Source organism: Pseudomonas arsenicoxydans (genome assembly GCF_006438915.1).
In the GTDB taxonomy this organism is placed as follows: domain Bacteria; phylum Pseudomonadota; class Gammaproteobacteria; order Pseudomonadales; family Pseudomonadaceae; genus Aquipseudomonas; species Aquipseudomonas arsenicoxydans_A.
The window spans coordinates 1-112,441 of sequence record NZ_RCZE01000009.1 but is presented as its reverse complement, the minus strand read 5'-3'; the positions used below and the strand labels follow the sequence as shown (position 1 = coordinate 112,441).

Genomic DNA, 112,441 nt, shown 5'->3' with positions numbered 1-112,441 from the left:
TCCTTTCCTGTGGCTGTGCCTGTTTTTCCTGTTGCCGTTCTTCCTGGTGATGAAGATCAGCTTCTCGGAAGCGGCGTTGGCCATTCCTCCTTATTCGGAGATTTACACCTACGCCGAACAGAAGTTTCAGCTGTTTTTGAACGTCGGCAACTACCTGTTGTTGACTGACGATGAGCTGTACCTCTCGGCCTACCTCGGCTCGTTGAAGGTCGCGTTTTTCAGCACGCTGATGTGCCTGGTGATCGGTTTCCCGATGGCCTACGCCATTACCAAGGCCAACAAGGAAACGCAAAACGTCCTGATGCTGTTGATCATGATGCCGACCTGGACCGCGATCCTGATCCGCGTTTACGCGTGGATGGGCATCCTCAGCAACAACGGTTTGCTCAATGCGTTTTTGATGTGGACCGGGCTGACCGATCACCCGATCGAGATCCTCAACACCAACACCGCGGTGTATATCGGCGTGGTGTATGCGTACCTGCCGTTCATGGTGTTGCCGCTGTACGCCAACCTGGTCAAGCACGACCAGAGCCTGCTGGAAGCGGGGTCGGACCTGGGGTCGAGCAACTTCAACAACTTCTGGAAAATCACCGTGCCGCTGGCCAAGAACGGCATCATCGCCGGTTGCATGCTGGTGTTCATTCCGGTGGTCGGTGAGTTCGTGATTCCGGAACTGCTGGGCGGCCCGGAGACCCTGATGATCGGTCGCGTGCTGTGGCAAGAGTTCTTCAACAACCGCGACTGGCCGGTGGCGTCTGCCCTGGCGGTGGTGATGCTGTTGATCCTGATTGTGCCGATTCTGCTGTTCAACCGCAGCCAGGCCAAAGAGATGGAGGCACGGGGATGAAACGTTTCGGTTTTTCAAAAATGATGCTGGTGTTCGGCCTGTCGTTTATCTACCTGCCGATGCTGATTCTGGTGATCTACTCGTTCAACACCTCGAAACTGGTAACGGTGTGGGGTGGCTGGTCGTTCAAGTGGTACGCCGGCCTGCTCGACAACACGCAACTGATGGGCTCGGTGGTGCGCTCGCTGGAAATCGCCTGCTACACGGCGGTGGCCGCGGTCGCACTCGGTACGCTGGCGGCGTTTGTGCTGACTCGCGTCACGCGCTTCAAGGGTCGCACGCTGTTTGGCGGCTTGGTGACGGCGCCGTTGGTAATGCCGGAAGTAATCACTGGTCTGTCGTTGTTGCTGCTGTTCGTGGCGATGGCGCAGTTGATCGGCTGGCCGCAGGAACGTGGCATCGTCACAATCTGGATCGCCCACACCACGTTCTGTGCGGCGTATGTGGCGGTGGTGGTTTCTGCTCGCTTGCGTGAGCTGGACCTGTCCATCGAAGAAGCGGCCATGGACCTTGGGGCCAAGCCATTCAAGGTGTTTTTCCTGATCACCATTCCGATGATCGCGCCATCGTTGGCGGCCGGCGGCATGATGTCGTTTGCCCTGTCGCTGGATGACCTGGTATTGGCGAGCTTCGTGTCCGGACCGGGCTCGACGACCTTGCCGATGGAAGTGTTCTCGGCGGTGCGTCTGGGCGTGAAGCCTGAGATCAACGCCGTGGCCAGTCTGATTCTGCTCGCCGTTTCGATCGTGACCTTCATGGTCTGGTACTTCAGCCGCCGCGCCGAAGCCACCCGTAAACGTGCGATCCAGGAAGCGATGGACCAGACCGCCAGTGAGTCGTGGCAGCAACCTGGCAAGCAAATGGCTGGAGCAACGGCCTAAGGCCGTTGTTGAGTTAACTGTGGTGAGCGAGCTTGCTCGCGCTTGAGTGCGCAGCACTCACAAAATTGGCAAGGTGCCAGAGTTATTGGGGCCGCTTCGCAGCCCAGCGGGAGCAAGCTCCCTCGCCACAGGTTCTGAGTTAACTGCCACAGGTTCTGTTTTCACTGCATTTAGCTATGTGATTTTGAATAAAAAGAATTGGAGTTGTACCGATGAAAATGTTTGGCAGGACTCTGCTGACACTGTCCTTATTGGGCGCGATGGTTACCGGCGCCCAGGCCAATGACAAGGTACTGCGCGTCTACAACTGGTCGGATTACATCGCGCCGGACACCGTCAAGAAGTTCGAAGACGAGACCGGTATCCGCGTGACCTACGATGTGTTCGACAGCAATGAAACCCTTGAGGCACGCCTGCTCGCAGGCAAATCCGGCTACGACATCGTCGTGCCGTCCAACAGTTTCCTGGCCAAACAGATCAAGGCTGGCGTCTATCAAACGCTGGACAAATCGAAGCTGCCGAACTGGAAAAACCTCAACCCGGTCCTGCTGAAAAATGCTTCCGCCAGCGACCCGGATAACGCTCACGCCTTCCCGTACATGTGGGGCTCGATCGGCATCGGTTTCAACCCGGCCAAGGTCAAGGAAGTGCTCGGCGCCCATGCACCGACCAATTCCTGGGACTTGCTGTTCAAACCGGAAAACGCCGAAAAACTCAAAGCCTGCGGCATCAGCTTCCTCGATTCGCCAACGGAAATGCTCCCGGCCGCCCTGCACTACCTGGGCTACCCGGTGAACTCGCAGGACAAAGGCCAGATCGCCGAAGCTGAAGCGTTGTTCATGAAGATTCGCCCTTCGGTGGCGTACTTCCATTCGTCGAAATACATCTCCGACCTGGCCAACGGCAACATCTGCGTAGCGGTCGGCTATTCCGGCGACGTCTTGCAAGCCAAGGCCCGCGCCCAGGAATCGGGCAATGCGGTGAAGATCGACTACAGCATCCCGAAGGAAGGCGCTGGCAGCTTCTATGACATGGTCGCCATTCCTCGCGACGCGGCAAACGTCGAGAACGCTTACCTGTTCATGAACTTCCTGATGCGCCCGGACATCATTGCCGAGATCACCAACAACATCGGCTACAGCAACGCCAACGCGGCGGCGACGCCGTTGGTGGATGAGGCGATTCGCGATGATCCCGGTTCGTATCCGCCGCAGGAGGTGATGGCGACGTTGTATGCGATTCCGGATATGCCGATCGGGATTCAGCGGGTGATGACCCGGGGCTGGACGCGGGTCAAACTCGGGAAGTAAAAAAATTCATGAACACCACCGATCAAATGTGGGAGCGGGCTTGCTCGCGAAGGGGTCATCACATTCAACATTGATGGTGACTGATCCACCGCTTTCGCGAGCAAGCCCGCTCCCACACTTGATCTGCGGTGTCCTTCAGTTTCCGTTCCCGCAGCGCCTTACCACCGCTGCACGCTCCCTGCAGCAGAACGGCCTCACCTGGCTTCCTCGGTTAAGGTGAGTTTGGGCGCCCTCCTCGGGCGCCTTTTTTTAGGCGGGCACCAGCGGCCATTCGGCCAATGCCCGATAACGCCCCTTATGCGATTCAAACAGTACAAAACGATCCGCCCGCAGGAAAAACTCAGGCGGCGTCGCGGACTCAGGCACTGGCAGCCGATAGTCACGCATCAAGGTCAAATGCGGCCGAAACTCCTTCGCCGTTTCCTCCAGCCCAAACGGCAACATCGCCTGCTCCAACGCATACACCAGCCGCAACAGCTCCGGCGGCGCCTGCTCCGGCGCGAGCACTAACACCCCGGCCCTGCGCCAAACCTCCAGCCGATCAAGCAGCACCCTCAACGCCACACCCGGCACGTAAACCTTGGCGGCGGCCATGCAGATCTCGCCGATCTGCGCCACACCGACCGCGCCCAAAAACAGCAACGTCAGGTGAAAATTATCCGCCGGCACCGGCCGCCCGCTGCGCAGCTCAAGCGCTGCACGCCACTGGGCAATCGCCTTGCGCTGCTCGGGCGGGCAGTTCAGGGCAAAAAACAGCCGTTTGAGCGGTTCATGGGATTCGTCGCTCATGCCTGGCACCTCCTGACATGCACGTTATAGTTGAACCAACCGAAAACAACGGGAGGGGGCCATGCGGCAGATCATCAGCAAAGAGCCATGGTGGGCAATGCCACCGCAACCGGGGCAGGATGAGTCCGAGCTGGAATGGGGCTGGCTGGTTCACTATAGCGAAGGTGAGCCACGTTTCGAGTTCGTCAGGGAGCGGCCGACGGACAACGAGATCCTTAATCGCAAGAGTTGCCGGATCACCCCGAGCGCGGAGTGATCCGGGGATTTTTGTCAGGATTGATGGATGATGTTGAAGCCGCCGAAGATCATGCGCTGACCATCGAACGGCATGGAATTGACGTCCGGTTGCATGCGCGGGTCGGCCATCATTTTCTGCATGCCGGCGTTGCGGGTCGCCTTGTCTGGCCAGATGATCCAGGAAAACACCACGGTTTCGTCTTCCTTGAGTTTCACCGCCATCGGAAACGAAGTCACTTTGCCGTCCGGCACGTCGTCGCCCCAGCATTCAACAATGCTCAAGGCACCGTTCTCCTTGAAAATCGCACTGGTGAGTTCGGCGTGCTGCTTGAATTGTTCGCGCTTGGCGGTTGGTACGGCAATCACACAGCCATCGACATAAGACATGGTCATTCTCCTGCGGGGGGTTGAGGGTCGATCTGCTGGTTAGTCGATTGCGTCGGGCTCCAATCGACGTCACCGCTTGGCGAACCGACCGACGGTGGCGCTGCGCTCGCCGCCAGGTTGCCCTCGATCTGACCCGCCATGTACAACGTCCCCGCCATCACGCCGGTCGTCGGATTCTGCACCAGCTTCAGCCACGCTTTGTCGAACGTGTTGCCCAGGCTGCTGCGAATCAGCGCCTCGCTGTCGGGCCGGTCGGCGGCTTGAATCAGTGCACGAATCCCGGCCACGCCGACGGTGATCAAGCCCCCGGCGAGTTTTCCCGCTGCTGCGGCGACGGCACTGGCAGCCCCGCGCGGGGCCATTTCCGCCTCCATGCGCTGACTGGCGCGCTTGGCCACGGGGGCCATGGCGGTGTCGGTCGAGCCGACGCCTTTGTCGCCGCCGGCCTTGTGGATATGGTCGATAAGCGCCGAATACGCCGGTAACGAATTCAGCGGCGCCGTGTGGACGACCTGATAAAGCGAGGCATTGCGTGCAGATGGAGGCCCGAGGGCGATCGCGGGGATTTTCTGGATGCGGCCGTTGAGCTGAGCCATCGGTATGCCGTGATGCTTAGAAATTTTCTGCAGCTCTTCTTGCAGAATGTCCACGTAGAACGCCGTGGCCAGGCCGAGAATCGCGTCGGGGTCAATCTCGACCGCGACCGGCGCCAGCACGCGTTGCTGGTATTGCTCGAGCAAATACTCTGCCAGACGCTTGGCCGAGGCATCCTGCTCGCCCTTGGCACTGATGGTGTACCAGCTGACTTTCATCGACAGCCATTCCTGGGTCCAGTAACTGCTGAACCAGGGGATGAAGTTTTCTTCGGTCAGTTGGTAGACCCGTGTCCGCCAGTAATCCATGGCGCCACGGGAATAGATACGGGTCTGTTCGGTGGCTGATTGCGACGCCGCGACGATTTCACGATCCACTTGGTGCCAGGTGCTGTCGGGCACCACCACGACCACCTCCACCACCGGCGCGCGCACAGGCGTGGCGCAACCCGCCAATACCACTAACACGGCGACGATCAGCGAACGCAGGTTCAAGATCGCGGTTTCCTACAGTCGCCCTTGGGCAGAATGCCCGGAACTCACAGGCCTATTGGTTTGAGTATAGGAGTCGCCAATTGTTCGCTTGTGATTCGTGGTGCTCTTTAGGCCGCCTTCGCGAGCAAGCCCGCTCCCACATTTGACCGCGTATCCATGACACAACTCGGTTAAATGTGGGAGCGGGCTTGCTCGCGAAGAGGCCCTAAAGAACACCATCATTAATGTTGATATTCACCATCGCGACGAATGCCTTCCGCAATAAAACCGCCTGGAGCACCATCGCCCCATCACAACGCAACGCCCGCATCGGAGGGCCACATCATGTTGATCCATCTCCTGACCTGCCTGGCCCTGACGGCCGTTTCGCTGACCCTGTTTTCCCGTTTCTTCCTGGACATCGGTCAGACCGAGGAGCAACCATCATGATCCACTCCGTCAGCCTTTCCGTGAGCTTCCCGGTGTTCGGCACCAACTACTACGCGCAGGAATTCGTATCGCGCAAGGAGCTGTCGCTGGTGTTTGACGAAAACTTCGAAGCGTTGCTGATGCCGGCAGCCGCGAACCACTTCAACAACGAAGTGGTCGGCCTCAACGATCAGTTCCGCTTTCTCAATGACGTGCTGGTTGAACACTTGCTGGAGATCGAACTGGCCCAAAGTGCGCCCCGTTCGTCACGTCAGTTTACGTTCTAGGAAGCCACGGGCCGGCGCACGGCCCGCACCTTGCCGCTGTTGCCCCCGCCGCAGAAAAACTGCTCGCCACCGTCCGACTCAAGACCTGACACCCCCACCCCAGGCGGCATTTCGACGGCCTCCAGGACCTTGCCGGTGGTCGGGTCAATCCGCCGCAACTCACTCTGATCTTCCTCCCACGTGCCGTGCCACAGATCGCCGTCCACCCAGGTCACGCCGGTGACAAAACGATTGGACTCGATGGTGCGCAGAATGGCCCCGGTGTCGGGGTTGATCTGATGGATCTTGCGCGCCCGGTACTGACCGACCCACAGCGTGCCTTCCGCCCACGTCAGCCCCGAATCGGTGCCGCCGCCGGGCGCCGGAATCGTGGCGAGGATGCGGCCGCTTTGGGGATCGATCTTGTTGATGTGTTCCCCGGCAATCTGGAACAAATGCTCGCCGTCGAAGGCTGTTCCCGCATCGGCGGCGACATCGATCGTTCGTGTTGGTTTGCCACTGTCCGGATTTAGGGCGTTGAGTCTTTCTCCGGAGGCGAACCAGACGTGCTGGCCGTCAAAAGAGACGCCGTGCACGCTGTCGACGCCAGGAAACGGGCCGTATTCACGGATGATTTCAGCGGTTGAACGTTTCATGGTTGCATCCTCTTCACTGGGTGTGTGGAGTGGAGCCTAATCACCCGGCAACAAAGCCGTGAGTAACAAAGTCGTCGCGAATCCCGGCATCGGTGGCGTCATCCAGCGCCGGGCACGGCCACAACCGAACGCCTGTACTTTGCCGGCGACCGCCAGCGAATCAAGCGCTCGTTGCACACTGCGCTGACCGGTGCCCAGCGCCAACGCGAGCGCCGAACTTGACCACGACTCGCCGTCCGCCAGAAACGCCAACAGCGCCGCGTGCTGCTCCTCGACCGGCCGCGCCAGCACCACGACGTCCGGCGACCGCAGTGCAAAGCCGCGTTTTGTCGCGGTGATCCCAGCCAGCGGTCGAAGCGCCGCACGCAGCCGCCCGACTTCGACGCGTAACCGTGCGCGGTGGGATTCGTCGCTGATTTTCAGGCGAAAAGCATGGGCAATGAGCGTTTCGCGGGGGACATCGACCGGCCAGGCTTCGGCCAATGCCCGCACAAGGGTGAACAACACCGGGCGCCTGGCCAGCGACACCGACATCCCGGCGCCGCGCACCGTGTATCGACACGCGTCGACCACCAGCGATGTTGAGGTCAGCAGCGTTTCAACCTCATCCAGCAGCAACGGTCGCGCCTCGCCCCGGCTGATTAACCGGGCAGCGGGGGCGTTCAGGACTTCAGCGACGTTCTCGACTTCGGCGCTCAGCGCCGGGATACCCGCCTCATCCGCAAAACGTTCGGCCCGCGCCAGCGCAGACCGCGCCTTTTTGATTTCCAGCCGGCGCATGGCGATGCCGGCCACTACCAGTTCATGCGCGGCGCGCAGCGCCGGCGGCAAGGGCGCAGGGTCCAGTTGGGCGAGCCGCTCCTCGACCTGATCGAGATGACCGATCAGCAATAAACGCCGGATCTCCAGATACCGCGCATGGGCCGCATTCACCCAATCCCCATGGGATTCCAGCGTTGCCCGCGCTGTGTCGAGGGCTTTTTCCGGCCAGCTCAAATCGCGAGAAGCCAACGCAATTTCAGCCTCGGCGACCACGCAGCGCGCCCGGGCCATCGGTTCTTTTGGACCAAAGGCACGCGCGGCCCGTTTGACCAATGCCTTGGCGCGTTCCAGATCGCCGAGCTGGGCCATGGCGATACCGCGCAATGCCAGCGCCGGCGCATCTTCGCGCAAGGCGACCCGCTTCAACGCCCCGAGGGGATCACCCGCTGCCAATGCACGGGCGGCGGCGGTGATCAGCGAGTCCATGTGAATCGCGCCACGGTGGTCACTCCCATCGGTTGATGTCCGCTGGTTAGTCTATCTCACGATCCTGAAACCCTGTGGCGAGGGAGCTTGCTCCCGCTGGGTCGCGAAGCGGCCCCTCTTCATCCAAAAAAGAAGGGGACTGCTGCGCAGTCCAACGGGAGCAAGCTCCCTCGCCACAAATACAGCGTCGCGCTTAAGTGAACAGCATTACCCTCATCGTGGGCGTTTGCCGGCCTGCGTCCACTCCCGCGGGCTGACCCCGGTTTTTCGGCGAAAGGCCCGGGCCAGTGCCGAGGGACTTTCGTAGCCGACTTCATCGGCGATCAGCGCAATCGACTTGCCTTCGCGCAAACGCTTCTGCGCCAGGCTGATGCGCCAGCTCACCAGATAGTCGACCGGTGTCTGCCCCACCACTTGACGAAAATGCTCGGCAAAACTGGCGCGGGACATGTTCGCCGCCGCTGACAGTTCGGCTACGGTCCAGGCTTTTTCCGGCGCGTCATGCATCAGGCTCATGGCCCGCGCCAGACGCGAATCGGCGAGGCCGGCCATCATGCCAGGCCCCTGATCGCGATCGGTGAGGATGTGCCGCAGCAACTGGATCACCAGCAATTCGAACAGTCGATCCATCATCGCTTCACGGCCACAGTTGCCGCCGAAGGCTTCGTTGAACAGCCAGTCCAGGGTGCCGGCCATCGTCGCAATGCTGTCGAGCTTGAGCAGCAAATAATCCGGCAGCGCAGCCGCCAAAGCATTGCCGGCGCCCCCGTCAAAATCCAGCGATGCGCACACTAACTGAGTGCCCGACGCTTCGCTGGCGAGTAAACGATGACGGTAAGGTCGTGGGAAAAAAATCAGCGTCGGTTCGGTGAGCACTTGCTCGGGCTCATCGGCCAATTTCAGCGTCACTTCGCCCGCCTGCAACAGGTGCAGGTGCCCCGTCGACTGATCGCCATCAAACATAACGGAACCGCAAAAATGCCCGCTGTAAAAGGTCCCGGCACTGACGCCGAAGTGGGTGAGCAAAGTGGACAAGCGATCCATGTAACGGCTCCCGGGTGAACATCTGGACGATCTGTCGCATATCCTCGACGATTTGCACCCAAAAGGCCACTCCCGCCCAATAGCATAGACCCCGTACCCAGCGCACACCGCGCTTGAATCTACGGAGCAGCACCCATGAGCCGCATCACCGCCCTGAGCCTCGAACAAGCGACTGACACCACCCGCCCGCTGCTGGAAGGCGTGCAGAAAAAAATCGGCTTTTTGCCGAATGTCTTCAAAACCCTGGCGCACGCCCCTGCGGTACTCGCGGCCTACCTGCAACAAAGCGCAACGCTGGGCAAAACGTCCCTGAGCGCGACGGAAAAAGAAGCGATCTTTTTGGCCACCTCGCAAGTCAACGGCTGCGATTACTGCCTGGCGGCGCACACGCTGTTTGCCGGCAAAGCCGGGCTGTCTGCGCAAGACATCCTCAGTGCCCGACACGGCCAACTGAATGCCTTCGCCACCCTCGCCCAGCAAATTACCGAAAGCCGTGGCCACCTGAGCCTCGAACAACTCGACGCAGCAAGGGCGGCCGGCATCAACGACGCCAAGATCGTTGAAGTGGTGGGCCACATCGCGGCACAAACGCTGACCAACTACCTCAACAATCTCGCACTCACCGATATCGACTTTCCCGCTATCGATGCGTGAACACGGGCAATAAATTCAGGAGTATCGACAATGAACAACGTGACGATCTACACCACCGACACTTGCCCCTATTGCCGCAACGCCAAAGCGTTATTGGCCAGTAAAGGCATCGCAGCCGAGGAGATAAACGTCCAGTCCAGCCCCGGCAAGTTCGAGGAGATGCTCAGCCGCAGCGGTCGTCGCAGCGTGCCGCAGATTTTCATTGGCGACACCCATGTTGGCGGCTTCGATGACCTGGCCAAACTGGATCGTCAGGGTGGACTGCTGTCGATGCTGGCCTGAAACCCGTTGCCCGCGCACGACCTTGAAGACGGGGCGTGCCGGGTATTCTCTAAACTCTTTATAGGTTGTACGATGACCGATGAGTCACCCTTCCATAACAACAAGGAAACACCTATGAAGAACGTCAAACTGCTGGTCGGTTTTCTCTGCATCTTCAGTGGCTACGTCGCCGCCGCCCCGGCGCCGGGCGAGAAAGAGGTCGCCAGCGCCGTCGACCATCTGACGCAAGCCATGCTGCACAAGAACATTTCCGAACTTAAAGCCTTGACCGCCGAGAACCTGACCTACGGGCATTCCAGCGGTAAGGTTCAGGACAAGAGCGACTTCATCGCCGACATTGAAACCGGCAAAAGCGCGTTCAAAACCCTGGAAATGCAGAACCAGACCATCAACGTCTCCGGCGATGTAGCGCTGGTTCGCAATCATTTCTCGGCCCAGGCGCTCAAGGGCACCGAAGTGATCCCGACCGAAATCGAGAACTTCCAGATCTGGCAGAAGAAGGATGGCAAATGGCTGCTGGTTGGCCGTCAGGCGTTCCATATCTAACCCTCCCTCTATAAAAAAATCCCGCTCAAGGACACTTGAGCGGGATTTTTCAGGACAACGCTATCAAGCCACTGGAATCATCGGATCCGCCGCGGCCAACGCGGCGGCACGATCAGCGGCCGGCGGGTAGATCCACACGGTGTTGATCTGCGTCTTCAAGTTTTTGCCTTCCTGCTTGACCAGTTTGACCTGACGATCCCAACCCTCGGTGTAAACCGCACCCCAGGCGCCCAGGTCCAGGCACGTCACGTACTTGGGTTGGCTGTATGGCGTCGGGTCCACGCCCAGAATCTGCGCCGCCACATTGTTCCCGGCGTGACGCCCCAGCGAGATGGCATGCTGGCAGGTCATCATCGCGAAGTTGCCGATGTCATCGCAGGCTGCGTAAGCCACATCGCCCGTGGCAAAGATGTCGTCCTGGCCAATGACTTTCAGATGACTGTCCACGTGCAGACGGCCTTGGCCATCACGCTCGGCAGGGATTTGCTCGGTCAGCGAGCTGGCGCGCACACCGGTGGTCCAGATCACGGTGTTGGCCTCGATGCGCTGGCCGTCGGCCAGGGTCACACCGTTCGCGTCGACGGCAACCACCGACGATTTCAGGCGCCATTTCACGCCCAACTCCGTGCTCGCCTCGGCAATCGACTGGCTGATTTCGGCGCCCATCGAAGCCCCGACCTTTTCGCCACGGTCGATGATGATCACTTCAATGTCGGCGCCCTCACCGAGGATTGCCCGCAGGCGCGCAGGCATTTCAGTCGCCGTTTCAATCCCGGTGAAACCGCCGCCGGCCACTACCACGGTGTTGCGCGCTTTGCTTTCTGGCTGGTTGGCCAGGGATTTCAAGTGGTTTTCCAGACGCACGGCCTGTTCGATCTGATCCACATCAAAGGCATATTCGGACACGCCTGGGGTAGTCGACTGGGCCAGACGGCTGCCGGTCGCCAGAACGAGTTTGTCGTAGCTGAGGGTCTGGCGGGTGCCTGAAGCATCGGTGTAACCGACACTTTTCTGCTGCACGTCGATGGTCTCTGCAGCACCCTTGATGAACTTCACACCGACCGCATCGAACAGCTCGCCGAGGGGGGCAGCCAGTTGATGAGCATTCGGTTCGTAGAAGCGCGGACGCACACGCAGCTCGGCCTGAGGCGCCAGTACCGTGACCTCTACGCCGTTGTGATCATGCAGGTCGAACAGGCGCGTAGCGCTCAACGCTGTCCACATGCCGCCGAAACCTGCGCCGATGACCAGAATGTGCTGTTTCATGGTTTTAACTCCGAGGATGACCCAAGACTGAACTCGTTGCCGAGCGGACAACGGCGACTATAGTGATCCGAGTTACAGTGTGCAACATCCTTTTTACGATGACTGCCATCATCCACTTCGATACCTCGATAACCCCACCAACTGCTGTTATCTATAAGCAACACAGGGCAGATAGCGATAAGGATGGATTGTTGCTCGCCTAACCCTCGGCTGATAACATTGGCGACTCATTCAGTCGGAGATCCCGATGTCTCTTTACAGTGCGGGCGTTGAATACGGCATTCATTGCCTGATTTTTTTGGTAGGCGATTACGGCGACAGCCGTGAGGCGAGCGTGCGCGACCTCGCCGAGCTGCAAGGCGTGCCGCTGGACTACCTGGCCAAGATCTTCACCCGCCTGGCCAAGGCCAAACTGGTGGTGGCCACCGAAGGCGTGCGCGGCGGGTTCAAACTGGCGTGGCCGGCGGACGAAATCAGCGTGCTGGATATCGTCAACGCCATCGATGGCCAGAAACTGATCTTCGATTGCCGCGAGATTCGCGGGCGTTGCGCCTTGTTTGACGGCGCCCCACCGCCGTGGGCCCTCGACGGTCCTTGTGCGGTGCACGCGGTGATGATGACCGCGCAAAAACGCATGGAAGAAGCGCTCGCCCAGCAGACCATTCTCGACCTGGCCAGACGAGTCGGGCGCAAAGCCCCGGCCGAATTCGGTGAGAAATTGAACACCTGGATGAGTGATCGAAGGGAAAAGAAAACCGCCAGCAGTGTGGCTGTTGAGGACGGGCAGATCATCCCGACGACCGATCTCTCGGACTGACGATTCAGCTATGGGCAAAGCGGATTGGAGCGCTCTATGATTAGGGCCCATGACGACCCCTGTTTCGATCCGCTCACCCTGCCCGCCCGGCGCCTGCACCTGCGGGCGTGACCCGCTGCTGGAAACACCGGGCGCGGACGTGCGCATCCTGTTTCTGACCCGCCCCGAAGAAAAACGCCTGCTCGACCGCCTGGAAAACCTCCAGAGCCTGGCCGACCTCGAACGCCTGCAACAGCGGATGTTCGAGCAACTGGGCATCCGTGTCGAGATCGCCCCCGGTTTCAACGAGGTGAGGACCATGCGCGGTATCGGCATCACCCTCGGCGAGCAGCCTGGGCTGTGCCGCAAGACCCGCCAATCGATCCCGGCCGCCATCCGCCGTGGCCTTGAGAAGCGTCCGGAGATCGCCTACGACATTCTCAACGCCAACGACTTGTTGCGGGATGCTTGAACGGGCGCCGACCTATTTCACCTTGCGCAACAGGAAGTGCGACAGCGCCGGGATCAGCACCAACGCCCCGACCATGTTCCAGATGAACATGAACGTCAGCAAAATACCCATGTCCGCCTGGAACTTGATCGGCGACCAGGCCCAGGTGATCACACCCGCCGCCAAGGTAATCCCGACCAACGCCACCACTTTCCCGGTGAACGCCACCGCATTGCGATACGCCTCGGTCAGTGACATCCCGGCACGCTGCTGCGCCAGTTGCACGCTCAACAGGTACAGCGCGTAGTCCACGCCAATCCCCACACCGAGCGCAATCACCGGCAAGGTTGCGACTTTGACGCCCATGCCCAGCCAGACCATCAGGGCTTCGCACAGGATCGAGGTCAGCATCAATGGCATCACCGCCACCACCACTGCACGCCAGCTGCGGAAGGTGATGAAGCACAGCACAATCACCGCGCCATACACGTACAGCAACATCGTACGGTTCGCATCGCGGACGACGATGTTGGTTGCCGCTTCGATCCCGGCGCTGCCGGCCGCGAGCATGAACTGACGCTCGCCGTTGCTGTGTTCGCGGGCGAAGGTTTCAGCGACTTGCACTACACGGTCGAGGGTTTCGGCCTTGTGATCCGACAGGTACGCCACGATCGGCATCATCGAGCAATCGTTGTTGAACAGGTCCGGACTGCTGACCGAAGCCTGTTGCGCGCCATAGTTGAGCACGTCCTGATTGCGCGCGATCGTCAGCATCTTCGGGTTGCCTTCATAGGAACCCGCCGTGATCTGGCGCACCGCGTTGGTCAGCGACACCGTGGTTTGCACACCCGGAATCTGCTGCAGCAGCCAGGCCAGACGATCGGCCTCCACCAGCGACTGGTACTTCAGGCAACCTTCGCTCGGGGTCTTGAGCATGATTGCGAACTGGTCGCTGGACAGCGAATAGTTGGTGGTGATGTAAGCGTTGTCGCGGTTGTAACGCGAGTCCGAACGCAGCTCCGGTGCACCGGGGTCGAGGTCGCCGATCTTCAGATGATGGCTGACGACCAGCCCGCCCACCGCCAGCACAGCCGCCACGCTCACCGCGATGGTGGCCCAGCGGCGCTCGGTGAACTTGTCGAGGAAACTCCACAGCGCGCCGATGCCTTTGCCGCGCAGCTCTTTGTTCTCGGCGCGCAAACTGCGTTCGGCGGCCTTGCGGCTCACGCCCCAGTACGACAGCAACACCGGCAGCAGCACCAGGTTGGTAAAGATCAGCACCGCGACACCGATGCTCGCGGTGATTGCCAGGTCCTGAATCACTGGAATGTCGATCAGCATCAACACCGCAAAGCCGACGGCATCGGCCAGCAACGCGGTGAGGCCGGCGAGGAACAAGCGGCGGAAGGTGTAACGTGCGGCGACCAATTGGTGCGTGCCACGGCCGACGTCCTGCATGATCCCGTTCATCTTCTGTGCGCCGTGGGACACGCCGATGGCGAACACCAGAAACGGCACCAGAATCGAGAACGGGTCCAGCGCAAAGCCGAACAGCGCAACCAGCCCCAACTGCCAGACCACCGCGATGACCGAGCAGAGAATCACCAGCGCGGTACTGCGTACACAACGGGTGAAGTAGAAGATGATGGCCGTGGCAATCACGGCGGCGGCGCCGAAATACATCATGACCTGCATCAGGCCGTCGAGCAGGTCGCCCACGAGTTTGGCGAAGCCGATCACGCGGATCTTGATCGGACCTTTGCCCTCTTCGCCCGACACGCGAACGCTGCCTTCGAATTCGTATTTGTCGCGCAGTTTCTCTTCCAGCGTCTTGGAGAACTGGTGGTAATCGATGGCCTGCCCGGTGACCGGGTCTTTCTCCAGCAGCGGCACGAAGATCATGCTCGACTTGAAGTTGTTGCCGATCAGGCTGCCGACGATCCCCGAGCGGGCGATGTTCTGCCGCAGCTGCGCAACGCTTTGCGCCGAGCCATCATAGGAATCGGGCATCACCGGGCCACCCTGGAAGCCTTGTTCGGTGACTTCAGTCCAGCGCACCGCCGGGGTCCACAGCGACTTCATCCAGGCGCGGTCGACGCCGGGCGTAACGAACAGTTCGTCGTTGATCTCTTTCAGGGCGTCGAGGTAGTGCGGATCGAAAATATCGCCGTTGCTGCTCTCTACCACCACCCGCACCGCGTTGCCCAGGCCACGCAAGGCCTGGCGGTTTTCCAGGTAGTTTTTGATGTAGGGCTGACTCTGCGGAATCATTTTTTCGAAGCTGGCGTTAAGCGACAACCGGGTCGCGGCGAAGAAGCTCAATGCAATCGTCACCAGCAGACAGGCCAGTACCACCCACAAGCGGTTGTTGAAGATCAGCCGTTCCAGGGCGTTACCGGAACGCGCGTCGAAGCCCTTGAGCTCGCGGATAACCGGCATTGTTTCGAGTTCGTAGTGACCCATCATGGTGTTCTCTTTGTGATGCCGGACTTATTCGAGAGGCAATTGACGCAAGCCACGAGTGCCTGCAAGCACCAGCGAACTGCCATTGGCCACTTGGGCGGCAGCCACCGGGGCCATCGTGGTGTTGGGTTGAATATGGAAACTCGCGCCGTCGTCGCTGCTGACCAGCACATGGCCGGCCTGACTGACCAGCACGATGCGGCCATCGGCCGTGACGGAGCTGGCGGTGATGCTCAGGGGCAAGCCCAGTTCGACTTTGGTCCAGCTCACGCCGCCGTCGGTGCTACGGAAAACGTTGCCGCGCAGACCGTACACCAGCGCCACACCCGGCTTGCCGGTGATGCCAAAAAAGCTGCCGTTGTACGGCGTCGGCATCGCATTGAAGCGCCCGCTCGCACGGTCCAGTTTCAGGACCAGGCCCTGCTCGCCGACGATGAACAAATCGTCACCCACCGGGCGCAGAGCGTAGAAGTTCAGAGCGCTCGGGTTATCGGTGCGTTCGAGCAACGGGGTCCAGTGTTGACCGCCATCGTCGGTGCGCAGAATCAGGTTGAACGCGCCGACGATGTAGCCGATTTGATCGTTCTCGAACCAGACATCGAGGAAGGGTTTATCGGCGCCCTCTTCGACCATGCGTTGCGCGTCGCTGACCCGGTGTTGCAGGTCGGCATCATCCGGTTGGCTGGCGAGTTGCTGCTGGTAGTACTCAAGCAGGATCGGACCAACCTGGCGGCCGTCCAGTTGTCGGGTCCAGGTCTGGCCCGCGTCGCTGCTGTGCAGGACCACGCCGTCGTGACCGACCGCCCAGCCCTGTTGTGGTGTGGGGAAATGCACGGCGACCAGGTCGGAACTGACCGGCACTTGCGCCTGTTGCCAGTGTTGACCGGCATCATCGGAATAGAGAATGTGGCCGCGTTGGCCCACGGCAACCAGGCGTTCACCGGCGTGAGTCAGCCCGGTCAGCGTCGACCGTACGGCCAGCTCGCTGGGCAGTGCCGGCGTGTCGAGCACATCGGCAAATTCGCCGGCGATCACCGGGCGGGTGAACGGCACGGCCATGGCATAGGCCAATGCGGCCAGCAGGAACCACTTGATCATCGTCATTATTATTATCTCGGTGCACACCACGGTTCCCTTGTGGGAGCGGGCTTGCTCGCGATAGCGGTTGGTCATTCAACACTGATATCGACTGACACACCGCCTTCGCGAGCAAGCCCGCTCCCACATGGGATTGCGGGGGTTTAGCGGATGCCGGCGCCAGCCAGCGATTCAGCAGACCACTGCGCCTTCGACAGCGGGTCGATGTACTTCAAGCCACCGTAAGGACCGTAGAAACCGTTCACGTTGTAAGCACCGGAGATCAGGTCGTAGGTCATGTGGTTGATCGTGTCCGGAGCCTTCACGTCGTAGCTGTAGGTCAGGTGTGCGAAACCGCCACGGTAGAGCTGGCCACGGGCGTCATACTCGTCGGAAGCCAAAGCGATCCAGGTGTCCTCGTCGAGGTAGAAGGTGCGCTTGCTGTAGATGTGACGCTTGCCCGGTTTAAGCGTGGCTTCCACCACCCACACCCGGTGCAGTTCCCAGCGCATCAGGTCCGGATTGACGTGGTTGGCCTTCATCACGTCGGTCGCGTCTTTGTGATAGCTCAACTTGTAGGTGTTGTACGGCACATACATTTCTTTCTTGCCGACCAGTTTGAAGTCGTAACGGTCCATCGCACCGTTGAACACGAAAGCGTCGTCATAGGTCGCAGCGCCGACGGTGCCAGGGTTCGGCGTGTCGTAGGCCAGGTCCGGTGCCAGTTTCACGCGGCGTTGTCCCGGCAGGTACTGCCAGGCGCGACGCGGTTGTTGCAACGGGTTAACCGAGTCCATCAACAGCAGCGCTTCACCGGCACGACGTGCAGGGCCGGTGTAGGTCAGCTTGATCTTGTAGTACGTTTCATCGGAGGTCACCGGCCCCGCTGAGCGCGACGGGGCAAACAGCGGGTATTCAATGTTGAACACACCCGTGGAGCTCAACGAAGCGGTACCGGAGGAGTCGACGTTCCACGAGTCGTATTTGTTGGTCATTGCCACGCCTTGATAGCGCTGCAAGTGGTTCCACATGGCTTCGTAGCCGTCAGCGGGGATCGGGAACGGTACGCCCGGCAGGGAGTTTTCCAGACCCATGCCGCCATCGGTGGTCTTGGCCGTCAGAGCGTTTTTCGCGGTGTTGTCTAGGACGGCCTGAGGCATGGCGACGCTGCGGTGAGTCGGGTACACATCAAGGCGATACGATGGGTAGCGGGTGAGCAACGCCTGGGTGGTCGCGGTGAGTTTGTCTTTCTGCTCCGCCAGTTCTTTGCCAGTGATAACCAGGCGTGGTTTGTCGGCACCGAACGGGTCCGGACGGAACGAGTCGCCGGTTTTGAAATCAGCCGGGATGGTGCTCAGACCGCCGGTGTACGCCGGAATGAGACCGTCGGCGCTGGCCGCTTTCTCGGCACCGATTGCCGTCAGGCTGGTGCCCAGTTTGGCCGCTTGATCGGCGCTGACCGCCGCATGGGCGGAGCCGACGACGGCCAGCGCCAGGGCGGTGGCCAATAGTGTTTTAGCAAAATTCATGGAGTGTCTCCTGTTAACTCACAGCACTCGGATCAGAGGGTGGTTTTGAAAGTGAAAGTGACCATGCCGCGATCCTTGAGCTGGGCCACGGTACCGGCAAACGCAGTGGTCTGGCCGGGCACGCAGTTGTATTGACCATTGGCACCGGGCGCGGCGCCATCGCCGTGGGCGGAAGCGTTGCCGGCAGAACCGCAGGTGTCGAAATCGCCAAAGTTGTCGACGTACTTAAGGTCGAAGCGATATTGACTGTGAACATCCATACCGACGCCGACCGAGTAGCTGCCGGTGCCTTTGTTGCCGCCCAGTTGCACGGACGACTGGCCGGCGAGGCCAACGTTGTAGCTGACCGGCATGAACATATCGATGCCGGGGAACACCTGGTACCAGGTCGGGTTGAAGTTCATGCCGACGATGTAGTTGTCCTTGGTGACCTTGTCGACGCCGTTGTACCAGTCCTCACCCTTGAACAATTGCTTGTTTTCGGTCACGTTCAGCCAGCGGCTGTAGGCGAGTTCAACCAGCAACGAAGAGGAATCCCACAGCGGTGTTTCACCGAAGGTGGTCAGGCCGTTCAACACGGCGTGTACGGTGTTGCCGCGTGCCACGCCGTTGTCGCCATCGAAACTGCTGATGAACCCTGGGGCTTCGCGTGCGCCCAATGTCGGGTTGACGGTGGCCGGAACGCTGGACAGCGGCATGTTGTGGCGATAGTTGAGGTCGAAACCGACACTCACACCCGCAATGTTTTTGGCCAGGCTGAAACCGTAGACATCGATGTCATCCACATAGAATTGGTTGTAGCTGCCGATGTTGCCCGAAGCGATCGCGGCCGGCGTGACAGCAGTCGGCTGCAGCACCAGATTGGGCAGGATGTCCGAGGTTTTGCGGTAGTAGAGACCCATGGTGCCGTCCAGCCACGCCGGGCTCCACTTGGCCATCAGGCCGAAGTCGCCGCTGTTGCTTGGCGTGAACGTATGGCCGTTCTGGAGGCGTAGGTACTGGTTGCCACCCAATGGGCCTGGCAGGCCGAAAAATGGATTCGCCGCGCCAATCAAGGACAGGTTGTGGCCGCCATTCTGGATACCGTCATTGAAACCCAAGTACGTGCCGGACTCCGGCAAGCGTGCAGCGTCCCAATTGAGGAAATACTGCGCCCCGAGGGTCAATTCCGGATTGACGGTGAAGCTGGTGGACAGCTGATTGCGCGGGATGAACAACTCTTTGGCTTCAGTACCCGGCACCGCAAGGGCTTTGGACAAGTCCAGGCCCGACTGGCCATAACTGTTGCCATGGGCAAAGGCCAGGACGCTTTCACCCCAATAGACCGTGTGTTTGCCGGCTTTGCCACTGAGCAGCGATTCGTCGCCGATTTCAGTGCTGCCGAACACAAAGGCGTCGAGAATCTCGGAGGACGGGCCGTTGTAGTAACGGTCGGCATAGCCGCTCTGGTGCTTCGAATCGGCCTTACCGTCATTCAGCTGGTTGGTCGACGGATTGTAGCTGCCGATATCGTCATAGGCATGGTCGTACCAGCTGTTGGCGCTGACCCGAAAGCCCATCTGTTTTTTGTACACCACGTCCAGCTCCGACATGACGTCGAGACGCTGGGCGACCGGGCTGCCGGAAGAAAAGTTGCGATCACCGTCGTTGTTGTTCCACGAGTTGGCGAGCTTGCTGTTCGGTGCCTCGACGCGCTGGGCGTAGTTGAATTTCAGGGTGTTGTCGAAACGAACCGTCAGGTCCTCGTTCCCCGTATCGAATTCGAACGCCTGCGCTGGCGACATGCCCAGCCCGGCGAGAATCGCCGAAGCCAGCAGCCCGCGCCGCAGATTTGGATGGCAGATCTTATTGTTGTTATTCATCTAGCGTGCTCGCCTTCTCTGTGGTTTCACGAAAAGTCATTCAAAAAAATGCCGACTTCGGTGGAGTGCCCTGCTCTAAGGAGCACTGACCATTCGGTCGAGACTGTTGTATCGCGAGGGGTGGGGGGGTCGCCGGTCAATTGGGCCAAATCATCGGTCAGCGCAACTTTCCGCTCACTGTGGCGAGGGGGCTTGCCCCCGTTGAGCTCCAAAGCAGCCCCAAAATCTCTGATCGCACCTAGGATCTTGTGAGTGCTACGCACTCAAACGGGGGCAAGCCCCCTCGCCACAGGGATCACTCCTACAGAGGAATTGCTGTTAGTCTGGGGGTTGTGTTTCAGAGTTGCTGGCGGAAATCCGTGGGCGACAGCCCGGTCCAGCGCTTGAATGCGCGGGTGAAATTGCTGGTGTCGCTGAAACCCAGGAGAAAGGTGATTTCAGTCACCGGCCGCGTCGCCTGGCTCAGGTAGCTGTACGCCAGCTCCTTGCGGGTGTCATCGAGCAGTTGCTGGAAATGCGTGCCACGCTGGGACAGCTTGAGCTGCAGTTTGGTCGGGCTCATGTGCAACGCGTCGGCCACCCGGTCGCGGGTGCAATCGCCGTCCGGGAGGAACTCGATGATCTTCTGGGTCACACCGGTGATCACATCGTTTTTATCCAGGCGCGCCAGGTAACTGATGATGATGTTGTCGTTGACCTGGGCCAGTTCCGGGCACGAGCCGCTGAGCGGATAGACCATATCCGCCTTGTTAAACACCATCAGGCTGCTGGCCTGCCCGAACAACACCGGCGACCTGAACAGCGCCTCATAAGGCTCCCCGCCTTCGTGGGGCATAGGGCGACAGAATTCCATCCGTACCGGCTTAAGCTCCTGCTTATAGAGCAGGCGCATGGTGCGGATCAGAAAGCCGAAGAACGCATCTTCAGTCTCGTAGCACAGCTCCAGCAGGTGATCGCAGCGAAACTGGACCTGGTCATCCACCTGCGTGACATGGACCTTGGCGACTTGGGACACCAAGCGGAAATAACGCTCCAGGCGCCGGCAGAAATCCAGCAACGTGCCACTGGCCGCCAGGGAATAGCCCAACGCATGCAGGTGCGTCAGATGGATATGCTTGGCCACGGTCAGCCCGAAATACGGGTTGTTGGTCACATCCACGCAAGCGCGATACAGCTTGGTCATGGTCGCAACCGGCAAGCGGGTCATCGGATCGGTCGCCACGCCCAGCGGAATGCCCATCGCGAGAAAAATCCGCTTGCTGTCGACCCCACTGGCGTCCAGCGCGCGGGCGATGGCCACGGTGTAGCTGCTGATGGTGGTGGGCTGCAACGCTTCTTCACGCAACGATGTTTCGGTGCCGGGCGTATCCATTTTCGAACCTGACATGGGCCTGCCTGTTGGGGATGCGAAAGCCGATACTCGCCCCCGGCCGTCCATCGGTCAATGCTCGATGATGAGCATTTCCACGATGTTCCAGTGCTTGGCGCGATAGTCACCTGCCCCACTGACCAGCGAATTCATTCTATTGACCGGTAACACACCAGGCTTTGTACCCACAATGAGGTCTAGTTGTGCATCGAATAAAAAGAGAAGAACAGCATGAGCCAGAACGCAGAGTTCGATTACATCGTAGTTGGTGCGGGCGCGGCCGGTTGCGTGGTTGCCAGTCGCCTGTCGGAAGATCCGTCGATTTCCGTCTGCCTGCTGGAAGCCGGCGGCCCCGACACCCATCCGCTGGTGCATATGCCAGCCGGCGTCGCGGCGATGGTGCCGACATCGATCAACAACTGGCAGTACCAGACCGTGCCGCAGCCAGGCTTGAACGGCCGCATCGGCTATCAGCCACGGGGCAAGACCTTGGGCGGCAGTTCTTCAATCAACGCCATGGCCTATCACCGCGGCCACCCGCGCGACTTCGACCGCTGGGCGGCCCTGGGTAACCCCGGCTGGAGCTATGAGGAGGTGCTGCCGTTCTTCAAGCGTGCCGAGCACAACGAACACTTCAAAGACGAACTCCACGGCCAGAACGGCCCACTGAATGTGCGCTTCCATACGTCGCCCAATGCCTTCGGCGAAACCTTTATCGAGGCCGGCGTACAGGCGGGTTATCCGCCCTGCCCCGATCAGAACGGTACGGTCATGGAAGGCTTCGGTCGCGTTCAGGTGATGCAAAAGGACGGCCAGCGCTGCAGCGCGGCCAAGGCCTACCTCACCCCGAACCGCCATCGCCAGAACCTGCACATCGAAACCCACGCCCACGCCACGCGAATCCTGTTCGACGGCAAGCGCGCGGTGGGCATCGAGTTCGTGCAGAACGGCGTCAAACGCACCCTGCGCGCACGGCATGAGCTGATCGTCAGTTCCGGCGCCTTCAACTCGCCTCAGCTGCTGTTGCTGTCCGGGGTCGGGCCAACCAATCAACTGCTCAAGTTCGATATTCCAGTGGTGCACGAACTCCCAGGGGTCGGCCAGAACCTGGTGGATCACATCGACTACGTGCACTCGTACCGCGTCAAATCGCGCGGCCTGATCGGCTTGTCGCTGGCCGGCGCCTGGGACATCGCCAAAGCGGCGATCCGTTACTGGCGCCGGCGCAGCGGCCCGCTGACCACCAACTTCGCCGAGGCCTGTGCCTTCGTCAAAACCTCGCCGGAACTGGCCCAGGCCGACATCGAACTGGCGCTGACCATCGCCATGTTCGCCGACCATGGCCGCACGCTGTATCGCGGGCACGGGCTCAGCCTGCATGCCTGCCTGCTGCACCCGAAAAGCGTCGGGCAACTGACCCTAGCGAGCGCCGACCCGATGGTCGCGCCGCTGATCGATCCGGCGTTCCTGACTCATCCGGATGACATCAAAACGCTGATCGCAGGCTACCGAATCATTCAGAAAGTCATGGCCACCCCGGCGTTCAAGGCGTTCGCCCCACAGGATGTACTAGACGCTCCGATGAACAGCGACGCCGAGGTCGAGCAGGTGCTGCGCAATCGTTCGGACACCCTTTATCACCCGATCGGCACCTGCAAGATGGGCGACGATGCGATGGCGGTGGTGGATGCCCGATTGAAGGTGCATGGCCTGGAAGGCCTGCGCGTGGTCGACGCCTCGATCATGCCGACTATCATTGGCTGTAGCACCACCGCCGCGACGGTGATGATTGGCGAAAAAGCCGCCGAGTTTATTCGTCAGGACCGCGCTGCAAGCGCCTCTCTTTCCTCGAAGGACGATCATGAATCCAGTACGCAGCCTCACCCCGCATAAGCTGCTGGTGGTTTCAGCGGCGATCGAACTGGCAACCGGCGTGGCGCTGCTGCTCACGCCAGGCCTGGTCAGCCACCTGTTGCTGGGCATCGCGACGGACGCCAGCAATCTGATCGCCCGCTGTTTTGGCATTGCATTGATTGCCCTCGGCATCGCCTGTTGGCCGCGGCCGGTCAACCCTGCCGCGCTGCGTTCGATGTTGTTCTACAACGGTGCGATTGCGCTGTACCTGGCGTACATCGGCGTGTTGGTCGGCGGTGGTGTATTGCTGTGGCCGGCGGTGGTGTTGCATGCCGTGCTGACCGCGTTGTTTTTGCGTCGATAACCTCCCCCCCACCTCTAAATTCATCCAAAGGAGTACGCACATGGGCGTATTGGACGGCGTTCGTATCGTCGAAATTGCCGGTATCGGACCGGGGCCGTTTTGCGGCATGTTGCTGGCCGACATGGGCGCCGAGGTGATCCTGGTGGAACGCGCCGGCAAGGGCGGCGACATGCTCGACCTGGGCAAGCACGCCATCGTCAATCGCGGCAAACAGTCGATTGCCCTCGACCTCAAGGATCCTGAATCCATCGAAGCGGTGTTGCGCCTGATCGAAGGCGCCGATGCGCTGATCGAAGGCATGCGCCCCGGCGTCATGGAGCGCCTGGGCCTGGGTCCGGACGTGTGCCTGGCGCGCAATCCTCGTCTGGTCTACGGCCGCATGACCGGTTGGGGCCAGCAAGGTCCGCTGGCCCAGGCCGCCGGCCACGACCTCAACTACATCGCCCTGTCCGGCGCCTTATGGTTCAGCGGCGAAGCCGGCCAGCCGCCGATGGCACCGCCGACGCTGGTGGGTGATCTGGGCGGCGGTGCGTTGTACCTGGCGATGGGCATTCTGGCCGGGATCATCAACGCCAGCACCAACGGCGTCGGTCAGGTGGTGGACGCGGCGATTGTCGATGGCAGCGCCAACCTGATGAACCTGCTGCTGTCCGCGCACTCCGCCGGCCAGCAGCCGCTGGAACGCGGTCGCGGGTTGCTCGACGGCGCCCATTGGGCCCGCACCTATGCCTGCGCAGATGGTTTGTTCATCAGCGTGCAAGCCCTTGAACCGCAGTTCAATGCCTTGCTGTTCAGCAAACTGGGACTGGGTGACGACCCGGACTTCAAGAGCCCATACGATCCGCGCCAGTGGGGCCCGCTGCGCCAGCGCCTGGAAGCGGTGTTTGCCAGCCAGCCGCGCCAGCACTGGATCGACCTGCTGGAAGGCACCGATGCCTGCTTCGCCCCGGTCCTGACACCGGCCGAGGCCCTGGACCATCCGCACATGGCCGAACGCGGTGTGTACTCGCGCAAGGACGGCGTGTTGCAGGCAGCACCGGCGCCACGCTTTTCCGCGACGCCTTCGGCCAGTGGCAAGGTGCCGACCCGAGGGGAACACAGCACAGTCATTCTGCGCAAAGCTGGCTTGAGCGAAGAGCAGATCCAGCGGTTGATCTGAACACCGGGGCTTGATGCCAATCAGATAGGCCCCGGAACTCCACAATCCCTGTGGGAGCGAGCCCTGTGGCGAGGGGGCTTGCCCCCGTTGGGTCGCGAAGCGGCCCCCCTCTTCACCCAAAATAGTAGGGGACTGCTTCGCAGTCCAACGGGGCGATGCGGCGTTCCGACAAGCCCCCTCGCCACAAAAGCTCCCTCTTCACTTCGAACTCATGACAGGTTCAATTCAGTCTTTCAGAAACACCGCCACCGGACTGTCCTCGCGCAACGCATGACAGGTATTGAGCAACGCCCCCCTGGCATTGCGGTAAGCGTCGACATCCGCCGGCGTGCGTGGCGCCACCAGTGATCGCGCCATGGGGATGGTCTGGAATGCCGTGGTCGCGATCGGCAGCAGCAGCTCGGTCAGGTGCACACAGCCGCCAATTCCGCCGAACAGTTCCTTGATCCGCCGCGAAAACCCCGGGCCGATGCGCTCGCCCAGCAACTTCTGATAGGCCGGCATTGCCCCGCGACACTGACTGGTGGGCACGTCCGGCATCGTCACCTGCACGTCCTGCACAATGAAAGCGTCGTCCAGGGTCAGGCGTATCCACATGCCGTGGTACGTCTGCCCCCTCTCCACGGTGCGGCCTTCTGCGAGCGTCACCGGATGGGTCTTGCTGTCGCTCAGTCGCCCTTCGATATCCCACAAGCCATCGGCGCGTAAAAAGCCCTGGCATTCCACCGTGCGCCGGTGAATCAATCGGCGGCCCGATTCATCGAGTTCGTCAGTCATCGGTCAAACCCTCTGCTTGCGGCGACGATGCCACACCAGCACGCCCACCAGCAATACCAGCACCGCCACCACCGGAGGCGCGGCAGCCTTGAGTTTGGGAATGACCACGTGTTTCAAGGCATACAACTGCCCCTGGTGCATGTAGTCATAACCGACCGGCATCGGCAGCACACCGTTGACCCGGGCGTATTCAGCGTAGTCGGCCTGCATGGCCGCAAAGCGCTCCGGCATCTGCTGTTGCAGGTCGTTGACCTCACCGGGGTCGGTGACGATGTTGTAGAGGTGCCATTGCTCGTTGCCCACCGGCTTGAGGCTTTTCACCAGTTTGTAATCGCCCTTGAACAGCGCGGCGCTGCCCGACAGCTCATAGCCGATGGCCTGGTCTTCGGGGTGCACGCGGTCCGTCGCGCCAGTGAGTACCGGCACCAGACTGGTACCGATCATCGGCTCCACGGCTCGTCCCTGAAACGGACCGTTATGCGCCGGCACGCCTGCCACTTCCAACAAGGTCGGGACGATGTCGGTGACGTGGGTGAACGCTTTGGTGATGTGATTGCTCTGGCTACCGCGCACACCGGTCACGATCAACGGCGTGCGCAAACCGCCCTCGCCGGCAAAGAACTTGTAGCCGCTCAACGGCGACGCGGCGGCGCTGGCCCAACTCGGGCCAATGCTGGTGAAGGCACCCTTGCTGCCCAGTCGATCGAGCTGGCGGGTGTAGTTCATTTCCAGCCACAACCGTATGGCGGGGATGGCGTACGGGTCGGTGGGTTCGCTGCCGTTATCGGACAGGAACACGAACACGGTGTTGTCGTACTCGCCGGTGTCTTTGAGGTGCTGGATGAAGCGACCGATTTCCTGGTCCATGGTTTCCGCCATGCCGGCATAGACTTCCATGCGCCGCGCTTCGTAGCGCTTTTCGTGTTCATCCAGTGCGTTCCAGTCGGCGGTGCTGGCCATGGTTTGCATGCCGACACCCGCCGGAATCACGCCCAGTTCCACCGCCTTGTCGCGACGCTCCTTACGCAACGCGGTCCAGCCGGCGTCATAGCGCCCCTGGTACTTGTCGATGATCGCCTTGGGCGCCTGGACCGGAACGTGGTTGGCCTGAAAGCCCAGGTAGGCGAAAAACGGCTTGCCGTCCTGTCGGTCTTTTTCGATGTACTCCAGCGCCTTGTCGACGATGAAGGTCGAGGAATAATAGTCCTTCGGCAGATGGGCCGGCTGGCCGTTCTCGAACCAGGCGGCTTTGTCGTAGAGCGGCGCGTACGGCCGCTCTTCCCAATTGTCCGAGCCGCTGTCGGCCTGGATGAACGAGCGATCGAAACCACGGTTGTTCGGCAAGGTGTCCGGGGTTTTGCCCAGGTGCCATTTACCGGTGATGTAGGTGCGGTAACCACCCTCCTTGAGCCGGCTGGCGACGGTGATCGCATTGTCGTTGAGCACGCCGCTGTAACCGGGTTTTCCCAGGTGTTCTTCAGGCATGGTTTCCGGCATGTTGCCGACACCGTTGCGATGGTTATCGACGCCGGTCAGCAGCATCGACCGCGTCGGCGAGCAGGAGGCAGTGACATGGAAATCGGAGAAGCGCACACCTTCACGGGCCAGGGTGTCGATGTTCGGCGTGGCGATTTCGCTGCCGAAGGAACCGACGTCGCTGTAGCCCCAGTCGTCGGCGACCAGTACCACGATGTTCGGCTGTTTGGGGGCGGCGAAACTTTGGGCAGTGAAGGCTAGGCAACACATCACCAGGGCAAGCGGCTTCAACGGAATCATCCACGGTTTCCTTTATTTTTGTAGGAGTGAGCCTACTCGCGATAGCGGTCTGTCAGTCAACATCTCTGTTGAATGTTCCGCCCCTATCGCGAGCAGGCTCACTCCTACGGGGCAATTTCGTCGGTCACAAAAATCTATGTCCCACTGCGATCAAATGTGGGAGCGGGCTTGCTCGCGAAAAGGCCATCACATTCAATAAAGATGTTGACTGACACGCCGTCTTCGCGAGCAAGCCCGCTCCCACATTTTGATCGGTGTGTGGCTCGGGTCAGGGTTTCAATAGAGCGCCGATGACCCGACGAAACAGCCGGCCGTACGGCGGGCGCAACAACCCCATTACATCAACCCGTGGCGGTGTGAACACCGAGCGCTCCAGACTGAATGCCTTGAACCCGTATCCGCCCCGATAACGACCAAACCCCGAGTGCCCACAGCCACCAAACGGCAAGTCAGTCTGGAACAGGTGCTGCATCACTTCATTGATGCACGCGCCCCCGGAATGGGTGCGTTCCAGCACATGCTTTGCTTCCGCGCGGTTGTCACCGAAGTAATACAAAGCCAGAGGCCTTGGATGCGCATTGATGTACTCAAGCACTTCCTTGATATCGCGGTAGCCGCGAATCGGCAACAACGGACCGAACACTTCATCCTGCATCACAAGCGTCGAGTCAGGCGGATCAACCACCAGGGTCGGGGCAATCTTGCGTGAAGCGCTCAAGTCCTCGTGACCCGGATTGACCTCGATCACCCTGACACAATGCTCACGAGCGTCTTGCAGCAAGGCTTGCATCCGCTGGTATTGGCCGGGCGTCGCCATGGCGGTGTAGTCGGGATTGTTCAGCAGCGTCGGGAACAGGCGCTTCATCTCGACCTGCATGGTGCTCAACAAGCGTTCAAGGTCGTCCTCGTGCACAAACACATAATCCGGAGCGATACAGGCCTGCCCGGCGCTGACGCCCTTGCCGCCCCAGATACGTTTGGCGGCGTTTTGCAGATCGGCACCGCGACCGATGATGGTCGGCGACTTGCCGCCCAGTTCCAGCGTCAGCGGTGTCAGGTTTTCTGCGGCGGCACGCATCACCAACCGCCCAACCCGTGGACTGCCGGTAAACACCAGGTGATCCAGTGGCAGCGCGGAAAACGCCGCGCCCAACTCGGCACCGCCGATGAAGCCTGCCACTTCGGTGTCATCGAACTGCCTGGCCAGCAATTCGATCAGCAGGCTGGCCGTGGCTGGCGACTGATCGGAAAACAGCAGAATCGCGCGATTACCTGCCGCCAGCGCTTCGGCCAATGGCCCCAGCGCGATGGCAATCGGAAAATTCCACGGCGAGATGATGCCGATCGTGCCCAGCGGCTGAAAATGGATTTCAGCCCTGGCGCCCAACCAGCCGCTGCCCAATTCGGCTTTACGGCGCTGCGGACGCATCCACTGACGCACACGATCGCGCGCATATTTCAGGCCCTGCACCGGCAGCAGCACATCCGCCATCAGCGATTGATCGTGACTGCGCCAGGTAAAGTCCTTGGCCAAGGCGTCGCAAAGGGCCTGCTGGTTGTCCAGCAACAGGTTGATCACGCGGTTGATCCGCTCGATGCGCAGTTCGGCGGACGGTGGCCCCTCGGACCACGAGGCGGCCTGTTGACGGGCGAGCACCGCGGCGACTCGCGCGGAGGCCGGAACGAAAAGCGCATGCGCTTCATCAGCGAGAGGCGAGTTCATGGTCGTGGTCCTATTTTGCAGGCGCATTGGGGCCGATCAGTTCAAAGTCGGGCGAGAATTTGTCCAGCGAGCCCAATACGTCATAGACCGCGATCTTGCTGCCGTCGATCTTCAGCCCGCCTTTGATTACCGCTTCAATCGGCGAGAGTTTTTCCGCGAGAATGGCGTTCAACGTTTCGCGGGTCAGGGTCAGCGTGGCGTCGGCCTTTTCTGCGTTGTAATCGGCCACGTAAGTCAGCGCCGAGTTCTCCAGATTGAGCATGTAGCGCTTGCCGTCAGGCCCGACGTCGGTGAAGTTCCAGTTCAGGACAATGTGCTTGCCCTCGACATCCGGCGCCTTCAGACGCACACCCAGGTAATCGAAAATGTTGTCGATAGTCAGCGCCCGCAGCATGTCCGGGCTGGCGGTGCGCAACGGCGAGGCGAGTTTTTTGCCGCCGCTGCGTTGTTCCATGGCGGCGGCCAGGTAGCTGTTGCGCTCCACGGCCGATTCAGCCTGGTAACCCAGTTGTTCCAAGGCATCGGCGGACAATTCCCGCGCGGCCTTGTTGTCCGGTTCGGCAAAGACCAAATGGCTCATGGCTTGCGCCACCCAACGGTACTGGCCGTTAGCAAAGTCGGTTCGAGCGTGGGCCAATACGGCGTCGGCACCGCCGCCATATTCGACAAATTTCTTGCCGTAATCACTGTCGGACAACGCATCCATATTGGCCGGGTTGGCGTCGTACCAGCCCATGTATTGCTGATACACCGCTTTGGAGTTGCGCTGCACCGAACCATAAAAACCATGGGTGAAGGTTTCACTGGCCAGGCTTGCCGGCACGTGGCTGCGCATGTATTCGGCAATCTCGACCGGTTTGTAGCCCTTGTTCACCAGGCGCAACGACTGGTCGTGCAGCCATTTGTACATGTCCCGTTGCTTGGACAGGTAGTTGACCACGCGCTCATGGCCAAACACCGGCCAGCCGTGCTGCCCCACCAGAATGTCGGTGCCGGGCGCGAACTGATGCAGCGCCTCATTGAGGTACTTCGACCAGGCCAGGCCATCGCGAATGGTCGCCCCGCGCAACGTCAGCAGTTGATGCTGGGTCGGCAGCGCCAGTTCACCGGTATCGAGCACTTTGAATTGCGGGAAGTAGTGAATGAACTCGGCAGGCGCTTCGGTGCCGGGGGCAAGCATGTTGACGATTTCGACGCCATCGATGGTCAGGGTTTGCACCGGCTGGTCGAGTTCGAGGGTTGGCGGGATCAGGGTGATCGTGCCGTTGGACAAGGCCTTGGCACCGCCGAGGTCAATCTGGCCCTGGGCGCTGCGTGGCAAGGTGGTGCCGAACTGATACTCGGCGCGACGGCTCATGGCGTTACCGGCCATCACGTTTTCGGCGACCGCTGTTTCCATGAAGCCTTTCGGGGCAATGATCTGCACCTTGCCCGACTTCACGTCCGCTTCATCGACGATGCCGCGAATACCCGCAAAGTGATCGACATGGCTGTGGTTGTAGATCACCGCGACCACCGGTTTGCGTGGGCGGTGCTGGTAATACAGTTCCAGCGAGGCGTGCGCCACTTCAGTGGCCAGGTTGCAGTCAATGATGATCAGGCCGGTCTTGCCTTCGATGATGGTCATGTTGGTCAGGTCAAGACCGCGCACCTGATAAAAACCGTCCGTGACCTTGAACAGCCCGTTGGACATGCTTTTGCGCGCCTGCTGCCACAGGCTCGGGTTGACCGTGGCCGGTGCGTCGGCTTTATCGAGGAATTCATAGCCCTTGAGGCTGTACACCACATGACCGTCGGCGGCGGTGGTTTCGGCGTCAGGGAGACTGGCGATGAAGCCGCGCTGGATGTCCGCTTCTACCAGCGCATCAACGGCGGGCATGCTGTGCGCGGTGTTCGCGTTGGCGGCGATGGTCGCCTCGGTCGCGGCTTTCTGGCCACCCTGCCCGGCGCTGTTGTTGGCCGCTTGCAGAGAAATGCCGCTTTGACCTCGCGACCATTGCAGCCCACCGACAATGCTGGCGGCCAACACTGACACCGTCAGCACTACACGGATTTTCTTCATCGCACAGTCTCTCTCTAATTGTTATTCGAATACCGTTTCGATGGTGCAAGCAAGGCGCCCGGGTTGCCGGTCTTCTCAATCAATTCATCTGTCTTCACAGACCAGAAATGAACACATAACCCTGTGGCGAGGGAGCTTGCTCCCGCTGGGCTGCGAAGCGGCCCCCTTGGTCCGTAATAAAGAAAGGGACTGCTGCGCAGTCCAGCGGGAGCAAGCTCCCTCGCCACAAGTCAGCGCCTGACCTGATAGATAACCCTCCCCCTGCGGACAACCGCTTTCGTTGCAATGACCTGCGACCGCCCCTCTTGCGTTCCTACTATCGGCCCATCAACAACGCCAATAGCGCGCTAACAATAAGAGGAGTTGTCATGAGTGATGATGTGCTGCTGTATGAAATCGTTGGCCCGGTAGCGCGTTTGACGCTTAATCGGCCAAAGGCCATGAACGCGTTGAACCTGGCGACCCTCGCCGAGCTGGAACGCTGCCTCAACGACATCGCGCTCAACGATGAGCTGCGGGCGGTGATCCTCACCGGCACCGGCCCCGCCTTCTGCGCCGGCGCCGACCTGAAAGAAGTGTTGGCCGGCAGCAGCCTGCCCGCTGGCGAAGCCGACTTCCTGGACCGCGCCAATCAAGTCTTCGGTCAACTGCGAAATTTCCCCAAACCAGTGATCGCCGCCCTCAACGGCGTGACCATGGCCGGCGGCCTGGAACTGGCGATGTGCGCCGACATCGTGGTCGCCGCACACAGCGCAACGCTGGCCGACGCCCATGCCAATTTCGGTGTGTTCCCTGGCGCTGGCGGTGCTGCCGTTCTGCCGCGCCTGATCCCGTTGAACATCGCGATGTACCTGCTGATGACCGGCAAATCCCTCTCGGCCACTGAAATGCAAGGCTACGGCCTGGTGTGCGAAGTCCACGCCGACGAAGAACTTGCTGATGCCGCCGTGAAGCTGGCCAAGCAGATCGCCAAAAAGAGCCCGATCGCCCTACGCCGCATGAAAGAAGTGGCTCGCGCCACGGCTGACAAATCTCGCGACGACGCCTTGCAGCACGAGCAAGTAGCGCTGCGCCAACACCTGCGCACCGCTGATTTCCAGGAAGGCCTGCAAGCCTTCGGCGAAAAACGCGCACCGAACTTCAAGGGCCGCTAGGCCACCACGCCCCCACACCCGCAGGAACAGACAATGAACGATATTTATGTAGTGGGCGTTGGCATGACGCCGTTTGGCCGATTGCTTGACCGCAGCGTCTACGACATGGTCGACGAAGCCGTGGGCCTGGCGTTGAAAGATGCCGGCGCCACCACCGCCGACGTCGGCTCGGTGTATTACAGCACCATGACCAACGGCATGCTGCAAGGCCAGACCGGTATTCCCGGCCCGATCGCCATGCGCCGCATCGGCATCGAAGGCGTCCCTGTGTTCTCCGTCGAGAACGCCTGCGCTTCCGGCTCTTCGGCCTTCAACCTCGCCACCCTCGCCTTGCGTGCCGGCCAGTGCGACATCGCCCTCGCCGTCGGTGCCGAGAAGATGAACGTGCCGGACAAATCCAAGATGTTCGCCGTGTTCGATGGCGGCTGGGACGTGTCCACCGTTGAGCAGAACAAAGAGACCTTGCTGGCCATGGGCGAAGGTATCGTGCCGCCACCGGGTACCGTTTCCGAGCGTCCTTACAGCGTGTTCATGGACGTGTATGCCTCCATTGCCCGCAATCACATGCTGCGTTACGGCACCACACAACGGCAGATCGCCGCAGTGGCCGCGAAGAACCACCAGCACTCGGTGCACAACCCGCTCTCGCAATTCCAGCAGGCCTTCAGCATCGACGAAGTGCTGGGTTCGCCCGCGATCTGCTACCCGCTGACCACGCTGATGTGCTCCCCGATCAGCGACGGGGCCGCCGCTGTTCTGCTGTGCAACGCCGAAGGCCTCAAGCGCCTGAAAAACGACGGTGACCGCGCCGTTCGCGTCCTCGCCAGCGTGGTGCAAACCGGCAGCAACCGTGGTCTCGATGAACCGGAAAAAATCATTGCCCACCTGGCGGCGAAAAAAGCTTACGCCCTGGCTGGCGTAAATCCGTCAGACGTCGACGTCGCTGAAGTCCACGACGCCTCGGCCATCGGCGAAATCCTCAACGCCGAATCGCTGATGCTGGTGCCGTTCGGCGAAGGCGGCCCGGCTGCCGAGCGCGGTGATTTCACCGTTGGCGGCCGCATGCCGATCAACCCGTCCGGTGGTCTGGAATCCAAGGGCCACCCGATCGGTGCCACCGGCCTTGGGCAGATCCATGAGCTGGTCACGCAATTGCGCGGTGAAGCCGGCAAGCGCCAGGTCGAAGGTGCACGCATTGCCATCCAGGAAAACGGTGGTGGCCTGTTCGGCATCGAAGAAGCCGTGGTCGCCGTCAACATCCTCGCTAACAAGAATATTTAAGGAGCCCCCCATGGGACACGTCATGCGCACCCCGGAACAACTCGAAGCCGTCGAGAGTTTCCGTCGTTTCCTGTCTGACAAGATTGACCCGGTGTTCAACAAGGAATACCGCGACAAGTTCATGCCGAAAGAGAAAATGGCCGAGATGATGCGCCAGCTCTCCGAGTTCGGCATGGTCAGCGGCGCCGTCAGCGAGGCCAATGGCGGCCTGGGCCTGGACTGGCCAACCATGACCATGTTGTTCGAAGAAGTCGCCGCCTGCTCGGTAGACCTGTCGACGCCAGTGGTCATCAACTCTTTCGGCGCACAAATGCTGGAGAAACTCGCGCCGGATCACCTGCGCGAACGTTACCTGCCGGGCCTGATCAGCGGCGATTCGTTCGTCAGCGTCGGCATTTCGGAACCGGACGTCGGCTCCAACGTGCTGGAAATCAAGACCCGCGCCCGTCGCGACGGTGACGATTACATCATCACCGGCGAGAAAACCTGGATCAGCAACGGTTCGTACTCCGACTTCCTGATCTGCACCTGCCGCACCGGCGAAGACCCACGCAAGGGCCTGACGCACTTCCTGCTCGACCGTAAAGAACACCCGTACGAAGTACAGAACATCCACAAGATGGCCTGGAACAGCCAGTCCACCGCGCAAATCTTCCTTAACGACGTACGCGTTCCCGCCAGCAACATCATCGGCGGCGAAGGCATGGCACTGAAAAACACCCTGTCGTTCTTCGAACGCTCCCGTGTGTTCGTGGCGGCTCAAGGCCTGGGCATCGGCCGCCGCGCGCTGGAAGAAGCCGTGCGCTACGCCAAAGAGCGCAAGCAGCACGGCAAAGTGATCGCCGGTCACCAGCTGATCAGCGGCATGCTCGCGGAAATGGCCACCAACGTCGACGCCGCGCGCCTGCTGACCTACCGCGCCGCCGAGATGATCGGTGCCGGCGTCCCGGCCGAAATGGAAGCGGCGATGGCCAAGTACTTCGCTTGCGAAATGGCGGTGACTGTCGCCCGTCAAGCCGTGCAGATCCACGGCGGTGCCGGTGTGACCACCGATTTCCTGGTCGAGAAACTGGCCCGCGAAGCCATCATCGTGCCGATTCCTGAAGGCACCACGCAGATCCAGCAACTGATCATTGGCCGCGCCCTGACCGGGGTCAACGCGTTCTGATCAACCGCCCGTTCCACTCCTAACAATAACAACCCGGTCCGTTTGGACCGGGCAGCGAACAAGGACACTTTTCATGCGTATTCAAGACAAAATCATCGTGATCACTGGCGGCGCTTCGGGCCTGGGCCTGGCGACTGCACACTACATGGCCGGCGAAAAAGGCGCCCGCGTGGCGATTTTCGACCTGAACATCGAAGCCGGTGAAAAAGCCGTGGCCAGTATTGGCGGCGATCGCGCGATGTTCGTGCAAACCGACGTCAGCGACGAAGCCTCGGTGCAGAACGCCGTCAATGCAGTCATGGCGAGGTTCGGCGCCATCCATGTGTGCATCAACGGCGCTGCCGTGCCGACCGGTTTCAAAGTGCTGGGCCGTGAAGGCAAGGCCGCCCCGCTGGCCCGTTTCGCCCAGGCCACCGCGATCAACCTCAACGGTGTGTTCAACGTCATGTCCAAGTGCGCCGAGCACATGGCCAACAACGAAGCCGAAGCCGGCGAAGAGCGCGGCGTGGTGATCAACGTGTCGTCCGGCGCGGCTTATGAAGGCCAGGTCGGCCAGTGCGCCTACGCGGCCACCAAGGCTGGCGTGATCGGCATGAACATGCCGGCCGCTCGTGAACTGGGCGAAATTGGTGTGCGAGTCAATGCCATCGCTCCGGGATTGTTCCTGACCACCATGGTCGCCGGTCTCGACGAGAAGATTCTCAACTCGCTGAAAGAGCAGATGGAATCGCCGAAACGCCTGGGTGACATGCGTGAGTTCGCGCATTGCTGCGCGTTCCTGATCGAAAACGCCTACGTCAACGGCGAGACCATCCGCCTGGATGCCGCCTCGCGCATGCGTGCCCGATAACTCGCACTACGGCCTTCTGGAGCTATTGGAGCGGTCCACCATGAAAATGAATTTTAGCCGGGTCATGCGCTTGCTCGCGCTGCGTCATCGCGACCAGGAAGCCATCGTCAACATCGAGCGTAACCGGCGCTACACCTACGAGCAGTATCACCTGCTGACCAACCGTATCGCCGATGTCCTGCGCTCGATGCTGCAAGTACGCGCAGGCGAACGCTTCATGCTGATCCTGGAAAACGACAACCTCAGCCTGATGATGTTTCCCAGCACGTTCAAGCAGGAAGGCACGGTGGTCATGACCAACCTGCGCGACCCGCTTGAAGAGCATTCGCGTCAGGTCGATCTGGTCAAGCCCCGGGTAGTGTTTCTCGAAACCCGCTTGCTGGACAGCTACTACGGCATGTTGCGCCACCGTGGCTGCGAGATTGTGGTCATGGACCCGCCCACGGCCGAGCAGGCCAGCCTGCCCGGGGTTCACAGCTTCTGGTCGCTGGTGGATGCTGCGTCCGACCTCGACAACGATGTGAGCCTCGATACCGATGAGCACCTCTGCATGTTGCGCTTCACCGGTGGCACCACCGGCAAGGGCAAGTGCGCGATGTACTCGATCGACAACTGGATGGCCTGCCGTGATGCGGCGTTCATCAACACCGATTTGAGCTTGAATAGCGCGACGCGGCTGTTGCATGTGTCGCCGCTGTCCCACGGCACGATCATGCTGTTTTTCCCGACGTTCTATGGCGGCGGTACCAACCTGACCATGAACCAGCTGGACATGGAGGCCTGGCGTCAGCAGGTTGAAAAGGAGCGTGTGACCCACTCCTTCCTGGTGCCGACCGTGTTGTATCGCTTGCTGGAAATGCAACGCGCCGCGCCCAAGGATTTTTCCTCGCTGAACACCTTGATCTACGGCGCCGCGCCGATGAGCCCGGACAAGCTGGGCGAACTGGTGGAATGCTTCGGGCAGATTTTTGTCCAGGGCTACGCCGCCACCGAAACGCCGATGGTCATCGCCGCGCTGGACAAGGCCTCGCACCAGCCGGGCAATGCCACCGCGTTGCAACGCTTGTCGTCGGCCGGTCGTCCGACCCCCGGTGTGGAAGTGTATATCGCCGATACCGACGGCACGCCGCTGCCTATTGGTGAAACCGGCGAGATCCGCATTCGCTGCAAAGCCGTGATCAAAGGGTATTACGAGAACCCGGAAGCAACGGCCGCCGAGTTCGACGACGGTGCGTGGAAATCCGGCGACCTGGGGTACATCGACCGCGATGGTTTCCTGTACATCGTCGACCGGCTCAAGGACATGATCATCAGCGGCGGCTTCAACGTCTACGCCGTAGAAGTCGAAGCGGCACTGGCGGCACATCCGTCGGTACTGATGGCGGCCGTGGTCGGCATACCGCATGCCGAATGGGGCGAAGCCGTCCACGCTGAAGTGATCCTGCGTCAGGGTGAATCGGTGACTTGCGAGGAGTTGATTGCCCAGACCCGCACGCGACTGGGCGGCTACAAGGCGCCGAAAACGCTGGTGTTCGTCGATGAGTTGCCGCTGTCGGTGGTCGGCAAGGTGCTGCGCCGCCAGGTACGGGAAAAGTACTGGAAAGGATCGTTGCGTAACGTCAGCTAAGACTCAGCCAGCGTCTGTCCCGGGTCATATTGACCCGGAGCAGACGCGGCTGAATTCGGCGCAGCTATGGTTTGCAGAGGCTGATCAAGGCGCCGGCACCACGGTGTAGAAAACACCGTTGGCGCCATAGGCAGGTCGCAGCCAGGAGTTGCCGCATTCGTAGAACGTGCCTTGGGGCATCGTCTGCAAACCACATCCGGATGGCAGGGTGGCAAAGGTTGCGCCCATGGGCATGGTTGACGGTGCCGTGGCCACCATGCCAGCGTTATATCCAGCGCCGTAGGCGTTGTTGTTGTCATTCTGGTCGACCGCTGTCGCCACCGCCGCCCCCGCTACTACACCCACCGCTGCCGCAGCGGCTGGATTGACACCCTCGTCATAACCACAGTTATAGCAACCGCTGCTGGCAACCACTGCGGTTGGCGGATGGTAGTAGGTCGTTCCGTATGGAACAGAATGGTAAGCGGTCGTGGTCGTGCCATATCCCGGCGGATGGTAAGCCGTCGTGCCATAGCCATCGTCGTGGTAGCCAGCGGCGGTAGCGCCGTTTTCACCTTGTGCATGCCACGCACCCTCCCCGCCGGAAGCTGTTCCGCCTTCGGCACCCGTACCGTGCCAGGACCCATCACCACCGGAGGCAGTCCCGCCGGCTTCACTTCTGCCGCTCCAGCTACCCTCGCCACCGGACGCCGAACCGCCGCGAAAACCGGAACCGCTCCAACTGCCGTCACCACCGGAAGCCGACCCGCCGCGATTGCTTTCGCCGCTCCAACTGCCACCGCCGCCCGACGCCGAGCCGAAATCGCCGGAGTGACTCCACGAGCCACCACCGCCAGAAGAATGTCCCCACGCCGAAGCACGCGACCAGGCTGCCGCCTCGTTACACGCCAGTGCCCCGAGTAACAGGCCAGCGAACATCAAGGTAGATCTGTTCATGATTCAACCTCCTCGTTCAGGGTTTGGCGACTGGTGCTTTAACGCCTTGCGGGGCAATCAAACCGGGCGGCGGTGAAAACTGAATCCGATGCGCCGACTCGATATGGTCAGGTTTGAAAAAGTCCGCCGACATCGCCGAACTGAGCTTCCAGTCACTGAATTCGACCTGGTGCCGGGACCGTGTCGGGTCATCGAGAAACACCGCGCGCATCATGCGTGGTAGCTTGTCCTCAGTGCCGATCCAGGCCTGGACGAACACGCTGTCGTTCGTATAAGCGATCACATCAGTGGTGGTATCGCCGACCACCGTGGATTGACCGATGTAAAAAGCCACTCGCATGCCCTCGGACAAATCTTTATACGGGTCCGCGACGATGACGTCGGTAAACGGGAAATAGATGGCGGCCCGCCGGTACGCAGCCTCCAGCGTCGCATCGATGGTCGGTGGCGCATCCGCTTGTGCGAGCAGGTTGTCTTTGCGCTCATAGGCATAGGCTTTCTTGCCATCGTAATAAAACTCGGTGGCCGGGCCGTCGCCTGAGGTCAAGACACGCAGGCGATCCGGACGCTGTTCGTTGACCAGCGCCACCGTGCTATAGGCCAGTGGCGGCCCCAGTCGGCTGGGTTTTTCGTAGGTGGTGACCGCTTTGAAACTCAGGCCCTGTGTGCCGGTGAGCCTCGCGCTCATGGCCTTGAGAATATCCAGCGCCTTGGGCTCCAGTTGCGTTGCGGGCGCATCGACGGCGGGCGCCTGTGCGGCATACAACGGGGTCGCGAACGCAGCGATAACAACGCTGAGCGAAAGCCAGCGGACATGCTGTTGGAGGGTGGGCATTGTGTGTTCTCCACGAGGCCGCGCGTTTAACGACTGGCCACAAAAGTGACGTCGCAACGAGTTCATATCCCGATGAACACGCTTCGATGATCCATGCCTTGCACCGGTTTGCAGTCATTGGCCCCCCGGATACATCAGCAAAGCTCAGTTTTATGGCATTCGCCATTCCATCGAGAAAAATTCGGGCGATTCAGCGCAAGAATCATCGGCGCGCACCGTATTGCGCTGGATATTTCAGCATTGCTACCTACGCTCTCCAAAACGCTATTCGGTTTGCTACCGGGCAGTTCGACTTTTTCCATGGAGCACACACTCATGTACCCATCCCGAAACTTGCTTATCGGCGCCGCGTTGGCCGGCCTCCTGCTCGCTGGTTGCACCTCAAAAGTCACGGAGGCAACGCAGTATTCCGGTTTCCTGCCGAGCTACAACGACTTGAAGGAAGTCCAAACGCCCAGCGGGGGCACGGCCATGCGCTGGGTCAGTCCGACGTGGAACCCGAACGCCTATGACACCGTGGCATTCCGCACGCTGGAGTTCTATCCCGCGCCCAAACCCAATGAGCGAGTCAATCAGCAGACGCTGGCCGACTTGCAGAGCTTCATGACCAGCAGGGCCAAAGCCGTACTGGGCCAGAAGTACCGGATAGTGTCCAACGTGAGTGAAGCGCGGCGCGATTCAAAACCCCTGATCCTGCGGGCCGCCATCACTGGCGTCAGCGCCTCGAACGAAGGCATGAAGTGGTATGAAGTGGTGCCGGTGGCAGCCGTTGTCGGCGCGACACAGGCCGCCACCGGTCATCGGGATCAGGACACCAACCTGTTCATCGAAGCCGAGCTCATCGATGCGAAGACCAATGAGCCTGTGGTCAAGGTGGTGCGCAAGATATTCGGCAGCCAACTCTCGAACGAGAGTCAGCAAATCACCACCAAGGACTTCAAGGATGCGATCGAAAAGCTGAATGCCGATATCTGGGCGTTCATTCGCAGTTGAGTCCGGTTTGAATCGTTGTTTACGACACTGAAGAGGTACACAGCATGAAAGCAATCCTGTCCTGGATGACCGTCACGTTGGCGGCTGTATTGATCAGCGCCTGCTCCGCCGTGGGCTCCACCAATGGCGGTGCCGGCGAGATCGAGATTCGCTCAGGGAAGATCGAGCAGATAACGCTGACGCAGATGCAGACCAATCACGACAGTGGTATCGGCGCGGTCCTCGGTGGCGTTGGCGGTCTCGCTCTTGGCAGCTTGATCGGTCATGGCACCGGGCGCGATGTCGCCATGGTTGCCGGTGCCCTCGCCGGTGCGGCAGGCGGCAATTACGCCGAGAAGAAAAAGTACGACCAACCGGTAGAAGCACAACAGATAATCGTGCGGACCAGAAGTGGCGTGCTGGTGTCGGTGACCCAGCCGATCAATCCGAACCTGAGCAGAGGCATGAACGTGTATATCCAGGGTTCAGGCAATGAAGCCCGTGTGGTACCGCAAGGCAGTTAATGCGGGCCCTTACTTGGGAAACAGCAGCGTAATCGCCGCACGAAAGCCCCAGCCCCGAGCGCCGTCCTCGGGGCTGTCGGCCCAATAGCGCGGGCCGGCCTGAAGGGTCAGTGGCTGGCCTCCCAGCTTGAGCAACTGCGTCACCGTGGCGTTGACCGGTACGGCCCATTCCTTGGTCTGCCAGTTGTAGATCGACTCGGTGTTCACGCCAAACGTGGTGTAAGTGTCGGTGGTGTACGACCAAAACGGTTGCAAGTACGTCTGGTTGACCTTGGGTGCATTGGGCTGCTCGCCGCTCAGGCTCCAGATGTGATTGGCGAGGATGCCTCGGGTCCAGCCGTTTGATTGCTTCAGCGCCACCACGGTCGGCCCGGCGCCCCACTGCCGACTGCTCAGCAACCTGTCACTCCCTGTAGGAATCAGCAACGCCGGCCCGGCGCCAAGAATCCAGCCGCTGGCCGTCGGGTCCTTGGGCGAGAAGAAAAAACTTTGGGTCACATCACCGATGCCGGACTTGTCCGCCGCGCCATCTGGCGCCAGGCCATGCTGGTCAATCACCGGCAGGATCGTGCGCGAGATCAGGTTCCAGTGGTCATTCAACTCGAAGGGCAGCACCGGCTGGATGTTGGTCACGCTGTGCATGCCCTCCCCCGTGGGCCCCATCTTCTGATCCCAGGTGTACTGGATCGGCAGGCTGTACATCGCCGCGACCGGATTCAGCGATTTTTTCGCCAGCTCCGCAGAGTCCTCCGCGTGAGCACCACTCACCCCGAGGAAAAGGGCACAGGGCAATAGGTAATGCGTCGATCGAAAGTTCGACATGTTCAAGCGCCCATGTGGTTTGAGTCTCAGCAAAGTGGGTGTTTATGGCGATCGCCATCTCACCACGCTATCAATCGATCGTCTTAAGCAGGTTTAGCAGCTTTTTAGGTAGCTGCTTCTGGAAATTTTTCAATATCTACCTACGCTCATCGCGGGGGATCCAATATTTCAGGAGGAGCCGGGGGGCTTCTTTTCAGCATGCTCACAGCAGTACACAGGATCTCGATATGAACCGGAAAAAAATAGGCTCCGTACTCACAACGCCACTGCTGTTGTCTGCAATGTTTATCTCCGGCATGACTCACGCCGCCGATAAGCCACCCAATATTTTGGTGATCATGGGCGACGATATTGGCTGGTCCAACATCGGCGTCTACAACCAGGGCATGATGGCCGGTCGCACTCCCAATCTCGATCAGCTCGCCAATGAGGGCATGCGCTTTACCGACTATTACGCCGAGGCCAGTTGCACCGCCGGGCGCGCCAACTTCATCACCGGTGAACTGCCGATTCGCACCGGCATGACCACCGTCGGCCAGGCCGGTTCTCCCGTTGGCATTCCTGACGAAGCCGTGACAATCGCCACCGCCCTGAAATCCATGGGTTACGCCACCGGCCAATTCGGCAAAAACCATCTGGGCGACCTCAACCAATTCCTGCCCACCGTCCACGGTTTCGACGAGTTCTTCGGTTACCTCTACCACCTCGACGCCATGGAGGACCCGGCTCACCCCAACTATCCGAAGGAGCTGCTGGACAAGGTCGGGCCGCGCAACATGGTCCACAGCTGGGCCACCAACACCGATGACACCACGGTCATGCCGCGCTGGGGCAAAGTCGGCAAACAGAAAATCGAAGACGCCGGCACGCTGTATCCGGAGCGGATGAAAACCATCGACGACGAGATTCGCGACAAAACCTTCAGCTTCATCGACAAGGCCAAGCAGGACAACAAACCGTTTTTCGTCTGGCTCAATCCGACCCGCATGCACATCGTTACCCACCTCTCCGACAAGTACGAAGCCATGCGCAATTCGGAAAATGGCTGGTCGGAACAGGAAGCCGGCATGGCTCAACTGGATGATGTCGTCGGCGATGTTATGGCCAAGTTGAAAAAAGACGGCATGGATGACAACACCATTGTCATTTTCACCACTGACAATGGCGCGGAAAACTTCACCTGGCCGGACGGTGGCACCACCCCGTTTGCAATGGGTAAAGGCACCGTAATGGAAGGCGGTTTCCGAGTGCCGGCGATTATTCGCTGGCCGGGCAAAGTACCGGCCAATCAAGTCGCCAACGGCATCATGTCGGGTATGGACTGGTTCCCGACTCTGGTCGCCGCGGCGGGTAACCCGAACATCTCCACTGAACTGCTCAAGGGCAAACAACTGGGCGATACCACCTACAAGGTGCACCTCGACGGCTACGACCAGACGCCGATGATTACTGGCAAAGGCCCGTCCAACCGGCATGAAATCTTCTACTTTGGTGAAAGTACACTGGGTGCAGTGCGTATTGATGATTACAAATATCGCTTCATTGACCAGCCTGGCGGCTGGATGGGGGCCAAGGTCCCCATGGATGTACCGATCCTGACCAACCTTCGTCTCGACCCGTTCGAACGCATGGGCTGGCCGGAAAACCAGTCAGCACAGGGCTCGCAACAGTACTTCGACTGGTTCAAGTTCCAGTTCTGGCGCTTTGTGTTTGTCCAGCAGCAGGTGGCCAAACTGGCTGAAACCGCGATCGAGTTCCCGCCGATGCAAAAAGGCGCGAGCTTCAACCTCGATTCGGTCAAGGCCAAAATCGCAGCGGCTCGGGCGGAAATGGCCAAGTAGGTTCAGCGAATCACGGGCGTCCGCGTTGGCCGCCCGTGTTCACTGATGGACGTTTATTGACGCAGTAAGAAGGAATTCAAATGCAGATAAAAACCTCCGCCCTCCCCGCCGTCACCGTGCTCGCCCTGTGCTGTCAGCAAGCCTGGGCCGGCGGCATCATGCTTTACGAAATCGGTACGGATAACACCGGCCTGGCCAACGCCGGCGCCGCTGCCCGTGCTCAAGGCCCCTCCACCATCGCCAGCAACCCGGCGGGCATGAGTTACTTGCCGGGCACGCAGATCACCGGCGGTTTGCAAGTGCTTTACGGTAACGTGTCCTTTGATCGCGATTCCGGCACCAATACCCCTGGCAGCGGCAGTGGCAATGCCCTCGATCCAATGCCAGGCGGCAGCTTCTTCATCACCCATGAACTCGACGATCACTGGAGCGTCGGTTTCGGCCAGTACGGCGATTTCGGCCTGGCGGTCAATTACGACAACGACTGGTCCGGGCGCTACTTCACGCAAAACGCCAGCCTGTTGGGTTTGTCCCTGGTGCCCAGCGTGGCGTATCGCTTCAATGAGCAATGGTCGGTCGGCGTTGGCGTCAAGGCCATGTATGGCATGTTGCAGGCGGACACCGCCATCGACCGCTCCCCCTTGGGTTTCACCGACCGCGCGGACGGCCAGTACAAATACAAGGACGGCACTTGGGGCTACGGCGCTAATGTGGGGGTGATCTATGCCCCGCAAGCCGGCACGCGCATTGGCCTGACCTACACCAGCAAGGTAGACCTGAATTTCGAAGACCGGCTGGATGTGAAAGGCGATGGCCGACTGCTGGACCGCATCAACAACACCAATACCAAACTCGACGTGACGGTACCGCAAACCGTCACCCTGAGCCTGTACCAGCAACTGGACCGGCAATGGGCGTTGCTGGCTTCGGCCAACTGGCAGGACTGGTCGGAATTCGGAGACATCGGGGTACAGGTCGACACCACGGCAGCGGGGGCGCAATCGACAACGATCAACGCCGGCTTCAAGGACACCTGGCACCTCTCCCTTGGCGCGCAATACCAGGCCACCGAGAAATGGTTATGGAACGTCGGAATGGCGTACGACAGCAGCGCAGTGTCGGACAGTAATCGCAGCGTAATTGTGCCGATGAACGAAACCTGGCGCATTGCGACGGGCGCCACCTATGCTCTTGACAAGGACACCGACGTCAACGTCAGTTGGGCCATGGTCTGGCTCGGTGACATGCCCGTCGAGCAGACTAAAACCGTTTCGGGCAATCGGATCTCCGGTCAATTCGACAACGCCTGGATTCAAGCGCTGACCGGGAACATGACTTGGCGTTTCTGATTCGTTACGAATGAACAACACGACTCAAACCATGGAGTAAAACCCACTATGAATCTGTCTCGAAACTTGCTCATCGGTGCAGCAATGACCGGCGTCTTGCTGAGCGGTTGTACCTCGAAAGTCACAGAGAAGGCGCAGTACTCCGGCTACCTGTCCAGTTACAACAACCTGCAAGAAGTCGAAACGCCTAGCGGTGGCACGGCGATGCGCTGGGTGAGCCCGTCGTGGAACCCGAATGCGTATGACACCGTGGCGTTCAACAAGCTGGAGCTCTATCCGGCGCCGAAACCCAATGAGCGGGTGAATCAGCAGACACTGACCGATATTCAGAACTACATGACCAGCAAAACCAAAGCCACGCTGGGCACCAAATACCGGATTGTGCCGAACACCGCGTCGGCACCGGCCGGTTCGAGAACGCTGGTGATGCGCGCAGCCATCACTGGGGTCAGCGCTTCGAACGAAGGCATGAAGTGGTATGAAGTGGTGCCGATCGCTGCCGTAGTCGGCGCGACTCAGGCAGCCACCGGTCACCGTGACCAGGACACCGAGCTGTATATCGAAGCGGAACTTATCGATGCCAAAAACAACCAGACCGTAGCCCGTGTGGTGCGCAAGGTATTTGGCACCACACTGGAAAACGAAAGCCAGAAAGTCACTGCCAAGGATTTCAAAGTGGCCATCGACAAGCTGAACTCGGATCTCCAGGCGTTCATCAAGTAATGCCAGCCTGTTAAACCGTGACACTGAGCTGTGGCGAGGGAGCTTGCTCCCGCTGGGTCACGAAGTGGCCCCAAAAAATGGGCCTGCTTCGCAGTCCAACGGGAGCAAGCTCCCTCGCCACAGATACCCATGCAACACCCACTATTTTTTCATCCCCACGCGCCGCCGCATCTCGGCCGTAATCGACTGCCGGGTTTTCTTCAGGTCCGCCCAAGGCTCGTCACCCACTTCGGCCAGGCGCTCATGCACGTTGTGCACGTTCCATTGATTGCCGCCCTTGAGCTCCGCCACCTCCTCGCGAAAGACCGGCACCGATACCGGCAGCCCTTCACGTGTGCGCACCGCGTACGCGCAAATGGTGGTAGCACCCAGACCGTTGCGCAGGTAATCGATGAAGATCCGCCCTACCCGGTTCTTCGGTCCCGACACGGCGGAAAAACGCTCCGGCAAGAGCTTGGCCATGTGGTTGACAATCGCATGGCTGAAATCCTTCACCTCGTCCCAACCGAGCTTGCGGGTCAACGGCACCACCAGGTGAATGCCCTTGCCGCCGCTGGTTTTGAGAAACGCCTTGAGCCCCAGTTCATCGAGCACCGTCAGCGTCAGCTGGGTCGCCTCGACCATGCTTTTCCAGGGCAGCGCCGGGTCCGGGTCGAGGTCGAGCACAAAGCGGTCAGGCCGGTCGAGGTGGTCGGTGGTGGCATTCCAGGTGTGCAACTCCACGGTGCTCATCTGCACGGCGCCGATCAGCGCTTCGGCGTTGTTGATGATCATCACCGGTTGGCCGGTGAGTTCCTTGTCCAGCGTGGTGATGCCCGGAATGGCCAGGCGTTCGGCGTTCTTCTGGAAGAACAACTCGCCGGCAATACCGTCCGGCGCGCGCACCAGCGCCACCGGGCGGTCCTTGAGCTCGGGCAGAATCCACTCGGCAACACTGGCGTAATACTCGGCCAGTTGCACTTTGGTAGTGCCGCTGGAAGCGTCGATCACACGGTCCGGGTGGGTGATGCGCACCTTGCCCTCGCCCAGACCGATCTGCGACGGCGCGGGCGGGTCGCTTTTCTTTTTCGCCGCTGCGGAGGTTTTTTTCTCTGGGGTCTTCACCACGTTCGGGCGCTCCTCGGTGATGCTGTCGGCGGGTTTGTCATCGCGCAAGCCATGGAACACCGCATGACGCACCGAGCCGTCCTTGGTCAGCTCAGCGAAGGCCACTTCCGCCAGTAGCGTGGGTTTGAGCCAGTGCACACCCTTCGCTTCAAAACCGGTCGGCGGATTGACCACCGCGGCCTTCTTCGCCTTCAGCGGTTTCAGCTGCTCGTAGATACGTTTGAGGGTCGTTTCGTTGAACCCGGTGCCGACCTTGCCGGCATAACGCAACTTGCCGCTGTCACGGTCATGCAAGCCGAGCAGCAACGCGCCGAACGCGTTGCGCGAACCTTTGGGGTCGGTGTAGCCGACCACCACAAATTCCTGACGGTGTTTGCACTTGAGCTTGATCCAGTCGCCGCTGCGCCGGGACACATAAGGCGAGCCCAGACGCTTGCCAATCAGTCCTTCCATCTGCATCTGGCAGGCGCTGTTGAGCAAGGCTTCCGGCGCTTCACTGAACGAATCCGAGAAGCGTAGCAACGGGTCATGATTGGCGTTGAGCACGGTCGACAGCGCCACCCTGCGCTCTTCGACCGGTACCTCGCGCAGGTCCACGCCGTTGAGGTACGGCAGGTCGAACAGGTAGTAGAGGATGTTGGCGCTGGCACCGGCGTCAAAGGCATTTTGCAGCGCCTGAAAGTCCGGCACGCCCTGTTCGTTGGCCACCACCATTTCGCCGTCAAGCCAGGCCGATTCGAGGCCTAGCGCCGCTAACGCTGCGGCTTGCCGGGGCAATTTGTGGGTCCAGTCGTGACCGTTGCGGGTGAACAGCTTGACCTCGTCGTGATCGATACGGGCCATGATCCGGTAGCCGTCGAACTTGATTTCATAGCTCCACTGGCCGTCCGGGGCCTTCTCCACCAGCGTCGCCAATTCCGGTTTGAGCTGGTCTGGCAGTTGGGCTTTGCGGGCGCCGGTAAGTGGCGCCGCTTTCTCGGGCACAGCCTTGCGCGCGGGTTGCTTGACGGCTTTGGGTTTAGTCGTCGACGTCGATTTTTTGGCGACGATGGTCCGGTCACTCAGCACACTGTCGGGCTCGGCCGCGACCACGTCGTAATCGCTTTCGGGTTTGGCTGCGCTGTCCTGATGCTTGATCAAAAACCATTGTTCCTGCTTGCCCGGCATGTGCGTGCGCACCAGGTTCCACAGGCCGCCGAGCTTCTCGCCTTGCAGTTCGAACTTGAGCTTGCCCTTGGCGTAGGCCTTGGCCGGATCCTCCTGTGGAATCCACACGCCTCGGTCCCAGACGATCACATCGCCGGCGCCGTAATGCCCTTCGGGGATGCTGCCTTCGAAGGTCGCGTAGTCCAGCGGATGGTCCTCGACGTGGACCGCCAAGCGCTTGACCTTGGGGTCGAGCGACGGACCTTTGGGCACCGCCCAGCTCTTCAGCGCGCCCTCGAGTTCCAGGCGAAAGTCGTAATGCAGGTGCGAGGCATCGTGCTTCTGAATGCAGAATTGCAGCGCATGGTCTTTCCCGTTGTTTTTGCCCGTGCGTTTTTTCGCGGCGGGCTCAGAGGTCGCCGAGAAGTCGCGCATGCGGTTGTAGTCATCGAGGTTCTTGTTCATGGCGCACCCGCTGCCGACTCAACCGTCCCCCCGATGCCGGGGCCGACCCGTGTGACGACCAGCGCCACCACGGCAATCCGTTCCACCCGTTGATAGCCCTGCGTCAGCAGTTCTTCGCCGAACACATCGGGATCGAGTTCGCGGTAGGTCCAGCCAAACATCGGCGACGCCAGGCGCGGGGTCAGCGCTTGCAGGAAAGGATCGTGGCCATCGATCATCGCCACTCCGGTGTACAGCACCAGCGAACCACCGGGCGCCAGTCGATTCAAGGCTTGCTCGACGATGCGCAACGACAGTTGCGCGCCGAACGCCCCGCCGCCATGGCGGTATGCCCGCTCGGCCGGGTCGGCCATGTAGGGCGGGTTGGCGACGATCAGGTCGAACTGACCGTCGACGTCCTGCAACACATCGCTGGCCTCGACGCTGACATTGGCCACTTCGGCGAGCGCGGCATTGATCGATGTCAGGCGCAGCGCTGCCGGGTTGATGTCCAAGGCCAGTACCTCGGCTTCACGGCGGGCGCGGGCAATCACTATTGCGCCGACACCGGCACCACAACCGATGTCCACGGCACGGCGGATCGGCGCGAAGTCCTGTTGCAGATGGGCATGAATCAGTTGCGCAAACCGGTAGGTGTCCGGACCGAAAAACACCGCGTCCGCTGCGTCGGTGGGAAAGGCGGAATGCACGAACAGCAGATCATCCAGGCTCGACCAGCGTACCCGGCTTTTCAGGTGGCCGTTGCTGGCTTCGAGCATGCCAGCCTGTTCCAACTGAAGTTGCTCAGCCGCTGGCAACAGGCCCGGCTCGAACGGCTGGGACCAACCGAATACATCGCGCAGGGTCTGGGCCTGTCGTCCGAAGGAACGATCAAGCACACGCTGATGCGTCAGCGGCGTTGGCGTGATGAATCGATAGCCGTCAGCTTGCAAACGGCGCCCCAGTTGCAGCAACGCCAGATCCGCAGCGTCCATGTGTACTTCCTGATTCATGAAAGGCTCCTTTACCGAAGGCTGGACTTGAGCTCGATGAATAGGCGCGTGGCCAGCAGGCCGGCGGGATGGGAATGGCGCTGCGCCGACAGCCACGGGATCAACACCTGCATCTGCTCGGCAGCGGCCCGCCCCTTTAATGCCGATTGCAGGCTCTGGACATCCGGATCGCTGAGCGGTAATACGGGTTCCACGGCGTCTTGATTGCTGCGGCGATAGGCAGGTGGCGGGCACTCAGGCGTCCACTCGCCGGCTATCCAGTCGTGCAGCAGTTGTTTTTCATAAGGGCTGAACACCCCAAACATCGCCGCGCCGTCACCCTCGATCAACTGCCAGAAACGGCTGGCCTGCGGATCCTGGTGACGCTTGATCCAGCCCTTGTTTTCCAGGGCGGTGAGAAAGCCCGGCAACTGCTCTGGCACCGATAACCATTGATTGACGGTCTGGCCTTCGAAACGGCAGTAGTCGGAATGCATGTGCTGGCCGAACGGGCGTTTGCGTTCCAGCATGCTCAGCACTTCGCCGTAGAGGTCGAACGACTCGATGATTGCCCGACTGCCCTGCCCCAGATCATTCAGCCGATAGCCCAACGCGACCCGCCGCAGAAATTCGTCGCGATCGCCTTCCAGTGGCATCAGTTGCGACACCGACTGCACCGCTTTGTGCGCATGGCCGGTGCTGGCGTTGTCGATGGTCACGTGCAGGGTGAAGTAATAGGGATCGATGCCGAGCTCGGCCAGTTCATAGGCGCTGATCAACAGATGCAGCGGCAGTTGTTCATAACCCAGGTTGTAGCCGATCACCTCGGGTAAAAATTCATCTGCGCACTCACCCAACGCCAACTGGATCGCGCCTTGCAGGTAATGCTCGTCGGCGATGACACCGCTGTCCTGCAAGCCCAGCTCGGCCAGCAGTCTGCGATAAATCACCACATGATTCTGCGCCGGGTTGCCATCGCCCAGTTCTTCCAGATAGGTGCACATCAGCCCGTCGAAACGCGGGTCGCGCCAGTGTTGCAGCAACCCGTAAAGCCACGCGCCGTCCACCAGCTTGGTCGGGGCGACGGCTTGCAGGAAAAACAGGGCGTGAGCCTTGTTGCTGAAGAACTGCCGCCCGCCCCCTGCTTTACGGGCTTTGAGGTAGTCAGCGTATTGGCGAGCCACTTCGGCAAAGTGCTGTTCGACGAAACATTGCAGGGCCGACAGGTCTTCAGGCATCTCCTGTGGCAGGTCCGCAGCTTGCTGAAGTTGTGCCTGCAGAAAGGTTCGGGCCAGTGGCTGAGCATTGTCGCCCAGCAGCAATTGCTCGTAGGTTTGCATCAGGCTGCCGGCGGCAGAGAACGCCTGCTCATGGGCAGGCCGGGATTGAAGTCGTGTCAGGGCAGTCATGGGCGCATCTCTCGGTCTATGGCCAGTGGCAGGACGTTGAAGCAGCACGTCTCTACATCAGCAGAGCGATGGCGCCGGAGAAAAATTCAATCGGCGTTGAAATTGCCCGGACAGACGGCCCTGTGGCCCGGGCAGCGACAGGCCGGCGAGTGAATATACTCAACAGGTGCGGGTTCATCCTTGGGAGAGCAATCATGCGAACGGTTCATGTCATCGAGTCGGCCACATCGCCGGCACCGGTGAATGTCGTCGGCGAGACGATCACGATTCTGGCCGGCGGTGATCTGAGCAAACCTTTTGAGATGCACATTCAGGAAGGCGTGCAAGGGGGAGGGCCACCGCTGCACTTTCACCCGTGGGACGAGGCGTTTTATGTGGTCGACGGTCAGGTTGAAGTGACGGTGGCAGGCGTGTCCAACAGGGTCTCTGCCGGGGGGTATGTGCATATTCCCGGCGGGGCGATCCATGCTTACAAGAACATCAGCCAGACGGCGAAAATGATTGGTGTGGTGTCAGATCCGCGGGGTGGGCAGTTCTTTGCGGCGATGGATCGGTTGCGGGTGCCGGAGGATTTGCCGCGGATACTGGAGATTGCCGAGGCGTATGACGTTACGTTTTTGGTGTGACTGGTTTCGGGCAAGCCGGTTGACCGCGTTATCGTTCTTTCGCGAGCAAGCCCGCGCCCACATTCGACCGAGTTCTACCTGAAGCACGCGGTCAAATGTAGGAGTGAGCCTGCTCGCGGTAGCAATTTCATGGACAAAACAGCTTTTGTGTCAGGCCACACCACCCTTGGCCTGCTGCTCCAGATGCACCTGCAATTCAGGCTCTATCTTCAGCGCCACCGCCAGCTCATCCAGATAGTTACGCTCAGCCTCCCCCTGATCATTCACCAGCATCACACTGGCCAGGTACATTTCCGCCGCAATAGCCGGATCGTTGGTTGCCGACAGCGCTACATCGTTGGCATCCAGCGGTCGGGCGACCTCTTCATCCAGCCATTGTTGAAGGTCCGGGTCATCGGTGTGTTTGCCGATTTCAGAGCTGATCATCTGCTTTTCGGCGTCATCGATCTGGCCATCGGCCTTTGCCGCCGCAATCAAGGCACGCAACACCGCATGGCTGTGATCCTCGACGTCCGGGCCGGACAACAGATCCACCGTGCGCGGCGCCTGTTGCGGGGCCGAGGCCTGACTGCGCTGCCAGGCCTGATACGCCTGAAATGCCATCATTCCCAAAGACGCCAGGGCCGCATAGTTGGTGCCGCCACCGGAGCGAGTCTGGGTCGAACCGCCCGTAGGTGAACCGCCGCCGAGCAAACCACCGAGCAAGCCGCCCAGGCCGCCGCCAGCACTTGAACCGCTCCCACCGCCCATCAGGCCACCCAGCAAGCCGCCAAGTCCACCGAGCGGATCCTGAGACGACGCGCTGCCGCCGCCCTGTTGCCTCATCGAGCCTTGGCCGGCCCGCAATAACTGTTCAAGCAGATCGCTGGTGTTCATGACGACGTCCTCATCAAAAAGTAATTAAGTCAGGCAACGATAGTCCTCGCCGACCAATGCGCCAACACCGTTGGGCTGCTGAAATCAGACTGGGCACCGGCGTCCGTTTTTCCTCGACCGACGGATTTCATCCGGGGTATTTTCTTGCCATGCAGCTAAGATTTATAGACGGTGAACCTTATCCCCGGATTCCCGGTCGATACCTGCTACCCGACCCGGTTTGCCGACACCCCCACTTGAAGGGGTGATAACAGGCTTGCTTCACTTTCTGGAGAACGCCCCCGTGATTTCGACCGTACACATTGCCAGGCTCAAAGCATGGGGCGCCCATGGTTTTACCGCCACCGGCGTGGTGACCGCCTTCCTCGCCACCCTGGCCCTGCTGGAAAACCAGCCGACCCACTGCCTGCTGTGGCTGGGCGTCGCGCTGATCGTCGACGGGCTGGACGGCGCACTCGCGCGCAAGGTCAATGTGCAATCGGTGCTGCCCAGTTTCGATGGCTCGATCCTGGACCTGGTGATCGACTACCTGACCTATGTGTTTATCCCGGCGCTGTTCATCTATCGCTACATCCCGCTGCCGGACTACACGCTGCTGCTGACCGTGTCGCTGATTCTGGTGTCGTCGCTGTTTTGCTTCTGCAACGTCAACATGAAGAGCAAAGACAACTACTTCCAGGGCTTTCCGGCGGCGTGGAACGTGGTTGCGCTGTGCCTGTACATCATCGCGCCGTCGCCGTGGATCACCTTGCTCACTGTCATCGGACTGGCCTTGCTGACCGTGACCCGGATGAAGTTCCTGCACCCGTTTCGCGTGCGCCGCTTCATGCCGATCAACATCGCCGTGACGGCGATCTGGCTGCTGTGCAGTCTGTCCCTGGTGATCAATCATCCGGTCATCAACCCGATGGTGATGGGGCTTTGGTTGCTGATGTCGGCGTATTTTTTGGGGATCTGCATCTGGCGCACGGCACTGGAGTGGTTTGACGGCTCGCGTCACTCCTAACCCGCCATGGCCATTCATATCATTCGACTCGGCTCACCGCGCATGCCTGATGAAGGCTTGCGCCTGGGCACGGTCCGCCGCCCGCCCCGTGGCGTACCGAAGGCCGAGTTTGCCAGTCGTGATTTTTATGATGTGTGGCAACCGCTGCTGTCGCCGAGCGCGGAATTGGTCGCCGAGGCCAAAGCGGCCACCGATGAAAAAGCCTGGGAAGCCTTTAAACGCAAGTTCAAGGCTGAAATGAACCACCCCGCGCCGAGCCAGTTACTCGACTTGCTGGCCGCCCTCTCCCATCAATCCTCATTGGCCGTTGGTTGTTACTGCGAGGAAGAAGCGCACTGCCACCGCTCGGTATTGCGCGAACTGCTGGCGGCCCGAGGCGCCAGCATTCAGTAAATCCATAAACACCACAAAACCCCTGTGGGAGCGGGCTTGCTCGCGAAGGCGGTGTGTCAGTCAATGTAGATATCGACTGATCCGCCGCCTTCGCGAGCAAGCCCGCTCCCACATTAGTTCTGCATCAACTCAGCGTCTTGTGATGACTGCTTCGAGGTATTCACTGGGCACCACCAGCGATTTTTCTCCCGCCCTGTTCATCCGGTTGATCAGTTCAGTCAGGTCACTCTCAAATGCCCTGGCACCTTCGGGAGGCAGCGCCGCGAAGGCCTTGTGGAGCGGGCCGTACCAGTTGCGAAAGATATCGATGAAATGCGCCGCCGAGCGATAGCGGAAGTTGAAGGTTCGGCGCGTGACCTGAACCAGGAAGTTGCGCTCGTCAAAGTGCGAGTGCAACCAGGCTTCGGTTCCCCAGTTTGAGGGTGGTTGCGCGCCGGGAGGTGGCGGTATGTGACGGCCAAGGGTCTTGAACATCTGGCCGACGAAACCCTCGGGTGTCCAGTTCGCCAGGCCGATACGGCCGCCGGGGCGACACACTCTGGCCAGTTCTGAAGCGGCTTTGGCCTGGTCCGGCGTAAACATCACGCCGAAGGTCGACAGCACGGCATCGAAGCTGGCGTCGTCGAACGGCAACGCTTCGGCGTCGGCCACCTGGAAGCTGACTTCCAGGCGTTCTGCCCTCGCCCGGTCTTCGCCACGTTCCAGCAGCGCGGCGACGTAGTCGGTCGAAGTGACATTGCAGCCTCGACGCGCGGCGGCGAGTGTCGCATTGCCGTTGCCGGCGGCGACGTCCAGCACCCGCTCGTCACAGAGCAGGTCGCAGGCTTCGGCAAGCTGCTCGCCGACAATCTGCAACGTGGTGCCGATAATGGCGTAGTCGCCGCTGGCCCAGGAGGCCATCTGGCGATTTTTCAGGGCAGTGAGATCAATCGGTGTACTCATGAAGTCTGCTCCGTACGAATGGCGACCGACCGCTGCTTATTCCGCCGTGGTGGGATCAATGATGCTCGTCACTTGGGAAACACGGCTGGCCGGGAAACCACTGCGGGTGGCGTGTTCTTTGATGAGGGCTTCGCTGGGTGCGATGTACACGCAGTAGAGCTTGTCACCGGTGACGTAACTCTGAAGCCACTGCACCTCTGGCAACTCGCGCAACACGCCGCAGGACTTTAGCGCCGCGGCTTTCAAATCCCGTTCTGACAGTGTTCCAGCGCCGGGGATCTCGCGTTCTATGACGAACTTAGGCATGGCAACCTCTCATTCTTGTTATTGATGACAGGGTCGGTAGTGGCCCTGTGAGCCAACTATCGCCCCGGCGCACGCCGGCGTCCTGCCCGATCGTCGGCCAACCTTGTCCGATCGTCCGGAGGTTGGCCGCCTGGCGGCGACAGGCTCACAATCAGTGCGATCCCTACACCGGAAAACCTCCATGGACGCCCTGTCCCAAACCTTGCGGGTCGTACGCCTGGTCGGCGCGATTTTCATCAATGCCCGGTTCACCGCACCGTGGTGCTACCAGTCGCCCAGCGCCGACACGGCGGCGCCGTTTCTGGAGCCTGGCGCCGAGCGCATAGTGATCTTTCACTTGATCACCGAAGGCGAGTGCTACGTCGAACTCGGGGATGATCCTCCGCTGCTGCTGACGGCGGGCGATGTGGTGGTTTTCCCGCAGGGGCATGCCCATCGCATGAGCTCGACACCCGGGCTCGCACCCGCCAGCGGTGCGCGGCTGGACGTGGTGCTGGCGCGGCGTCCCCGGCAATTGAGTTATGGCGGAGGCGGCGCGGTGACGCGGTTGGTGTGCGGCTATCTGGCATGCGATACGCGGTTGGCCGGCATGTTGCTGACCGGGTTGCCCGCGGTGGTCCGGGTCAATGTGCGCGGTTCGAATGCAGGCCTGTGGCTGGAGTCTTCAGTGCGTTATGCCTTGGCCGAAGCTCGCTCGCCCAGGCCCGGTGGCGAAGGTGTGCTGGCGAAACTGGCCGAGGTGTTGTTCATCGAAGTGCTGCGCCTGCACATGAACGAACAGAGCGAAGGACGTACCGGTTGGCTGGCCGGGGTTGGTGACCGGATTGTCGGCGCCGCGTTGAACGCACTGCACAACAAACCCTGTCACGCCTGGACGCTGGATGAACTGGCGCGAACGGCCGGCACCTCACGATCGGTGTTGGCCGAACGCTTTCAGCAATTGGTGGGGAGTTCGCCGATGCAGTACCTGACGCAATGGCGGATGCTGCTGGCGGCCAACCTGTTACGCAGCAGTAACAGCTCATTGATGCGCATTGCCGAAGAAGTGGGTTACCAGACCGACACGGCGTTCAGTCGGGCCTTCCGTCGTGAATTCGGTGCACCGCCGGCCGCATGGCGACGCAGTCAGGCGAAAAAGCCAATGGCCCACGGCGCGGAGCCTGTGGGCCATTGATTGGGTCGCTTACGCTGCCGGGGCTTTCGCTTCTTGCAGCAGTTGCTGGATCATCTTCTCCTGCGTCTCGTAACTGCCTTCACCGAAGTGGGTGTAACGCACCTGGCCCTTGGCGTCGATCAGGTAGTGAGCGGGCCAGTACTGGTTGTCGAAGTTGCGCCAGATCGCGTAGTTGTTGTCGATGGCCACCGGGTAGGTGATGCCGAGCTTCTTCACCTGATCCTTGACGTTGTCGATGATGCGTTCGAAACCGTATTCCGGGGTGTGCACACCAATCACCACCAGGCCGTCCTTCTCATACTTCTTCGCCCAGTCCTTCACATACGGCAGCGTGTGCTGGCAGTTGATGCAGTCAAAGGTCCAGAAATCCACCAGCACCACTTTGCCTTTCAGCGATTCGTTGGTCAGGGCCGGCGAGTTGAGCCATTCGACGGCGCCATTCAGCGACGGCATGACGCCTTGGGCGTTGTCCATCGTATCGGCCTTCACTTTGCTGACGAAGTAATCGACCACTTTCGGCACGTTTTCCAGCACGCCTTTCTCAAGGCTGCTGACGCCTTCGGACGAGGTGCCGGCCAGCAGGGTTTTATCAGCGCCGGTGGAAATCACCGCCGCAGCCGCCAGCACCGCAACACCTGCACCCTTACGCAGCCAACCGGTGACCGGAATCGACGCTTTCAAGCGATTGACCAAGCCGCGACCGGCGAAGATCAACGTCCCCAGGGACAGTGCGCTGCCCAAACCGTACGCCAGCAGCAACAGGCTGGTTTGCGCATTGGCGCCTTGCAGCATGGCGCCGGTGAGGATCACCCCGAGGATCGGCCCGGCGCACGGTGCCCACAGCAGACCGGTGGCGACTCCGATCATGACCGAACTCAACGGGCCGGACATTTTGCGGGTGTCAGGGTCAAGGCGATTGCCCAGCGCCACGAACGGACGTGCCATCCAGTCACCGACCCGGGCCGAAATCAGCGAGAGGGCAAACAGCACCATCACGAACAGGGCGACATGGCGCCCGGTGTTGTTGGCTTGCACCACCCACTCACTGCTGACCACAGCCAGGCTGGAGATCAGGGCGAACGTCAGGACCATGCCGCCAAGCGTCAGCAGGATGGAGGAACGGGTACGTTTGACCCCGGCGAACAGGAACGGCACGACCGGCAAGATGCAGGGACTGAGGACGGTCAATATGCCGCCCAGGAAAGCGATGAGAAACATGGGATCACCTAATAAGGGGTGGCGATTCACACACAACTAATGTGGGAGCGGGCTTGCTCGCGAAGAGGCCAGTACATTCCATATTGATGTCGACTGACACTCCGCCTTCGCGAGCAAGCCCGCTCCCACACTAGATTGGTGGCGTTTACATGAGCGATGTCTGGCTTCAGGCAGTCTGGTTATCCAGATGCTGCCCCTGCGGCGTACGGCTATAACCCTCCTCGGCCAGAAATGCGTTGGAATCCTTGTGCGCCACCGGCGTCAGCTGGAAGCAGGTGGCACTGCCACAACTGTTCTGTTCAACAGCGGCATTGGCATGGGCGGCAGCGCCGGCGACGGAGAAGGCAATGGCGGTCAGGTAGCGGCTTACGTTGTTCATGAGGTTCTTCCTGTTTCAAAGGGGATGAGCACTGGGTGATCGCAGCAATCAGTTGTCCGAGTTGCAGTTGTCAGCCACTTTGCGGTAGTCCAGAACCTGGGTTTTGTTCTGCGAATCCAGGTAAGTCAGTTGCGCATCCACCACGCCACAGGCCGGGGTCGCGTCCTGTTTCAGCGACACGACTTTCTTGATGTCCAGATGGGTGCCGTAGGTGTAGGTTTTCGGGGTGACGTCTGCTTCGGCACGGGCCGACAAGGTGCAGATGTTCAGGGCAGCAAACAGGCAAGCGGCGTAGATGGCTTTAGTGTTCATGGTGGTTTCCTCAAGGCTTCAATGGGTAGGTCGTTCAATTGAGCCGAGGCGGTCTGGTTTGCCTCGATGGAACCTATTAGAAGCCTGCGAGGTATCTGGTCTGTGTCGAAAACAGACGCGTGTAAATCGGTACGTATCAAAGCCGCCCTGCGATACACAGCGATACAAAACCCCTGAAAAACCGGGTTTTTGCGTCTGCGTGTATCCGCCGCCAAGCCAGATACACTGCAATACAAAGGGCGGCGGGCAAGCGGACCAAGGCTCGATAGACTGCGTGGCATCCCCCACTTACAGAGGCAAGGCCCCCATGGAACACGTCGATCACATTCTCATCGTCGACGATGACCGCGAGATCCGGGAACTGGTAGGCAACTACTTGAAGAAGAACGGCCTGCGCACCACCGTCGTCGCTGACGGCCGGCAGATGCGTGCCTTTCTTGAAACCACGCCGGTAGACCTGATCGTGCTCGACATCATGATGCCCGGCGACGACGGCCTGATGCTCTGCCGCGAATTGCGCGCCGGCAAACACAAGGCCACGCCTGTGTTAATGCTCACCGCGCGCAACGACGAAACCGACCGCATCATCGGCCTGGAAATGGGCGCCGATGATTACCTGGTCAAACCGTTCGCCGCCCGCGAGTTGCTCGCCCGTATCAACGCCGTGCTGCGCCGCACGCGCATGTTGCCGCCCAACCTGGTGGTGACCGAAAGCGGCCGCCTGCTAGCGTTCGGGCGCTGGCGCCTGGACACTTCGGCCCGGCACTTGCTGGACGAGGACGGCACCATGGTCGCGCTCAGTGGCGCCGAATACCGGCTGCTGCGGGTATTCCTCGATCACCCGCAACGGGTGCTCAATCGCGATCAACTGCTGAACCTGACCCAGGGCCGCGATGCCGACCTGTTCGACCGTTCCATCGACTTACTGGTCAGCCGTTTACGTCAGCGTTTGCTCGACGACGCCCGCGAACCGGCCTACATCAAAACCGTGCGCAGCGAGGGCTACGTGTTTTCGCTGGCGGTAGAAGTACTCGGTGCACCCTCATGAACCTTGCGATTCGCTGGCCCCGCACCCTCGCCTCGCGGCTGTCGCTGATCTTCCTGATCGGCTTGATCCTGGCCCAGGCGTTGTCCTTCGGCGCGCAGTATTACGAGCGTTACGAAACCGCGAAAAACACCATGCTTGGCAACCTTGAGACCGACGTCTCGACCTCCATCGCCATCCTCGACCGCTTGCCAGCGGCGGAACGAATGAGTTGGTTGCAACAACTGGAACGGCGCAATTACCGCTATTTGCTGGATGAAGGTTCGCCGGGCACGGCCATGCATGACACGCCGATTGCGGTGACGTCGATCAAGGACGCCATCGGCAAGGACTACCCGATGACCGTGACCGACATCCCCGGCCCGATCAAACACTTCCAGGTCCACCTGAAACTCGCCGATGGCAGCCCGGTGACCATCGACGTGCGCCCTTCGATGGTGCCGCTGTCGCCGTGGCTGCCTGTCGTATTGCTCGGCCAATTGGCGTTGTTGATCGCCTGCACCTGGCTGGCCGTGCGCATCGCCATCCGCCCGCTGACGCGCCTCGCGCAAGCCGTGGAAACCCTCGACCCCAATGCCCACGCGGTGCACCTGGACGAAAAAGGCCCGACTGAAGTCGCCCACGCGGCCAAGGCGTTCAATGCCATGCAGGCCCGCATTGCCGCGTACCTCAAGGAACGCATGCAACTGCTGGCGGCTATTTCCCACGACCTGCAAACCCCAATCACCCGCATGAAACTGCGCGCCGAATTCATGGACGACTCCGTCGAAAAAGACAAACTGTGGAACGACCTTGGCGAGATGGAACACCTGGTACGCGAAGGCGTGGCGTACGCGCGCAGCATTCACGGCTCGACCGAAGAAAGTCGGCGCACCGACATGGACTCTTTCCTCGACAGCCTGGTGTTCGACTATCAGGACATGGGCAAAGACGTGCAACTGGGCGGAAAAAGTGAAGCCGTCATCAACACCCGACCCCATGCGTTGCGCCGGGTGCTGGTGAACCTGACCGACAATGCCCTGAAGTTCGCGGGCGCGGCTGAACTGAAGGTGGAAAACAAAAACGGCAGCCTGTCAGTGAAAGTCATGGACCGCGGGCCGGGCATTGCCGAGGAAGAGCTGGCACAGGTGATGGAACCGTTCTACCGGGTGGAGAATTCACGCAACCGCAGCACCGGTGGCACGGGACTTGGGTTGGCGATTGCACAGCAACTGGCGTTGGCCATTGGCGGGTCGCTGACGTTGAGCAATCGTGAAGGTGGGGGATTGTGTGCGGAGCTGAAATTGCCGATCCGACCTGTCGGTCAGTAAACGTGTAAGAGATATCCAGACACACCACTAACCCTGAGTGAGCCTTTGTGGCGAGGGGGCTTGTCGGAACGCCGCATCGCCCCGTTCGGCTGCGAAGCAGCCGTAAATCCAGGCGACTCGGTTGGCTTTAAAAAGTGCAGGGCCGCTTCGCGACCCAACGGGGGCAAGCCCCCTCGCCACAAAGGCTCACTCCAGGGTTGATGGGGTTTGTTGGGTTGTGGTGGGTCAGATTGCTACGCCAACCACCCCTTCCCCGTGCATCTGGCGCAACAACGCCGCGCCGCTCTCCATGAACTCCGCCGAACCGCTCGCCCCCGCCTCGACCGCCAGGCCTTCCAGCTGCGCAGCGCCGTTCAGCTCAGGGAATTGCTCGATCCGTTGCAACAATCGCCACGCCAACGGGCTCAGTTCGGAAAACTTCACACTCCAGTCCTCCGCCCGTCTCACCAGCAACAAGGTCGGCTGAGCCGGTGCTGCCTCGGGTTGAACATCCGGCCCGACCAATTGCACCGGCCAGCCATACGCCAGCGGCCACGCCAGGGGCGAAACCTGCAACGGTCGCTCCAGGATCATCGCCGCATCACTCGGTGCCAACGGCTCGGCATCGGACTGCTGCAACGCCATCTCGACCCATTCGTAATGCGCCAACTCGACCATGAACGGCGGCCAGGTGCCCTCGCTCAACGCCTGCGGTTCAGCCGCGAGAAACTCGATAAATTCCTTGGCGATCTCGCCGAATTTCGGCGTCTGCGCGCGGTAATCCCGCAGGAAAATCCGCACCAGCGTGCGCCACTGTTCATCACCGAGAATCTTGATCAGCACCGGGAACGTCCCGCTGAGCAACGTCGACAGGTTGGCGAAAATCAAGTCGCGATAGACCTGGGCCCGCGTCGCATTCATTTCACTGGGTGGCGCGCAGTGATCCGGGTCGCGCAGATAGCGGCCCAGGGTGCCTTGCTGTTCAACCAGGCTCGGCTTATCCACGGTTCATCCCCTCGGTTTGCAAGCGGCGAATGGTCTGCAATTCGGCCACCAGTTCAGAAAACGCCGGGAAGTTGAAATCCCGCTCCAGCAGCGTCGATTGCGCGCCGAAGCGGGCATAGGCCTGCGCCAGCAACGACCAGACCACCGGTTTCACCGAGGCGCCGTGAGTGTCGATTTTCAAGGTGTCGGATTCGTCAAAGTGCCCGGCCACGTGCATGCCCACCACCCGGCCTGAGTCGACATTGGCCAAAAAGGTCAGCGGATCGAAACCGTGATTGATCGAGTTGACGTACACGTTGTTGACGTCGAGCAGCAGGTCGCAATCGGCCTCGCGCAACACCGCGTTGGTGAAGGTCACTTCGTCCATGTCCTGCTGTGGCGCGGCGTAATAGGAAACGTTTTCCACCGCCAGGCGCCGCCCGAGAATGTCCTGTGCCTGACGGATGCGCGCCGCCACGTGGTGCACCGCTTCTTCGGTGAAGGGCAGCGGCAACAGGTCGTAGAGGTGACCGTCATCGCTGCAATAGCTCAAATGCTCGCTGTACAGCGGCACCTGATACTGGTCGAGGAACACCCGGACTTCTTGCAGGAACCCGACATCCAGCGGCGCTGGCCCGCCGAGGGACAACGACAAGCCGTGACAGGACAAGGGGAACCGCTCGGCCAGGGTGCGCAGTGCATGGCCATGGGCGCCGCCGATGCCGATCCAGTTTTCCGGTGCGACTTCCAGAAAGTCGAAATCGCCGGTACGGGCGGCTAGAAGGTCTTTCATTAAACCGCGACGCAGGCCGAGCCCGACGCTGGCCGCGATGGAGGAGGAAGAGGTCTGCATGGTGTCGATCTCAATGATTGCCATAACGGAATCACAGTTAATCGAAGCGCTGTATCGGGGCTGTGTTCGGTTACGGCGGCAAATCGGGTTGGATGTATCGGCAGCGGGTCTGTACACACTTCGGTACAGACCCGTGGGGTTGGCGTTATGCCAAGTCGTATTTCTCGCGTACCAGATGGCCGATGCCGAACCGGTCCAGCACGGTCATCGGGCAGAGGAAGGTCACGCGGACGGTGCCGGGCAAGCGGCTGATGTCGATGGAGCCGGTGATGGTGGCGCGGTTGAGCACTTCGTCATACGACAGGCCGGTGACCGAAGCGGCGCGCTTCAGGCCGTTTTCCACGGCGACGTTGAGGTTTTCGCCGCTGCCGATAAAGGTGATCGGGCCGCTCTGCTCGATCTCGTGCTGCCCCCAACGCTCGCCCAGTTCGCGGACTTTCTGCCGTTGTTCGGCAGTCATCGGCCGGGCCATGGGTGGCAGGTCATCGAGGTTCTGCAGGAGGATCGGCCCTTCCAGGGTCAGGTGCTTGATCACTTCCACCTGCACTTCGGTTTCCCCGGAGCAATCGGTGGCATGCCCGGCGATTTCGCCGTTGCCCTGCTGGGCATGCATGTCGCCCATGTACACCCCGGCGCCGGGCACTTTAACCGGGCAGATCAGCACGCAGCCTTCGCGGATCGAGTTGGTGTCCATGTGGCCGTCAGTTTTCGCGGCGTGCAGTTCCTCACGGGTCATGCCGAAACGGTGCGGTGCGTTGATCAGGTATTGGCCGAAATCGGCGCAGTTGTGCGAGTCCGGCAAGTCACGGGACGGCGTGGTGCCGATGTTGCCGAGGAACGGGCGCATGTGCGCGGCGACGCCGGGGATGTCGGCGCGGGCCAGCGACAGGATCGAATGCTGGGCGGCGAATTCCGGCAGTGCCGACATCTCGGACGCATTGCCCGCCAGTCGGTTGGCAACGTCCTGATTGACGGTCAGGCTGACTTGATTTTGCGCATCGAACACAATCACGTAGCCGTGGCTGAAGCGAAACGCGCTGACTTCAGCGCCGCAGTTGTTGCAACGAATGGCTGCTTCGCCGATGCCTTCGACGTGGCTGGCCGGGTGGTCGGTGCCGCACTTGGAGCAGAATTTGGAGACGAACGGATCGCCGTTATAGCGCCCCTCGACAAAGCTCATGACCCCGGAGGACGTCGCCAGGGAGGTCACGCGCATGCTTTTGATCTTGATCGCCACTGCGTCGCCGACCTCGGCGCCAGCGATGGCCACCGGTTGCGTGACTTCGTGGCCGCCTTCGAACGCCGGCGTGATCATCGGCCCCCAACATCCCGGCGGCGTGCCGGTGATCAGCGTGCCACCGTCGGCCAGCGGCCCGAGCATGGGCTGGCTTGGGCCGATGATCCCTTGGGTGTAATGGTCGACGCGCAGGCGATTGACGGGGTTGGTTTCAGACACAAGCGTAGTCATCAGGGGTTCCCTTCACGGAGTGAGAATGCCTCGGCAGAACCGGAGTTCGGGCGCTGGATGGCTTGTACAGTTCATCGCAGGTTTGTATCCGGGCTGTGTTCGGCAATGGCCGGTTGTTGGAGAGAACTGTATCCAGCGGCGCGATAGATACAGTGCGATACACACCACCATTCCCCCCTGGAAACACAAATCCCTTGTGGGAGCGGGCTTGCTCGCGAAGGCGGTGCGTCAGTCGATATTTATGGTGACTGACACACCGCCTTCGCGAGCAAGCCCGCTCCCACAGGGGTTCTGTGTCAATCAGGGAAACGGGGTTTCGTCGCTTCAGGGCGCAGCGCGCAGCCTGCGGACTAAACTTAATGCACACAGGACGTGCTTGGCGTCCTGTTCATTCCCACGACCACCGCCCAGAGCCGAACGCCTCGAAAACAAGCCCTCTGGACCGTGATCCTGCCAAAGGAGCACACGTGATGGACGAGGCCAGACTCAATGATTTCATGGGCAAACTGGTGAACGACATGGGCGGCGCGGCGATGCTCGCCAATGTCATCCTCGGCGAGGAACTCGGCCTGTACCGGGCCATGGCCGACAGTCAGCCGATCAGCCCCGAAACACTCGCCGGTAAAACCGGCTGCAACCCCCGCCTGGTGCGCGAATGGCTCAGCGCCCACGCCGCTTCCGGTTACATGGAACACCGCGACGGCCAGTTCCGCCTGCCCGAAGAACAAGCCCTGGCCCTGGCCATCGAAGACTCACCGGTCTATATCGCCGGCGGTATCGGCGTGGTGGCGTCGTTTTTCCATGACAAGGACAAACTGGTCAAAGCCATGCGCGGCGACGGCGCCCTGCCTTGGGGCGATCACCACCCGTGCATGTTCAGCGGCACCGAACGGTTTTTCCGCCCCGGTTACAAAGCGCACCTGATTGCCGAGTGGCTGCCGGCCCTGGATGGCGTGGTGGCCAAACTGGAGGCCGGCGCGAAAGTCGCGGACATCGGCTGCGGGCATGGCGCGTCGACAGTGATCATGGCCCAGGCGTACCCGGCCTCGCGGTTTGTCGGGTTCGACTACCACGCGCCCTCCGTCACCATCGCCACCCAACGTGCCGAAGAAGGCGGCGTGGCCGCACGCGCAAGGTTCTTCCAGGGCACCGCCAAGAGCTACCCCGGCGATGACTATGACCTGGTCTGCTACTTCGATTGCCTGCACGACATGGGCGACCCGGTGGGTGCGGCCAAACATGCTTATGAGTCGCTGAAACCGGACGGCACGGTGTTGCTGGTGGAGCCTTTCGCCAACGACTCGCTTGACGACAACATCACCCCGGTGGGACGGCTGTTCTATGCGGCTTCGACGTTCATCTGCACACCGAACTCGCTGTCCCAGGAAGTCGGTCTCGGGCTCGGCGCCCAGGCCGGTGAAGCGCGGTTACGCAAGGTCTTCACCGAGGCGGGGTTCAAGACGTTCCGGCGCGCCACCGAAACACCGTTCAACCTGATCCTGGAAGCACGTAAATAAGCCTCAATCATCACCCGGACAGCCGCACTGTCCGGGTGATCGGTCTGCTACGCTGCACACACTCAAGGCCCTTCCCGGAGTGTTGAACATGCTCGACAGCCTCCTGCGCGAACAACTCGAGCGGCTTCGGCAACTCATGGCTGACCAGCCGTTCGTGGTACTGACCGGCGCCGGTATCAGCACCCCGTCGGGCATCCCCGACTACCGCGACAACCAGGGCGTGCGCCGCGGCCGGCAACCGATGATGTACCAGGAATTTCTCTCGGCCCCGCAATCGCGCCGACGCTATTGGGCACGGGCCATGCTCGGCTGGCCGCGTGTGCGCCTGGCGCAGCCGAACGTCGCGCACGAGGCGTTGGCCAGTTTGCAAAGCAGGCAGCAGATCAACGGCCTGATTACCCAGAACGTCGACACCTTGCACGATCAGGCCGGCAGCCACGATGTGATCGAACTGCACGGCAGCCTGCACCGGGTGCTGTGCCTGGATTGCGGGATTCGCACCGAGCGGGATGTCATTCAGCGGTTGATGGAAGCGCAGAATCCTTACCTGGCCGGGGTCGATGCGGTACAGGCGCCGGATGGCGATACTTTGCTGGATGCGGCGTTTGAAGCGCGGTTTCAAGTGCCGCAGTGCCCGCATTGCAAGGGCGAGCGGATGAAGCCGGACGTGGTGTTTTTTGGCGAGAACGTGGCGCAGGTGACAGCGGCCAAGGCGATGGTCGCGGTGGAAAAGGCTGCGGGGCTGTTGGTGGTCGGGTCTTCGTTGATGGCGTACTCCGCGTTTCGGCTGTGCCGGGCGGTGGCGGATCAGGGGAAGCCGTTGATTGCGATGAATCTGGGGAAGACCCGGGCGGATGACATGCTGGATCTGAAGATTGAAGGCTCGTGCGAACAGCTTTTGCCCCTGCTGGCCCAGCGCCTGATCACTTAACAACTGACGAAGACTCAATCTAGTGTGGGAGCGGGCTTGCTCGCGAAGGCGGTGGGTCAGTCGATATTGATGCTTATTGATACACCGCCTTCGCGAGCAAGCCCGCTCCCACATTAGATTTGTGTAAGTCATCAGGCCGGTGTTGACCGGATGGACATACTTTGGCCGAGCTCTTCCTTGAGGATATCGAACAACGCCTGCGCCGCCGCCGACAGTTCACCGCCAGGCTGGGTCAACACGCCGATGGCCCGTTCCAACACCGGATCGCGCAGCGTAATGCACTTCGCACCGAGCTCCTGCATCTGCCCCGCGCACAACGCCGGCACCGCGCTCACACCCAACCCGCTGGCAACCATCCGTCCCACCGTCGCCAACTGATGACTTTCAAACTCCACCGGCAATTTCATCCCCTGCGCCTGTAAATGTTCCTCCAGCATCACCCGCACCGTGGACGGTCGCTGCAAAGTGATGAACGGTTCCTTGAGCAGCGTATGCCAGTCGATATCAGCCTGCTCAGTCAGCGGCGAATCCTTGGGCACAATGGCCACGAAACGGTCCATGTACAGCGGCGTGAACGCCAGTGACGAACTCTGCGTCGGCTCGAACGCCACGCCCAGCTCAACCTGGCGGTCACGAACCATTTCCAGCACCTGCTCGTTGATCACATCATTCACCGTGACGTTGACCTTGGGATAACGCGCGCGGAAGGTCTTGAGAATCGGCGGCAGGAGGTTGCCGGCAAACGATGGCATGGCCGCCAGGGTCACGCGGCCGCGCTGCAAGGTGAAGCGCTGGCGCAGTTCGTCCTCGGCATTGTCCCAATCGGCGATCAACCGGCGGGCCAGCGGCACCAGCGATTCGCCCTCGGCGGTCAGCGCCACGTTGCGCGTGTTGCGTGTGAACAAGCGCCCGCCCAGGCCCTCCTCCAGCGCCTTGATGGTCAGGCTCAACGCCGATTGCGACAGATGGAGGCGTTCGCAGGCCACGGCAAAACTCAGGCTCTGGGCCACGGCCAGGAAGGCGCGGATCTGCTTGACTGTCATGGCCGGTGGCTCCAACGTAATACGGATGTTCGATTGGTGAGTTTTATCTATCAATCCACCTTAAAAATCAACTTAACAAATGAATTCAACAGCGAGACACTCCCTCCCATTCGGCTAGCCAGCCGCCCACAAAGAATAAAAGAGGTGCATATGGCAGGTTTCGACAAGCGCGTGAGTTCCTACGAGGAAGCTCTGGCAGGTCTTGAAGACGGCATGACCGTGATCGCCGGCGGCTTCGGCCTGTGCGGGATCCCGGAAAATCTGATCAACGAGATCAAACGCAAAGGCACCCGCGACCTCACCGTCGTCTCCAACAACTGCGGCGTCGACGGTTTCGGCCTCGGTGTGCTGCTGACAGACCGCCAGATCAGCAAAGTGGTGGCCTCCTACGTCGGCGAAAACAAGCTGTTCGAAGAACAGCTGTTGAAAGGCGAAATCGAAGTCGTCCTGACCCCGCAAGGCACCCTCGCTGAAAAAATGCGCGCAGGCGGCGCCGGCATCCCGGCGTTCTTCACTGCGACAGGCGTTGGCACCCCGGTTGCCGACGGCAAGGAAGTCCGCGAATTCCATGGCCGCAAGTACCTGATGGAAGAGTCCATCACCGGTGACTTCGCCATCGTCAAAGGCTGGAAAGCCGACCATTTCGGTAACGTGATCTACCGCCACACCGCCCAGAACTTCAACCCGCTGGCCGCTACCGCCGGCAAGATCACCGTGGTCGAAGTCGAAGAAATCGTTGAACCCGGCGAGCTGGACCCGGCGCAGATCCACACCCCTGGCATCTACGTCGACCGGATCATCTGCGGCACGTTCGAGAAGCGCATCGAACAGCGCACCATCCGTAAGTGATCCCCTGCCCCCGGACCGAATGAAGGAATAACAACAATGGCACTTTCCCGCGAACAAATGGCTCAACGCGTCGCCCGCGAAATGCAGGACGGCTTTTACGTGAACCTGGGCATCGGCATTCCGACCCTGGTCGCCAACTACATCCCTGAAGGCATGGAAGTCATGCTGCAGTCGGAAAACGGCCTGCTGGGCATGGGCCCTTTTCCGACTGAAGAAACCATCGACGCCGACATGATCAACGCCGGCAAACAAACCGTGACCGCACGCACCGGCGCGTCGATCTTTTCCTCGGCCGAGTCCTTCGCGATGATCCGCGGTGGCCATGTCGACCTGACCGTGCTGGGCGCCTTTGAAGTCGACGTGCAAGGCAACATCGCCTCGTGGATGATTCCCGGAAAACTGGTCAAGGGCATGGGCGGCGCCATGGACCTGGTGGCTGGCGCAGACAACATCATCGTCATCATGACCCACGCGTCCAAGGACGGTGAGTCCAAACTGCTGACCCAATGCAGCCTTCCGCTGACCGGCGCCGGTTGCATCAAGCGCGTATTGACCGACCTGGCTTACCTGGAAATCGACAACGGCGCGTTCATTCTCAAGGAACGTGCACCGGGCGTCAGTGTTGAGGAAATCGTCGCCAAGACTGCGGGTAAACTGATTGTTCCCGATCACGTTCCAGAAATGCAGTTCGCTGACCAGTGAGGAATCCTTCCATGCAAGACGTCGTCATTGTTGCCGCCACGCGTACCGCGATCGGTAGTTTCCAGGGTTCTCTGGCCAATGTTTCTGCCGTTGATTTGGGCGCTGCGGTCATCCGCCAGCTGCTGGCACAGACTGGCCTGAACCCGACTGAAGTCGATGAAGTGATCATGGGCCAGGTCCTGACCGCCGGCGCCGGGCAAAACCCTGCGCGCCAGTCCGCGATCAAGGCCGGCCTGCCGTTCACCGTGCCGGCCATGACCCTGAACAAGGTCTGCGGTTCGGGCCTCAAAGCCCTGCACCTGGCCACCCAGGCCATTCGCTGCGGCGATGCCGACGTGATCATTGCCGGCGGCCAGGAAAACATGAGCCTGTCCAACTACGTGATGCCGGGTGCTCGCACCGGTCTGCGCATGGGTCACGCGCAAATCGTCGACACCATGATCAGCGACGGTCTGTGGGATGCGTTCAACGATTACCACATGGGCATCACCGCCGAGAACCTGGCCGAGCAGTACAGCCTGACTCGCGAGCAACAGGATGCCTTCGCCGCCGCCTCCCAGCAGAAAGCCACGGCGGCCATCGAAGCCGGGCGTTTTGTCGATGAGATTACGCCGATCCTGATTCCTCAGCGCAAGGGCGATCCGCTGTCCTTCGCCACCGACGAACAGCCGCGCGCCGGCACCACCGCTGAAGCGCTGGGCAAACTGAAACCGGCGTTCAAAAAGGACGGTTCGGTGACCGCCGGCAACGCGTCGTCGCTGAACGACGGCGCCGCTGCCGTAATCCTGATGAGCGCCGACAAAGCCAAGGCCCTCGGCCTGCCAGTGCTGGCAAAAATCGCCGCGTACGCCAACGCGGGCGTCGACCCGGCGATCATGGGCATCGGCCCGGTGTCGGCCACGCGTCGTTGCTTGAGCAAGGCCGGTTGGTCCATCGACCAACTGGACCTGATCGAAGCCAACGAAGCCTTCGCCGCGCAATCACTGGCGGTGGCCAAGGACCTGGAATGGGACTTGAACAAGGTCAACGTCAACGGCGGCGCCATCGCCCTGGGTCACCCGATCGGTGCATCGGGCTGCCGCGTGCTGGTGACCTTGCTGCATGAAATGATCAAGCGTGACGCCAAGAAAGGCCTCGCCACCCTATGCATCGGCGGTGGTCAGGGCGTGGCATTGGCGATCGAGCGAGCGTAAAGCTTTTATCAGACGGCGCGGGGACCCACGAATATCTGTTCGTCGTCTGGCAAAACACCCGGTGCGACTCACGTCGCACCGGGTTCTTTTTGTCTGGCGGTCAGGCAAATTTCACCAGATTCAGCAACGGCAGTGGGCCGCCTGGAAACTGCGTCAGCCGCGCCCCGATGCTCAACTCCCCAAGATCAATCCCGAAGAAGCCCAGCTGTTCGATCAGCGCCGCCACTTGAGCTTTCGCATCGGCATCATCACCCGAGAGAAACAGCACCCGCCGCCCGCCCACCGCTGCCGGATCGCTTTCCAGAAAACGCGCTTGAAGGTGATTGAACGCCTTCACTACCCGCGCGCCGGGCACCCATTCGGCAAACACTTCGCTGGAAGTGCGCCCCTGCAAATCCACCGCCTTGAACGACGGCGCCTCAATTGAGTTGTTGGCGTCGATGACGATCCGTCCGCCAAAATCCGGCAGACCGGCGAGCGCGGTCGGCAACTTCGACCAGTTCACCGCGACCAGTACAATCAGCTGCGCAGCCGCTTCTTCACGGGTTCCGGCTCGTGCCGTCGGCCCGAGTTCCTCTACCAGCGAAGCCAGGGTTTGCGGTCCGCGGCTGTTGGCGATGACCAGTTCGATGCCTTGACGCGACAGGGCTCTGGCAAAGGCTTCGCCGATGGCACCGGCGCCGATGATTCCGATAGTGCTCATGAATATTCACTCCGAGGGGGTTGTCGTTGGAGTGAATACTGCGCTTGCCATTAGCGCTTGATTAGTCGGTAATGCCTTGAATGATTTTCAAGCATTACTAGCAGGTGCCGCTAATGGAAACCCTCGCCAATCTTGAGTCTTTTGTGCGTAGCGCCGAAACCGGCAGCTTTTCCGCGGCGGCACGCTTGCTGGCGCTGACGCCCGCTGCAGTCAGTCGTAACGTGGCGATGCTTGAGCGAAACATCGGTGTGCGGCTGTTCCAGCGCTCGACCCGCAAGCTGTCGCTGACCGAGGCCGGCGAGGGATTTTTGGCAAGCATTGGCGGCAATCTGGAGGCGTTGCAGGCGGCGATCAATGCAGTGAGCAGCGACCGGGGCGAGCCTGCCGGCGTGCTCAAAGTCAGCCTCGCACCGACGTTTGGTATCGGCCATGTGCTGCCATTGCTGCCGGCCTTTCTTGAGCGTTATCCATTGATCAAACCGGAATGGCACTTCGAAAACCGCCCCGTGGATTTGATTGCCGAAGGCTACGACGCGGCCATCGGCGGCGGCTTCGAACTGACACCCGGTGTGGTTTCGCGCACGCTGGCAGCGGCGGATGTAGTGGCGGTGGCGTCTCCCGCTTATCTGGCCGGACGAGCATTACCGGACGATCCGACGCAGTTGTCCCGATTCAACGGGATTGCGATGCGCGGCAGCCGCACCGGGCGGATTCGTCAGTGGGTCATGCAGGATGGCGCGGGTCATGAAGCGCCGGTCAGTCTGAGCGAAACCATCGTGCTCAATGACCCGGCGGCCATGCGCGAAGCGGCGCTGCTAGGGTTGGGCGTGACGCTGCTGGTGTTGCCGGACGTGAGCGCCCACCTCCAGCGTGGCGAACTGGTGCGCTTGCTACCCAACTGGCACGCGGATGCAGGACCGATTTCGCTGTACTACCCGAGCCGGACATTGATGCCGGCCAAGACCCGGGTGTTCATAGACTTTGTGGTTGAAGCATTCCAGAAGTAGACCGCGCGATCGTTATTCGCGAGCAAGCCCGCTCCCACATTTGACCGCGATCGAATGTGGGAGCGGGCTTGCTCGCGAAGAGGCCCTGACAGTCACCCCAGAAACTGGAAGATCAACCAGGAATTGGCCCCACTGATCACCACAAACAATCCCCACGCCAACACCCGTGTAGGCCAGCGATTCACAAACGTCCCCATCAACGCGTGATCGTTGGTCATGCGAATCAACGGGTATAACGCAAACGGCAATTGCAAACTCAACACCACTTGGCTCAACACCAGCAACTTGCCAATCGCACTGTCGCCCATCAGCCATACCCCGATGAATGCCGGGATCAGCGCCAGCCCCCGGGTGATCAAGCGCCGTTGCCAGCACGGAATCCGCAGGTTCAGGAAACCCTCCATGATCACCTGCCCGGCGATGGTGCCGGTAAAGGTCGAACTCTGCCCCGACGCCAGCAACGCCACGCCGAACAACACGCTCGCCAACGCCCCGCCCACCAGCGGATCCAGCAAGTGATAGGCGTCCTGGATGTCCACCACTTCGGTATGCCCGGTCTTGTGGAACGCGGCCGCGGCAAGTATCAGGATCGCCGCATTAACCAGCAGCGCCAACGCCAGCGAGCCGATGGTGTCGATGCGTGCCAGGTTTACTGCGTCCTGCTTGCTGGCCAGGTCTTTGCCGATCATTCGGGTCTGCACAATCGAAGTGTGCAGGTACAGGTTATGCGGCATCACGGTGGCCCCGAGAATGCCGATGGCCAGGTACAGCGGCGCGGCATTGCCAATCGCGGACAGTGACGGCATAAAGCCGCGCGCCACGTCCGGCCAGTAAGGTTTGATCAACAGCAATTCGACGAAGAAACACACGCCGATGGTGCTCACCAGCACCAGCATGATCGCTTCCAGACGACGGAAACCACGGTTTTGCAGGGCCAGCACTAGCAGCGTGTCAAACGCCGTCAGCGCGATACCAAACGTCAGCGAACACCCCAGTAACAGATGGAACGCCAACGCACAGCCAAGTACTTCGGCAAGGTCAGTGGCGATGATCGAGATTTCCGCCAACACCCACTGCGTGCGTACCGTGCGCGTGCTGTAGCGCTCGCGGGACAATTGCGCCAGGTCGCGCCCGGTGGCAATGCCCAGTCGCGAACACAGGCACTGGACCACCATCCCCGCCAGACTCGCCAACAACACCACAAACAACAGGCTGTAGCCAAACCGCGAACCGGCCTCGATGGCGGTCGCCCAGTTGCCCGGGTCCATGTAGCCGATGGACACCAGCAAACCCGGCCCGGCAAAGCTCAGCACCCGTTTAAAGAATGAAGCGCGCGGATCAACGGCAACAGTGCCGGCCACTTCCGGCGGGCAAAACGGCGCCGTGGCGACTTTGGGTAGACTGAATTTCACGCACACATCCGTCGACAGGTCGAAAAGCGCAGCTTAGAGGTTTCAGCCCATGCGCCCAAGGGGCAAATACCCGTGTATCAGGCGCCGTGGCGGCGGAAGAACAATGTCACCTGACCCAACTCAACACCGAACTTGGTCATGGCTGAGCGATTGGCCATGGTGTTTTCGTCCAGCAAGTACATCCAGTCGTCGAAATGCACTTGGTAGACCTTGTCGTCCACCGGCAGGCTGAGTTCATAGCGCCAGTGCAGCGCGTTGCCGGCGACCTCACCGTGGGACTCGCCGACCACATCGCCGGCCGTACCGCGCCAACGGCCAGGGCCGTCTGGGTACAACGTCCAGACTCGGGTCTGCCTGGTGCCATCGCTGTAGGTAAAGGCTTCATGCATGATCAGGTTCTGGCCGTCCATTCGGCTGCTGATCAGCACATGAAAGCGCTTGATCACCTCGCCCGAGCGCTTCTGGAACATTCCCCAGCCATCCACTCGCCCGACGAAGAACCCGGGTAGATCGAGCTTGGGGTTTTGCTCGCTGTAGCGCTGCACATTGACTCCGCAACCGGCCAGGCAGACGCACCACACCAGCAGCAGATTCTTCAGCATGTCATGCACCTCAAGGCTTGGCGCTGCCCAGCAACTGCTGGCGCAACTCGGGATTACGTGTACGTGGGTCGAGCCAGATATCGAAAAAGGCCCGGGCGAATTGCGGGTCGTTCACTTCGTGTTGCGGTTGCTGGCCGACAAAGAACCGCGCGCCCTGCCCAGGCAAATAAACGCCGGTAATGCGGGTGCCGGCTTTTACATCGACGAACGACTGTTGCATCTGCACCTTCCAGCGATCGAGTTGCTCAGTGCTGACCGAGGCGCCGGACAATCGCTTGATTTCATCGACACTGGCCTGTACCAGATCATCTCGGGAAATGCTGCGCTGATAGATCAGTTCCAGGGCAAACGGCTGGTCCGGCGACAAGGGCCGTCCCGCACTCCAGAGCCGAGCGTTGTAAACATCGAACCCGAACACCCGAAAATCGCCGGTGCCGATAATCTGCGCACCGGGCAATGCTTCCTGCCAATTGGCCAAGACCTGGGTGCTTGCCAATCCCAGCAACAACACACCATGGAGCAGGCGTAATCGGAGTCTGTTCATCGCGTTCTTCACCTTGGGCACCTGCTAAAAACTTATACGCAAAGCATGGTTTTGTACAACTATTTGAGCTGCAAGCTTTGTATACAAAATCTCCTAATTCCTGGAGCAATCCTACGCCCGCAATGCTAACGTTAGCGCCCCCACTCAGGTCGGAGACGCGTGCGTGCTGATGCTTAAACTGCTGGTGATTCCCGGATTTCTGTTGCTGATTTCCCTGGCCGGTAAACGCTGGGGCCCGAGTGTGGCCGGCTGGCTGTCCGGGTTACCGGTGGTGGTCGGGCCGATTCTGTTCTTCCTCGCCATCGAGCAAGGTGAAGTGTTTGCCGCCCAATCGGCGACGGCCGCGTTGTCGGCGATGTTCGCGATGATTGCCTTCTGCGTGACCTATGCCCAAGTTGCCCAGCGCGCCAGTTGGCCGTTGGCGCTGGTGGTTTCGCTGTCCGTCTGGGCCTTGGCGGCTGTCATCCTGTCGCAGATCCCGCCATCCCTGGTGTTTTCGGTCATCGCCGCTGCGACTGCGCTGCTCGCCGCACCTTACCTGTTCCCCAAGGTGCAGCCGCTGGTGTCCGGCCCAGCACCGAAGTCCGATAAATTACTGCTGCGCATGATTGCCGGCGCCCTGCTCACCCTCGCCGTCACGCTGCTGGCCAGCACCGTCGGCGAACGCTGGAGCGGGTTGCTCGCGGTGTTCCCGGTATTGGGCAGCGTGATGGCGGTGTTTTCCCAACAAACCCGAGGCCCGGCGTTTACCGCCGCGTTGCTGCGTGCCACAGCCACGGGCATGTATTCGTTCGCGGCGTTTTGTCTGGTGTTGGCGTTGGCGTTGCCGCACATGGGGTTGACTGCGTTTGCCCTCGGTGTCGCGGTGTCAGTGGCGATGCTCGGTGTCACCCGGCAATTGCTGGCACGCCCGGTCAAGCCGACGACCGAGCCTGGAAGATCCGCGATCAACCGCTAAGCTCCTTTACAGCTGCGGGCCAGGATATCGCCCGTTCACCGTGCTGAAGGACCAGACATGAATCACGCTACGCTTCCCGTGCGCACTGCCCGTTCAGCGACCGCCATCGGCGTCATTGCAATATTCCTCTGGTCCTGCCTCGCGCTGCTGACCACCCTCACTAAAGGTATTCCGCCCTTTCAGCTGATGACACTTGGTTTCGGCGTGGCCTTCGCGGCGAGCGTGGTCATTCTGGGGCGACGCGGCATCGCTGGCTTCAGCAGCTGGCGACAACCCTGGGCCGTTTGGGCGACCGGGTTCAGCGGAATCTTCGTCTATCATGCGCTGTATTTTTTCGCGCTCAAGGCTGCGCCAGCGGCTGAGGCAAGCCTGATCAACTACCTCTGGCCGCTGTTGCTGGTGCTGCTATCGGCGTTCTCGGCCGGGGAAAAACTGCACAAGCGGCAGATGCTCGGCGCGCTGCTGGGGCTGGCCGGCACCGCTTTCATCATGCAGCAACACGCACCGGCGGCGGGTGCGGCGATGCCAGTGGCCGGCTATCTCGCGGCGTTTGGCTGTGCGCTGATCTGGGCCGTTTATTCGGTGTTCAATCGACGCTTCAGCGACGTGCCCAGCAACACCATCGGTGGCGTTTGCGGTCTGGTGGCCGTCGGCGGGCTGATCTGCCATCTGCTGTTTGAAACCACGGTCTGGCCGGATGCCGGTCAATGGGCCGCCATCCTCTGCCTGGGCCTGGGACCGGTGGGCCTGGCGTTTTTGGCCTGGGACCACGCCACCAAGCACGGCAGTCTGGCGACGTTGGGGGCGCTCTCCTACCTGGCGCCACTGATTTCCACCTTGCTGCTGATCACCGTGAGCGACAGCCAGGCCGGTCCGATCCTGATCGTGCCCGCGCTGTTGATCATCGGCGGAGCGGTGATTGCCACCACGCGATACACCGAGAAGCCTGTCGCAACACGTTCGATAACATCGAACGAGTAAAGCAACAACCTCGTACGTCAATCGAACAGGTTTCCCTCAACATCAGCCTCAGTTCAAAACCAACCCGACTGAGGCCTACACCATGAAATTCTTTTTCCACCCTTCGCCAAACCCGATGAAAGTTGCCCTGCTGCTTGAAGAGCTGCAAACGCCTTACGAATTGATCGGCGTCGACACCTTCAAGGGCGAGCAACACCTGCCAGCCTTTTTGGCGATCAACCCGAACGCCAAGGTTCCAGCACTCGTTGACGGCGACGCCACGGTATTCGACTCCCAGGCCATCCTGTTGCACCTCGCGCAAAAACATCAGCGCTTCCTGCCAACCACCGCTGCGGGGAATGCCGAGCTGCTGTCGTGGCTGATGTTCATCGCCACCGGCTTGTCGCCTTTCTCGGGTCAAGCGGTGCACTTCCTGCACCACGCGCCGGAAGACCTGGCTTACGCGAAAAACCGTTACCTGAAAGAAGTGGAACGTCACTACCGCGTACTCGACCAGCGCCTGACCGATCATCAATACCTGGCCGGCGACACCTACAGCATCGCCGACATGGCGCTCTGGGGCTGGGCCAACTACGCGCCGTACATCCTCGGCGAGAACGGCCTGGCGGCGTACCCGAACGTCAAGCGCCTGTTCGACGAAATCAGCGCCCGCCCTGCCGCCCAGCGTGCCCAGGGTTTGAAAGAGAAACTGGTGCTCAAGGCCGAGTTCGACGAAGAAACCCGTCGCAACCTGTTCCCGCAAAACCAGGCCTGACTGTCCAGATCCGCTTCCAACTCCAGCATTCGAAGGTGATGAAATGAGTGATCAAGTCGCGTTTATCGTTTACCTGCCGGCCAAACCCGAACGTTTCACCGAAACCAGGCAACGGCTGCTGGAGGTGGTGCACCAGATGTCTGCCGAACCGGATTTCGTCAACACCTGGGTCCATCAGTTGCAGGACGACCCGAACACCCTGGTGTTGTACGAAACCTGGAATTGCAGCAAGGAAGACTTCATCGCCCATCACCTGAGCAAGCCCTATCGCCAGGCGTACGAAGCGCTGTTGCCGGAGTTGCTGGCTGAGGATCGGCGGATCGAGTTTCTTGACGTGATCAACAGCTATCCGTCGCGCCGCGAGGTGTAAAGCGCTGCCGCGCTGGAATGCTGCACAAACTCCATGGGATGATCGCCCTCAAAGCGCGATCATCCCTGGAGTTTTTTGCATGTCACTGTTGAGTAAAAAAGCCGTTGTCCTGTTGCTGATGGCGGTTGCCAGTCTGGGCGCGTTGAATGCACAGGCCGCCAAGACCACGGCCGCTGCGCCTTCGTCCTCGCAGAAAGTCTCGATGCTGGGCGGCAAGTTCACCTTCTCCCTGCCCAAAGGCTTCACCGCCAACACGCTGCCGTCCAGCCCGTCGGGCGCCAGCGGCACCATGTACACCAACGAAACCACCAAGACCGTGGTGATCGCCGCGGAAAACAACCTGCCGGCAGACGTCACCGTAAAAGACAACGACAGCGCTTTTCTCGATGGCACGGCCGCCGATTTTGAAGCCGCACAACTCAAAGCCTTGCCTGACTTCAACAAACTCAGCGAAAAAAGCCTGACACAGAAAGCGTCAGGCCTGGGGCTGCGTCAAGTGGACAGCACTGCCACGCAAGGGGGCGGCATGACCCTCAACACCACGCTGATGGCGGCGTCGGGTAACCGCATGGCGGTGGTTCAGGTGATTTCCCGTCCGGGAGACATGGCCGCACACGAAACCTTGATCAAACAGATCGTCAGCGGCAAATAAACCTCAGGGATTGAGGCGCTGCAGCCAGGCGTTCAGATCATTAATCTCGGCCTCACTGATGTTGTGGCCGAGTCCTTCGTAGCCATGAAACTCGGGCTTCAGCGACAGGCTCTTCAGCAGGTTGTCGGCGTCTGTACCGTCCTCGTACGGCAGGCGATTGTCCTCTTTGCCATGACCGATGAAGATCGCCAGTTTCTGGAGACTTTCATCCGGTTTGAGTGCGGATTTGAGCACCGGCAGAATCCGCCCGCTCAACGCCGCAATCCCACCGACCGCCTCGGGGTGACGCAGCGCCACTTCGTAGGACATGATCGCGCCCTGGCTGAATCCCACCAGGAACACCTTGTCCGGTTCGGTGTGATATTTCTTCGCCGCTTGCGCGATGAAATCCAGCAGGACCTGGCCGCTGGTCTTCAAGTCACCCGTCTTGCCGTTATAGGCGCCCTCGCCCTTCTTGTTAAACCACTGGTAGCTGCCCTCTTCCAGGGTCATCGGCGCCCGCACTGACAGGTAGGTGTAAGTCGCGGGCAGATCATCCTTGATGCCGAACAAGTCCTGCTCGTTGCTGCCGTAACCGTGGAGGAAAATCACCAGTGGCTGGTGTTGCGACGCAGCGTTGGTTTGTTCCAGGTACTTGAGGGGCAGATCGGTCTGTAGCGGGGTTTGGGCGTGGACCGTGGCGGATGCCAGAAGCATCAGCATGGCGAGAAATTTCAACATTGGCCTTCCTTTACAGGGAGCAGGATTCGGGAGGGAGCCTAGCACTGTGAGGCTTGCCGGGGGGTTGGATGTTGCTGATGCCGCCTTCGCGAGCAAGCCCGCTCCCACATTTGATCAGTGTTGCCTCGGTCAAATGTGGGAGCGGGCTTGCTCGCGAAGGGGCCCTATGAGGCATCAGAGACTCCGGATCAGTCGTTGATGAGCTTGCCCACCCGAATCGGCTCACGCCCCGCCACTTTCGCCTGCCACGTCCCCGGCTGCGTATACCGCCCGCGATCAATCGCAAACAACACGCCGCTGGTCCCGGCGCGCACGGTGGTCGCCCGGTCATTCAACGGGTCTACCACTTCAAACAGTGCATCACCGCGCTCCACCCATTCACCAGCGTCGCGCAGGAAACTCACCACTCCATGATGCGGCGCGAACAGGTACTCAGTGCCTTCGAACGGCATGCCTTCACAGCATTCGCTCGGTGCCGCCGGCCAGTCGCCCTTGATGAATCCCTGCTCGGCCAGGAAGCCGAGGATGGCCTCGCAGTTGGCCTGTGCCTGATCAACCCGCGTGTCGCCCATGCTGCCCAACTCCAACGTCGTCGCCAGGTTGGCCGGGGGAATGGCGGCGTCAGGAAACGCCCGCGCCAGACGCAACCACGGCGAAGAACAGGATTCGTCGAACGAACTGCCACCGGAATCTTCACACAACAACGCCACGCCAGCCTTCAACCGCGCCGCCAGGGATTGCCACTGCGGCCAGTGCTGCGGCAAGGCATAGATATGAATCGCCGCGTCGAAATCACAATGCAGATCGAGGGTTATCTCGGCATCGCACGCATGGCGCAACAGCAAGCGGTGCATGGCTTCAAGTTGCGAGGCCGGTGCCGGCAGACCGTCAAGCACCTGGCCCATGGTCTGGCGAATCAGGGCAATGTTGGCCTGCGCATCATCGCCTAATTGGTCACCGATCAACGCGGCTACCGGTGCGCTGAGCTCGACAAACGAGCGGTTGAAATTCTTGCCGCTGCCCAGTTCAAAGCGGCCCATGTGGCTGCCTTGCAGGTGCTGATCCAGACCGATCGGGTTAGCCACCGGCACCAGTTCGATCACGCCTTGCAGTTGGCCTTGGGTTTCCAGTTCAGCCAAGCGCTTCTTCAACTCCCACGCCGTGCGCATGCCCGGCAGTTCGTCCGCATGCAGGCTGGCCTGGATGTAGACCTTGCGCGTGCCCGCGCCGTAACGAAATACGCTGAGGGTACGTTCGGTGCCCAGGTGGCTCCAGGGCAGTGAATGGTCGATGCGTTGCATGGTGAACTCCTGATGCCTGAACGGTGGTGAAAATCACCTGAGGGAAGAGCCTTTGTGGCGAGGGGGCTTGCCCCCGTTCGGCTGCGAAGCAGTCGTAAACGCGGTTTATCGCTGAAACGCTGGGGCCGCTTCGCAACCCAACGGGGCGATGCGGCGTTCCGACAAGCCCCCTCGCCACAATGGCTCGTTCCCACAGGGTTCTCTGTTGCTAGAGAATGCACAAAAAAAATGGCAACCGCGTCAACGGTTGCCACTTTTTTGAACGGCGTGATTACTCGCCGTAAACGTCAAACTTGAAGTACTTGTCCTGCACTTGCTTGTACTTGCCGTTGGCGCGGATTTCGGTGATCGCCGCGTTGAACTGATCGGCCAGGGCAGTATCGCCCTTGCGCACGGCAATGCCGGCGCCGCCACCGAAGTACTTCGGATCGTTGTACTCAGGGCCTACGAAGGCGAAACCTTTACCGGCGTCGGTTTTCAGGAAACCGTCGTCCAGGTTGACCGAGTCGGCCAGCAGCGCGTCAACGCGGCCAGAGACCATGTCCAGGTTGGCTTCTTGCTGGGAGCCGTAGCGAACCAGTTGGATGCCGGCCGGCACCAGCACTTCGGTGGCGAAGCGGTCGTGGGTACTGGCGCGCAGTACACCGACTTTCTTGCCTTTGAGATCGGTCAGCGGGTCCTTGACGTCGGTGCCTGCCTTCATCACGAAGCGCGCCGGCGTGTGGTAGTACTTGATGGTGAAATCGACGTTCTTCTTGCGGTCATCAGTGATGGTCATGGACGACAGGATCGCGTCGATTTTCTTCACTTTCAATGCCGGGATCAGGCCGTCGAATTCCTGCTCGACCCACGTACATTTGACTTTCATCTGCTCGCACAGCGCATCGCCGATGTCCACGTCGAAACCGGTCAGTTTGCCGTCAGGGGTTTTCATCGAGAATGGCGGGTAACCGGCTTCAATACCGATGCGGATCGGCTTGGCGTCTTCGGCCACAGCGGTCAGGGACAACATCGACAGTGCCAGGGCACCGAACATCACTAGCTTTTTCATTTATAACTCCCGTGTGCGGAGACTTTTATTGGCAGCTTACGATTGGCATTCGGCCGGTGAAAACCGAAGAGGCCGGCAGTCTAGAGTGGCTTCAAATGGGCAAATTGTGTTTAAGCGACAAATACTTACATAAAAGTGGCTCGTGTAATGGAGTCCCTTGAAGTGTGCGCCACGGCGGTGCACAGACTGTAGGACAAGCTCCTTTTTCAGACAAACCCTACGCGCAAAAAACGACAGAGAAATCCTGATGCCAACACTGAATCTGATCCAGCACCATCCCGCCGAAGGACCCGGAGCGATTGCTGACTGGGCCATGTCCCGGGGACTGACGCTGAACATCTTTCGCGCCGACCTTGGCCAGTTGCCGCCCGTGAATGCGGCACCGATGATGGTGTTGGGCGGGCCTTATGAATCCAATGCCGGGCCGGCCTGGCTGGAAGCTGAACGGCAGTGGCTGGCGGGCAGCCTGCATCAGGGTGCTCCGGTGTTTGCGATTTGTCTGGGGGCGCAGTTACTGGCGTTGAGTCTGGGCGGACAGGTGCGGCGGATGGATCAAACCGAAACCGGCTGGACTGAGGTGACGTTCGCCGATGGCCAGCGATTGAAGGTGCTGGAGTGGCACGAAGACGCGATCGATCTCCCGCCCGGCGCGCAATTGCTCGCCAGCAGCGCGCAATGCGAACAGCAGATGTATCGGGTGGGGCCGACACGAGTGGGGTTGCAGTTCCATCCGGAGTGGAATGCCGAGTCGGTGGCGATGCTCAATGAGCACTTTGGTGAGGAGTCGCCGCTGCCTCGGGGTGAACCCGACAGCGCCGCTTACACAGCCGTTTATGACTGGTTGCAGGCGACGCTGGATGGGTGGTGGGCGGCGTCCTCAACCCTTCGCTGAACGCGAGAATTTGAGGCTCTGAGGTCAGAGGGCTTTTGTGGCGAGGGAGCTTGCTCCCGCTGGGTCGCGAAGCGGCCCCAAAACCGGTAACCGCAGTGCATCAGGCACACCGCGTTCTCCTTGATTACGACTGCTTCGCAGCCGAGCGGGAGCAAGCTCCCTCGCCACAATTGATCACCGTTGGCTGTGCGTCAGCATTCGCAGCCAATAACAGCATTGGCCGGACGCTGCACCACCACCTTCAACTCAAACCCTTCATCCAGCCACCCCGTCACGCCGCCGATCATTTCCTTGACCGGGTAACCCAGCGCCGCGAGCTTCACGGCGGCCTTGTTGGCGCCGTTGCAATGTGGACCCGCGCAATACACCACGAATAAACTGTGTTTCGGGTAAACCGCCAGGCCTTCAGCGGTGAGCAATCGCCCCGGAATATTGATCGCGCCCGGCACGTGGCCACGCTCGAACGCCAAAGGACCGCGCACGTCCACCAGCACAAAGTCCACCTCGCCGGCCTGTTGGCTGCCGTGGACGTCGGAACAATCGGTTTCGAAGGTCAGGCGATTGCTGAAATGCATCAGGGCGATGGCCGAAGGGGCGGCGGGGATTTCGCGAACCAGGCTGGTCATGTTCTGTACTCCGAAGTGCGGGTGGGTGTGACAAGACTTTATCCGCCCGTCACTTGCCGCTAAAGTGGCGCACAAGACACTCACCGGGAACTTTCCGCCAAATGCATCCCAACCCTGGATTGGTCGCGATTCTGGCCTACGACGGCCTCTGTACGTTCGAGTTCGGTATTGCCGTGGAGATCTTCGGTCTGGCGCGACCCGAGTTCGACTTCCCGTGGTACGAACACCGGATTGTCGCCGTGGATAAAGGCCCGATGCGCGCCATGGGCGGCATTCAGGTGCTGGCCGATGGCGGCATGGAGCTGCTCGAAGTCGCCCGGACCATCATCATTCCCGGCTGGCGTGACCGTAACGCCTCAGTGCCCGAGCACCTGCTCGACGCCCTGCGAAAAGCCCATGCCCGGGGTGCGCGATTGCTGTCGATCTGCTCCGGTGTGTTTGTGTTGGCGGCGACCGGCCTGCTAGACGGGCGCGGCGCTACCACCCATTGGCGCTACACCTCTGAACTGGCGGAGCGTTTTCCGCACATTCTGGTAGACCCGGAAGTGTTGTATGTCGACTCAGGCCAACTGATCACCTCGGCCGGCAGCGCGGCGGGGATCGATGCCTGCCTGCACCTGGTGGCACGGGATTTCGGCACGCAGGTGGCAAACTCGGTGGCGCGACGGCTGGTGATGTCGCCGCAACGCACCGGCGGCCAGGCGCAGTTTATTCCGACACCGGTCAGCCCGACGCCGCGCAGCGATGTGTCACGCGTCATGCAATGGGCGCGAGAGCGTTTACATCAACCGCTGGAGGTTCGTGAACTGGCGAGCGAAGCGGCGATGAGTGAGCGGACATTTCTGCGTCGGTTTACCGAGGCCACCGGGATGCCACCCAAAGCGTGGTTGCAGCATGAGCGATTGGCCCGGGCCCGAGCGTTGCTGGAGAGCACCGGGCAGAACACAGATCAGATTGCCGAGCAGTGCGGGTATCGGTCGGTGGAGAGTTTTCGGGTGGCGTTTCGAGGGGTGGTGGGTGTGCCGCCGTCGGTGTATCGGGAGCGGTTTGGGCGTGGGGTCAAAGCGATAATCTAAGGTGGCTTTTAAGGCCCCTTCGCGAGCAAGCCCGCTCCCACATTAGACCGCATTCCTCTGGGGGATCTCGGTTAAATGTGGGAGCGGGCTTGCTCGCGAAGGCGTCGGCTCAAACACCGCTGATCTCAAGGCTTACGAAGCAGATAGGTATCCATAATCCACCCATTCGCCAGCCGAGCCGCCTTGCGCACCCGCTCAATCTCATCCGCGACCTCTTCAAGCTTGCCGCTGATCAAAATCTCATCCGGCGTTCCCAAATAAGCCCCCCAGTAAATCTCGGTCTGAGCATCGGCCACCTGACGGTAGGCATCCTGCGCATCCAGCATCACCACCACACTGTCCACCTCACCCACCTGCCCCGCCGCCAACCGGCGCCCGGTGGTGATTTCAATCGAGCGACCGATGCGATTGAGCGGCACTTTATGCTGCGCCGCCAACGCCTGGACGCTGGTAATGCCGGGGATCACCTCGAACTCGAACACACAGCGACCCGTCGCCAGGATCGCCTGCAAAATCCGGATCGTGCTGTCGTACAACGCCGGATCGCCCCACACCAGGAAACCGGCGCACTGCTCGTCAGTCATTTCCTCGTTGATCAGCCGTTCGAAGGTCAATTGCTTGGCAAGGTTGAGGTCTTCGACACTGCTCGTGTAGTCCACTTCACCGCGCTCACGCTCGGGGCTGTGGGCTTCGACGAAGCGATAATCGTGATCGGTGATGTAGCGCTCGCAGATATCCCGGCGCAGGTCGATCAGTGAATGTTTGTCCGGGCCCTTGTCCATCAGGAAAAACACATCGACGAGGTTCAGCGCCTTCACAGCCTGTATCGTGACGTAGTCGGGGTTGCCGGCGCCGATGCCGATGACCAACAGTTTTCTCATCAGAGCACTCCTTGGGCATCAGTGCCGAGCAAGCGTAGACGCCAGCGGCCGGTGAACCGCAACTCAATGGCTGACAGCGGTTCAACGTCGATCTGGTTGAACGCCGCAGCCTGCAATACCTGGGTGAGCGCAGCGCGAATGACAAACGGATGGGTGACCGCAACAACATGCCCCGCACTTGCCTCAAGGGTGTGTAGCCACTGCGCCACGCGCTGACCCAGTTGCGCCACCGACTCACCGCCATGGGGCGCCGAGGTCGGGTCATCGAGCCAGGCCTGGAGCGCCTCGGGTTGTGATGTTTGCAGGTCATCAACGTGTACGCCCTGCCACTGTCCGAAGTCGCAATCACTCAAGGCGGTGACCACTTCAACTTCATCGCCAAACAGTGCGGCCGTTTGTCGGGTCCGCAATTCCGGACCGCAGAGTAAACGTGGCGTCCCTTTGAATGCGTGACGACGCGAACCCTTCGCCGATTGCCAATCCATTTCCAGCGGTTCATTCGTAGGAAAATACGCCAATTTCTGTGAGACGGTTCGAGCGTGACAAATCAAGGTCAAACGGGTTGTTTGCACGGATAAACACCCTGGCGATCAAACGGAAAACGGCAATGCGCCGACGATATTTATCAGATTGTGCCGCAAGAAGCCCGGTCCAGGGCGTTTCCTTTCAACCGGCACGCCTGGCTTGCCCCTTCAACGGACCGGTGAAATTCGGCAATCTCCGACATGGTTATGGGCGATAGCCTACAAGCATTGTCGACTACCATGTAGCCCCTGTAACACGCAGGTTTCGCTCTGTTTTGGGGCCTGGAAAAAGCATGGGAAAATTCACTAGACATGTAGAGTCCGCTACATAAATACTCTTTTGGCAATTAATGAAATGAAACCGACACACCCATCCAGCAAGGAGCCCGGATGCCTGTTTTGAGAGACCTGATTACCGATGCCGGCCTGGAACTGACGCCGTCGGAACGCAAGGTCATCCGTGCCTTGCTGGACCAGTACCCGCGTAACGGTCTTGGCCCGATGTCTCGCTTGGCCGAACATGCCGGGGTCAGCGATCCCACCATCGTACGGCTGGTGAAAAAACTGGGCTTCAGCGGTTATGCCGATTTCCAGAATGCCCTGCTCAGTGAAATGGACCACCGCTGGCGGTCGCCCAGCGCCCAGTTGCAACCTCGCCCTGATTTGCCTAAAGGCGATACTTGGAGTCACTCTCTGGAGCACAGCCATCGAGCGCTGGAAGATACCCATGCACTGACGCAGCCCGAAGACATCCGGATACTCGTCGAGTGGCTGCTCGACACGCGCCATCAGGTGCATTGCTTTGGCGGCTGTTTCAGCAGTTTCCTCGCCCACTATTTGCTCAACCACCTGCGGCTGCTGAGACCCGGCTGTTTTGCCCTGGAAGACAACGCTCAACTGCCGGACCACGTGTTCGACGTGCAACGCCAAGACGTGGTGTTGGTGTTCGACTACCGCCGCTACCAGTCGCGAACCTTGCGCTTGACCAGCGCCGTCAAGAATCAATACGCCCGAGTGGTGCTGTTTACTGACATCTATGCTTCACCGCTGCGCGAGATGGCGGACCTGATCATCAGTGCGCCAGTGGAGTCGGTGTCGGCATTCGACACCCTGGTGCCCGCGCTGGCCCAGGTGGAGGCGTTGATTGCCTGCCTGACCTTGCGCAGCGCTGACCTTGCCGAGCGCCTGGAAGGCATCGACGCCCTGCGCGGCGAATTCGACACCCATCTGCTGGAGGAACAATAAGGATGTTTGCGCCCCCCCATCGCAGCCTCTGTCCGGCGGTTGGCTTTATCATCGTCGCGACAATCAAGCGTGGAAACCGACAGTGACCGTCAGGTTCGGTGCCAATCACCGAACCCTTTGATACAAGGAGTGCAGCCATGCTGGTCTTACGCCCAGTCGAGTTAACCGATCTGCCCCAGTTGCAACAACTGGCGCGCGACAGCCTGGTGGGCGTTACGTCGTTGCCCGACGACACCGAACGCCTGCGCCTGAAGATTATCGATTCCTGCGCCTCATTCGAAAAAGACGTTGAGGCACAGGGTCCGGAAAATTACTTCTTCGTGCTGGAGGACCTGGCGGTCAAGCGCCTGGTGGGTTGTTCGGAGCTCCTGGCCACCGCCGGGTTCAACGAGCCTTTCTACAGCTTGCGCAACCGCAATTTCAACAGCGCTTCCCGGGAACTGAACATCGAACATGGCGTGCCGGCGCTGTCGCTGTGCCAGGACCTCAACGGTCACACCTTACTGCGCGGCTTCCACATCGATACCGCGCTGGTGCGCACTGCATTTTCGCAGTTGCTGTCACGGGCACGGCTGTTATTCATCGCCGCCCATCCGCAGCGCTTTGCCGACGCGGTCATCACTGAAATCGTCGGCTACAGCACCGATGAGGGGCAATCGCCATTCTGGGACGCGGTGGGCAAACACTTTTTCGACCTGCCTTACACCGAGGCCGAACGGCTGTGCGGCCTGGAAACCCGGACCTTCCTCGCCGAGCTGATGCCGCAGTACCCGATCTACGTGCCGATGCTGCCTCAGGCGGCACAGGACTGCATTGGCCGGATTCACCCGGACGGCCAGGAGGCCTTCGATATTCTTGAACGCGAAGGCTTTGAAACCAACAGCTACATCGACCTGTTCGACGGTGGCCCGACCCTGTATGCGCGCACCTCGAACGTGCTCTCCATCACCCAAAGCCAGACCGGCACGGTGCAACTGCGCTCATCCATCGATGCACGCGGTCGCTACCTGGTGAGCAACGATGCGCTCGAAGGCTATCGCGCGATCGTCGTCGAACTGGATGTTCAAACCGGGCAACCGGTGGGGTTGAGCACCGAGATGTGCCAGGCACTGAACGTGACCGATGGCAGCCCGATCCGGCTGATCGCCCTGTGAGCATCACCCGGCCCCGTGCCCAACGACAGCGCCCGAACTGGCGCGAAGAAGGAGCTGCATCATGATCGTCCGCCCGGTTCGCGTCACCGACCTGCCCGCCTTGATGGATCTGGTGCAACAGGCCGGCCCCGGGTTCACCACCCTGCCAGCCAACGAAGATCGCCTGACCCACCGAGTGCGCTGGGCCCAGCGGACGTTCGCCGAACAGGTGGAGCGTGCGGATGCCGATTACCTGTTTGTGCTGGAAGATGACGATCAGCAAGTGGTCGGCGTCAGTGCAATGGCTGGGGCCGTGGGCCTGCGTGAACCCTGGTACAACTATCGGGTGGGGCTGACGGTCAGTTCTTCGCCGGATCTTGGGATACAGCGGCAGATTCCGACCTTGTTTCTGAACAACGAAATGACCGGCCAATCGGAGCTGTGTTCGCTGTTCCTGCGCCACGATCAACGCCAGGGTACGAACGGTCGCTTACTGTCGCTGGGGCGTCTGCTGTTCGTCGCCGAATTCCCGCAGCTGTTCGGCGACAAACTCATCGCCGAACTGCGTGGCAGCGCCGACGAGCATGGCTGTTCGCCCTTCTGGGACAGCCTGGGCCGGCACTTCTTCAAAAAGGAATTCAGCCACGCCGACCACCTGTCGGGGCTGGGCAGCAAGTCGTTCATCGCCGAACTGATGCCGCGCCAACCGCTCTACACCTGCCTGCTGACGGAACAGGCCCAGGCAGTGATCGGCAAAGCGCACCCGAACACCGAACCGGCGATGAAAATCCTCAATGCCGAGGGTTTTGCCCACCAGGGTTACATCGACATCTTCGACGCCGGGCCGGTGATTGAAGCGCCGGTGGCGAAAATCCGCACCGTGCGCGACAGCCAGGCGCTGGTACTGGCCATTGGCACACCCGACGAACAGGCACCGGTGTGGCTGATCCACAACCGCCGCCTGGAAAACTGCCGCATCACCGTTGCCAAGGCGCGCATGATCGGCAACAGCCTGATCGTCGACCGCCTCACCGCCAAACGCCTGCAACTGCAACCCGGTAATTCGGTGCGTGCGGTGCCTTTGTTGAGGCAACAGCAGCAGGCGGTGGCTGCGTAATCGTGCGGCCTCGGTGTAACAATCGATATAAGAACAGTGTTTCGCCATTACGGTATCTGCCCCTTTGAAAACATCCAATAACAACTGACAACATCAACTAACAACTACTAAATTGCCTTTGGAAGTCGCCCTCCCCATACTAAAAACACACACCAACCACATCAAACGAGCCAACCATGCAAAAACTGACAGGAAACTGGTCTGACACCCCGACATTTTGCGCAGCCACAAATATGATTAACACCCCCACACAAACAAACAGCAGCATCAATTGCTGGGGAACAACACCCCGCCTGAATATCGGAAACATTCACGAAATAAAGAAATATTGGCAGCGGGCGGAAGTGCCAGACACATCGAGCAACTCCGCCACCTGATCGCCTGAGCTTGGAAATAAATACGAAGCAGGCTATTTCATGATCACAACACTTTTAAACGACGCCTTATCACCCGACGAACTGATAACAACTTTAAAAACGCTGAACACATCCGCCGACATTCATAACCTAGTCAGTTTGCTGCACAACCAATCCGATCAGCTCCATGACACCTCTAAAGGTGCAGCGATCATGAAGTCAACAAACACCCATACCGGAACATTGACACTGTACTGCAACAAAAATGGGAACATTAGTCTCAAAGTACCTGATCGCGCATCGCCTTCCCCCCTGTTGTACACCGTTCCAGGCAAGAGCGTTTTATTTGCCATCAACGACCAGTCATTTCCTGTCCAGCTCTTTGGGGTAGAAGCCAGCCATCTGATCATTGGACAGCAGGTCATTGTCGACGCGAACAACCCTTTATTCATCGACGGCACGAAGGTCCTGTTCGACAGCAACCCAACAGGCGACGGGCACGTGGCCTTTATTGGCAGTATCAACCTGCCGGACAGAAGTGCAGACATCGGGGTATTTGATCGTGCCACACGCTGCAAAGTCGCCTGGTTCCCCCATGACGACAGTGCCGCACGCTATCTGGTGAGTCTTGAGTTACTCGAAGCCGCACAGGATCCAGGGGCCGTCAAAGTGGCCGAAGAATTGATTTATCACTATCACCCCGCCGTCGCCTGGAAAGCCTTTCAGGTGATACAGCAAACCAATCCGCAAACCGCACTGAATTTCGTGCCACTGTTGAGAAACCTGCAAAACAGTCGCCTGAACTATTTACTCGACCAGCAAAGTGAAGTGGCATGAAATTGCAGACGTTTGTTGAGCGTGTGTTGGCGTACGATCTGGAGCGAGACACGTCAAAAATAATAGAGGACCTTCGTCGACTGGCTACCAACCGTAGATTGTTGAGCGAGCATCTTTACAACACCGTTCAACAAGAGGGTTTCAGCACAAAAAATAGTCTTTACAGCGCCTACGCCTTTGTACTGCATTACAACGACCTGTTTACTGTTCGATTGGGTTTTTGGTCGCCGGTCTCGTCCCAAGACGAAAGCGAAACATTTATCTATGACTTGAATCACACCCACGATTTTGAAATGTATGCCGTGGGTTACAGCGGCGACGGGTATACAACGGTCATTCGCGAAATACTTGATGACACACCGATTCGTGCCGGAACAATTCCAATACTCGGTGAAGAGCGAGTGCTTAAACTCGCACCGGGCGAAGTCCTGCACATGCCTCCACTGAAAGAAATACATAGGCAGCTTCCACCCAACCTAATGTCCGCATCGTTGAGTCTACTTATTCATCCTCTACGGTCGGAGCGAAACGAAGAAGCCTGGTGCTTCGATGAAAACTACAGACCGACTTATCCCGGTATTGCAAAGCAGGAAACAGCATTCTTTGAAGATTCGCTGTCACTGCTTAATAACGGTAGCCATTCGTTACCCCAATGAAAATAAAAGGAAAAACCTATGAACAAGCTGATGAAAAACTGGAATGAAACCCCACTGCTGCGTGCAGGTACCAACGTGATCAACACGCCGGTCAAGAGTACGCTGGCTTCGCCTTGCGGCAGCATGACCATTCGCTTCAACGTGGGCAATATCCACGAAATCAAGAAAATCTGGAGCGTGCCGGCCCAAGGCTGAAACCTGCTCGTTAAACGCATCAGCAAGGCTGCAGACTGACAAAGGTCTGCACCTTTTTATGAATTCAGAGGCGTTTCTGATTAAAAAGACTCCGCGCCGCTGCAAATTCGTCATCATTATTCCACCGCCAGCGTGATAGCCTTTTGTTCCTTCGGCGTTGACACTTTTGCTCAAGCCCTTCCATTCAATTGCAGTGGTGGAACTCGTATGTCCAGGCTTTCCCATCAAGATTTGCGCCGTAACTTCCGCGAACTGTTCGCTTCCAGCACCTGCTATCACACGGCTTCGGTCTTCGACCCGATGTCAGCCCGCATTGCCGCTGACCTGGGTTTTGAAGTGGGGATTCTGGGCGGCTCCGTCGCATCGTTGCAGGTGCTGGGCGCCCCCGACTTTGCGTTGATCACCCTCAGCGAGTTCGCCGAACAGGCCACCCGCATTGGCCGCGTCGCGCAATTGCCGGTCATCGCCGACGCCGACCATGGCTACGGCAACGCGCTCAACGTAATGCGCACCATCGTCGAACTCGAACGCGCCGGCATCGCCGCACTGACCATCGAAGACACCCTGTTGCCGGCACAATTCGGCCGTAAATCCACCGACCTGATCGGGGTCGCGGAAGGCGTGGGCAAGATCCGCGCCGCGCTGGAAGCCCGGGTTGATTCGGAAATGGCGATCATCGCCCGCACCAACGCCGGCATCCTGCCCATCCAGGAAATCATCAGCCGCACCCAGCAATACCAGGCCGCCGGGGCGGACGGGATCTGCATGGTGGGCGTGCAGGACTTCGACCAACTGGAAAAAATCGCCGAGCACCTGAGCGTGCCGCTGATGCTGGTCACCTACGGCAATCCGGCGCTGCGTGACGACAAACGCCTGGCCGAACTGGGCGTGCGGGTGACCATTGATGGGCATGGCGCTTACTTCGCGGCGATCAAGGCGACGTACGACAGCTTGCGCGAGCAGCGGCAGATCTTTACCCAGGCGTCAGACTTGAGCGCTACGGAACTGACGCATACGTATACGCAGCCTGAGGATTACATTCGTTGGGCGGAAGAGTTTATGCGTGTGAAGGAGTGATGGTTTCGCCCGTTTAGCTGTATTGCCGGTCTAGGCCCCATCGCGGGCAAGCCACGCTCCTACATTTGAAACGCATTGCCCTTTGGGAGCGTGGCTTGCCCGCGATGGGGCCGGTCGCAACACCGCTAGATTGCAGTCTTGAACCCCTCCTCCCGCTGCAACGCCCGTGCCCGGACCACATCCAGAATCGCGCACCCTTCACGCATCAGCAGATGCACCGCCCCGGTGACACGCGTCAGATCACAGTCTGAAATCCCTTTGAGGCCAAGGCTGGACAAGGTGTCCGCGAGATCACGAACCACGGAAAAGCGATGCGCCGCGCAGGCTGCGAGGTCGCTGAGTTCTTTGTGGGTATTGATGAAGAGCACCGGACTTTCGGCGTCGTAGGTGTCGATGGGGAGGTAACGAGGCATTACTTGGTCGTGCATGGTTGTAACTCCTGTAATTAGAGCAACCACCTTTCGCGGCCAAACGAAGGTGGCAGCCGTACGCGGGTTGGCCGACCGGTTACAGGACTCCGGCACACCCGAAGGTGTCCCACGCACAGCCGCCATAACACGATGTTTCAGGTGAAGATCGCCTGAACGGTGCTAGGTAGCTGGACGTTCCTGTATCCGACCGGCCAAGGTCGTTCGCGGTAATTTCCGCGAGCCCGAACTATAGGGGTCGATACCGAAACGCGGCAACAGGGTACGTTGTAGGAAACGTCTTGGAAAGTTGTGCGCCACATGATGATCGTTGCCCGACGATGGACGGAACGCTATTTCACCGACACCCAAAAAAACCTGTGGCGAGGGAGCTTCTCCCGCTGGGTTGCGAAGCGACCCCAAAGAATGGGCCTGCTGCGCAGTCCAGCGCGAGCAAGCTCCCTCGCCACAGGGTAAGATCGTGCGGCTTACTGCTTGGTCAACTCCATAATCATCCGCGACAACAGATAAATCCGCGGCGCCACGCTTTCAACCTCGGCGTACTCCTCAGGCGTATGGATATTCCCGCCGACAATCCCGAACCCATCCAGCGTCGGCGTGCCCACACTGGCCGACAGGCTGGCATCTGCTGCCCCGCCGCTGCCTTCCTCGGTCAACTTGCGACCAATTTCTCCGTAAATACCCTGCGCCATGGCCATCAACCGATCGGACTCCGCCGTCTGCGGCATCGGTGGTAACCCGCGCTGAAGGGTGGTGGTGACTTCGGTATCCGCAATCAGCTTGTCCTTGGAAACCCGCGCCAGATCCTTCTCGATCCGCTCGAATTCTTCCGGCACTGCCGCCCGCACGTCAGCCTTGGCCGTGGCCTGGTCCGGGATCACATTGGTTCGGTCGCCCGCCTTGAGCACGGTGAAATTGATGGTGGTTTTCTTCTCTTCATCGCCCAACTTGCCGAGTTGCAGAATCTGATGCGCGGCTTCCATGGCCGCGTTGCGCCCCAATTCGGGTGCGACACCGGCGTGAGCAGCTTTGCCTTTGACTTCCACCACCGCCGTCGCGCTGCCTTTGCGCCACACCACCAAACCATCCGCCGGGCGGCCCGGTTCGAGGTTGAGGGTCACGTCGTGGGCCTTGGCGGTTTTCTTGATCAGGTCGGTGGCGACGTCGGAGCCGGTTTCTTCGCTGGCGTCGAGCAGGAACGTGATCTGCGCGTAGTCCTTGAAGTCGAGGTTTTTCAGGACTTTCAGCGCATAGATCCCGGCGACAATGCCGCCCTTGTCATCCATCACGCCCGGCCCATAGGCGCGGCCGTCCTTGATGTGGAACGGGCGCTCGTCGGCGGAGCCTTCCTTGAAGACGGTGTCCATGTGCGCCATCAGCAGGATTTTCGCCTTGCCAGTGCCTTTCAGCGTCGCGATCACGTGGCTGCTTTTGTCGGGTGTGTTGGGCACCCGTTCGATGGTGGCACCGAGCTTTTTCAGTTCATCGGTGGCGATGTCACGCACTTGCGTCAGGCCGGGCTCATAGCCGGAACCGGAGTCGATATTGACCAGCCGCTCCAGCAGTTTCAGGGCTTCACCCTTGTATTGCTCGGCATCGGCGAGGACTTGTTTGTGGGGTTCGGCGAAGGCTGCAGGAGCGAAGGCGCCGAGGGCGAGGGTCAGACTGGTGGCCAGCAGGGAGCGAGGGAGATGGAGCGTCATGAATCGGTCCTTGTTTCGTGTCGGGGTCAAAAACACCCTAACTGACTACGACGCAAGGCTCTAGACCGAATGCAACACACACGAACCCGTGGCCGAAGGGTCAGACCGGATCGAGCAATTCGCGATACGGCTTGCCATTGGTGCGGCAGATCACGCGATTGCGGCCCGTGGTCTTGGCTTCATACAACGCCTGATCCGCATCGTTAAGCCATAAAGTCGCATCGGTATGCGCCGAACTGAAAGCCGCCAGACCAATACTTAAACTGACTTTCAACGCCGGGCTCTGCTCGTAACCCAACGTGGCAAAGCGGTCGCGCAAGGCTTCCATCGTCGCGGCGGCACTGTTCAACGGCATGTCCGGCAGTATCACGCAGAACTCGTCGCCGCCATAACGCCCGGCCACATCGGCGGCGCGCAGGTTCTGCTTGAGCATTTTACTCAACTGGCGCAACACGATGTCCCCGGCGACGTGGCCGTAAGTGTCATTGATCGCTTTGAAATGGTCGATGTCGATGAGCGCAATCGCCCCGCCCTGCTGTAGGCGTTGGCAGCGCTGGAATTCGACTTCGAGTTGATCCTTCCAGGCGCCATGGTTCAGCAGGCCAGTCAGGCTGTCAGTGCGACTCAGCGCCAGCAATTCGCGCTTTTGTCGGCCGAGGGTGGTGGCCTGACGAAAGCAAATCCAGCCCAGCGCCATGGGATACAGAATCAGCAAGGGCATGCAGGCGAACATCTGCAACGGCGTTGTCGACGGAATGAACGCAGGGGTAAACGCCAGCCACCCCACTCCCATCCCGAGTATTTGCGCGACGGCGCCCACCAGCAGGAATCGCAAGCCGCCAATGGCGACATTGTTCATCGCCATCATCGACAGCGTTGCAACGCTGGGCAGTGGATTGAACTGCATGGCCGCCACCCAGAAACCGCCGAGAAAGGCGTCGACCAGGATGTTGCGGTGCTCGGCGTGAAACGGCACCTTGGCCCGACGCGCCCATTGATAGGCAACGTGCGGCCACAACACGCCGTTGAACAGCATCAGCCCCCACACCCACGGAGCCGGGTCGAGTGGGTACATCGCCGTGCTCACGCACAACAATCCCAAGGCCAGGCCCAGGGTTCGCGATGTATAAAGCCTCCTGGCCAATGAAAGTCCTTTCCCCGCTTTTGCCACCATAGGGCCTCTGCGCCACTGAACGGAACCTGATAACACCGGGCTTGCAGGTGCGTTTGAAGTCTATCAGGGCGACGTTAAATAGCCATCACCGGTGAGCGGTCTGAATACTGGAGTATTGTCGCGAGGCGAGTCCCCAATGTTTGGCTATACATGAAGGGCGGGTTCCATCAATAACCATAAAAAAGGAGGCCCATGCAGACCTTTCAAGTGTTGATCATCGGCAGCGGTTTTGGCGGTCAGTGTGCGGCGATCAATTTGCTCAAGGCTGGCATCGACGAATTTCGCCTGTTGGAACGGCGGGACTTTTTTGGCGGCACCTGGTGCCAGAACACCTACCCCGGCGCGGCGGTGGATGTACCTTCGCCCCTTTATTCGCTGTCCTTTGCGCCCTATCGCTGGACGCAAATGTTCGCCGAACAGGCGGAACTGCACCACTACACCCAGTACGTGGTGGAACACTTCGGCCTGCGCGACAAGGTGGAACTGGAGGCCAATGTCAAACGCATCGAATGGGATGACGCCAACAAACGCTGGGCAGTGCACACCGGCAGCAAAGGCACGTTTTACGCACAGTTCCTGATTAATGCGACGGGGCCATTGAGCCAACCGGTCGTCCCGCATTTCGAAGGTGTGGACCGCTTTCAGGGCAAGACCTTTCACACCAACAACTGGGACCATTCCTACGATTACCGGGAAAAACGCGTGGCCATCGTCGGCAGCGGCGCCAGTGCCGCGCAGGTCATCCCGGCGATTGCCCCGAACGTCGAGCACCTGCATGTGTTTCAACGCACCCCGCACTGGGTGTTGCCAAGGGCCGACCGCGCGTTTGGCCCTTTCCAGCGTTGGCTGCTGGGTCTGAAACCGGCCTACAAACTGCTGCGCTGGATGATCTACTGGCAATTCGAAACCCGGGTGATTGCCTTCAAATACTCGAAACCGGCGATTCGCCTGGTTCAGCAACAGGCCCTGCGCTTCCTCAAGCGCCAGGTGCCGGACCCCGAATTGCGCCGAAAACTGACACCGGACTTCACCATCGGCTGCAAACGCGTGCTGGTCTCCAGCACCTATTACCCGGCGCTGAGCCGCCCCAACGTGACGTTGCACAGTCGCGAACAGGGCATCGCTTCCATCGATGAAACCGGCATCGTCACTCAGGACGGCCAGCACATCGACCTCGACCTGATCGTCTGGTCCACCGGTTACGACGCCACTGACGGGGTGATTTCCTACCCCGTCACCGGCAAACACGGCACCCGACTCAAGGACGTCTGGGCGCAATACCCGCGGGCCTACCTGGGCACCAGTCTGCCGGACTTCCCTAACCTGTTTATCGTCACCGGCCCCAACACCGGCATTGGCCACACATCGGCGCTGTTTATCATCGAATCGCAGATGAATTACATCCTCGACTGCATCCGTACGTTAAAAGCACAGGGTTTACGCAGCATTGAAGTACGCCCCGAAGCGGAACGTACCTACACTGAAATGATCCACAGGGAAATGGAGCGCACCGTTTGGAAGTCTGGAGGCTGTCACAGCTGGTATCAAAGCAAGAGCGGTCATGTGATCGCCATGTTTCCGGGGTTTAGTTTCAGCTATTACCGATTGACCCGGGCCTTGAAACCCGCCGACCACATCTTGTCCTGATTACGTTTAAGGAAGTCATCCGATGCTGCTATTGGTCGTCATTCTCGCGGTTATCGTGGCCTGGAGCTGGTTGAGCTACCCGGCCATCGGTTATTGGCTGTACGACTGGAACATGGCAATCGAGGCCAAGCTGTATCGGCTGCACAAGATCGTCGTGCCGATCAGCGAAATGACCGTCTCGACCTGGCAAGGCGGGCCGTATGAAGCGTCCAGCAGTGTGTTGATGCTGCACGGCTATAGCGCCGACAAGAACCTGTGGCTGCGCTTCGCCCGGCATTTTGTCGGCACGCATCGGGTGATCATTCCGGACATTGCCGGCCATGGCGAAACCGGCTTCAAGGCCGGTGGCGGCTATGACATTCCATTGCAAGCCAAGCGGATGATCCAGCTGCTCGACGTCTGCGGGGTCGAGAAGGTGCATGTGATCGGCAACTCCATGGGCGGCTACATCGCGGCGTGGCTGGCGGCCACCTACCCGGACAGGATCGCCTCTGTGGCGCTGATCGACCCGGCCGGGGTCACTGCGCCCGAGGCCAGTGATCTGGAGCGGCATCTGGCCAAGGGGCACAACCCGTTTCTGATTCACTCGCGCGAAGAGTTTCGGCGCTTCTACGCCATGACCATGGCCGAACCGCCGTGGGTGCCCGGCGTGGTGCTGGACGCCGTTGCCCAGCGCTATGAACAAAGCCGCGATGAGCTGGAAGAGATCTTCAACGACTTCCGCGCCAGCCCGCCGATGGAACCCAAACTGGCCGACATCAAGTGCCCGGCACTGTTGCTGTGGGGGCACAAGGACCGTTTGATCGACGTCAGCAGCGTGGCCGTCTGGAGTAAAGGTATTGTCGATCTGCGGGTGCATATCTGGGACCACATCGGGCACATGCCGATGGTCGAACAGCCGGCCAATACAGCACGGCTATATCGCGAGTTCCTGGGGTCGCTGCGCACGGAAAGCCGTTCTCATTTATAGCGCCTATAGCGGCGGGTGTGTAAGCAGTCCTGGGGAGAATGAAGTCCGTAAGATTCTTCGTTTGTCGGCGCCGCTGAAGGCTGCGATCTTTTCGCACATCCTTTACGTTACCGCGCCGGGAAATTCTTTCATGAGCCAGTCACCCTTCGTCAGTCCTGACCTGATCCGTCAACGCTTCTCCAAAGCGATGTCCGACATGTACCGCGAAGAAGTGCCGTTGTACGGCGCGCTCATGGAACTGGTTGAGCAGACCAACCAATACGTGCTGGACAACGACCCGCAGATCGCCCGCCAGTTGAACAGCACCGGTGAAATCGAACGCCTGGACCTGGAGCGCCACGGTGCCATCCGCGTCGGCACCGCCGCAGAACTGGCCACCCTCGCCCGTTTGTTCGCGGTGATGGGCATGCAACCAGTGGGTTACTACGACCTGACCCCGGCCGGTGTGCCGGTGCACTCAACAGCGTTTCGCGCGGTGCACGAAGACGCGTTACAGGTCAGCCCCTTCCGCGTATTCACCTCGCTGTTGCGCCTGGAACTGATCGAAGACCTGGAACTGCGCACCTTCGCCCAGTCGGTGCTGGACAAGCGCCAGATCTTTACCCCGGCAGCGCTGAGCCTGATCGAACGTGCGGAAACCGAAGGTGGCCTTACTGAGCAAGAAGCACAGCAGTTCGTCGAACAGGCGCTGGAAACCTTCCGCTGGCACCACAGCGCCACGGTTACCGCCGAGCAATACCAGAAACTCAGCGCTCAGCATCGCTTGATCGCCGACGTCGTGGCCTTCAAAGGCCCGCACATCAACCACCTGACCCCGCGTACGCTGGACATCGACATCGTCCAGGCGCAAATGCCGGCCCATGGCATCACCCTTAAAGCGGTGATCGAAGGCCCACCCCGCCGCCAGTGCCCGATTCTGCTGCGTCAGACCAGTTTCAAGGCGCTGGACGAACCGGTTGCATTCACCGACCAAGACGAAACCCGTAGCAGCCACAGCGCGCGCTTCGGCGAAATCGAGCAGCGTGGAGCCGCGCTGACACCCAAGGGACGAGCGTTGTACGACCGTTTACTCAACGCCGCTCGGGACGAGTTGAAAGACTTCCCCAATGAAGCCAATGCCGCCCGCTACATCGCGCTGATGACGCAGCACTTTGGCGAATTCCCTGACACCTACGAAGGCATGCGCCGACAGGAACTGGCGTACTTTCGCTACTTCGTGACGGAAAAAGGCCTGGCGGCGGATGCGCTGGAATCGTTGTCGCTGGAAGACTTGCTCGACGGCGGGTATCTGCGGGTTGAACCGCTGGTGTATGAGGACTTCCTGCCGGTGAGTGCGGCGGGGATATTCCAGTCGAACCTGGGGGACACGGCGCAAACCCACTATGGCGTGCATTCGAATCAGCAGGCGTTCGAGCAGGCGCTGGGGCGATTGACGATTGATGAGTTGGGGTTGTATGCCGAGACACAGCGGCGTTCGGTTGAAGAATGCTATGCCACGTTGGGCCATGCGATCTGAAACCAAACGTGTGGCGAGGAAGCTTGCTCCCGCTTGAGTGCGCGGCACTCACAAAATCTCCTTTACTACGCAGATTTTTGGGGCCGCTTCGCAGCCCAACGTCGGAACGCCGCCCGGAGCAAGCTCGCTCGCCACAAATCTTCGATCCGCTGAACTTTCAGGTTTAGCGGAGCTTCGCCAACAATGCTTCGGCGCCAGCCTGCGAAGACGCAGGGTTCTGTCCGGTGATCAGCAACCCGTCCTCAACTACATAGCTCGCCCAGTCATCGCCCTTGGAATAAATCCCGCCCTTCTCCTTCAGCATGTCTTCCACCAGAAACGGCACTACCTTCGTCAGTTGCACCGCTTCTTCCTCCGAGTTGGTAAACCCCGTAACACGCTTGCCTTTGACCAATGGCTGGCCGTCCGCACCTTTGACGTGACGCAACACGCCCGGTGCATGGCAAACCGCTGCGACCGGTTTACCGGCCTTGATAAACGCTTCGATCAGCGCAATGGATTGCTTGTCTTCGGCCAGATCCCACAGCGGCCCATGGCCACCGGGATAGAAAACCGCGTCGTAATCTTCGGCTCGCACGCTGTTCAGCAACGCGGTAGAGGCCAATGCGGATTTAGCGGACGGGTCCTTGTTAAACCGATCTGTCGCCTCGGTTTGCGCATCCGGCTCGTCACTTTTCGGGTCCAGCGGCGGTTGACCACCCTTGGGCGAGGCCAGGGTCAGTTGTGCACCGGCGTCCTTGAAAGCGAAATACGGAGCGGCGAATTCTTCCAGCCAGAAGCCGGTTTTCTTGCCTGTATCACCCAATTGATCGTGGGACGTTAAAACCATCAGGATTTTCATGTCGTTCTCACTCCGTTTCAGGGTTGTTCGGACGCTCGATGGCGCTGTTTTTATGGACCCGACGACAGGCCCATTCGTTGCACCGGATGTCAGGCGCCGTTGACGGGTGGCGCAAGGCCGTTATGCGCAAGAAGTTGCGCACTCATCCTTCAGAAAGGTCCTACCTTGCTGCTGATCGCCCAGCCTGTCAGGCCCTCCAGCCGAGTGCGCAAGAAGTTGCGCAGTGGTGCGCAAGTTCTTGCGCACATTCCTCTGGGTACAGCGGCGAAAATATTTTCCTGCGTTATAAAACAGGCTCAACACCCTGATTTATATAACGTTAACCGTTTCTGGCACGGACCTTGAATACAGTCAGGCACCCACCGGGCGATACACGCCTCCCGGGCACCCTCAATTTTTAGCAAGGAGCACACCCATGGCTACACCAGCGTACATGTCCGTCACTGGCGAAAAACAAGGTCTGATCACCGCCGGCGCGTTCACCGCCGATTCGGTTGGCAACACCTACCAGGAAGGCCACGAAGACCAGGTCATGGTTCAGGCTTTCAGCCACGACGTGATCATCCCGCGTGACCCGCAATCCGGCCAACCTACCGGTCAGCGCGTTCACAAGCCAGTGGTCATCACCAAGGTCTACGACAAGTCCTCGCCACTGCTGCAAGCCGCGCTGACTTCCGGCGAGCGCATGAGCGAAATCGTTATCCAGTGGTACCGCACTTCGGCTCAAGGCACCCAAGAGCACTACTACACCACCAAACTGGAAGACGCCATCATCGTCGCCATCAACAACAAAATGCACAACTGCCAGGACCCGTCGAACTCGCACTTCACGCACCTGGAAGAAGTGCAGTTCACCTACCGCAAAATCACCTGGACCCACGAAGTATCCGGTACTTCGGGTTCCGATGACTGGCGCCTGCCGGTCGCCTGAGTCAGGCCGACCGTCTAAAGCATCGGCCAGCTCTGCTGGTCGATGTTGTTTTCGCCCTTCCAGAATTTTTGCGTCTGCCGAGGCCTTTTCGGCCATTGGCGCACGCCGCAGCACTGCACGAGGAACAAGGGATGTTCGCGCCGGCCAATCAGACTCACTTTGCCCTGACCATCGAAGGTCTATCCAGCGATTTGCAGGTGCTGTCCTTGCAAGGTCGGGAGGCGATCAGCCAACCGTTCGTGTTTGAGGTGGAACTGGTCAGTGAGCAGCCGTCCCTGGACCTCGAAACCCTGCTGCACAAACCGGCCTTCCTGCAGCTCTCGCCGGACGGCAGCGGCATTCATGGCCTGATCTACCGCGCCGCCCAGGGTGATTCCGGCAAACGCCTGACCCGCTACGCGGTGACCCTGCGTCCGCAACTGTCGTACCTGGCGCACCGCATCAACCAGCGCATCTTCCAGAACCTCAGCGTGCCGAAAATCATCGGCAAGGTCCTTGAAGAGCACGGCATCCAGAGCAACGCCTACGCATTCAAAGTCGGGGCGATTTATCCCGAGCGCCTCTACTGCGTTCAATACGATGAATCGGACCTGCAGTTCATCCAGCGCCTGTGCGAGGAAGAAGGTATCCATTACCACTTCCAGCACAGCGCCACGGCCCACAAACTGGTGTTCGGCGATGACCAGACGGTGTTCCCGAAACTCCCGCCCGTGGCCTACCAGCAAGACTCCGGCATGGTCGCCAACGACCCGGTGATCAAGCGCTTCGACCTGCGTCTGGAAACCCGCACCAGCCGCACCACCCGCCGCGACTACGACTTCGAAAAACCGCGCATCACCCTCGAAAGCGAAAACCGTGGCGACGCCCTGCCCGACCTCGAAGACTACGACTACCCCGGCCGCTTCCTCGACCGCGAACGTGGCAAGCACCTGGCCAAACGCGCCCTCGAACGCCACCGCAGCGACTTCCAGCTCGCCGAAGGCAAAAGCGATCAGCCGATACTGGTCAGCGGCCACTTCCTGGCCCTGACCCAACACCCGAAGGCCAAATGGAACGACCTGTGGCTGCTCACCGAAATCCTCCATGAAGGCAAACAGCCGCAAGTGCTGGAAGAGTCGGTCACCAGCAATACCACGGCGTTGAAGGACGACTTCCATCAAGGCTATCGCAACCGTTTCCAGGCGACGCCGTGGGACGTGCCGAACCGCCCACCGCTGAACCACCCAAAACCGCGAATCCTCGGCAGCCAAAGCGCCGTCGTCACCGGGCCAAAAGGTGAAGAAATCCATTGCGATGAGTACGGCCGCGTCAAAGTGCAATTCCACTGGGACCGTGAAGGCCAGGCCGATGACAAGACCAGCTGCTGGCTGCGCGTCTCGTCCGCCTGGGCCGGCGCCCACTACGGCGGCATCGCCATCCCGCGCATCGGCATGGAAGTCCTCGTCACCTTCCTCGAAGGCGACCCCGATCAACCGCTGATCAGCGGCTGCCTGTACCACAAGGAAAACGTCGTCCCCTATCCACTGCCGGCGAACAAGACCCGCAGTACCTTCAAGACCCTGAGTTCCCCCGGTGGCGGCGGCTTCAACGAACTGCGCATCGAAGACAAAAAAGGCCAGGAACAAATCTTCCTGCACGCCCAGCGCGACTGGGACGAAAACGTCGAGCACGACCAGAAAATCCGCGTCGGCAACGAACGCCACGACACCGTCGAGCAAAACAGCTACAGCGAATTCAAGGCCGAAGAACACCACACGGTTTATGCCGATCGCATAGTCGAAGCCCGGGCGAATGACCACCTGACCGTGGGCGTGAATCAGCACATCAAGATCGGCACCGGCCAGTTCATTGAAGCAGGTCAGGAGATTCACCTGAGTAGTGGCATGAAGGTCGTGCTCGAAGCGGGGAGCGAACTGACGCTCAAGGGTGGCGGCAGCTTTATCAAGATCGATGCCAGTGGTGTGACCCTGAGCGGGCCGGTGATCAACATGAACTCCGGCGGGAGTCCGGGTAGCGGGACCGGGGCTGCGCCGTTGATGCCCGGCGTGTTGAAACAGGCTGATGCGGATAAGGCGGGTGCGGTACTGAGCCCGGCGCAGGTGAATACGCTGAAGCGTAATGCGCCGTTTTGTGAAGAGTGCGCACGATGCAAAACCGGTGTGTGCGAAATTGAAAAACCTCCCCTCGATACTGAACAGACCACTCACGATTTAGTGTTCGTCATAAATGACGAAGCAACAGGCAAACCAAAGCCGAATACCCCTTACCAAATCAAGCTTGAATCTGGACTTATTGTTAACGGCGTCACCGACAGCAAAGGACGGACTCAAAAAGTCTCATCCAACAAACCCGAAAAAGCCACTATCGAGGCCCCCTACTATGGCGACTCTACAAGCGACACTAACTCCGACTGCGGATCAGACGCCTGTAGCTGTTAGCGTCTCAGCGGACGAGCCTAGCGGCGCGCAATGGGTGGGAAGATTCCTGGGCAGCGCTAGTGTGTCCGCACTTGCATCTCCATTTCGTGAAGCTGTGAGCAAGTTCCTCGATGCAGTGAAAGCTGCTGGCGGAGCTGTACACATTTCCGCGACGTATCGCCCTCCGGAAAGAGCCTATTTGATGCACTGGTCCTGGAAAATCGTCAAAACCGGCTTCGACCCACAACAAGTGCCTAGTTATCCGGGTGACGTTATCAAAATTAAATGGGCTCACATTTCCGCCTCTGGCGCATATGACCAGGCAGCTTCTGTGCAGGGTGCGAGGGCCATGGTGAGTGGCTACGGGATCAACGGGCTTAACGTCGCCCCGGCGCTTAATTCCAGACATACCCAGAAACTGGCGATAGACATGAATATCAGTTGGACCGGCACGCTAGCGATTAACAATGCCTCTGGAACGGCGGTCAGTATAAGCTCGTCGCCCAAAACCGGCATGAACAGTGAGCTTCACACTGTTGGAGCTTCTTATGGCGTGATCAAATTTGTAGGGGGAAGTAGTGACAAACCTCACTGGTCAAATGACGGACATTAAAATGGGTAAAATCACGCCTTATTTGTTACTTCTTGCGCTGAATCTGCCGTTGATTTCTTGTGCAGCGGAAAGCGATGGCTCCGTGCCCCCTGACGTCTCCAGCTACATCAAAAGTAGAGACAACTGTGACTCTCTGCGTGGCGATATTCCAGAGCCGGACCCTGCCGACCCGGGGAATCTCGATCGTGTCATCAGCGATATAAACAAATATTGCAAAGGTACCGATCAGCAGCTGAAGCAGTTGAAGGAGAAATACTCCGGAAACAAAAGCGTTGAAACGCTGCTCTCGACTTACGAAGAAAATATTGAAGCTGATATGAGTTTTTAGATTCACTCATCAAGGACGACAGTTGTGACATCTGAAAGCATTTCCCCACAGGCCTGGTTATCCGAGAGCCCGCTGCAAACGGGCGAGCACCTGTATCTGATCGTCAGCGCCGCCAGCGATGCCGATGCGCTCAAGACGCTGTATCAGAATGATCCGACGACCCAGGCCACCCCGATCTGGGGCGGAACTCCCTACGCGGGCTGGCAACAGGTCATGCCCTACCTCGTCGAGCTGAAACCCAACTCCGGTTTTCTACCGTGGATTGCCGAAACGGACGCGCGGGACTGGGGTTGGCTGGCCGTTTCAACCAGCACGCCTGAGGTGGTGTTCGAACACCTTCGCAGCCTGACCCAAGTGCGCATGCCTGATGGGACTGAGGTGTTTTTCCGGTTCTGGGATGGGCGGCATATTTTTCCGATTCTGGAAGGACTCGATGATGCGGCTGGGGAAGTGCTGCCAGTGTTTGATCGGTATCTGATTAATGGGAAGCGGCTGGAGATTGGGCCAAGGGCGGTGCAGAAGGCGAAGGATTGGCCTTGGTGGGAGGTGCCTAAAAAACTGCTCGATGGCCTGACGACTAAAAACCCGTCCACCGTGGTCGGCAACATGATGCAGTGGCTGAAGGAGGATCACGCCGAGCTGTATTTCTCGGTCCCTGAATCCAACTTGCAGCAAAAAGTGGCGCGCTTTGTAAAACGCACCCCACTCACGGAAGAAAACTACACAGGGCTACTGAAGTCCTACTTGGAAAATGAGGTGACCGTATGAGCATTTTGATGGGCTCCATTGTGGGGAACCTCACAGCAAAACAACCCGACGCTCAGGTCATCATCAGTGATTTCAAGAAGTGTATTGCTGACTACCGCAGCCATGCCGAAGCCTGGTATGGCGGTGCCCTGGATGCGGAACAACAATTTCAGGTCGGTGACGAAGTCGGTACGCAGGACAAAGACAGCAAAGAGCAAGTCGACCTTTACGCAAACTGCCCAGCCAATGGCAAGCTCAAACTGGTGCACAGTTTCGAGTCTGCGCGGTTTGTCCCTATCGGTAATACACCGGTTCGATTGGCGCCTGTAGCCGACGGCAAGATGTACGGTAAAAATGAAATCGGTCAGGCGATCAACGCAACGATTGGTCCTGACGGAATTCTTGAAGTCGCGGGCCTCACACCGAACCAACAATACAAAATTACCTTCTTCCCTAACCCCACCCCAGCGCAAATCGACACGCTGTTCAACTCCTATCAAGGCGTTATTGGCGATCTGAGTGGCTGGCTACAAACCCAGTGGACCACCGACTTTTTGCCGTTGTGGCAGGAACATAACAACGCGTCCATGGCTGGCCGTGTCATGCAAGACCTGGAAGCCGAGTGGAAAGGCTTTATGAAAGCGATCATGGGTTTGTGGGGCGATATCAAAAGCCTCTACGACCTGGTTGCGCATCCTCGAGAGAATTATGAAAAGCTCAAGAAATTCTTCACCGAGGAAGAAATCAAGCGCATCTACAACGCCTCGGCGGAAGCGATTCATACCGCCCTGTTGATCGCCAGTGACGAGCCATTGATGTGGATCTACATGGCCGCAATCGTGGCGTGGGTCAAAATGCTGCCTCCGCAGACCTGCACGGAAGTGCTGTCTCAACTGACCACCGAAGTCCTGCTGAACATTCTGGTCGGCGTTGTAATGACCGGTGGTCTCGGCTTGGCAGTACGTGTCGGCACCAAGGCGCTGAAAGCCACGCAAAACAGTGGCAAGGTGCTGAAACTGATCGAAGACTTCACCGGCATGCTGATGAAAACCAGCGGCAAGAACGCTGCGGTCCACACGGAAGCCGCCAGGCCATTACTGCTCAACGGCAATTCAGCGGTCAATCAGGCACGCAAAGCAAGCGTCGAAATTGCTGCCCCCAAACCCGCAACCACGGCCACAGCGCCGAAGAAAAAGCCAAAGGTTACAGGCGGCAAAGTGGAGACCGACGCGCAGATCCATGCACGCGGAAAGAAAGACAACACCACACGCATCGAACAAAAAGAGCCTGTCGACAACGCTCCCGACCAATCGAAAACCCCCGCTGACAAACCCGCACAATGCACAACAAAAACATGTACCGACCGCGACCCTGTGTCGATGGTAACCGGTGAGGAATTGCTGACGCTCACCGATGGTGAACTCGGTGGTCTCTTGCCGCTGGAATGGACGCGTCTTTATCGCAGCAGTGCGGTCGAAATCGACAGTCGTCTCGGCTATGGCTGGAGCCATTCACTGTCCCATCGCCTGAACCTGGACGATGAAGGCGTGCTGTGGACTGACAATGAAAACCGTCAGACCCGCTTCCCGATGCCAACCGAACAACGTCCGGCGATCACCAACAGCCTGGCTGAAGCGGCGATTTATCTTGGTGACGCCCCAGGTGAACTGATCCTGACTCAAGCCGGCCCGAAAACGCGGTTTTACCATTTCCGTGCCGGGCGTCTGAACACCATCAGTGATGCCTACGAAAACCAGTTGCACATCAGCTATGACCTGGTTGGGCGCATTCAGCGCATCGACAACGGCGCTGGCCGTGCCTTATTACTGCGCTATGACGATCGCCATATCTCGGCAGTCGACTACCAGCAGCAACGTGCCGAGTACGATGATCGCGGTGGGCGCCAGGATCCATGGCAAACCGTGCAAAACCTGGTCACCTATCACTACAACGAGCGCAATCAACTCGTCAGTGCCACCAACGCTGCCGGTGAGCGCGAGCACTATCGCTACAACGATCAACACGTCATTCTCGAACGTCAATTGGCGGGTGGCGCCAGCTTCTACTGGGAATGGGAACGCGAAGGCAAATTGGCGCGCTGCATCCGCCACTGGGCCAGTTATTCCCAACTTGAAGCGCGTTATATGTGGGACGACAAGGGCACGGTGACCGTGCTCAATGCAGATGGCAGCGAACAGGTTTACGTGCATGACGAAAATGCGCGACTTATCAGCGAGACCGCGCCTGACGGGGCTGAAACGCAAAGAGCTTACAACGACGAAGGTCGCCTGATCGCTGAAAAAGACGCGCTGGGAGCCGTCACCGAATACCAATACAACGACGCCGGGCGTTTGATTGCTGTTGTTCCTCCAGAAGATGAACCGACTCGCTACAACTACTACGATGGCCAACTCATCGATGTGCAACGCGGCAGAGCACGCTGGAAGTACGAGCGCAACCGTCAAGGCGACATCACCCAGCAAACCGACCCCCACGGTAACGAAACTCACTACAGCTACGACCGTCAAGGTCGCCTGTTGGAGATTCGTTATCCTGACGGCAGCCGCCATCAACTGGGGTGGAACAACCTCGGTCAATTGTTGGAAGAACGGTTGCCCGACGGCGGCCAGCGCAAATACCGCTATGACGCACTGGGTCGGCAGATTACTCGTCAGGAAGAAAACGGTGCGATCACCCACTACCAATGGGATGCAGCCAGCCGCCTGACGCAAGTCACCCTGCCCGGCGGCGCCAGCCGTGCGTTCACTTACAACCCGTACGGCCGCGTCACCGCAGAGCGCGATGAGCTAGGCCGTGTGACGCGTTACGAATATGCCGATGGTTTGCACCTGGTCAGCCGCCGGATCAATCCGGATGGCAGCCAGTTGCGTTATCGCTACGACAACTCGAGATTGCTGCTGACCGAGATCGAGAATGAACGTGGCGAGCACTACCACCTCGATTACTACGCCAACGGCCTGATCCAGCAGGAAACCGGATTCGACGGGCGCCGCACCGCCTATGAATACGACCTCAACGGCCAATTGCTGAAGAAAACCGAGTTCGGCGACGATGGCAGTGAACTTGTCACTGAATATCAGCGCGACGCTGCTGGCCGCTTACTGGTCAAAACCCTGGCCGATGGCGAGGAGATCCATTACAGCTATGACGCCCTTGGCCGTCTGGTAAACGTGGACGACGGCCACTGGCCGCTGGCATACGAATACGATCTACAAGACCGCCTAATCACCGAACACCAAGGCTGGGGCACCCTGCGCTACCAGTACGACAGCGTCGGCCAACTGAAACACTGCCGCCTCCCGGATGGCAGCAAGCTCGATTACAACCACCAGCGCGGCGGCCAACTAAGCAGCATCGACCTCAACGGCTCGCGCCTGACCACCCACCAGTTCAACGCCGGACTAGAGCAAAAACGCCAACAGGGTCTGCTGCTCAGTCAGTATCAGTACGACGAGCAAGGACGTCTGCAAGCCCACAGCGTCAGCCAAAAAGATAGAAACCTGTTCCACCGTCGCTACGCCTACGACGCCAACGGCAACCTTGCCGGCATCGACGACAGTCGCAAAGGCAATCGCAGCTACCACTACGACCCGCTCGACCGTCTGATCAACGTCCGTGGCAACACCCCGGAAAGCTTCGCCCACGACCCTGCGGGCAACTTGCTGGGGCAAGGCGACCAACCCACTGCGAACCTGGCCAACGTCAAAGGCAACCGCCTGCTGATGCAGGGCGACCGCCACTACGACTACGACGCCTACGGCAACCTGACCCGCGAACGTCGCGGCACCGGGCAAAAACTCGTCACTGAATACCGTTACGACTGCCAGCATCGCTTGATTGGGGCTAGCCTGCCGGGGGGTAGCGTCGCGTCCTATAAGTACGACGCCTTCGGCCGCCGCATCGAAAAAACCGTCGATGGCAGCACCACCGAATTTCTTTGGCAAGGCGAACGCCTGATCGCTGAAAGTGCAGATAACCGGTATCGCACCTACATCTATGAACCCGGCAGCTTCCGCCCGCTGGCAATGCTGGATGGTGAAGGCCCGCTGAAGGCGACGCCGTTTTACTATCAGCTCGACCATCTGGGGACGCCGCAAGAGCTCACCGACTACAGCGGCGAGATCATGTGGTCTGCCAAGTACCGCGCTTATGGCAATCTCGCCGCACTCGATGTTGCCGAAATCGACAACCCGTTGCGGTTTCAGGGACAGTACTTCGATGCAGAGACGGGCTTACACTACAACCGGCATCGCTACTACAATCCGGGGACCGGGCGGTTTCTGACGCCGGATCCGATCAAGCTTGCGGGTGGGTTGAATAACTACCAGTACGTGCCTAACCCTACGGGGTGGGTGGATCCGTTGGGTCTAACAGGGGAATGTCCTGGTGCGAAAAACGAATCTTCAAATAAAAACCCGGATGATGCGACGAATGCGCACGTTGATGAAGGCCAACCACCACCACCCGCTCCTCACGGTCCCTACACTGGGCCTCTGCCTAAACAAATGCAGAACAAAATTCTGTTCGGCACGCGAAGCCCCGGTAGTAACAAACCAATCGGCGGGCACTCGTCCGATGTTTTGACATCCCCGGACCATCAGATGACTGTACTTCAGACAAACCCGGATGGAACAATAAAAGTCGAAGATTTTAAAATGATTCTCGAGCGGAAGGACGGAACCATCGGCATGTCAGCCAAAAAGGGCGGAAAGCATACGCTGGCACCAAAAAGCTGGAGCAACGATAAAATATTAACGGTGACCGATGAAGTAGCTGCAACACCAGGGGTTTTCATGCGAGAGGTCGATGGCGTGATTACGACCTTACATACCAAAACAGTTGATGGTGTCCAGTGGCAAGTTCTAAAAGACAACGGAAAGCTGACTTCCTCATTCCCTGCTGGGGACGGCCCGATGTTACCTCCAATCTGATTTCGAGTAACCAAATATGAAAAGCAAAGAATTTGACGAACTTAACTATTGGCTTGGCCCCGACGAAAATTCAACGTGGAACGAATATACTGCTGAGCAGGTAGCTAAAGGAGTTCTAGAAAAATTCAGTACCGAGGACTGGCAAAGACTTAATAACTCCATACTCTCTAAAGCTGAATATTGGCAGGAACGCAGCGCGGCGGCTTTAGGCGAGCAACGTTCTGCTTCAGCTATCGAAATACTTAAAACTCTCCTTGACTCACAACATAAAGAAGTAATTATAGCTGCCGCCTCAGAACTAGACTGGACAGAGGCATCAATTGAACAAGCACTCGCAAAAAAAATAAAACACATTATCGAAAGTATGTCAGTGGAAGAGCTTGACTCCTACCCAGAGCTAACAAACCTGCTGAAAAAAGCGGAAAATTCTAAAACATAAAAGGTGAAGCACTTCGAATATACTGACCAAACACATTTGTAGAAAAAAAATGGGACGGATTTATTTTCACGCAAAAAAATAAATCCGTCCCCTTTTCATGTCCCCTTTTCATTTAGGCCAAATCAATTTGAGGGGCAAAAATGAACGAGCAAAAGACAATCCCGCGAAGCGTTTGGTACGGTCTTGACGGCAAAAGCTACGACTCAATTGCCCAAGAGTTGAACTCTGAAGACCCACTGTCGCGTAAATGGGCCGCGATATATGCAATTTACAAATATGAATTTCTACCGACCGATTTCCAATACCACGACTTTATAAACAATGCAAAAAATTCTCGCTACGTAACTATAATATTTTCAGTACCTATTGAAACTCTTAAAACCAGCGACGGCATAGATGACCGCGATATAAACATAGAAAATCTTGAAGAGATGAATTCAGAAGAAGAAATAAATAACCATTTGAAAAAAATACCAGATAAATCCAGAGTTATTCACACCTCCATGGCGTTGTGACTATCCACTTTAACTCACCAAAACAAGGCGAACAAAAAAGACTCAAAAGGGGAAAATTTATTTTTAGCGACAAAAAATAAATCTATCCCCTGATATTATTCGCCCCTTTATTATTCCGGAAAAATGTATAACACCGCCATAACAAAAGGGACGGATTTATTTTCAACGCCAACAAAGTGACGAATATGATTGTAAAAAATATCAAGTGGATATCCGAAGCTGCCGAAGAGGCAGAGGTTGAAATAAGCGACGGGCAATTTACCTGCATCGCTTTCTCCCAACCATGCAATGCAAATATTGGAGACACAATTAATGAACCGCTGCATGTTTTTTCAATTAAAAAAGCGATGCTCTGCGAGGGCGATACGGCCTTAGGAATTTGGGGTACCGAAGGGACAGGACTGTCAAGTAAAGTCATCGCTAGAGTGGTAGATATTTCGGAACAATTAATTTCGGTCGGGAGAATAAATCTCACCATCGAGGACTATTTACCTGGAGGGATAAGAGCTGGAAATTTAATCGAATTCGATTGCGCAAGAATTGACTTTTGGTAGAAAATGCGATTTAAAAGTACCCAGCCGCTCCTAACTCCAGTCCTAACAGAAAGAAAACAAAGGGAACAAAGGGGACGGATTCATTCTCAACGAAAGAAAATAAATTTGCCCAATTTTCGTCATTTATCTACGACAATACGGATAAACTAAAAAGGGTAAAATCCCAGGTGCAAAAGATCACTTCTACTTCAAGGAGTAATTATGAAATTTTGGAACGATATTGACGGCAGCACTTTTTTTAACCAGATTTTCACGACACCCATAGCGATCGGCACCATTGACCTTTTCGCTTTAAATATTGATAACAGCAGGCCAACGATAATAATGGAGTTTGATATAGAGGAACTCCCTGACGCACCTCCAGCAAAATGGAAAAAGACTCACGTCAATACATGTCGAATCGGATTAAACTGTGGCGATATCAAAAACGTTCTGATAAAAAACATACCTACAACAGATAAACTAAATATAACAATTACAAAAAAAGAAAAAATATTCACAATCCAAGCATCAAACCAAAACTCAATGATTGAGTTCACAACAAAATCTCCTTTACTTTGCGGCCCCTCGGTGTACCTGAACGACAAGGACTCCGACGCTATTTAGGAACAAAAAAAATGACAAAAAAAGGGGACGGATTCTGAGAGATCCCCACAAATCTACGTTAGCGCCTGTGCTTGCTGATGCACCTCGTTTCTCAACGCGTGCTCAAGTCTCTCCAAGGTTCTTCGAGACTTTGAACCGCGTCCGCTACGCCAGTATTCCAGCCCTAGCCGCCATAGCGACAACACCCGCCGATGTTTAAGGCTATTACTTTGAAAGCGTTGTTCATGACCTGCTTCACGGGCCTGTAGTCCGGTCAAACAGATGATGTAGTTGGCCAAAGCCGCAATCAGTAAGAGCACTTCAATTCGGCGCGGGCAGTGACTTCGATGGCGAGTTACGCCAACACCGAAGTGTTCGCTTTTCACATCCCGGAAGCCTTCTTCTATCTGCATCCGTTGCTTGTAAATGGCCAAGATTTTCGATGGATTCCACTGATCCTCCGGTAGATTGCTGGCCAACAACCAAGGCTCTCGTTCACGATTGGCCGATTGTCTACTGAGTTTATTTTTGGCGATTGAGCCTGTGACGCGCTGATGTTTTCGCCCCTTGGCACGGTGCCGGACGCAGTACAAATGAATGAAATGCGGTGCGCTTTGCGTCATCTCGATCTGGCCTAGTGACTTCGGTGAAGAGTAAGCGCTCCATAAACCCCACCGACTTCAAGATGGGTAACGCGCTTAGCTAGGCGATGCCGGCGAGCAGTTCCACGGCAACAGCGCTTCGTAATCTTCAACCGAGGTCGCCAGTGGCAGCCGTTCTAATGCGTGGCGCAGCCACGCATAGGGCTCTTGGTCGTTGGCTTTGGCAGTCTCGACCAGGCTGTAAAGTTGAGCACTGGCCGTCGCGCCTTTGGGTGTGTCGCTAAACAACCAGTTCTTTCTTCCGATGACGAAGGGCCTGATCGCACGTTCGGCAGCGTTGTTGTCGATC

General features: G+C 59.4%; 110 protein-coding genes and 1 pseudogene (1 of these 111 cut by a window edge). 63 read left to right on the top strand and 48 right to left on the bottom strand.

The window, feature by feature from the left end; all coding sequences use genetic code 11:
• The 3 genes from EAH78_RS19475 to EAH78_RS19465 form a co-directional block, all read left to right on the top strand.
• Positions 1–850, top strand: the 3' portion of a protein-coding gene (locus tag EAH78_RS19475; RefSeq protein WP_170219144.1) for an ABC transporter permease subunit. Its footprint begins 32 nt before the window's first position; the window shows 850 of its 882 coding nt (coding positions 33–882); the start codon falls outside the window, past its left edge; the stop codon is at positions 848–850.
• Positions 847–1,731 carry an ABC transporter permease subunit gene (locus EAH78_RS19470; RefSeq protein WP_140668970.1) on the top strand — a complete coding sequence of 295 codons (885 nt, stop codon included), beginning with the start codon at positions 847–849 and terminating at the stop codon, positions 1,729–1,731. The genes EAH78_RS19475 and EAH78_RS19470 overlap by 4 nt, the downstream gene beginning before the upstream one ends.
• 212 nt (positions 1,732–1,943) lie before the next feature.
• Positions 1,944–3,041 (top strand): polyamine ABC transporter substrate-binding protein, encoded by a 1,098-nt coding sequence (locus EAH78_RS19465; RefSeq protein ID WP_140668969.1) that lies wholly within the window; start codon positions 1,944–1,946, stop codon positions 3,039–3,041.
• A 249-nt stretch (positions 3,042–3,290) separates the two neighbouring features.
• Here EAH78_RS19465 and thpR read toward each other — a convergent pair whose 3' ends face one another.
• A complete protein-coding gene (thpR, locus tag EAH78_RS19460) occupies positions 3,291–3,830 on the bottom strand; it encodes an RNA 2',3'-cyclic phosphodiesterase (RefSeq protein WP_140668968.1) in 540 nt (179 codons plus the stop codon).
• Positions 3,831–3,891: 61 nt separating this feature from the next.
• Between thpR and EAH78_RS19455 the strand changes: the two genes are divergently transcribed.
• Positions 3,892–4,086, top strand: a complete 195-nt coding sequence (locus EAH78_RS19455) for a hypothetical protein (RefSeq protein ID WP_140668967.1) — start codon at positions 3,892–3,894, stop codon at positions 4,084–4,086.
• Positions 4,087–4,100: 14 nt separating this feature from the next.
• Here the strand turns inward: EAH78_RS19455 and EAH78_RS19450 are convergent, their stop codons facing one another.
• Positions 4,101–4,454: a DUF1428 domain-containing protein gene (locus EAH78_RS19450; protein ID WP_140668966.1), complete on the bottom strand. Its 354-nt coding sequence runs from the start codon at positions 4,452–4,454 to the stop codon at positions 4,101–4,103.
• A gap of 2 nt (positions 4,455–4,456) precedes the next feature.
• The gene (locus EAH78_RS19445; RefSeq protein ID WP_140668965.1) at positions 4,457–5,542 is read right to left on the bottom strand and encodes a hypothetical protein; all 1,086 of its coding nucleotides are present in this window, start codon (positions 5,540–5,542) and stop codon (positions 4,457–4,459) included.
• Between the two features lie 425 nt (positions 5,543–5,967).
• Between EAH78_RS19445 and EAH78_RS19440 the strand changes: the two genes are divergently transcribed.
• A complete protein-coding gene (locus EAH78_RS19440; RefSeq protein ID WP_140668964.1) occupies positions 5,968–6,237 on the top strand; it encodes a hypothetical protein in 270 nt (89 codons plus the stop codon).
• Here the strand turns inward: EAH78_RS19440 and EAH78_RS19435 are convergent.
• The 3 genes from EAH78_RS19435 to EAH78_RS19425 form a co-directional block, all read right to left on the bottom strand.
• Positions 6,234–6,872: a glutaminyl-peptide cyclotransferase gene (locus EAH78_RS19435; RefSeq protein WP_140668963.1), complete on the bottom strand. Its 639-nt coding sequence runs from the start codon at positions 6,870–6,872 to the stop codon at positions 6,234–6,236. The two genes, EAH78_RS19440 and EAH78_RS19435, sit on opposite strands and share 4 nt — an antisense overlap.
• A gap of 36 nt (positions 6,873–6,908) precedes the next feature.
• Positions 6,909–8,120, bottom strand: a complete 1,212-nt coding sequence (locus EAH78_RS19430; protein WP_140668962.1) for a helix-turn-helix domain-containing protein — start codon at positions 8,118–8,120, stop codon at positions 6,909–6,911.
• A gap of 213 nt (positions 8,121–8,333) precedes the next feature.
• Entirely contained in the window at positions 8,334–9,164 is an 831-nt protein-coding gene (locus EAH78_RS19425; RefSeq protein WP_140668961.1) for an AraC family transcriptional regulator, read from the bottom strand.
• A 135-nt stretch (positions 9,165–9,299) separates the two neighbouring features.
• Between EAH78_RS19425 and EAH78_RS19420 the strand changes: the two genes are divergently transcribed.
• The 3 genes from EAH78_RS19420 (at position 9,300) to EAH78_RS19410 (ending at position 10,646) form a co-directional block, all read left to right on the top strand.
• Positions 9,300–9,818: a carboxymuconolactone decarboxylase family protein gene (locus tag EAH78_RS19420; protein ID WP_140668960.1), complete on the top strand. Its 519-nt coding sequence runs from the start codon at positions 9,300–9,302 to the stop codon at positions 9,816–9,818.
• A 30-nt stretch (positions 9,819–9,848) separates the two neighbouring features.
• Entirely contained in the window at positions 9,849–10,100 is a 252-nt protein-coding gene (grxC, locus tag EAH78_RS19415; RefSeq protein WP_140668959.1) for a glutaredoxin 3, read from the top strand.
• A gap of 114 nt (positions 10,101–10,214) precedes the next feature.
• Entirely contained in the window at positions 10,215–10,646 is a 432-nt protein-coding gene (locus EAH78_RS19410) for a nuclear transport factor 2 family protein (RefSeq protein ID WP_140668958.1), read from the top strand.
• 63 nt (positions 10,647–10,709) lie between these two features.
• Here the strand turns inward: EAH78_RS19410 and EAH78_RS19405 are convergent, their stop codons facing one another.
• Positions 10,710–11,912: an NAD(P)/FAD-dependent oxidoreductase gene (locus EAH78_RS19405; RefSeq protein ID WP_140668957.1), complete on the bottom strand. Its 1,203-nt coding sequence runs from the start codon at positions 11,910–11,912 to the stop codon at positions 10,710–10,712.
• Positions 11,913–12,159: 247 nt separating this feature from the next.
• Here EAH78_RS19405 and EAH78_RS19400 point away from each other — a divergent pair, with 247 nt between their 5' ends.
• A complete protein-coding gene (locus EAH78_RS19400; protein ID WP_140668956.1) occupies positions 12,160–12,729 on the top strand; it encodes an RrF2 family transcriptional regulator in 570 nt (189 codons plus the stop codon).
• A gap of 49 nt (positions 12,730–12,778) precedes the next feature.
• Complete coding sequence (locus tag EAH78_RS19395; RefSeq protein ID WP_027925262.1) at positions 12,779–13,180, top strand: hypothetical protein; 402 nt, start codon at positions 12,779–12,781, stop codon at positions 13,178–13,180.
• Between the two features lie 12 nt (positions 13,181–13,192).
• On the opposite strand, the gene EAH78_RS19390 is transcribed toward EAH78_RS19395, so the two are convergent.
• The 5 genes from EAH78_RS19390 to EAH78_RS19365 form a co-directional block, all read right to left on the bottom strand.
• Positions 13,193–15,622, bottom strand: coding sequence for an efflux RND transporter permease subunit (locus EAH78_RS19390; protein WP_140669113.1), 2,430 nt, complete (start codon positions 15,620–15,622; stop codon positions 13,193–13,195).
• A 27-nt stretch (positions 15,623–15,649) separates the two neighbouring features.
• A complete protein-coding gene (locus EAH78_RS19385; RefSeq protein ID WP_140668955.1) occupies positions 15,650–16,726 on the bottom strand; it encodes a WD40/YVTN/BNR-like repeat-containing protein in 1,077 nt (358 codons plus the stop codon).
• Between the two features lie 137 nt (positions 16,727–16,863).
• The gene (locus EAH78_RS19375; protein ID WP_140668954.1) at positions 16,864–18,228 is read right to left on the bottom strand and encodes a DUF1329 domain-containing protein; all 1,365 of its coding nucleotides are present in this window, start codon (positions 18,226–18,228) and stop codon (positions 16,864–16,866) included.
• A 32-nt stretch (positions 18,229–18,260) separates the two neighbouring features.
• Positions 18,261–20,090 carry a DUF1302 domain-containing protein gene (locus EAH78_RS19370; RefSeq protein WP_140668953.1) on the bottom strand — a complete coding sequence of 610 codons (1,830 nt, stop codon included), beginning with the start codon at positions 20,088–20,090 and terminating at the stop codon, positions 18,261–18,263.
• Positions 20,091–20,427: 337 nt separating this feature from the next.
• Positions 20,428–21,477, bottom strand: a complete 1,050-nt coding sequence (locus EAH78_RS19365) for an AraC family transcriptional regulator (protein ID WP_140668952.1) — start codon at positions 21,475–21,477, stop codon at positions 20,428–20,430.
• Positions 21,478–21,690: 213 nt separating this feature from the next.
• Here EAH78_RS19365 and EAH78_RS19360 point away from each other — a divergent pair, with 213 nt between their 5' ends.
• From EAH78_RS19360 to EAH78_RS19350, 3 genes are read left to right on the top strand one after another with little or no spacing between them, the layout of a single operon-like run.
• Positions 21,691–23,352: a GMC family oxidoreductase gene (locus tag EAH78_RS19360; protein ID WP_140668951.1), complete on the top strand. Its 1,662-nt coding sequence runs from the start codon at positions 21,691–21,693 to the stop codon at positions 23,350–23,352.
• A complete protein-coding gene (locus EAH78_RS19355; protein WP_140668950.1) occupies positions 23,321–23,677 on the top strand; it encodes a hypothetical protein in 357 nt (118 codons plus the stop codon). Before EAH78_RS19360 ends, EAH78_RS19355 begins: the two co-directional genes overlap by 32 nt.
• A gap of 40 nt (positions 23,678–23,717) precedes the next feature.
• The gene (locus tag EAH78_RS19350; RefSeq protein ID WP_140668949.1) at positions 23,718–24,836 is read left to right on the top strand and encodes a CaiB/BaiF CoA transferase family protein; all 1,119 of its coding nucleotides are present in this window, start codon (positions 23,718–23,720) and stop codon (positions 24,834–24,836) included.
• 225 nt (positions 24,837–25,061) lie between these two features.
• Here the strand turns inward: EAH78_RS19350 and EAH78_RS19345 are convergent, their stop codons facing one another.
• The 4 genes from EAH78_RS19345 to EAH78_RS19330 all read right to left on the bottom strand — a co-directional run bounded on the left by EAH78_RS19345 (position 25,062) and on the right by EAH78_RS19330 (position 31,174).
• Positions 25,062–25,613: a DUF2889 domain-containing protein gene (locus EAH78_RS19345; protein ID WP_140668948.1), complete on the bottom strand. Its 552-nt coding sequence runs from the start codon at positions 25,611–25,613 to the stop codon at positions 25,062–25,064.
• Positions 25,614–25,616: 3 nt separating this feature from the next.
• Complete coding sequence (locus tag EAH78_RS19340; RefSeq protein WP_140668947.1) at positions 25,617–27,389, bottom strand: arylsulfatase; 1,773 nt, start codon at positions 27,387–27,389, stop codon at positions 25,617–25,619.
• Between the two features lie 268 nt (positions 27,390–27,657).
• Positions 27,658–29,112 carry a coniferyl aldehyde dehydrogenase gene (locus EAH78_RS19335; RefSeq protein ID WP_140668946.1) on the bottom strand — a complete coding sequence of 485 codons (1,455 nt, stop codon included), beginning with the start codon at positions 29,110–29,112 and terminating at the stop codon, positions 27,658–27,660.
• Between the two features lie 10 nt (positions 29,113–29,122).
• Positions 29,123–31,174 (bottom strand): alkyl/aryl-sulfatase, encoded by a 2,052-nt coding sequence (locus tag EAH78_RS19330; RefSeq protein ID WP_140668945.1) that lies wholly within the window; start codon positions 31,172–31,174, stop codon positions 29,123–29,125.
• A 368-nt stretch (positions 31,175–31,542) separates the two neighbouring features.
• Between EAH78_RS19330 and EAH78_RS19320 the strand changes: the two genes are divergently transcribed.
• From EAH78_RS19320 to EAH78_RS19300, 5 genes are all read left to right on the top strand, one after another.
• A complete protein-coding gene (locus EAH78_RS19320; protein ID WP_140669112.1) occupies positions 31,543–32,328 on the top strand; it encodes an enoyl-CoA hydratase/isomerase family protein in 786 nt (261 codons plus the stop codon).
• 33 nt (positions 32,329–32,361) lie between these two features.
• Positions 32,362–33,609 (top strand): thiolase family protein, encoded by a 1,248-nt coding sequence (locus EAH78_RS19315; protein WP_140668944.1) that lies wholly within the window; start codon positions 32,362–32,364, stop codon positions 33,607–33,609.
• A 10-nt stretch (positions 33,610–33,619) separates the two neighbouring features.
• Positions 33,620–34,777, top strand: a complete 1,158-nt coding sequence (locus EAH78_RS19310) for an acyl-CoA dehydrogenase family protein (protein ID WP_140668943.1) — start codon at positions 33,620–33,622, stop codon at positions 34,775–34,777.
• Positions 34,778–34,850: 73 nt separating this feature from the next.
• Positions 34,851–35,627, top strand: coding sequence for an SDR family NAD(P)-dependent oxidoreductase (locus EAH78_RS19305; protein ID WP_140668942.1), 777 nt, complete (start codon positions 34,851–34,853; stop codon positions 35,625–35,627).
• Between the two features lie 40 nt (positions 35,628–35,667).
• Positions 35,668–37,254: a class I adenylate-forming enzyme family protein gene (locus EAH78_RS19300; RefSeq protein ID WP_140668941.1), complete on the top strand. Its 1,587-nt coding sequence runs from the start codon at positions 35,668–35,670 to the stop codon at positions 37,252–37,254.
• An 84-nt stretch (positions 37,255–37,338) separates the two neighbouring features.
• Here EAH78_RS19300 and EAH78_RS19295 read toward each other — a convergent pair whose 3' ends face one another.
• Positions 37,339–38,190, bottom strand: a complete 852-nt coding sequence (locus EAH78_RS19295; protein WP_140668940.1) for a hypothetical protein — start codon at positions 38,188–38,190, stop codon at positions 37,339–37,341.
• A 16-nt stretch (positions 38,191–38,206) separates the two neighbouring features.
• Positions 38,207–39,025, bottom strand: coding sequence for a DUF2092 domain-containing protein (locus EAH78_RS19290; protein WP_140668939.1), 819 nt, complete (start codon positions 39,023–39,025; stop codon positions 38,207–38,209).
• 315 nt (positions 39,026–39,340) lie between these two features.
• Between EAH78_RS19290 and EAH78_RS19285 the strand changes: the two genes are divergently transcribed.
• Positions 39,341–40,018 (top strand): DUF3313 domain-containing protein, encoded by a 678-nt coding sequence (locus tag EAH78_RS19285; protein WP_140668938.1) that lies wholly within the window; start codon positions 39,341–39,343, stop codon positions 40,016–40,018.
• A gap of 44 nt (positions 40,019–40,062) precedes the next feature.
• Positions 40,063–40,521, top strand: coding sequence for a glycine zipper 2TM domain-containing protein (locus EAH78_RS19280; RefSeq protein ID WP_140668937.1), 459 nt, complete (start codon positions 40,063–40,065; stop codon positions 40,519–40,521).
• Between the two features lie 9 nt (positions 40,522–40,530).
• Here EAH78_RS19280 and EAH78_RS19275 read toward each other — a convergent pair whose 3' ends face one another.
• Positions 40,531–41,343, bottom strand: coding sequence for a transporter (locus tag EAH78_RS19275; RefSeq protein ID WP_240051905.1), 813 nt, complete (start codon positions 41,341–41,343; stop codon positions 40,531–40,533).
• A gap of 227 nt (positions 41,344–41,570) precedes the next feature.
• Here EAH78_RS19275 and EAH78_RS19270 point away from each other — a divergent pair, with 227 nt between their 5' ends.
• The 3 genes from EAH78_RS19270 to EAH78_RS19260 all read left to right on the top strand — a co-directional run bounded on the left by EAH78_RS19270 (position 41,571) and on the right by EAH78_RS19260 (position 45,256).
• Positions 41,571–43,184 (top strand): arylsulfatase, encoded by a 1,614-nt coding sequence (locus tag EAH78_RS19270; protein WP_140668936.1) that lies wholly within the window; start codon positions 41,571–41,573, stop codon positions 43,182–43,184.
• Between the two features lie 80 nt (positions 43,185–43,264).
• Positions 43,265–44,533 carry an OmpP1/FadL family transporter gene (locus EAH78_RS19265; RefSeq protein ID WP_140668935.1) on the top strand — a complete coding sequence of 423 codons (1,269 nt, stop codon included), beginning with the start codon at positions 43,265–43,267 and terminating at the stop codon, positions 44,531–44,533.
• A gap of 48 nt (positions 44,534–44,581) precedes the next feature.
• The gene (locus tag EAH78_RS19260; RefSeq protein WP_140668934.1) at positions 44,582–45,256 is read left to right on the top strand and encodes a DUF3313 domain-containing protein; all 675 of its coding nucleotides are present in this window, start codon (positions 44,582–44,584) and stop codon (positions 45,254–45,256) included.
• A gap of 141 nt (positions 45,257–45,397) precedes the next feature.
• Here the strand turns inward: EAH78_RS19260 and ligD are convergent, their stop codons facing one another.
• Genes ligD through EAH78_RS19245 form a run of 3 tightly spaced genes read right to left on the bottom strand, consistent with a single transcriptional unit; the run spans position 45,398 to position 50,354 of the window.
• Positions 45,398–47,974, bottom strand: coding sequence for a DNA ligase D (gene ligD / locus EAH78_RS19255; RefSeq protein ID WP_140668933.1), 2,577 nt, complete (start codon positions 47,972–47,974; stop codon positions 45,398–45,400).
• Positions 47,971–48,966, bottom strand: a complete 996-nt coding sequence (locus tag EAH78_RS19250; protein WP_140668932.1) for a methyltransferase — start codon at positions 48,964–48,966, stop codon at positions 47,971–47,973. Before EAH78_RS19250 ends, ligD begins: the two co-directional genes overlap by 4 nt.
• An 11-nt stretch (positions 48,967–48,977) precedes the next feature.
• The gene (locus tag EAH78_RS19245; protein WP_140668931.1) at positions 48,978–50,354 is read right to left on the bottom strand and encodes an iron-containing redox enzyme family protein; all 1,377 of its coding nucleotides are present in this window, start codon (positions 50,352–50,354) and stop codon (positions 48,978–48,980) included.
• 194 nt (positions 50,355–50,548) lie between these two features.
• Between EAH78_RS19245 and EAH78_RS19240 the strand changes: the two genes are divergently transcribed.
• Positions 50,549–50,980, top strand: coding sequence for a cupin domain-containing protein (locus EAH78_RS19240; RefSeq protein WP_140668930.1), 432 nt, complete (start codon positions 50,549–50,551; stop codon positions 50,978–50,980).
• 150 nt (positions 50,981–51,130) lie between these two features.
• Here the strand turns inward: EAH78_RS19240 and EAH78_RS19235 are convergent, their stop codons facing one another.
• A complete protein-coding gene (locus EAH78_RS19235) occupies positions 51,131–51,856 on the bottom strand; it encodes a tellurite resistance TerB family protein (RefSeq protein WP_140668929.1) in 726 nt (241 codons plus the stop codon).
• Positions 51,857–52,139: 283 nt separating this feature from the next.
• On the opposite strand from EAH78_RS19235, the gene pcsA reads away from it, so the two are divergent.
• Together pcsA and EAH78_RS19225 are read left to right on the top strand one after the other, a co-directional pair.
• Positions 52,140–52,862, top strand: a complete 723-nt coding sequence (pcsA, locus tag EAH78_RS19230; protein ID WP_140668928.1) for a phosphatidylcholine synthase — start codon at positions 52,140–52,142, stop codon at positions 52,860–52,862.
• 6 nt (positions 52,863–52,868) lie between these two features.
• Positions 52,869–53,255, top strand: a complete 387-nt coding sequence (locus EAH78_RS19225; protein ID WP_140668927.1) for a DUF488 domain-containing protein — start codon at positions 52,869–52,871, stop codon at positions 53,253–53,255.
• A gap of 129 nt (positions 53,256–53,384) precedes the next feature.
• Here EAH78_RS19225 and EAH78_RS19215 read toward each other — a convergent pair whose 3' ends face one another.
• Positions 53,385–54,197: a class I SAM-dependent methyltransferase gene (locus EAH78_RS19215; RefSeq protein ID WP_140668926.1), complete on the bottom strand. Its 813-nt coding sequence runs from the start codon at positions 54,195–54,197 to the stop codon at positions 53,385–53,387.
• Positions 54,198–54,233: 36 nt separating this feature from the next.
• The gene (locus EAH78_RS19210) at positions 54,234–54,503 is read right to left on the bottom strand and encodes a DUF4242 domain-containing protein (protein ID WP_140668925.1); all 270 of its coding nucleotides are present in this window, start codon (positions 54,501–54,503) and stop codon (positions 54,234–54,236) included.
• Between the two features lie 181 nt (positions 54,504–54,684).
• Between EAH78_RS19210 and EAH78_RS19205 the strand changes: the two genes are divergently transcribed.
• Positions 54,685–55,677 (top strand): AraC family transcriptional regulator, encoded by a 993-nt coding sequence (locus EAH78_RS19205; protein ID WP_140668924.1) that lies wholly within the window; start codon positions 54,685–54,687, stop codon positions 55,675–55,677.
• A 9-nt stretch (positions 55,678–55,686) separates the two neighbouring features.
• Here EAH78_RS19205 and EAH78_RS19200 read toward each other — a convergent pair whose 3' ends face one another.
• From EAH78_RS19200 to EAH78_RS19185, 3 genes are all read right to left on the bottom strand, one after another.
• Complete coding sequence (locus tag EAH78_RS19200) at positions 55,687–56,895, bottom strand: cytochrome c biogenesis protein DipZ (protein ID WP_140668923.1); 1,209 nt, start codon at positions 56,893–56,895, stop codon at positions 55,687–55,689.
• A gap of 166 nt (positions 56,896–57,061) precedes the next feature.
• The gene (locus EAH78_RS19190; protein ID WP_140668922.1) at positions 57,062–57,274 is read right to left on the bottom strand and encodes a hypothetical protein; all 213 of its coding nucleotides are present in this window, start codon (positions 57,272–57,274) and stop codon (positions 57,062–57,064) included.
• Between the two features lie 48 nt (positions 57,275–57,322).
• The gene (locus tag EAH78_RS19185) at positions 57,323–57,586 is read right to left on the bottom strand and encodes a DUF2790 domain-containing protein (RefSeq protein ID WP_140668921.1); all 264 of its coding nucleotides are present in this window, start codon (positions 57,584–57,586) and stop codon (positions 57,323–57,325) included.
• A 307-nt stretch (positions 57,587–57,893) separates the two neighbouring features.
• On the opposite strand from EAH78_RS19185, the gene EAH78_RS19180 reads away from it, so the two are divergent.
• Both EAH78_RS19180 and EAH78_RS19175 read left to right on the top strand, forming a co-directional pair.
• A complete protein-coding gene (locus EAH78_RS19180) occupies positions 57,894–58,634 on the top strand; it encodes a response regulator (RefSeq protein WP_123436128.1) in 741 nt (246 codons plus the stop codon).
• A complete protein-coding gene (locus EAH78_RS19175) occupies positions 58,631–59,941 on the top strand; it encodes an ATP-binding protein (RefSeq protein WP_140668920.1) in 1,311 nt (436 codons plus the stop codon). The genes EAH78_RS19180 and EAH78_RS19175 overlap by 4 nt, the downstream gene beginning before the upstream one ends.
• Before the next feature lie 225 nt (positions 59,942–60,166).
• Here the strand turns inward: EAH78_RS19175 and EAH78_RS19170 are convergent, their stop codons facing one another.
• From EAH78_RS19170 to EAH78_RS19160, 3 genes are all read right to left on the bottom strand, one after another.
• Positions 60,167–60,925, bottom strand: a complete 759-nt coding sequence (locus tag EAH78_RS19170) for an HvfC family RiPP maturation protein (protein ID WP_140668919.1) — start codon at positions 60,923–60,925, stop codon at positions 60,167–60,169.
• The gene (locus EAH78_RS19165; protein WP_140668918.1) at positions 60,918–61,757 is read right to left on the bottom strand and encodes an HvfB family MNIO-type RiPP peptide maturase; all 840 of its coding nucleotides are present in this window, start codon (positions 61,755–61,757) and stop codon (positions 60,918–60,920) included. Before EAH78_RS19165 ends, EAH78_RS19170 begins: the two co-directional genes overlap by 8 nt.
• A gap of 145 nt (positions 61,758–61,902) precedes the next feature.
• On the bottom strand, positions 61,903–63,225 hold the full coding sequence (locus EAH78_RS19160) for an acetamidase/formamidase family protein (RefSeq protein ID WP_140668917.1): 1,323 nt from the start codon (positions 63,223–63,225) through the stop codon (positions 61,903–61,905).
• A 470-nt stretch (positions 63,226–63,695) separates the two neighbouring features.
• Here EAH78_RS19160 and EAH78_RS19150 point away from each other — a divergent pair, with 470 nt between their 5' ends.
• Positions 63,696–64,742, top strand: coding sequence for a class I SAM-dependent methyltransferase (locus tag EAH78_RS19150; protein WP_140668915.1), 1,047 nt, complete (start codon positions 63,696–63,698; stop codon positions 64,740–64,742).
• 88 nt (positions 64,743–64,830) lie between these two features.
• Entirely contained in the window at positions 64,831–65,673 is an 843-nt protein-coding gene (locus EAH78_RS19145) for an NAD-dependent protein deacetylase (RefSeq protein ID WP_140668914.1), read from the top strand.
• A 131-nt stretch (positions 65,674–65,804) separates the two neighbouring features.
• Here the strand turns inward: EAH78_RS19145 and EAH78_RS19140 are convergent, their stop codons facing one another.
• Complete coding sequence (locus EAH78_RS19140; protein ID WP_140668913.1) at positions 65,805–66,716, bottom strand: LysR family transcriptional regulator; 912 nt, start codon at positions 66,714–66,716, stop codon at positions 65,805–65,807.
• Positions 66,717–66,866: 150 nt separating this feature from the next.
• Between EAH78_RS19140 and EAH78_RS19135 the strand changes: the two genes are divergently transcribed.
• The 3 genes from EAH78_RS19135 to EAH78_RS19125 are packed head-to-tail and all read left to right on the top strand — an operon-like array spanning position 66,867 to position 69,460.
• Positions 66,867–67,565, top strand: coding sequence for a CoA transferase subunit A (locus tag EAH78_RS19135; RefSeq protein WP_027925230.1), 699 nt, complete (start codon positions 66,867–66,869; stop codon positions 67,563–67,565).
• A gap of 36 nt (positions 67,566–67,601) precedes the next feature.
• Entirely contained in the window at positions 67,602–68,267 is a 666-nt protein-coding gene (locus EAH78_RS19130; protein ID WP_140668912.1) for a CoA transferase subunit B, read from the top strand.
• A gap of 11 nt (positions 68,268–68,278) precedes the next feature.
• On the top strand, positions 68,279–69,460 hold the full coding sequence (locus EAH78_RS19125) for an acetyl-CoA C-acetyltransferase (protein WP_140668911.1): 1,182 nt from the start codon (positions 68,279–68,281) through the stop codon (positions 69,458–69,460).
• Positions 69,461–69,560: 100 nt separating this feature from the next.
• On the opposite strand, the gene EAH78_RS19120 is transcribed toward EAH78_RS19125, so the two are convergent.
• Positions 69,561–70,163: an NADPH-dependent F420 reductase gene (locus tag EAH78_RS19120; protein ID WP_140668910.1), complete on the bottom strand. Its 603-nt coding sequence runs from the start codon at positions 70,161–70,163 to the stop codon at positions 69,561–69,563.
• Between the two features lie 113 nt (positions 70,164–70,276).
• On the opposite strand from EAH78_RS19120, the gene EAH78_RS19115 reads away from it, so the two are divergent.
• Positions 70,277–71,170 carry a LysR family transcriptional regulator gene (locus tag EAH78_RS19115; RefSeq protein WP_140668909.1) on the top strand — a complete coding sequence of 298 codons (894 nt, stop codon included), beginning with the start codon at positions 70,277–70,279 and terminating at the stop codon, positions 71,168–71,170.
• Between the two features lie 92 nt (positions 71,171–71,262).
• Here EAH78_RS19115 and EAH78_RS19110 read toward each other — a convergent pair whose 3' ends face one another.
• The 3 genes from EAH78_RS19110 to EAH78_RS19100 all read right to left on the bottom strand — a co-directional run bounded on the left by EAH78_RS19110 (position 71,263) and on the right by EAH78_RS19100 (position 73,728).
• A complete protein-coding gene (locus EAH78_RS19110) occupies positions 71,263–72,582 on the bottom strand; it encodes an Nramp family divalent metal transporter (protein ID WP_140668908.1) in 1,320 nt (439 codons plus the stop codon).
• 77 nt (positions 72,583–72,659) lie between these two features.
• Positions 72,660–73,184, bottom strand: coding sequence for a DUF3833 domain-containing protein (locus EAH78_RS19105; RefSeq protein ID WP_140668907.1), 525 nt, complete (start codon positions 73,182–73,184; stop codon positions 72,660–72,662).
• 10 nt (positions 73,185–73,194) lie between these two features.
• Positions 73,195–73,728: a chalcone isomerase family protein gene (locus EAH78_RS19100; RefSeq protein WP_140668906.1), complete on the bottom strand. Its 534-nt coding sequence runs from the start codon at positions 73,726–73,728 to the stop codon at positions 73,195–73,197.
• Positions 73,729–73,891: 163 nt separating this feature from the next.
• Between EAH78_RS19100 and EAH78_RS19095 the strand changes: the two genes are divergently transcribed.
• The 5 genes from EAH78_RS19095 to EAH78_RS19075 all read left to right on the top strand — a co-directional run bounded on the left by EAH78_RS19095 (position 73,892) and on the right by EAH78_RS19075 (position 77,443).
• Entirely contained in the window at positions 73,892–74,686 is a 795-nt protein-coding gene (locus EAH78_RS19095; protein WP_140668905.1) for a hypothetical protein, read from the top strand.
• 57 nt (positions 74,687–74,743) lie between these two features.
• Positions 74,744–75,667: an aromatic amino acid exporter YddG gene (yddG, locus tag EAH78_RS19090; protein ID WP_140668904.1), complete on the top strand. Its 924-nt coding sequence runs from the start codon at positions 74,744–74,746 to the stop codon at positions 75,665–75,667.
• Between the two features lie 82 nt (positions 75,668–75,749).
• A complete protein-coding gene (locus tag EAH78_RS19085; RefSeq protein WP_140668903.1) occupies positions 75,750–76,421 on the top strand; it encodes a glutathione S-transferase family protein in 672 nt (223 codons plus the stop codon).
• A 43-nt stretch (positions 76,422–76,464) separates the two neighbouring features.
• On the top strand, positions 76,465–76,791 hold the full coding sequence (locus EAH78_RS19080) for a putative quinol monooxygenase (protein ID WP_140668902.1): 327 nt from the start codon (positions 76,465–76,467) through the stop codon (positions 76,789–76,791).
• A gap of 79 nt (positions 76,792–76,870) precedes the next feature.
• The gene (locus EAH78_RS19075; protein ID WP_140668901.1) at positions 76,871–77,443 is read left to right on the top strand and encodes a hypothetical protein; all 573 of its coding nucleotides are present in this window, start codon (positions 76,871–76,873) and stop codon (positions 77,441–77,443) included.
• A gap of 3 nt (positions 77,444–77,446) precedes the next feature.
• On the opposite strand, the gene EAH78_RS19070 is transcribed toward EAH78_RS19075, so the two are convergent.
• The 3 genes from EAH78_RS19070 to EAH78_RS19060 form a co-directional block, all read right to left on the bottom strand.
• Positions 77,447–78,163 (bottom strand): alpha/beta hydrolase, encoded by a 717-nt coding sequence (locus EAH78_RS19070; protein WP_140668900.1) that lies wholly within the window; start codon positions 78,161–78,163, stop codon positions 77,447–77,449.
• 188 nt (positions 78,164–78,351) lie between these two features.
• The gene (locus EAH78_RS19065) at positions 78,352–79,464 is read right to left on the bottom strand and encodes a succinylglutamate desuccinylase/aspartoacylase family protein (protein ID WP_140668899.1); all 1,113 of its coding nucleotides are present in this window, start codon (positions 79,462–79,464) and stop codon (positions 78,352–78,354) included.
• Between the two features lie 271 nt (positions 79,465–79,735).
• A complete protein-coding gene (locus tag EAH78_RS19060) occupies positions 79,736–80,515 on the bottom strand; it encodes an ABC transporter substrate-binding protein (protein WP_140668898.1) in 780 nt (259 codons plus the stop codon).
• Between the two features lie 247 nt (positions 80,516–80,762).
• Between EAH78_RS19060 and EAH78_RS19055 the strand changes: the two genes are divergently transcribed.
• The gene (locus EAH78_RS19055; RefSeq protein ID WP_140668897.1) at positions 80,763–81,407 is read left to right on the top strand and encodes a type 1 glutamine amidotransferase; all 645 of its coding nucleotides are present in this window, start codon (positions 80,763–80,765) and stop codon (positions 81,405–81,407) included.
• A gap of 191 nt (positions 81,408–81,598) precedes the next feature.
• Here EAH78_RS19055 and EAH78_RS19050 read toward each other — a convergent pair whose 3' ends face one another.
• Positions 81,599–82,033: a rhodanese-like domain-containing protein gene (locus EAH78_RS19050; protein WP_140668896.1), complete on the bottom strand. Its 435-nt coding sequence runs from the start codon at positions 82,031–82,033 to the stop codon at positions 81,599–81,601.
• 101 nt (positions 82,034–82,134) lie between these two features.
• Between EAH78_RS19050 and ftrA the strand changes: the two genes are divergently transcribed.
• On the top strand, positions 82,135–83,109 hold the full coding sequence (ftrA, locus tag EAH78_RS19045) for a transcriptional regulator FtrA (protein ID WP_140668895.1): 975 nt from the start codon (positions 82,135–82,137) through the stop codon (positions 83,107–83,109).
• A gap of 125 nt (positions 83,110–83,234) precedes the next feature.
• Here the strand turns inward: ftrA and cobF are convergent, their stop codons facing one another.
• Together cobF and EAH78_RS19035 are read right to left on the bottom strand one after the other, a co-directional pair.
• Positions 83,235–83,990 carry a precorrin-6A synthase (deacetylating) gene (cobF, locus tag EAH78_RS19040; protein WP_140668894.1) on the bottom strand — a complete coding sequence of 252 codons (756 nt, stop codon included), beginning with the start codon at positions 83,988–83,990 and terminating at the stop codon, positions 83,235–83,237.
• Entirely contained in the window at positions 83,990–84,562 is a 573-nt protein-coding gene (locus EAH78_RS19035) for a histidine phosphatase family protein (RefSeq protein ID WP_140668893.1), read from the bottom strand. The genes cobF and EAH78_RS19035 overlap by 1 nt, the downstream gene beginning before the upstream one ends.
• A 342-nt stretch (positions 84,563–84,904) precedes the next feature.
• Between EAH78_RS19035 and EAH78_RS19030 the strand changes: the two genes are divergently transcribed.
• The 8 genes from EAH78_RS19030 to EAH78_RS19000 all read left to right on the top strand — a co-directional run bounded on the left by EAH78_RS19030 (position 84,905) and on the right by EAH78_RS19000 (position 91,130).
• Positions 84,905–85,759, top strand: a complete 855-nt coding sequence (locus EAH78_RS19030; RefSeq protein ID WP_140668892.1) for a MurR/RpiR family transcriptional regulator — start codon at positions 84,905–84,907, stop codon at positions 85,757–85,759.
• A 137-nt stretch (positions 85,760–85,896) separates the two neighbouring features.
• Positions 85,897–86,913 carry an arginine N-succinyltransferase gene (locus tag EAH78_RS19025; protein WP_140668891.1) on the top strand — a complete coding sequence of 339 codons (1,017 nt, stop codon included), beginning with the start codon at positions 85,897–85,899 and terminating at the stop codon, positions 86,911–86,913.
• 61 nt (positions 86,914–86,974) lie between these two features.
• Entirely contained in the window at positions 86,975–88,009 is a 1,035-nt protein-coding gene (astA, locus tag EAH78_RS19020) for an arginine N-succinyltransferase (RefSeq protein WP_140668890.1), read from the top strand.
• A gap of 176 nt (positions 88,010–88,185) precedes the next feature.
• Positions 88,186–88,386 (top strand): hypothetical protein, encoded by a 201-nt coding sequence (locus tag EAH78_RS19015; protein ID WP_140668889.1) that lies wholly within the window; start codon positions 88,186–88,188, stop codon positions 88,384–88,386.
• 39 nt (positions 88,387–88,425) lie between these two features.
• Positions 88,426–89,202: a hypothetical protein gene (locus EAH78_RS19010; RefSeq protein ID WP_140668888.1), complete on the top strand. Its 777-nt coding sequence runs from the start codon at positions 88,426–88,428 to the stop codon at positions 89,200–89,202.
• The gene (locus EAH78_RS19005) at positions 89,199–89,858 is read left to right on the top strand and encodes a transposase (protein ID WP_140668887.1); all 660 of its coding nucleotides are present in this window, start codon (positions 89,199–89,201) and stop codon (positions 89,856–89,858) included. Before EAH78_RS19010 ends, EAH78_RS19005 begins: the two co-directional genes overlap by 4 nt.
• Positions 89,859–89,876: 18 nt before the next feature.
• Positions 89,877–90,053: a hypothetical protein gene (locus EAH78_RS32340; RefSeq protein ID WP_170219140.1), complete on the top strand. Its 177-nt coding sequence runs from the start codon at positions 89,877–89,879 to the stop codon at positions 90,051–90,053.
• A 207-nt stretch (positions 90,054–90,260) separates the two neighbouring features.
• The gene (locus EAH78_RS19000; protein WP_140668886.1) at positions 90,261–91,130 is read left to right on the top strand and encodes an isocitrate lyase/PEP mutase family protein; all 870 of its coding nucleotides are present in this window, start codon (positions 90,261–90,263) and stop codon (positions 91,128–91,130) included.
• A gap of 125 nt (positions 91,131–91,255) precedes the next feature.
• On the opposite strand, the gene EAH78_RS18995 is transcribed toward EAH78_RS19000, so the two are convergent.
• The 3 genes from EAH78_RS18995 to EAH78_RS18985 all read right to left on the bottom strand — a co-directional run bounded on the left by EAH78_RS18995 (position 91,256) and on the right by EAH78_RS18985 (position 94,435).
• On the bottom strand, positions 91,256–91,558 hold the full coding sequence (locus tag EAH78_RS18995) for a hypothetical protein (protein WP_140668885.1): 303 nt from the start codon (positions 91,556–91,558) through the stop codon (positions 91,256–91,258).
• A gap of 467 nt (positions 91,559–92,025) precedes the next feature.
• A complete protein-coding gene (locus tag EAH78_RS18990) occupies positions 92,026–93,261 on the bottom strand; it encodes a M20/M25/M40 family metallo-hydrolase (RefSeq protein WP_140668884.1) in 1,236 nt (411 codons plus the stop codon).
• A gap of 100 nt (positions 93,262–93,361) precedes the next feature.
• Positions 93,362–94,435 (bottom strand): diguanylate cyclase, encoded by a 1,074-nt coding sequence (locus EAH78_RS18985; protein ID WP_140668883.1) that lies wholly within the window; start codon positions 94,433–94,435, stop codon positions 93,362–93,364.
• Between the two features lie 192 nt (positions 94,436–94,627).
• On the opposite strand from EAH78_RS18985, the gene EAH78_RS18980 reads away from it, so the two are divergent.
• From EAH78_RS18980 to hglS, 3 genes are all read left to right on the top strand, one after another.
• Positions 94,628–96,082, top strand: coding sequence for a flavin-containing monooxygenase (locus EAH78_RS18980; protein WP_140668882.1), 1,455 nt, complete (start codon positions 94,628–94,630; stop codon positions 96,080–96,082).
• Between the two features lie 22 nt (positions 96,083–96,104).
• Entirely contained in the window at positions 96,105–97,052 is a 948-nt protein-coding gene (locus tag EAH78_RS18975; RefSeq protein WP_140668881.1) for an alpha/beta fold hydrolase, read from the top strand.
• Between the two features lie 130 nt (positions 97,053–97,182).
• Positions 97,183–98,568: a 2-oxoadipate dioxygenase/decarboxylase HglS gene (gene hglS / locus EAH78_RS18970; RefSeq protein WP_140668880.1), complete on the top strand. Its 1,386-nt coding sequence runs from the start codon at positions 97,183–97,185 to the stop codon at positions 98,566–98,568.
• 163 nt (positions 98,569–98,731) lie between these two features.
• Here hglS and EAH78_RS18965 read toward each other — a convergent pair whose 3' ends face one another.
• Positions 98,732–99,409: a type 1 glutamine amidotransferase domain-containing protein gene (locus EAH78_RS18965; RefSeq protein ID WP_140668879.1), complete on the bottom strand. Its 678-nt coding sequence runs from the start codon at positions 99,407–99,409 to the stop codon at positions 98,732–98,734.
• Between the two features lie 415 nt (positions 99,410–99,824).
• Here EAH78_RS18965 and EAH78_RS18960 point away from each other — a divergent pair, with 415 nt between their 5' ends.
• From EAH78_RS18960 to EAH78_RS18915, 10 genes are all read left to right on the top strand, one after another.
• A complete protein-coding gene (locus EAH78_RS18960) occupies positions 99,825–100,340 on the top strand; it encodes an Hcp family type VI secretion system effector (protein WP_007948242.1) in 516 nt (171 codons plus the stop codon).
• 131 nt (positions 100,341–100,471) lie between these two features.
• Entirely contained in the window at positions 100,472–102,778 is a 2,307-nt protein-coding gene (gene tssI / locus EAH78_RS18955; protein WP_140668878.1) for a type VI secretion system tip protein TssI/VgrG, read from the top strand.
• A 181-nt stretch (positions 102,779–102,959) separates the two neighbouring features.
• Complete coding sequence (locus tag EAH78_RS18950) at positions 102,960–103,370, top strand: hypothetical protein (protein ID WP_140668877.1); 411 nt, start codon at positions 102,960–102,962, stop codon at positions 103,368–103,370.
• Position 103,371: 1 nt separating this feature from the next.
• Complete coding sequence (locus tag EAH78_RS18945) at positions 103,372–103,698, top strand: hypothetical protein (RefSeq protein ID WP_140668876.1); 327 nt, start codon at positions 103,372–103,374, stop codon at positions 103,696–103,698.
• A gap of 24 nt (positions 103,699–103,722) precedes the next feature.
• On the top strand, positions 103,723–104,466 hold the full coding sequence (locus EAH78_RS18940; RefSeq protein WP_140668875.1) for a DUF4123 domain-containing protein: 744 nt from the start codon (positions 103,723–103,725) through the stop codon (positions 104,464–104,466).
• Entirely contained in the window at positions 104,463–109,397 is a 4,935-nt protein-coding gene (locus EAH78_RS18935; protein ID WP_140668874.1) for an RHS repeat-associated core domain-containing protein, read from the top strand. Before EAH78_RS18940 ends, EAH78_RS18935 begins: the two co-directional genes overlap by 4 nt.
• A 16-nt stretch (positions 109,398–109,413) precedes the next feature.
• Positions 109,414–109,836 carry a HEAT repeat domain-containing protein gene (locus EAH78_RS18930; RefSeq protein WP_140668873.1) on the top strand — a complete coding sequence of 141 codons (423 nt, stop codon included), beginning with the start codon at positions 109,414–109,416 and terminating at the stop codon, positions 109,834–109,836.
• A gap of 140 nt (positions 109,837–109,976) precedes the next feature.
• Positions 109,977–110,351 carry a hypothetical protein gene (locus EAH78_RS18925; protein WP_240051904.1) on the top strand — a complete coding sequence of 125 codons (375 nt, stop codon included), beginning with the start codon at positions 109,977–109,979 and terminating at the stop codon, positions 110,349–110,351.
• Between the two features lie 185 nt (positions 110,352–110,536).
• Positions 110,537–110,905, top strand: a complete 369-nt coding sequence (locus tag EAH78_RS18920; RefSeq protein ID WP_140668872.1) for a hypothetical protein — start codon at positions 110,537–110,539, stop codon at positions 110,903–110,905.
• 201 nt (positions 110,906–111,106) lie between these two features.
• Positions 111,107–111,511, top strand: a complete 405-nt coding sequence (locus tag EAH78_RS18915; protein ID WP_140668871.1) for an Imm50 family immunity protein — start codon at positions 111,107–111,109, stop codon at positions 111,509–111,511.
• Positions 111,512–111,564: 53 nt separating this feature from the next.
• Here the strand turns inward: EAH78_RS18915 and EAH78_RS18910 are convergent.
• Positions 111,565–112,149, bottom strand: a pseudogene (locus tag EAH78_RS18910) (IS4 family transposase); the annotation flags it as partial.
• Between the two features lie 39 nt (positions 112,150–112,188).
• Positions 112,189–112,441, bottom strand: a 253-nt coding sequence (locus tag EAH78_RS18905) for a transposase domain-containing protein (protein ID WP_140667246.1), incomplete at its 5' end; no start/stop codon positions are given.

Excerpts from the sequence above, each read along its gene's own strand:
- EAH78_RS19160 (WP_140668917.1), bottom strand. The coding sequence starts at position 63,225 with ATGACTACGCTTGTGTCTGAAACCAACCCCGTCAATCGCCTGCGCGTC.
- EAH78_RS19225 (WP_140668927.1), top strand. The coding sequence starts at position 52,869 with ATGGCCATTCATATCATTCGACTCGGCTCACCGCGCATGCCTGATGAA.
- EAH78_RS19060 (WP_140668898.1), bottom strand. The coding sequence starts at position 80,515 with ATGAAAAAGCTAGTGATGTTCGGTGCCCTGGCACTGTCGATGTTGTCC.
- EAH78_RS19210 (WP_140668925.1), bottom strand. The coding sequence starts at position 54,503 with ATGCCTAAGTTCGTCATAGAACGCGAGATCCCCGGCGCTGGAACACTG.
- EAH78_RS19285 (WP_140668938.1), top strand. The coding sequence starts at position 39,341 with ATGTACCCATCCCGAAACTTGCTTATCGGCGCCGCGTTGGCCGGCCTC.
- EAH78_RS19205 (WP_140668924.1), top strand. The coding sequence starts at position 54,685 with ATGGACGCCCTGTCCCAAACCTTGCGGGTCGTACGCCTGGTCGGCGCG.
- yddG (WP_140668904.1), top strand. The coding sequence starts at position 74,744 with ATGAATCACGCTACGCTTCCCGTGCGCACTGCCCGTTCAGCGACCGCC.
- EAH78_RS19425 (WP_140668961.1), bottom strand. The coding sequence starts at position 9,164 with ATGGATCGCTTGTCCACTTTGCTCACCCACTTCGGCGTCAGTGCCGGG.
- EAH78_RS18925 (WP_240051904.1), top strand. The coding sequence starts at position 109,977 with ATGAACGAGCAAAAGACAATCCCGCGAAGCGTTTGGTACGGTCTTGAC.
- ligD (WP_140668933.1), bottom strand. The coding sequence starts at position 47,974 with ATGAACAAGAACCTCGATGACTACAACCGCATGCGCGACTTCTCGGCG.
- EAH78_RS19360 (WP_140668951.1), top strand. The coding sequence starts at position 21,691 with ATGAGCCAGAACGCAGAGTTCGATTACATCGTAGTTGGTGCGGGCGCG.
- tssI (WP_140668878.1), top strand. The coding sequence starts at position 100,472 with ATGTTCGCGCCGGCCAATCAGACTCACTTTGCCCTGACCATCGAAGGT.
- EAH78_RS19405 (WP_140668957.1), bottom strand. The coding sequence starts at position 11,912 with ATGAAACAGCACATTCTGGTCATCGGCGCAGGTTTCGGCGGCATGTGG.
- EAH78_RS19400 (WP_140668956.1), top strand. The coding sequence starts at position 12,160 with ATGTCTCTTTACAGTGCGGGCGTTGAATACGGCATTCATTGCCTGATT.
- EAH78_RS19245 (WP_140668931.1), bottom strand. The coding sequence starts at position 50,354 with ATGACTGCCCTGACACGACTTCAATCCCGGCCTGCCCATGAGCAGGCG.
- EAH78_RS19025 (WP_140668891.1), top strand. The coding sequence starts at position 85,897 with ATGCTGGTCTTACGCCCAGTCGAGTTAACCGATCTGCCCCAGTTGCAA.
- EAH78_RS19330 (WP_140668945.1), bottom strand. The coding sequence starts at position 31,174 with ATGAAGAAAATCCGTGTAGTGCTGACGGTGTCAGTGTTGGCCGCCAGC.
- hglS (WP_140668880.1), top strand. The coding sequence starts at position 97,183 with ATGAGCCAGTCACCCTTCGTCAGTCCTGACCTGATCCGTCAACGCTTC.
- EAH78_RS19000 (WP_140668886.1), top strand. The coding sequence starts at position 90,261 with ATGTCCAGGCTTTCCCATCAAGATTTGCGCCGTAACTTCCGCGAACTG.
- EAH78_RS18990 (WP_140668884.1), bottom strand. The coding sequence starts at position 93,261 with ATGACGCTCCATCTCCCTCGCTCCCTGCTGGCCACCAGTCTGACCCTC.
- EAH78_RS19370 (WP_140668953.1), bottom strand. The coding sequence starts at position 20,090 with ATGAATAACAACAATAAGATCTGCCATCCAAATCTGCGGCGCGGGCTG.
- EAH78_RS19070 (WP_140668900.1), bottom strand. The coding sequence starts at position 78,163 with ATGTTGAAATTTCTCGCCATGCTGATGCTTCTGGCATCCGCCACGGTC.
- EAH78_RS19075 (WP_140668901.1), top strand. The coding sequence starts at position 76,871 with ATGTCACTGTTGAGTAAAAAAGCCGTTGTCCTGTTGCTGATGGCGGTT.
- EAH78_RS19010 (WP_140668888.1), top strand. The coding sequence starts at position 88,426 with ATGATCACAACACTTTTAAACGACGCCTTATCACCCGACGAACTGATA.
- EAH78_RS19240 (WP_140668930.1), top strand. The coding sequence starts at position 50,549 with ATGCGAACGGTTCATGTCATCGAGTCGGCCACATCGCCGGCACCGGTG.
- ftrA (WP_140668895.1), top strand. The coding sequence starts at position 82,135 with ATGCATCCCAACCCTGGATTGGTCGCGATTCTGGCCTACGACGGCCTC.
- EAH78_RS19135 (WP_027925230.1), top strand. The coding sequence starts at position 66,867 with ATGGCAGGTTTCGACAAGCGCGTGAGTTCCTACGAGGAAGCTCTGGCA.
- EAH78_RS19165 (WP_140668918.1), bottom strand. The coding sequence starts at position 61,757 with ATGCAGACCTCTTCCTCCTCCATCGCGGCCAGCGTCGGGCTCGGCCTG.
- EAH78_RS19455 (WP_140668967.1), top strand. The coding sequence starts at position 3,892 with ATGCGGCAGATCATCAGCAAAGAGCCATGGTGGGCAATGCCACCGCAA.
- EAH78_RS19185 (WP_140668921.1), bottom strand. The coding sequence starts at position 57,586 with ATGAACACTAAAGCCATCTACGCCGCTTGCCTGTTTGCTGCCCTGAAC.
- EAH78_RS19190 (WP_140668922.1), bottom strand. The coding sequence starts at position 57,274 with ATGAACAACGTAAGCCGCTACCTGACCGCCATTGCCTTCTCCGTCGCC.
- EAH78_RS18945 (WP_140668876.1), top strand. The coding sequence starts at position 103,372 with ATGGGTAAAATCACGCCTTATTTGTTACTTCTTGCGCTGAATCTGCCG.
- EAH78_RS19080 (WP_140668902.1), top strand. The coding sequence starts at position 76,465 with ATGAGTGATCAAGTCGCGTTTATCGTTTACCTGCCGGCCAAACCCGAA.
- EAH78_RS19465 (WP_140668969.1), top strand. The coding sequence starts at position 1,944 with ATGAAAATGTTTGGCAGGACTCTGCTGACACTGTCCTTATTGGGCGCG.
- grxC (WP_140668959.1), top strand. The coding sequence starts at position 9,849 with ATGAACAACGTGACGATCTACACCACCGACACTTGCCCCTATTGCCGC.
- EAH78_RS18920 (WP_140668872.1), top strand. The coding sequence starts at position 110,537 with ATGATTGTAAAAAATATCAAGTGGATATCCGAAGCTGCCGAAGAGGCA.
- EAH78_RS19145 (WP_140668914.1), top strand. The coding sequence starts at position 64,831 with ATGCTCGACAGCCTCCTGCGCGAACAACTCGAGCGGCTTCGGCAACTC.
- EAH78_RS19235 (WP_140668929.1), bottom strand. The coding sequence starts at position 51,856 with ATGAACACCAGCGATCTGCTTGAACAGTTATTGCGGGCCGGCCAAGGC.
- EAH78_RS19150 (WP_140668915.1), top strand. The coding sequence starts at position 63,696 with ATGGACGAGGCCAGACTCAATGATTTCATGGGCAAACTGGTGAACGAC.
- EAH78_RS19450 (WP_140668966.1), bottom strand. The coding sequence starts at position 4,454 with ATGTCTTATGTCGATGGCTGTGTGATTGCCGTACCAACCGCCAAGCGC.
- thpR (WP_140668968.1), bottom strand. The coding sequence starts at position 3,830 with ATGAGCGACGAATCCCATGAACCGCTCAAACGGCTGTTTTTTGCCCTG.
- EAH78_RS19375 (WP_140668954.1), bottom strand. The coding sequence starts at position 18,228 with ATGAATTTTGCTAAAACACTATTGGCCACCGCCCTGGCGCTGGCCGTC.
- EAH78_RS19280 (WP_140668937.1), top strand. The coding sequence starts at position 40,063 with ATGAAAGCAATCCTGTCCTGGATGACCGTCACGTTGGCGGCTGTATTG.
- EAH78_RS19115 (WP_140668909.1), top strand. The coding sequence starts at position 70,277 with ATGGAAACCCTCGCCAATCTTGAGTCTTTTGTGCGTAGCGCCGAAACC.
- EAH78_RS19120 (WP_140668910.1), bottom strand. The coding sequence starts at position 70,163 with ATGAGCACTATCGGAATCATCGGCGCCGGTGCCATCGGCGAAGCCTTT.
- EAH78_RS19275 (WP_240051905.1), bottom strand. The coding sequence starts at position 41,343 with ATGTCGAACTTTCGATCGACGCATTACCTATTGCCCTGTGCCCTTTTC.
- EAH78_RS19055 (WP_140668897.1), top strand. The coding sequence starts at position 80,763 with ATGCCAACACTGAATCTGATCCAGCACCATCCCGCCGAAGGACCCGGA.
- EAH78_RS19250 (WP_140668932.1), bottom strand. The coding sequence starts at position 48,966 with ATGAATCAGGAAGTACACATGGACGCTGCGGATCTGGCGTTGCTGCAA.
- EAH78_RS19440 (WP_140668964.1), top strand. The coding sequence starts at position 5,968 with ATGATCCACTCCGTCAGCCTTTCCGTGAGCTTCCCGGTGTTCGGCACC.
- EAH78_RS18975 (WP_140668881.1), top strand. The coding sequence starts at position 96,105 with ATGCTGCTATTGGTCGTCATTCTCGCGGTTATCGTGGCCTGGAGCTGG.
- EAH78_RS19200 (WP_140668923.1), bottom strand. The coding sequence starts at position 56,895 with ATGTTTCTCATCGCTTTCCTGGGCGGCATATTGACCGTCCTCAGTCCC.
- cobF (WP_140668894.1), bottom strand. The coding sequence starts at position 83,990 with ATGAGAAAACTGTTGGTCATCGGCATCGGCGCCGGCAACCCCGACTAC.
- EAH78_RS19270 (WP_140668936.1), top strand. The coding sequence starts at position 41,571 with ATGAACCGGAAAAAAATAGGCTCCGTACTCACAACGCCACTGCTGTTG.
- EAH78_RS19130 (WP_140668912.1), top strand. The coding sequence starts at position 67,602 with ATGGCACTTTCCCGCGAACAAATGGCTCAACGCGTCGCCCGCGAAATG.
- EAH78_RS18995 (WP_140668885.1), bottom strand. The coding sequence starts at position 91,558 with ATGCACGACCAAGTAATGCCTCGTTACCTCCCCATCGACACCTACGAC.
- EAH78_RS19305 (WP_140668942.1), top strand. The coding sequence starts at position 34,851 with ATGCGTATTCAAGACAAAATCATCGTGATCACTGGCGGCGCTTCGGGC.
- EAH78_RS19175 (WP_140668920.1), top strand. The coding sequence starts at position 58,631 with ATGAACCTTGCGATTCGCTGGCCCCGCACCCTCGCCTCGCGGCTGTCG.
- EAH78_RS19105 (WP_140668907.1), bottom strand. The coding sequence starts at position 73,184 with ATGCTGAAGAATCTGCTGCTGGTGTGGTGCGTCTGCCTGGCCGGTTGC.
- EAH78_RS19265 (WP_140668935.1), top strand. The coding sequence starts at position 43,265 with ATGCAGATAAAAACCTCCGCCCTCCCCGCCGTCACCGTGCTCGCCCTG.
- EAH78_RS19310 (WP_140668943.1), top strand. The coding sequence starts at position 33,620 with ATGGGACACGTCATGCGCACCCCGGAACAACTCGAAGCCGTCGAGAGT.
- EAH78_RS18980 (WP_140668882.1), top strand. The coding sequence starts at position 94,628 with ATGCAGACCTTTCAAGTGTTGATCATCGGCAGCGGTTTTGGCGGTCAG.
- EAH78_RS19100 (WP_140668906.1), bottom strand. The coding sequence starts at position 73,728 with ATGAACAGACTCCGATTACGCCTGCTCCATGGTGTGTTGTTGCTGGGA.
- EAH78_RS19355 (WP_140668950.1), top strand. The coding sequence starts at position 23,321 with ATGAATCCAGTACGCAGCCTCACCCCGCATAAGCTGCTGGTGGTTTCA.
- EAH78_RS18960 (WP_007948242.1), top strand. The coding sequence starts at position 99,825 with ATGGCTACACCAGCGTACATGTCCGTCACTGGCGAAAAACAAGGTCTG.
- EAH78_RS19290 (WP_140668939.1), bottom strand. The coding sequence starts at position 39,025 with ATGCCCACCCTCCAACAGCATGTCCGCTGGCTTTCGCTCAGCGTTGTT.
- EAH78_RS19015 (WP_140668889.1), top strand. The coding sequence starts at position 88,186 with ATGCAAAAACTGACAGGAAACTGGTCTGACACCCCGACATTTTGCGCA.
- EAH78_RS18985 (WP_140668883.1), bottom strand. The coding sequence starts at position 94,435 with ATGGTGGCAAAAGCGGGGAAAGGACTTTCATTGGCCAGGAGGCTTTAT.
- EAH78_RS18915 (WP_140668871.1), top strand. The coding sequence starts at position 111,107 with ATGAAATTTTGGAACGATATTGACGGCAGCACTTTTTTTAACCAGATT.
- EAH78_RS19365 (WP_140668952.1), bottom strand. The coding sequence starts at position 21,477 with ATGTCAGGTTCGAAAATGGATACGCCCGGCACCGAAACATCGTTGCGT.
- astA (WP_140668890.1), top strand. The coding sequence starts at position 86,975 with ATGATCGTCCGCCCGGTTCGCGTCACCGACCTGCCCGCCTTGATGGAT.
- EAH78_RS19300 (WP_140668941.1), top strand. The coding sequence starts at position 35,668 with ATGAAAATGAATTTTAGCCGGGTCATGCGCTTGCTCGCGCTGCGTCAT.
- EAH78_RS19435 (WP_140668963.1), bottom strand. The coding sequence starts at position 6,872 with ATGAAACGTTCAACCGCTGAAATCATCCGTGAATACGGCCCGTTTCCT.
- EAH78_RS19030 (WP_140668892.1), top strand. The coding sequence starts at position 84,905 with ATGCCTGTTTTGAGAGACCTGATTACCGATGCCGGCCTGGAACTGACG.
- EAH78_RS18965 (WP_140668879.1), bottom strand. The coding sequence starts at position 99,409 with ATGAAAATCCTGATGGTTTTAACGTCCCACGATCAATTGGGTGATACA.
- EAH78_RS19320 (WP_140669112.1), top strand. The coding sequence starts at position 31,543 with ATGAGTGATGATGTGCTGCTGTATGAAATCGTTGGCCCGGTAGCGCGT.
- EAH78_RS19390 (WP_140669113.1), bottom strand. The coding sequence starts at position 15,622 with ATGGGTCACTACGAACTCGAAACAATGCCGGTTATCCGCGAGCTCAAG.
- EAH78_RS19260 (WP_140668934.1), top strand. The coding sequence starts at position 44,582 with ATGAATCTGTCTCGAAACTTGCTCATCGGTGCAGCAATGACCGGCGTC.
- EAH78_RS19430 (WP_140668962.1), bottom strand. The coding sequence starts at position 8,120 with ATGGACTCGCTGATCACCGCCGCCGCCCGTGCATTGGCAGCGGGTGAT.
- EAH78_RS18950 (WP_140668877.1), top strand. The coding sequence starts at position 102,960 with ATGCACTGGTCCTGGAAAATCGTCAAAACCGGCTTCGACCCACAACAA.
- EAH78_RS19065 (WP_140668899.1), bottom strand. The coding sequence starts at position 79,464 with ATGCAACGCATCGACCATTCACTGCCCTGGAGCCACCTGGGCACCGAA.
- EAH78_RS19345 (WP_140668948.1), bottom strand. The coding sequence starts at position 25,613 with ATGACTGACGAACTCGATGAATCGGGCCGCCGATTGATTCACCGGCGC.
- EAH78_RS32340 (WP_170219140.1), top strand. The coding sequence starts at position 89,877 with ATGAACAAGCTGATGAAAAACTGGAATGAAACCCCACTGCTGCGTGCA.
- EAH78_RS19050 (WP_140668896.1), bottom strand. The coding sequence starts at position 82,033 with ATGACCAGCCTGGTTCGCGAAATCCCCGCCGCCCCTTCGGCCATCGCC.
- EAH78_RS19085 (WP_140668903.1), top strand. The coding sequence starts at position 75,750 with ATGAAATTCTTTTTCCACCCTTCGCCAAACCCGATGAAAGTTGCCCTG.
- EAH78_RS19340 (WP_140668947.1), bottom strand. The coding sequence starts at position 27,389 with ATGATTCCGTTGAAGCCGCTTGCCCTGGTGATGTGTTGCCTAGCCTTC.
- EAH78_RS19385 (WP_140668955.1), bottom strand. The coding sequence starts at position 16,726 with ATGACGATGATCAAGTGGTTCCTGCTGGCCGCATTGGCCTATGCCATG.
- EAH78_RS19420 (WP_140668960.1), top strand. The coding sequence starts at position 9,300 with ATGAGCCGCATCACCGCCCTGAGCCTCGAACAAGCGACTGACACCACC.
- EAH78_RS19295 (WP_140668940.1), bottom strand. The coding sequence starts at position 38,190 with ATGAACAGATCTACCTTGATGTTCGCTGGCCTGTTACTCGGGGCACTG.
- EAH78_RS18930 (WP_140668873.1), top strand. The coding sequence starts at position 109,414 with ATGAAAAGCAAAGAATTTGACGAACTTAACTATTGGCTTGGCCCCGAC.
- EAH78_RS19395 (WP_027925262.1), top strand. The coding sequence starts at position 12,779 with ATGACGACCCCTGTTTCGATCCGCTCACCCTGCCCGCCCGGCGCCTGC.
- EAH78_RS19215 (WP_140668926.1), bottom strand. The coding sequence starts at position 54,197 with ATGAGTACACCGATTGATCTCACTGCCCTGAAAAATCGCCAGATGGCC.
- EAH78_RS19410 (WP_140668958.1), top strand. The coding sequence starts at position 10,215 with ATGAAGAACGTCAAACTGCTGGTCGGTTTTCTCTGCATCTTCAGTGGC.
- EAH78_RS18935 (WP_140668874.1), top strand. The coding sequence starts at position 104,463 with ATGAGCATTTTGATGGGCTCCATTGTGGGGAACCTCACAGCAAAACAA.
- EAH78_RS19125 (WP_140668911.1), top strand. The coding sequence starts at position 68,279 with ATGCAAGACGTCGTCATTGTTGCCGCCACGCGTACCGCGATCGGTAGT.
- EAH78_RS19005 (WP_140668887.1), top strand. The coding sequence starts at position 89,199 with ATGAAATTGCAGACGTTTGTTGAGCGTGTGTTGGCGTACGATCTGGAG.
- EAH78_RS19350 (WP_140668949.1), top strand. The coding sequence starts at position 23,718 with ATGGGCGTATTGGACGGCGTTCGTATCGTCGAAATTGCCGGTATCGGA.
- EAH78_RS19335 (WP_140668946.1), bottom strand. The coding sequence starts at position 29,112 with ATGAACTCGCCTCTCGCTGATGAAGCGCATGCGCTTTTCGTTCCGGCC.
- EAH78_RS19315 (WP_140668944.1), top strand. The coding sequence starts at position 32,362 with ATGAACGATATTTATGTAGTGGGCGTTGGCATGACGCCGTTTGGCCGA.
- EAH78_RS19140 (WP_140668913.1), bottom strand. The coding sequence starts at position 66,716 with ATGACAGTCAAGCAGATCCGCGCCTTCCTGGCCGTGGCCCAGAGCCTG.
- EAH78_RS19180 (WP_123436128.1), top strand. The coding sequence starts at position 57,894 with ATGGAACACGTCGATCACATTCTCATCGTCGACGATGACCGCGAGATC.
- EAH78_RS19470 (WP_140668970.1), top strand. The coding sequence starts at position 847 with ATGAAACGTTTCGGTTTTTCAAAAATGATGCTGGTGTTCGGCCTGTCG.